We start from the raw sequence: 94,035 nt of genomic DNA, 5'->3' as shown, positions 1-94,035 counted from the left end.
AACTCAGAAGTGAAACGCCGTAGCGCCGATGGTAGTGTGGGGTCTCCCCATGTGAGAGTAGGGAACTGCCAGGCATCAATCAGGAAGAACCCCGTACCGGAAGGTGCGGGGTTTTTTGCTTTGTGCGCGGAAAAACATGCCGGATGGCGGCTTCGCCTTATCTGGCCTGCGGGTTTTGTAGGCCCGGTAAGCGCAGCGCCCCCGGGCAATGCTGGCTGCGCGACCACATCGGGAAGAGATACAGGAATAAATTTAAGGTAAGGTTTTAATAAGCGCAGAAAAGCAAAAACCCAGCCATAGGCTGGGTTCTTTAAATAGTGGTGCCCGGACTCGGAATCGAACCAAGGACACGGGGATTTTCAATCCCCTGCTCTACCGACTGAGCTATCCGGGCAACGGAGCGCATTAAACCGCAATCGCGCGCGATCGTCAACATTATTTCGGGAAAAGCTGTTCAACTGCTTAAGTTTGCGGCAATCTGTCCGTTTGTGCGCTGAAAATGCACAAATCTTCCAGACAGTTCAGGCAAGATGTGACAATGCTGACGGTAAGAGGAGGGCAGTATGGCAAACGACTGGCTTGAGCTGCGTCAGCATGCAGAAACAGGTATTGAGACAATTAAGGCGCATTTCGAAGGACACGCCTTTGATCCCCACTGGCATGATAGCTATCTGGTCGGAATAACCCTTTCCGGTACCCAGCAGTTCCACTGTCGCCGTGAACGCCACCGTAGCCAGCCGGGCGATGCTTTTTTACTTGAGCCTGGTGAAATTCATGACGGTGATGCACCGGTAGAGGGTGGCTTTACTTATCTGACCTTTTATCTGGATGAACACTGGCTCACCCGTACGCTTCAAGGGCTGTATGACTCTACACCCGGGAGTTACACCCTCCACTTTGCCCAAACGCTGACGCGAGAGCCTCAGCTGGTGCGCGCTATCGGTGATACATTTGCCTCGCTGCATAACGATGAGATGAAGATCGTACAACAGAGCACAATGGATAACCTGCTCACTAAGATTACAGCCCACTGCCACTGGCGGAAGAAACTCCCGTCGCAGTTACAAAGCTCCGCTGTGGCGCATCGTGCCCGCGACTATCTCTATGCGCATATCGGCGAGAACGTGGGGCTGTCAGACCTTGCGCGGGAGACGGGGACGGATCGCTTTACGCTCACCCGCTGCTTTAAGCGCGAATTTCACCTTGCGCCGCACGCCTGGCTTATCCAGCTGCGCCTGGCAAAGGCCCGACAGATGCTGGCGTATGGGGAACTGCCTGTTGATGTGGCGACGGCAGTAGGTTTTGCCGATCAAAGCCATCTTGGTCGCTGGTTCCAGCGGGCGTACCGTATTTCTCCGGCACACTACCGTCGGTTGTGCACAAACCTTCCAGACGTTTCCAGAAAATAACGGCACATTCATGGCTCTACTAAAAGGAGCCACCTGTGAATTTAATACCCTTCCTGCTGTTTGCATTTGTCGCCTCGATTACGCCGGGGCCAACCAATATTTTGGTACTGGCTAACAGTCAGCACTTTGGCGTAAAAAATACGATTCCTGCGATCCTGGGTGGGTGTATTGCCGCCAGCGCTATTGTTCTGGTTTCAGGCGCTGGGGCAGGAGAAGTGTTACGCCAGTATCCGCTGATACGTCAGGTGATGAGCTGGGCGGGCGTGCTGTGGCTTTCCTGGATGAGCTGGCAGCTGTTTAGCGCCCCGGCCGCGAATCTCTCCTCCAGGCGTCATGTTCGATTTACCGCGCGGGCGGCGGCGTTATTACAGGTTGTAAACCCAAAAACCTGGATGATGGCGCTGGCCGTCGTCAGCCTGTTTGCTCCGGCAAGCGACCATGCATTACGGGATATTTCGCTGATGGCGCTATGGTTTCTGGCGATCTCAGTGGTCTGTTTGTTGTGCTGGGCGTGGCTGGGGAAGGCGGTGAACCGGATTTTCCGCACCACCGTGGCGATGGTGCGATTTCAACGTGCAATGGCGCTGTGTTTGTTTATTTCCGCCTGGACGGGAATGCTGGCTTAGGTCAGTGCACCACCCATACGACACTGCGCAAACCGCAAAATATCTTCCGCCAGACGGTGCGCCGTATCCACATCCGCCTGGCTACGGTTCACCAGCATGCGGCTCAGGCAACCTTCCAGCACCAGCTCCATCTGCTTCGCGACCATTGCCGGATCATCCACTTCAAGTGTGGTCAGCAGCTCGTGTGTGAACTCGTGCGCGGCTCGTTTTTGCTGATCTGCCAGTTGATGGATGGGATGTCCGGGATCCGGATAGTAGGTGCAGGCGGCGATAAACAGACAGCCTGGGTAACGGTTGTTGGTGACACACTCCGTCAGTGCGGTATAGCGTGCCAGCAGCTTTTGCTCGGTGGTCAGCTCTTCATTCAGCATCAGTTGCCTGCGCCAGATATCCACCTGCTGGCTGAGATAGCGCAGGGCATCATACAGCAGCGCCTCTTTATCCGGCCAGAAGCGCTTAAGTTCATCCAGAGGGTAATCGATACGGTCGGCTACCATCTCAAGCGTGGTGCTGGCGATCCCTTGAATCTCAAGTAATTGCAGGGCTTGTCCCAGTACGTCTTCGCGTTGCACGGTTATCTCCTCCGCTATTCCCAACGGTTTATCCCGTCTAAAGTGTTGTTTACGGTTGGCGATTGCGCAAATGCGCGTTGAATGCCGTCGCGTCCATAAACCCGGTTACACGCTGCGTCAGCTGTTCTTCCCCCTGTTCATTGAAGAACAGGATGGTAGGCAGCCCGAGAACGTTAAGTTGCTTCAGCAGAGCCTTATCCTGCGCGCTGTTGGCGGTAACGTTCGCCTGGAGCAGAACGGTATCGCTCAGCGCATGTTGTACCTGCGGATCGCTGAAGGTGTATTTTTCAAACTCTTTGCAGGCTACGCACCAGTCGGCATAGAGATCGAGCATGACCGGTTTGCCTTTCGCCTGCACCAGGGCTCGGTTAAGGTCATCCACGTTTTTAATCTGTATAAAATTCAGATGAGCCTGCGTTTGACCTGTCGGGGTGCCAAACGCCCAGTCCTGTAGCGGACGGACGCTCACCAGCGCGGCCGCCAGCAGAAGGATCTGTAGCAGGCGCATCCACGGTTTCTTCGCACCCAGACTCACGATAAATGCCCAGCTGAAGAAGGCCACGCCGAGCATAGCCCACAGACGCGTACCCCACACATCACCGATGATGCGTTCCAGCAGGAATACCGGTAGCGCCAGAATGACAAAACCAAACGCGGTTTTCACTGTCTCCATCCACGGGCCGCTCTTCGGCAGCAGACGATTGCCAAATACCGTCACAAGGATCAGCGGCAGACCCATGCCGAGCGCGTAAAGGTACAGTGTGCCGCCGCCGAGCCAAAGGTTGCCGCTCTGGGCAATGTATAACAGGATGGCGCTCAGCGGCGCGGTGGTGCAAGGGGAGCAAATCAGCCCGGCGATGGCACCCATGGCGAACACGCCGCCCGCAGAGCCCCCCTGCTGACGGTTGCTCATTAGCGTCAGACGGGTTTGCAGGGAAGAGGGCAGTTGCAGAGTGAACAGGCCAAACATCGACAGCGCCAGCAGAATAAACACTGCTGACAGTCCGATAAGCACATAGGGGTGCTGAAGGGCGGCCTGGAACTGCAACCCGGCAGCGGCGACCACGAGGCCGAGCGCCGTATAGGTTAACGCCATGCCCTGCACATAGATAAAGGCCAGCAACAGCGCGCGGGCGGTGGAAAGGCGTTGCTTACCACCCAGCACGATGCCAGAGATAAGCGGGTACATGGGCAGTACGCAGGGCGTAAAGGCGATGCCGATACCAATCAATAACGCCCAAAGCGCTGAGAACGGAAGGTCTGAAGCGGCTTCGCCTTCACCCCTCACACTGGCCATTTCCCCTGAGGGGAGAGGGGAGGCCGCCGCTTTCACTTCGCTAAGCGGAACGACCTTTGTTTCAGGGGGATAGCAGAAGCCCGCATCGGCGCAACCCTGATACGTCACCGTCAGGGTTGCGCCTTTATCCGCCTGATTCACCGTGACGGGCACGCTTAAGCGCTGGCGATAAATTTCACTTTTACCGTAGAACTCGTCCTCGTGCCATTCGCCAGCGGGCATCTGCAATGCGCCGACGTCAGCCTTTGCCGGCGTGATGCTGACCTGCTTGCGATAGAGGTAATAACCCTCTTTCACCTGCCAGGTGAGGCTGAGATCGTGCTGGTTTTGCTGAAAGTCGAAAACGAATGCCTGGTCGGCAGGAATAAAGTTCGAACGGCCGGGCGCGTCAAACAACCCGGCAAAAACTGACGTGCTGCACAGCAGCAGGATCAGCGTAAAGAAGCGTTGAGCCATGAGAGATAATCGTTATCGCCGTGGACCACTGGCAGCACCAGCAGCTCCGGGGTTTGGTAAGGATGATGAGACTTGAGGCAGTCGAGGAGCGCCTGCTGGTTGGTCAGATTGGTTTTGAGCAACATCTGGACTTCGTACTCTTGCTCCAGCTTGCCTTCCCAGTAATAAAGGGAGGTGGCGCCGGGAAGTAGCGTGACGCAGGCAGCCAGTTTTTCGGCAAGCACTTTGGCGGCGAGATCCTGGGCAGAAGCTTCATCAGGGGCGGTACACAGTACAACAACAGCATCAGGCGTGTTCACAAGTCGACCTCCTCATCACGAAAGTCTTCACTATATCACGCCATGTGATTGGTCATTAATGAAACGGGCCGCAGCGCGGCCCGTTTTTAACTATTTTTACAACGGCTAACCGTTTACAGCACAATGCCGCCGATGATAAAGCCGAGGACCACGCAGAGCGTAATCGCCACCACGCCCGGGATGAGGAACGCGTGGTTAAACACGTATTTACCGATACGGGTCGAGCCGGTGTCATCCATCTCAACCGCGGCCAGCAGGGTTGGGTAGGTTGGCAGCACGAACAGGGCGGAAACCGCCGCGAAAGAGGCAATCGCCGTCAGCGGCGTCACGCCCAGCATCAGTGCCGCAGGCATTAGCGCTTTGGTGGTCGCAGCCTGGGAGTACAGCAGCGTTGCGGCAAAGAACAGCACCACCGCCAGTAGCCACGGATAGTTGTGCAGCAGGTCGCCTGCAACTGTCTGGATATCGCTGATGTGCGCTTTCACGAAGGTGTCACCGAGCCACGCCACACCCAGCACGCACACGCAGGCGCTCATACCGGATTTGAAGGTGCTGGCGTTCAGCACTTCGCTGGTGTCGATTTTACAGGTGATACTGATCAGCGTCGCGATGGTCAGCATAAATACCACAATCGCTTCGTTACGCGGCAGAACCGGGTTCTGGATCAGACCTACCGTATCGCTGATGGCGGTCGCGTAGAACATCACGGCGACGATACCAATCAGGAACAGCAGCACGGAGCGTTTTGCATGCGGCTTCAGCTCAAAGACCTGGCTACCGCGCAGGCTCACTTCACCTTTTGCCAGACGCTCCTGGTAAACCGGATCGTCTTTCAGCTCGGCGCCGAGGAAGTTACACAGCACGGCAGTGATCATTACCGCAATCAGCGTGACCGGAATACAGATCGCCAGCAGCGTCAGATAACTTACGCCCATCGGCTCGAGAATACCCGCGAAAAAGACCACTGCCGCAGAAATGGGCGAGGCGGTGATCGCAATCTGGGAGGCGACTACAGCAATAGAAAGAGGGCGAGACGGGCGAATACCCTGCTCTTTCGCCACTTCGGTGATGACCGGCAGCGTGGAGAAAGCGGTATGGCCAGTACCGGCGAGAATGGTCATAAACCAGGTCACCAGTGGGGCAAGGAAGGTGATGTATTTTGGATGACGACGCAGCATACGCTCCGCCAGGCTCACCAGGTAGTCCATACCGCCAGCGACCTGCATGGCCGCAATGGCAGCGATAACCGCCATGATGATTTCGATAACGTCAAAAGGGATTGCGCCGGGTTTAATCTGAAAGATCAGGGTAAGTACGAGCACGCCGAGACCGCCGGCAAAGCCGATGCCGATACCCCCGAGTCGTGCGCCCAAATAAATCGCCAACAGGACGATGACGAGTTCTGCTCCAAACATAAAGACCTGCCTTGCTTATTAACAAGTTGATATTGAATTGTTGTGTTTTGGTAACGGCCATAAAGAAAAAAGGCACGTCACAAGTGACGTGCCTTTCGGAAGCTTAGCCTGAACGGTTACTGTTCGCTTTCATCGGTATATCGTTTCGCTTTATATGCCGGGTGCATCAGGTTCTGGGCGGAGAAGATATCGTCCAGTTCGGCTTCGGTCAACAATCCTCGCTCGAGAACCACCTCACGCACGCTCTTACCGGTTTCGGCACAAATCTTCCCGACGATATCGCCGTTGTGGTGGCCGATGAACGGGTTGAGGTAGGTGACGATGCCGATGGAGTTATAGACGTAGCCTTCACACACTTCTTTATTCGCGGTGATGCCGTTAATGCATTTTTCCAGCAGGTTGTAGCAGGCGTTGGTCAGAATGTGGATAGATTCAAACATCGCCTGGCCAATCACCGGCTCCATTACGTTCAGCTGGAGCTGACCGGCTTCGGAGGCCATGGTCACGGTCGTATCGTTACCGATGACTTTGAAGCAAACCTGGTTCACCACTTCTGGCACTACCGGGTTCACTTTAGCTGGCATGATGGATGAACCCGCCTGCAACTCTGGCAGGTTGATTTCATTCAGGCCAGCGCGCGGACCGGAGGAGAGCAGGCGCAGGTCGTTACAGATTTTGGACAGTTTCACCGCCAGACGTTTCAATGCGCTGTGCACCATCACGTAGGCGCCGCAGTCTGAGGTGGCTTCAATCAGGTCTTCTGCAGGCACAACCGGCAGGTTGGACACTTCAGCCAGCTTCTGTACCGCCAGCTGCTGATAGCCATCCGGGGTGTTCAGGCGTGTACCGATGGCGGTAGCGCCCAGGTTCACTTCCAGCAGCAGTTCGGACGTGCGCAGCAGGTTTTTGGTCTCTTCGTTCAACAGCACGTTAAACGCGTGGAACTCCTGGCCGAGGGTCATTGGCACCGCGTCCTGCAGCTGGGTACGACCCATTTTCAGGATGTCCTGGAACTCAACGGCTTTACGCTGGAAGCCATCACCCAGCTGATTAATCGCGTCGACCAGTTTGACGACAGAGGCATACACCGCGATGCGGAAGCCGGTTGGGTAGGCGTCGTTGGTGGACTGACATTTGTTAACGTGGTCGTTCGGGTTCAGGTACTGGTATTCACCTTTCTGATGACCCATCAGCTCCAGGCCGATGTTTGCCAGCACTTCGTTGGTGTTCATGTTGACGGAGGTGCCTGCGCCGCCCTGATAGACGTCAACCGGGAACTGATCCATGCATTTGCCGTTGTTCAGCACTTCATCGCACGCGGCGATAATCGCATTTGCAGCGCTTTTAGGAATGGTTTGCAGCTCTTTGTTTGCCAGAGCCGCGGCTTTTTTTACCATCACCATGCCACGCACAAATTCAGGGATGTCGCTGATTTTGCTGTTGCTGATGTAGAAGTTTTCAATCGCTCTCAGAGTGTGAACACCATAGTAGGCATCCGCTGGAACTTCCCTGGTACCCAACAAATCTTCTTCGATACGAATGTTGTTTAACATGTGAACCTTCTTTTCAAGCTGCCGATGGATTGTACTAAACACACAGTAGATATGTGGTTTTGAATATTTTATGACCGACGATTATTCCCTCAATCGGCCAGATGTTCGAGATCATATGCTGATGATAGCGAATTGCCGTAAGCTGGATCACTTATTATCGACCCGATTTCATGATAATTATTAATCTGTGAAATATGTCACCGCTTTAATATTTCCAGAAAAAATATCCGTGCAAACCGATTGAATTTTGGCTAACCGTCACCATTTCTTATCTACGCGCTTCGCGAACACATTCAGTCAGGGGCCAGAAGGCACCTGCCACACAGGAGATGCCAGTGCGCTGGATACCATTTATTGCTTTCTTTCTTTATGTTTACATTGAGATTTCCATTTTCATCCAGGTTGCCCATGTGCTGGGCGTCCTGCTGACGCTGATTCTGGTGATCTTCACCTCCGTCATCGGCATGTCGCTGGTGCGCAATCAGGGTTTCAAAAATTTCCTGTTAATGCAGCAGAAGATGGCCGCAGGTGAAAGCCCGGCCGCCGAGATGATCAAAAGCGTGTCGCTGATTATTGCTGGTTTGCTGCTGATTCTGCCGGGCTTCTTTACAGACTTCCTCGGCCTGCTGTTGCTGTTGCCGCCGGTGCAGAAGCATCTGACCATGAAGCTGCTGCCGCATCTGCGTTTCAGCCGTATGCCAGGCGGTGGTTTCAGCACCGGCCCTGGGGATACCTTTGAAGGGGAATATCAGCGTAAGGATGAGCAGCGCGACCGGTTAGATCATAAAGACGATCGGTAAGTTTCTTGCCCGGTGGCGCTCGCTCACCGGGCCTGCGGATTTTGCCGCTTCGGTAAAAACACCCACAGCCCCGCCAGCATGACGATGGCGTACACACTCTTCCATCCCACCATCGCCAGCAGCAGCAGGCACAGGACACACCCGATAGCCGCCAGCGCCTTAAAGCGTCCTTTCAGTAGCCGACAGCCCGCCAGCATGCACAACAGATAGATCATGATGAAAATACCGTTGGCGTAGATAATCAGCGCGTCAAGGTTGATGTCGAGGAGATAAATGGCCAGGGAACTCACCACGCAGCAGCCCAGTACGGTATTCAGCGCATTCACCGGAAGCTGACGCTTTGACAGGCGTGAGAGGGGGCTATCCGGTTTATAAAGTGCCTGAGACCACACCAGCCGGGCGAAGCTCTGAATATAGATGTTGAGGCTGGCAAAGCAGGCGAGATAGCCAATCACGCAGGCTACCCACAGGGCTTTAACGCCAAACAGCTGCACCACGATGCCCGGCAGCGACGCGGCGGCGGCTTTCTCTTCACCGAACGCGTTGAAGTGCAGCACCAGTACGGTACAGGCCCAGTACACGGTGCCCGCCAGCAGCAGGCCAATCATCAGGGCGCGGGGAAAATCACGCTCGGGCTGTTTAAACTCGGATGCCAGATGAGCGAACGCCTCCAGACCGACGAAACACCAGAACATGACGGATAGTGCAGCGAAAAGCTGTGTGTGGTCGATGTCATTAATCGCGGGGAAAGGAATATCCGCCACCGTAATGTCACCCGCAAACCAGATGGCGATGATCAGCGCGACGATTAACACGGCGACCAGCGTTTGCAGGTTGGCGCTGGAACTGGCCCCGCGTGAGCCAACCCACCAGATAATCGCCAGCGTACCGAGTTCAGCCAGCAGCAGCTGTTCATCGTGCCAGCCAAACAGCGCCTGTCCGAAGCCGGTTGCGATATGCAGGGCTGCCGGAAGGCCAACGGGTATCACCGACAAAAATAGCCAGCCGGTGACGCGTTCCATTCGCGGCCCAAACGCCATGCCGACAAAATGCGCTACGCCGCCTGCGCTCGGGAAGTGCCGCCCGAGTATGGCAAAGACAATCGCCACCGGAAACACCAGCACGATCAGCACCGGCCATGCCCAAAGACTGTTATTGCCGGCAACCAACGCCGCCAGCGCGGGAACCGCAAAAACGCCCGTGCCTAACAAAGACGTTGAGAGTAAGCCAATGCCCTGCGCCAGCCCCAACTCCTGCCTGAGTCCACTCATTTACCTCGTCCCGCCACCATCAAAAGAGAGTGGATGGTAACACTTTCGCAAATTTTTTTTCGATTACCCCTTGAAGGGGTAAAAAGCTATCCCCATCTCTCAGGGCACTAGCCGGAAAACCGCATGCGGACCGGCGTCATCCATAACTGATAATGACTTTCTCAAAGGAGAGCTATCAATGAGTATTCGTCCGTTACATGATCGTGTGATCGTCAAACGTAAAGAAGTTGAAACCAAGTCTGCTGGCGGCATCGTTCTGACCGGTTCAGCAGCAGCAAAATCAACGCGTGGCGAAATCATCGCTGTCGGTAAGGGCCGCATCCTGGAAAACGGAACTGTGCAGCCACTGGACGTTAAAGTTGGTGACATCGTCATTTTCAACGATGGCTACGGCGTGAAATCCGAGAAGATCGACAATGAAGAAGTGTTGATCATGTCCGAGAGCGACATTCTGGCAATTGTTGAAGCGTAATTAACGCACGAAACTGTACGAATTTGAGGAAATAAGAACATGGCAGCTAAAGACGTAAAATTCGGTAACGACGCTCGTGTAAAAATGCTCCGCGGCGTAAACGTACTGGCAGACGCAGTGAAAGTCACTCTGGGCCCGAAAGGCCGTAACGTCGTGCTGGACAAATCCTTCGGCGCGCCAACCATCACTAAAGATGGTGTTTCTGTTGCACGTGAAATCGAGCTGGAAGACAAGTTCGAAAACATGGGCGCACAGATGGTGAAAGAAGTTGCCTCTAAAGCGAACGACGCTGCTGGTGACGGTACCACCACCGCGACCGTACTGGCGCAGGCGATCATCACCGAAGGCCTGAAAGCCGTTGCTGCGGGCATGAACCCAATGGATCTGAAACGTGGTATCGACAAAGCTGTCGCCTCTGCTGTTGAAGAGCTGAAAGCGCTGTCCGTACCGTGCTCTGACTCTAAAGCCATTGCTCAGGTTGGTACTATCTCCGCTAACTCCGACGAAACCGTAGGTAAACTGATCGCTGAAGCGATGGATAAAGTCGGTAAAGAAGGCGTGATCACCGTTGAAGACGGTACTGGTCTGGAAGACGAACTGGATGTGGTTGAAGGTATGCAGTTCGACCGCGGTTACCTGTCCCCATACTTCATCAACAAGCCAGAAACTGGCGCTGTTGAGCTGGAAAGCCCGTTCATCCTGCTGGCTGACAAGAAAATCTCCAACATCCGCGAAATGCTGCCAGTGCTGGAAGCCGTTGCGAAAGCAGGCAAGCCGCTGGTAATCATTGCTGAAGACGTTGAAGGCGAAGCGCTGGCGACTCTGGTGGTTAACACCATGCGTGGCATCGTGAAAGTGGCAGCGGTTAAAGCACCTGGCTTCGGCGATCGTCGTAAGGCGATGCTGCAGGATATCGCTACCCTGACCGGCGGTACCGTGATCTCCGAAGAGATTGGTATGGAGCTGGAAAAAGCGACCCTGGAAGACCTGGGCCAGGCGAAACGCGTTGTGATCAACAAAGACACTACCACCATCATCGACGGTGTGGGTGAAGAAGCCGCTATTCAGGGCCGTGTTGGTCAGATCCGTAAGCAGATCGAAGAAGCAACTTCCGATTACGACCGTGAAAAACTGCAGGAGCGCGTAGCGAAACTGGCAGGCGGCGTTGCGGTAATCAAAGTTGGTGCTGCGACCGAAGTTGAAATGAAAGAGAAGAAAGCACGCGTTGACGATGCCCTGCATGCGACCCGTGCTGCGGTAGAAGAAGGCGTAGTTGCTGGTGGTGGTGTCGCGCTGGTGCGTGTAGCCGCTAAACTGGCTGGCCTGACCGCTCAGAACGAAGACCAGAACGTAGGTATCAAAGTTGCGCTTCGCGCAATGGAAGCCCCTCTGCGTCAGATCGTGTCCAACGCCGGTGAAGAGCCATCAGTAGTTGCGAACAACGTGAAAGCGGGCGAAGGTAACTACGGTTACAACGCAGCAACCGAAGAATACGGCAACATGATCGACTTCGGTATCCTGGACCCAACTAAAGTTACCCGTTCTGCTCTGCAGTACGCGGCATCTGTAGCTGGCCTGATGATCACGACCGAATGCATGGTAACCGACATGCCTAAAGGCGACGCGCCTGACTTAGGTGCTGCTGGTGGTATGGGCGGCATGGGTGGCATGGGCGGCATGATGTAATCATGTTGTTCTGAACCTCTCAGAATGAACCCCGGGCAGCGATGCCCGGGGTTTTTTATTGCCCGTCGAGCCGTTACTCAAACAAGATGTGCATGGCGGAAGAGATGCGGTTCCAGCACTGAAAAATCCATTTTTATCTCCTCAGAAGAGTAGCTGCATCACCCACATCGAGAGCAGGGCGTTGATGACGCAGACAGCGATGATGTGCGGGTAATATTTCGGGTTCACGCCCGCGGTGCCGAGGCAGCGGCCCGTGTTTTGCACCGGATTGCCCATCAGGTAGATGGCGGGCAGCAGGATGGTGGCATCATGGCCGCTGAGCGTGCCGGCGACGACCAGGCTGGCGCAAACCCCCACGCCGCCGCCCATGCTCATCACCGAGGCCAGAAGTACCGTTGCCGCCGCACCCGGAAGCCCCCACAGGGCCATGATGGGCTCGCATACCCTGCCGACAATATCCAGCAGGCCGGTCACCTTAAGCGCCTGAATGATGACAAACGCCATGACCACGTTCGGCAACAGGCTGGTGGTGGCGATGGTAAAGCCGCGGCGGGCGCCATCGATAAACAAGTCCATGATATTTTTACGCGTCTGGGCGATCATTTTTCCTCCTGAACGCGACGAACTTCCATGTGGGCGATCCACAGCCGCAGGAAGTTGGCGCCAACAAATTTAAATACCAGAATGACCGCCAGCGGCGCGATCACCGGGACGGTAATAAAGGTAAAAAGTGCGGCACCGGAAGAAAAATAGTTGGTAATAATGGCGCTACCGCTGGTCTGGAAGGTGGCGAAAATGGCGCGTTCATGGTCAGTAATCGCCCCTTCGTCGGTCAACTCTTTGGTCATCCCTGCGGCTGCATCGGTATTTTGCAGGTTGGCGATAAGCGCCAGAGAGCAGATGCCCGGCACGCCGAGCAGCGGGCGCAGAATGGGCGTCATGAGCTGTTGTGCGGCGCGCAGCCCGCCCAGCCCCTCGGTAACGGCAATGATCCCGAGCGATAAAATGACCGAGGGCGCCAGTTCAAGGGCAAACAAAAAACCGTCTTTCGCTCCTGTGCCACCCTCGCCGCGAAACGTTAGGGCGCCGTTCACCGGTCCAAAACTGCCGTTCAGGACGGTAAAATCCAGCATGCGCCACCATTCAGTACTTTTGGCGAAAAAACCTGAGAAAAATACGATGGTGAGCACGAACGCCAGATAGCCCGCCCAGGTTACTTTTTCCTCTCCTGAGGATGATGCACTCATGAAACCCCCTTTTTTTAGTCCCGTACAAAAGTTGTACGTCGCATCACTAAAAACGATCGGGGGCTAAAACACGATATCCCAAAGGTTATTATCAGAATTCATTTAAGATGTCGGAGGAGTGCCAGCGGAATCTGGCTCGCAGAAATGCTCAGCATTTTTCTTTTGGTCATCTTTTTAGTATAAGGTTTACACGCGGACAACTACTGTCCAGCTTATTGAAAACGAGGAATAACATGCGCATAAAAGTCTGTGCAGGGATTGTAGGTGCAGCATTGCTGCTGGCGGGTTGTAGCACCAGCAATGAGCTGACGGCAGCGGGCCAGAGCGTTCGCTTTGTGGAAGATAAGCCGGGCAGCGAATGCCAGCTGTTAGGCACCGCCTCTGGCGAGCAAAGCAACTGGATGTCAGGGCAGCACGGCGAGGAGGGCGGCTCTATGCGCGGTGCGGCCAATGCCCTGCGTAATCAGGCTGCGGCAATGGGCGGCAACGTGATTTACGGGGTGAGCAGCCCGACGCAGGGTATGCTGTCCAGCTTTGTGCCAACCGCCAGCCAGATGAACGGCCAGGTCTATAAGTGCCCGAACTGATATAACATTTTGATGGCGCTGCCGCTTTACCTGTAGGCAGGTAAGCGTAGCGCCACCTGCTTTTTTTACTGCTGCCGCAGCTGCAAATCCAGCGGCGTCTTACTCGGCTCTCCGCCAATCTCACGTGCCAGCTTCGGCACCATATAACCTGAAACCAGCGTTAACAGCTCGCGCATAATCTTCCGGGCCTCTTCATCCGTCACCATGAAGTGCGCCGCGCCCTGGACGCGATCCAGAACATGCAGGTAATAGGGCATTACGCCCGCATCAAATAAGGCATTGCTGAGATCGGCCAACACGTGGGCGCTGTCGTTCACGCCGCGCAGTAATACGCTCTGGTTGAGCAGCGTCACGCCTGCCATTCGCATACGCGTCATCGCCGCACGAAAGTCCGCGTCAATTTCATTTGCATGGTTGATATGATTTACCAGCAGCACCTGTAAACGGGACTGCTCCAGGCGCGTGACCAGGGCGTCGGTGATACGCGCCGGGATGACGATCGGTAAACGGCTGTGAATGCGCAGACGCTTAATGTGCGGGATGGTCTCAAGTTGAGTCAGCAGCCAGTCCAGCTCATGATCTTTTGCCATCAGCGGGTCGCCGCCGGAAAAGATGATTTCATCCAGTTCCGGGTGCGCTGCGATGTAGTCCAGCGCCACCTGCCAGTTGCGCTTATTACCCTGATTTTCGGCGTACGGGAAGTGGCGACGGAAGCAATAGCGGCAATTTACCGCGCACCCGCCCTTAACCAGCAGCAGGGCACGATTGCGGTATTTATGCAGTAAACCCGGTACAACACTGTTCTGCTCTTCCAGCGGATCGGTGCTGTATCCGGGGGCGGTAATAAACTCATCCTGAGAGGTCAGCGTTTGTTTTAATAATGGATCATCAGGGTTACCCTTTTCCATTCGGGCAACAAACGTGCGGGGAACGCGCAGGGCGAAAAGGCGCTTCGCCTCACGGCCTGCACGCAACGCTTCGTGCTGTTCGAGGTCTAAAAGACGCAGCAATTCATCAGGACTGGTGATTACATCGGCAAGTTGCGATAACCAATCTTCTCTGGACGGGGTGTTTAGGGTTACAATATGCGCCATTTTGTGGCTTAGCTACCAGTTAACAAATTTAGAGGGCCTTATGGCAACGTACTATAGCAACGATTTTCGTGCTGGTCTTAAAATCATGATGGACGGCGAACCGTACGCGGTTGAAGCCAGCGAATTCGTTAAACCAGGTAAAGGCCAGGCATTTGCGCGCGTTAAGCTGCGCCGCCTGCTGACCGGTACCCGTGTTGAGAAAACCTTCAAATCTACTGACTCCGCTGAAGGCGCTGATGTTGTCGATATGAACCTGACTTACCTGTACAACGACGGTGAGTTCTGGCACTTCATGAACAACGAAACCTTCGAGCAGCTGTCTGCGGACGCGAAAGCGATTGGCGACAACGCCAAGTGGCTGCTGGATCAGGCTGAGTGCATCGTGACCCTGTGGAACGGTCAGCCTATCGCGGTTACGCCGCCGAACTTCGTTGAGCTGGAAATCGTTGAAACCGATCCAGGTCTGAAAGGTGATACCGCAGGTACTGGCGGCAAGCCTGCCACCCTGTCTACCGGCGCTGTGGTGAAAGTGCCACTGTTCGTACAGATCGGTGAAGTGATCAAAGTGGATACCCGCTCCGGCGAATACGTATCCCGCGTGAAGTAATTTACGTCATGATTAAAGGCGCAGCGCCCGCTGCGCCTGATTTTGCAGGCAGGGAAGATGAAACGTACCGTTAAAATTCTGCTTCTGTTAGCGCTCTCCAGCGCAATTCTCTCCGGCTGCAACACCGCGCGTGGCGTGGGTGAAGATATCCAGGATCTCGGCCATATCATTTCCCATGCGGCCAGCTAATTCCGTCTAATTTTCCTAAAAATTCTTCCTTTTCCGTCAAACGGCAAGATTTTGTCTATTCTTAAGTTGCTATACACAAAATAACTTTGGCTATAAAAGGAAGATATTATGGTTAAGAAAACAATTGCAGCGATCTTTTCTGTTCTGGTGCTTTCTTCGGTACTGACTGCATGTAACACCACCCGTGGCGTAGGGGAAGATATCTCCGACGGTGGTAGCGCGATTTCTGGCGCAGCAACTAAAGCTCAGAACTAATGTAAGCGACGGTACGGCAAGTTATTACACCGTACCGTCAATTCTCCACTTCCTGTAGCGATAAAAACGGCGAGTAGCGCGTATCCATATGCAGCTTCATGCGGATATTGCGTTTGTACGTATATACCGTTTTTCCGTTAATGCGAAGATTGCTGGCAATTTTCTGGTTGCTCGCACCATCCATCCACAAGGTCAGAACTCTTTCTTCCTGACGCGTCAGCAACGGTGCCGCCATTTTCGGTAGCTCCGCGCTCGCGCATGACGTTAGCGCATCGTTTATCACCGCCGCCAGTGCTTCCAGATCGGTATTTTTGGAGAGCGAAGACCATATCGGGAACTGCGCCAGATAATCAGTCATCTCCTGCTCCTGCGCTGATTGCAGCATAATAAAAGGCAGTGTTTCGCTGGCAATTAGCAGGGAGGAAAGCTGCTGAAAATGGTGTAAATCCTGCCGGAAGCCAGATAAATCAGCGATGACCAGCGCAGGTTTCCATTGCAGGATATGCTCTCTGGCGAGGAAAAGATTATTTACCCCGGTTACGACGAAATGACCCGAAAACAGGTCTGAATGATTGACCCAGGCTTCAAATCCCGCGCGGGTGAAGTGACAACGGTCAATCAAAAGAATTTTGAACATAAAATTTTCGCAGTCGGCTAGTGGTTTGGCTTCCTGCCATCAGAAAGCCTATCATCATAGAGAAGTCGGATGAGTCATAAATGCCTGAACTACGTGCCTTACTGAGGCTATTTCTTGCTTTAAGGTGTTCAGCAGAAAAAGTTTGAAAAAAAATTCCACGCTAACCAAAATATAAGGCGCAACTTCTGCCTTGCGGGACGACCCGTAAGCGCTTCACTCATCGGGGACGGCCCCAACTTGTCTTTAAGTTAAGGAGCCTGAAATGTCCTGGATCGTTCTTGTTATTGCTGGTTTGCTCGAAGTGGTATGGGCAATTGGTCTGAAATACACCCACGGTTTTACCCGCCTGACGCCCAGCGTCATCACTATCGCCGCAATGATTGTCAGTATCGTCATGCTTTCATGGGCGATGCGAACCTTACCGGTCGGCACAGCTTACGCTGTCTGGACGGGAATTGGCGCGGTAGGGGCTGCCATTACCGGCATTCTGCTGCTGGGGGAGTCTGCGAGTCTGGCGCGCATCGCCAGCCTCGCGTTGATTGTCGCGGGTATCGTCGGGTTAAAACTCAGTACGCACTAATGCGGCTGTTTTACCCAGATTAACTTCGTCACATCAAACCCTTGCCGGGTCGCTATGTCCAGCATCTGCTGTTTCATTTCCGCCGAGATCGTTGGCGTGCGGGAGAGGAGCCACAGATAGTTGCGATCCGGCCCACAGACCAGCGCGTGGCGGTACTCTCTGTCCAGCGCAATGACGTTATACCCGCCGTAGTATGGGCCGATGAAAGAGGCTTTCATGGCCGCGCGGTTAGATGCGCCGGTGAAATAGGCCTGACCAACTGACTGCTGCCACATCTGGCGATCCGGGTTATAGCCGCGGTTAATGACCCGGATCCCGCCGTCATCCATCGCGCTGTAGCTGACCGTGACTTTTTCTAAGCCCCGTTCGAACTGATGGTCCAGTCGGGCGATTTCATACCAGGTGCCGAGGAAGCGCTGTGCGTCGAAATTACTGACTACCGTGACGCCAGGCGGAGGAGTAGGAGAACTGCAAGCAACCACTAAAAACGCGGCTGTTACTGCGGCAATAACAGGCAGAATGCGCATAGGAGTTTCCTTACTGTTTTTTGTTAAGTGTAGATGACAGCAGGGAAAATGCGGGAGATTGTGCAGGGTGTTTTGCCGGGTGGCGGCTTCGCCTTACCCGGCCTACAAAGTTCATGCGTTGTGTAGACCGGGTAAGCGCAGCGCCACCCGCAATGTTTTACTGTAGCGCGTCGAGGATATGGTATGCCGCCTCAACGCGTGCCGGGTTCGGATAGCTTTTATTCGCGAGCATCACAATACCGATCTGCTTTTCAGGAATAAAGGCCACGTAGCTGCCAAACCCGCCAGTAGAGCCCGTTTTATGGACCCAGGACGCTTTGACCGGGGGAGCCGGTGGATTCACTTCTGCCACGGGCAGCGGTGCCAGCGCCACCTTACTGTCGCTGCCCTCGATCACCGTGTTGGCCTCCACGGGCCAGTTGAGCATCTCCCAGCCCAGACCCTGATACATTGACCCGATACGCCAGTAGCGCGACTGCGCCAGCGAGATGCCCTGCTTAAGTGAGGCATCAGCAACCTTCTCCGGCGCCATGTTTGCCATGACCCAGTTCGCCATATCCTGCACGTTGGTTTTCACGCCATAGGCTTGTGCATCCAGCATTCCCGGCGAAACGCGCACCGCTTTACCGTCACGATAGCCCCAGGCGTAATGCGCCTCTTCCGCTTTCGGAACGTTAATCCAGGTATGGTCCAACTTGAGCGGCTTAAGGACCCGCGTCGTCATGGCCTGCTCATAGCCCATGCCGGAAGGTTTGACCGCCAGCGCGCCAAAAAGACCGATACTGGCGTTGGCGTAAAGACGCGTTGTGCCAGGCTTCCACTGCGGCTGCCAGTTTTGATAAAAGCGCAGCAGGGCGGCATTATCCGTGACCTCATCCGGTACCTGTAGCGGCAGGCCGCCAGCGGTGTAGGTTGCGAGATCCAGCATACGAATCCCCTGCCACTGCTTGCCCGTTAGCTGTGGCCAGTATCTGGTCACCGGATCGTCCAGCGAAATTTCACCGCGAGCAATGGCATCCCCACCTAAAACCCCGGTGAAGGTTTTACTTATAGAGCCCAGCTCGAACAGAGTCTGAGGCGTAACGGGTTTATTAGCCGCGATATCGGCTTTGCCGAACGTGTAATAGTGCGGTTTACACTGATAAATAACGGCCACCGCCATGCCTGGAATCGACTGGGCTTTCATCAGCGGGGTAACCGTATTCGCGACCACCTCCGCCAGCTGTTTTTCTGACACTGGCGCGGCGAGAGCAGAGCAAGAGATGCCGAGCAGCAGGGCGCAGCAAAGAGATTTTTTCATCATCAGTAATCTTCCGTAATAGCGAGTCAAGGGGATGTCCGGGCCCGTCAGACAGGCGTAGTCTGTTGGATTTGACTGTACCTGACAAACGGTTAAATTTAGCATTAGCTGTTAATTTTTCTAACGGAAGAGACCATGACGCGAAGCTATCTCCCCCTCAATTCGCTTCGAGCCTTTGAAGCCGCCGCGAGACATCTCAGCTTTACGCATGCGGCCATTGAGCTGAACGTGACCCATTCAGCCATTAGCCAGCATGTGAAAGCGCTGGAGCAGCACCTGAACTGTCAGCTGTTCGTTCGCGTGTCGCGCGGGCTGATGTTGACTACCGAGGGAGAAAACTTACTGCCGGTACTGAATGATTCGTTCGATCGTATAGCCGGAATGCTGGATCGCTTCGCTAACCATCGTGCGCAGGAGAAGCTGAAAATCGGCGTGGTGGGTACGTTTGCCATCGGGGTTTTATTCTCACAGCTGGACGATTTTCGCCGTGGCTATCCGCACATCGATCTTCAGCTTTCCACCCATAACAACCGCGTTGATCCGGCTGCCGAAGGGCTTGACTATACGATCCGCTACGGTGGCGGGGCGTGGCATGGCACCGAGGCTGAATTTCTTTGTCATGCGCCGCTCGCGCCGCTGTGTACGCCCGATATCGCCACCAGTCTGCACTGTCCGGCCGACATCCTCAGGTTTACGCTGCTGCGCTCCTACCGACGCGACGAGTGGACCGCGTGGATGCAGGCGGCCGGCGAGCACCCCCCTTCGCCAACGCACCGTGTGATGGTATTTGATTCGTCCGTGACCATGCTGGAGGCCGCTCAGGCAGGGGTAGGTATTGCCATTGCACCTGTCGATATGTTTACCCATCTGTTAGCCAGCGAGCGCATTGTGCAGCCCTTTGCAACGCAGATTGAGCTCGGCAGTTACTGGCTTACCCGATTGCAATCCCGGGCAGAAACGCCTGGCATGCGCGAATTTTCCCGGTGGCTGGTGGAGAAGATGAAAAAGTAAAAAGCCCGCCGGATGGCGGGCCTGTTCAGTCAGATGGTGACCACGGCAATCAACGTGACGACCGTCAGAATGGTTGCCAGACCGTAGAAGACCCATTTACCGCTTGGCACATGGATTTTCAGATCGTGCATCGCATGGTGGATACGGTGCAGACCACACCACAGCGGCAGGACGATCATCAGGAAGATGAACACCCGGCCAATAAAGCTGCTCGCAAAGGCCAGTACGCGCTCATAGCTCAGCGCATCGCCCGGAAACAGCCCCAGCGGCAGCATAATACCGACCAGCAGGATAATGACCGGGGCAATAATGGCGCTCCACATGCCGCCTGCGCCAAACAGCCCCCAGAAGACCGGCTCATCTGAACGTTTTGGATTTGGATTGATCACAGTAGTCTCCTTACCAGAACAGTGCGACAAACAGAATGACCACAGAGACAACTGCCGTCACTGCCCAGAGCCCTTTAATAACCGGCTCTGGCCCCATTTTTTCGCCTTTTACAATGATGTTCGCTGCTTTTGGCGCCAGTTCAAACCAGGTTTTGGTATGCAGTAGCGCGGCTGCGAGCACAATCAGATTCAGAACTACGATGATTGGATTTTGCAGGAAACCCACAAAACTGGCCCAGGCTTCCGGGCCGTGCTTGAGGGCATACACCCCGTACATCAGTTCGAGGCTGAACCAGACCGCGGGAACAGCCGTGCCTTCACGCAGCATATAGAAGCGATAAAACGGCAGTTTTTTCCACCAGGTGGACGGCATTGGTCGCACGTAGGCTTTGCGTTTAGTCGTCATCATGCACTCCTTAGCGTGGTTTCAGGGTAGCGATAAGAAAGTCTTTCGAACTTTCCACTTTTCCCTGCTGAATAGCGGCGGCCGGGTCGACATGCTTCGGACAGACTTCGGAGCAGTAACCGACAAACGTGCAGGTCCAGACCCCGTTCTGGCCGTTAAGCTGTGCCATACGTTCTTTTTTGCCGTGGTCGCGGCTGTCCTCGTTATAGCGGTGCGCCAGGGTAATGGCGGCCGGGCCGATAAACTCAGGGTTCAGGCCAAACTGTGGACAGGCGGCGTAGCACAGGCCGCAGTTGATGCAGCCGGAAAACTGATGGTATTTCGCCATCTGCGCGGGCGTCTGGGTGTTTGGCCCCTGATCCGGCGTGCGCGGGTTGCCGATGATGTACGGCTTAATCGCTTCGAGGCTTTCGATAAAGTGGGTCATGTCGACCACCAGATCGCGCTCAATCGGGAAGTTGCCCAGCGCTTCAACCTTGATGCCCTTGGTGTAATCACGCAGGAAAGTTTTACACGCCAGCTTTGGCACTTTGTTGACCATCATGCCGCAGGAGCCGCAGATTGCCATGCGGCAGGACCAGCGGTAGCTCAGGTCCGGGGCCAGGTTATCTTTGATATAGCCGAGCGCATCCAGCAGGGAGGTTTGCTCGTCGTAAGGGACTTCATAGAAAGCGCTGTGCGGCGCGGCGTCCACTTCCGGGTTGTAGCGCACCACTTCAACTTTCAGTTTTTGCATCTCAGCCATTCGCCTTCTCCTTCTTATCGGCGGCTTCTGCTTCTGCACCGTACACGCGTTTCGCCGGTGGCAGCGTAGTGATTTTCACGTCGCTGTAGTCCAGACGGGTGGTACCATCCGCATCGCGCCAGGCGAGAGTATGTTTAAGGAAATTGACGTCGTCACGTTCGGTGCAGCCCTCATCCAGGCGCTGGTGTGCGCCGCGGGACTCTTTACGCGCCAGGGCGGAATGGGCCATACACTCTGCGACGTTCAGGCCGTGGCCCAGTTCAATGGTATAGAGCAGGTCGGTATTGAAGACGCTGGAGGTGTCGGTGATGCGCACGCGCTTGAAGCGTTCCTGGAGTTCCGCCAGCTTGTCGACGGTTTTCTGCATCAGCTCTGGCGTACGGTAGATCCCGCAGCCTTCTTCCATCGACAGCCCCATTTCGTCGCGGATCTTCGACCAGTTTTCGTTACCTTCCTGGTTCACCAGGCCTTTCAGGCGTTTTTCGATGTCTGCAACCTGCGCATCCAGCGCCGCGCTGTTAGCTTCACCTGCCGTTGCGGCACGCTCCATCGCGCGTTCGCCCGCCATGCGACCAAAGACCACCAGCTCAGCCAGCGAGTTCGAGCCCAGACGGTTTGCGCCGTGCAGACCGACGGAGGAACACTCACCCACCGCAAACAGCCCTTTGATGCGGGTTTCGCACTGCTGGTCGGTTTCGATACCGCCCATGGTGTAGTGCGCGGTTGGACGCACCGGGATCGGCTCTTTCACCGGGTCGACGCCCACATAGGCTTTCGCCAGCTCGCAGATAAACGGCAGACGCTCCAGCAGTTTCTTCTCGCCGAGATGACGCAGGTCGAGATGTACCACGTCGCCGCGCGGCGTTGAGATGGTATTGCCTTTGCGCCACTCGTGCCAGAAAGCCTGAGAGACTTTGTCGCGTGGGCCGAGTTCCATGTATTTGTTTTTCGGCTCGCCAAGCGGGGTTTCCGGACCCATGCCGTAATCCTGCAAATAGCGATAGCCGTTTTTGTTGACCAGAATACCGCCTTCGCCGCGGCAGCCTTCCGTCATCAGAATACCGGAGCCCGGCAGGCCGGTTGGGTGATACTGGACGAACTCCATATCACGCAGCGGGACGCCGTGGCTGAGCGCCATGCCCATACCGTCACCGGTGACGATGCCGCCGTTGGTGTTGTAGCGGTATACGCGGCCCGCACCGCCCGTTGCCATCACCACCGCCTTAGCGCGGATCTGGACGAGCGTGCCTTCCATCATGTTCATTGCTACCAGTCCGTGCGCATGACCGTCGTCGACCAGAATGTCGAGAACGAAATGTTCGTCAAAGCGCTGGATTTGTGGGAACTGGAGGGAGGTCTGGAACAGGGTGTGCAGCATGTGGAAGCCGGTCTTATCGGCAGCAAACCAGGTGCGTTCGATCTTCATGCCACCGAAGCGGCGGACGTTGACGCTCCCGTCCGGACGGCGGCTCCATGGACATCCCCACTGTTCCAGCTGGGTCATTTCCGTTGGGCAATGGTGCACGAAGTAATCAACGACATCCTGTTCGCAAAGCCAGTCGCCCCCTGCAACCGTGTCGTGGAAATGGTATTCGAAGCTGTCATGATCCTGCGCGACGGCGGCGGATCCTCCCTCTGCGGCTACCGTGTGGCTGCGCATCGGATAGACTTTTGAAATCAATGCGATTTTGGCGTTCGGATTGGCTTGTGCCGCAGCAATTGCAGCGCGTAATCCAGCCCCGCCAGCGCCTATTACGGCAAGATCGGCTTGAAAAGTTTGCACGACATTCCTCCAGATTTTGGTTTTCCCGCAACGTGATGAGCTAAAGGACGTTCACCTGCCCGAACGGACGATTGCGGAAGCGATTCCACTGCTCCTTTATGGGTAAAACAGTATAACCGCGTAGAAGTGAGGGAAATTTGACGTGTTCGATTTTTTTGCTGTTCTGTGCGGTGATTTATCATCGTGATTAATGAATGGCGTCACAGTATTTCTCTGTGCAATGAAAAGGAGCTTTTACTGTGCAAAATTTGTCTCTGCCCCGGCTTGCGAGTAGACTTCGTGCCCTTGTCTGAAAACGGAGAAATAACTCATGAGCGAAACGGCCACCTGGCAGCCGAGCGCATCCATTCCAAACCTGCTAAAGCGCGCAGCAATTATGGCGGAGATCCGCCGCTTCTTTGCGGATCGCGGCGTCCTGGAGGTGGAAACGCCGTGCATGAGTCAGGCGACGGTCACGGATATTCATCTGGTCCCGTTTGAAACCCGTTTTGTTGGCCCAGGCCACTCTCAGGGCATGAATCTGTATCTGATGACCAGCCCGGAATACCATATGAAGCGTCTGCTGGCGGCCGGGTGTGGTCCGGTCTATCAGCTGTGCCGTAGCTTCCGTAATGAAGAGATGGGCCGACACCATAATCCGGAATTCACTATGCTGGAGTGGTACCGCCCGCACTACGACATGTATCGTCTGATGAACGAAGTCGACGATCTGCTCCAACAGGTGCTGGATTGCGCGGAAGCTGAAACGCTCTCCTATCAGCAGGCCTTCCAGCGTCATCTGGAAATTGATCCGCTGTCGGCTGATAAAACACAGCTGCGTGAAGTGGCGGCAAAACTGGATCTGAGCAACGTGGCGGATAACGAAGAGGATCGCGACACGCTGCTGCAACTGCTGTTCACCTTTGGTGTTGAACCGCAGATTGGCAAAGATCGTCCGACGTTTGTCTATCACTTCCCGGCCAGCCAGGCTTCACTGGCGCAGATCAGCACCGAAGATCACCGCGTGGCGGAGCGCTTTGAGGTGTACTTTAAAGGCATCGAGCTGGCGAACGGTTTCCATGAGCTGACCGACGCGCGCGAACAGCAACAGCGTTTCGAGCAGGATAACCGCAAGCGCAACGCGCGCGGTCTGCCGCAGCAGCCGATTGACACCAACCTGCTGGAAGCGCTTAAAGCCGGTCTGCCGGACTGCTCCGGCGTGGCGCTGGGTGTGGATCGCCTGGTCATGCTGGCGCTGGGCGCAGAACAACTGGGCGATGTGATTGCCTTTACGGTCGATCGCGCATAAAGAATTGCCGGGTGGCGCTGTCGCTTACCCGGTCTACTCGGTCATTTAACTCTGCCACATTAAAAACTACTATCTTCTCTATGCACGGGTCTTTTTCTTAATTTGACTCGGATAGCCACAATATTTGTCTGGTCATCTGCTACCATCCGCGCAGTTTAATTCCGTTTCGGATGGTTATATGTCTCACTCACTCAAAAAAATGACCCTTACCGGGCTCATCCTGATGATTTTTACGTCAGTTTTTGGCTTTGCCAATAGCCCGTCCGCGTTTTATCTGATGGGCTACAGCGCGACGCCGTTTTATATCGTTTCCGCGCTGTTCTTCTTTATTCCGTTTGCGCTAATGATGGCGGAGATGGGGTCGGCGTACAGGAAAGAAGAAGGCGGCATCTATTCGTGGATGAACAACAGCGTCGGTCCGCGTTATGCGTTTATCGGTACGTTCATGTGGTTTTCATCCTATGTCGTCTGGATGGTCAGTACGGCGGCCAAGGTCTGGGTGCCGTTCTCAACGTTTCTCTTCGGTGCGGATAAAACGCAGGTCTGGTCTCTGGCGGGGCTGAGTTCCACACAGGTGGTCGGTATTCTGGCGGTGTGCTGGATGGTGGTTGTCACGCGGGTGGCCTCGAAAGGCATCAACAAAATTGCCCGTATCACTGCCGTTGGCGGAATTTCCGTGATGTGCCTGAACCTGGTGCTGCTGCTGGTCAGTATCGCTATTCTGTGCCTGAACGGCGGGCATTTCGCACAGGAAGTCAACTTCGTTTCATCGCCTAATCCGGGTTACCAGTCCGGGCTGGCCATGCTCTCCTTCGTGGTGTTTGCCATCTTTGCTTACGGTGGAATTGAAGCCGTGGGCGGGCTGGTCGATAAAACCGAAAACCCGGAAAAGAACTTTGCCAAAGGCATTATCTTTGCCGCCATCGTCATTTCCATTGGCTACTCGCTGGCGATTTTCCTCTGGGGCGTCAGCACCAACTGGCAGCAGGTACTGAGCAATAACACCACCAACCTCGGCAACATTACCTACGTGTTGATGAAAAGCCTGGGGGTGACGCTGGGCAACGCCATGGATCTCGCGCCGGAAACGTCGGCCACCCTGGGGATCTGGTTTGCGCGGATTACCGGTTTGTCGATGTTCCTCGCCTATACTGGCGCGTTCTTCACGCTGATCTACTCGCCGCTGAAAGCGATTATTCAGGGGACGCCAAAGGCGCTGTGGCCCGCACGTATGACGCAGCTGAATGCTGCCGGTATGCCTGCCAACGCGATGTGGATGCAGTGCCTGCTGGTGTGCGTGTTCATTCTGCTGGTGTCCTTTGGCGGCGATACCGCGTCGGCGTTCTATAACAAGCTGACCCTGATGGCAAACGTATCGATGACGCTTCCGTACCTATTCCTGGCGCTGGCGTTCCCGTTCTTTAAGGCGAAGCGGGATCTGGAGCGACCGTTTGTGATCTTCAAAACCCGCGTGGCGACGCTGCTGGCGACCACTGTTGTGGTGCTGGTCGTCGCGTTCGCCAACATCTTTACCGTCATTCAGCCCGTGGTTGAGGCAAATGACTGGAGCAGCACGCTGTGGATGGTTGGCGGACCGATCTTCTTCTCGCTGCTGGCAATGGGGATTTATGAGAACTACCGCCGCCGCATGATGACCTGCGTGGCAGAAGTGGCATAGCGGATGAAAAAACCCCTCCCGGAAGGGAGGGGGAAATGGATTATAAACTTCCCGCCGGGCGCGAACGCGCCGCAGACGTCAACGTTCTTCCCGTCTTACGTCCGTCCAGCGTTTCCAGACGCATCTGGAAAGGTGGGAACGGCATATCAATTCCGTGCTCGCGGAAGCCAGCCAGGATCAGCTGGTGGATCTCATGGCGCAGCGGCATACGGTGTCCCATCTCGGCGGCGTAGATACGCAGCTCGAAAATCTGGATCCCCTGCTGCAAATCAACCAGGAAGACTTCCGGCGGCGGGTTGTCGATTACCAGCGAACAGCGTTCAGCAGCCGTATACAGGATCTGCGTCACCTCTTCGCTGTTGGCATCCGACGGAGCGGGTACGGTCAGCACCACACGCGTGACGGAGTCAGACAGCGACCAGTTGATAAACTGCTCGGTGATAAACGCTTTGTTCGGGACGATGATCTCTTTACGGTCCCAGTCGCTGATGGTGGTGGCGCGGGTGTTGATCCTGGTGACGCTGCCGGTCAGATCGCGGATGGTCACCGTATCGCCAATTCGAATCGGCTTTTCAAACAGAATGATCAGACCCGAGACGAAGTTGGCAAAGATCTCCTGTAAACCAAAGCCCAGGCCTACGGTCAGGGCGGCAACCAGCCATTGCAGTTTTGACCATTCGATACCAATCATCGAGAAGCCAACCAGCCCACCAAACAGCATGATTAAATACTTGGTAATGGTGGTGATCGCATAGCCTGTGCCGGGGGTTAAATCCAGATGCTGCAACAGCGCCAGCTCCAGCAGGGCAGGGAAGTTACGGATCAGCTGCGTGGTGATAATGAGTACCAGAATCGCAATCAGCACGGCCCCTAAGGTGATGGGCTCCAGGCTTTCGACCCCCTGCACCGTCGACGTCACATCCCACAAAGAGATGTTCTCCAGGAAGCCAAACGCAGAGTGGATTTCCGACCACAGGAAGATCACCGACAGCAGGGCAACCAGCATCAGAATTGAGCGTACCAGCCGCAGGGACTGGGTACTGATCGCATCGAGATCCAGTTCGACGTCATCGGCGTCTGAAGTCCCTTCGGTGCTGTTGACGTGGTTCGGCTCTTCCTCACCCCGCGCGCGCTGAGCCAGTATTTCTGCGCGACGATGTTTGGCACGGTCAAACGCCAGACGACGACGCTGGATCAGCATGCCGCGGCGAATAACATGGTAGACCACCAGCAGCAGGAACCAGATAGCTACTGACGTTTCCAGTCGTGCGAGCAGCGCCTGCGATGTGGCGAGATAACCGACAGCCGCCGCCAGCATCGCCGCCAGCGGCGCGCTAAGCAGCAGGTTCCACAGCAGACGGTTAAACATGTTATCGCCACTGCCGGACTTGTCGAGATAAAGCGGGATCCCGGCGCGCTTCAGGCTGAGCGTCACTACCGCTAATGCCCCGCAGATCAGCATAAAGCACAGACGTCCCAGCGAGCCGGAGAACTCCCGGTCATTGAGATTATCGAACATGATCAGCGCCATAATCAGCGGCACAATCAGCCCGATGCTCATCAGGTAATAGCGCATCGCCCGCGCCACGCGATTACGCGGCCAGCCAAAGTGAGCGATGAACAGACCATTTGGCCGCGCAAACGTGGCGCAAATCATCACCACCCACAGCAGCGGAACGGTGGCGGTCACGCCATCGCCAATTGCGACGGCAAGCGGATAGGGCCAGGCTTCACGCAGGCCGTATCCGAGCGTCATCCACAGCACCGGCAGCGGAGACGCGACCAGAATTGACCAGAACACTGTACGCAGCGTCAGCCAGAAGTGATCCTGTGTCACTTTCCCCACCCGGGCGCTGGAGCGCTCAAGGAAACGGGTGAAGTGGCGACGGGAATAAATACTGAAACCCACCAGAATCAGTGCCCCCAGCAGCGGGAAGATGGTCTCCTTACTGGTGAGCATCATCACGCTGGCGAGACCCAGCTGGCTGAAGGTGTCCAGCGAAATGAGGCGGCGCAGATCCTGCACGATCTCGATCGGCCAGGCGAAGGTCATCGGCCGCACGTCGGATGTCCAGAACAGGTAACGGTGCGTGGCTTCGTTGACCTCTTTCAGCGCGTCCTCCAGCTGGCTGTTTGAGACTTTCAGCTTGGTGAGTTCGAGGATCAGCGTATCGCCCCCCTGCAACAGGGAATTGAGCAGTTCGCGTTGGGTGCGCAGCTGCGCTTCCAGAATACGGCTTTGCTCGCCGGTGAGCGGCTGTCCGTCAGCCTGACGGATCTGGCGGATTTGCGGCTGCTTATTAAGAAGGTCTTCATAATGAAGACGCTGAACGCGCAGCTGCGCCATCTCCGTATCAAGCTGCTGCGGTTTTGGCATCTCTGGCAGACGAGCCACCTGCGCGCGTAACGCTTCGCCCAACAGGTTAGACGAGCCAAGCCACTGGGACTGTTCACGCAGCGTGTTGAGAGCCTGACGAACCTGGAGGGTTTGATTAGTGGCCTGACGCTGCTGCGAGGCCACCAAATCCATGCGCTGCGCCTGCTGATTCAGCGCGGCAGAAAGCTCGCGGTTAACCTTAAACTGGGCGACGATGCTGTCGGGCAGGTTAGCGCTGTTTTCGGCCAACAACTCGGTGCTTTCCAGCGCACGTTCAGCTTCACGCTGACGCTGGCTGTTGAGTTGATTTCTCAGCGCCTGGAGATACGCATCCAGCTGTTCGCTCTGCTTCTGCGCCAGTTCCGAACGCATCCGCGACAGCTCCTGGCGGTTGTTAGCAGAAAGCTGTGCCAGCTCCAGTTCATCAACCAGTGCTTTAAGTCTGGCGGATTCCGCCTGTAGCCCAAGATTTTGGGCCTGATTCTGCGGGGTGTTGCCGGTCTGCGTCCCAATGCGGCGTTCCACCTCATTTAACTGACGGCGGGCATCGGTTTGCTGCTGTGGAAGCTGACTGAGAGAGTCGGCAATTTCACGCGCCCGTTCCTGCTCCTGCTGTGCCAGACGGCTTTTTTCCAGCAGCTGGCTGCTGACTTGCAGGATCTCCTGATTCAGCGCCTCGGACGTCATCCCTGCGGGTACCTGGCGTGGTTCATCACGCAGGCTGTTTAACTGCGAGCGCAGGGTCTGAGAGAGTTTGGGGAAGTTGTCGATAACCTGCTGATATTGCTGGGCGCGCTCAAGAGAACCCTTTCGTTCCTCAAGTGCGTTCAGTGCAGACTGGAGCGACTCAACGGCCTCCGGCTGAGCGGGTTTCGCCGCTTTTGCCTGCTCCAGCTCCTGGGTTATCTGTTTGGCGTCGGGGGCCGTCGCTGCGTACGCCCCCATGCTGAGGCACCAGGCCATCAGTAATACGATAATCGGGCGCACGTCAGCGATCCTTCTGTTGTTAACCTTCGTCTTTTTTGTCGTCAACCAGCGGGCTGGCATCGTGCTCGGCTTTGATCTCTTCTTCCGGCAACGGGGCTGGCGCAACGTCTGGCGTTGCAAAGACCTCCGTCGATACTGCCAGAGGCTGGCCGAGTTTGGTCACGGACAGGCTTTCCAGCTCGTCGACAAGGTTAACTTTGCCCGGTGCGAACAGGTTGATTACCGTTGAGCCCAGCTTGAAGCGGCCCATCTCCTGACCTTTCAGCAGGGCCACAGAACCTTCTTCTTCCCCGGCAGGCCAGGTCCAGCGCTTGATCACGCCTTCGCGTGGCGGCGTAATGGTGCCCGCCCAGACGGTTTCGATGCTGCCCACAATGGTAGCACCTACCAGAATCTGCGCCATTGGGCCAAATTCAGTATCAAACAGGCAGATGACGCGCTCGTTACGGGCAAACAGGTTAGGGACGTTTTGCGCCGTCAGGTGGTTTACAGAGAACAGATCCCCCGGCACGTAGATCATCTCGCGCAGGATGCCGTTACACGGCATATGAACGCGGTGGTAGTCGCGTGGGGAGAGATAGGTGGTCGCGAAAGTCCCGTTGCGGAACAGATCCGCCATTATGTAGTTACCGGCCAGCAGCGCTTCCAGGCTGTAGTTATGGCCTTTCGCCTGCAAAATTTTGTCGTCTTCAATTTTACCCAGCTGGCTGATCACGCCGTCAGCAGGCATCACCAGCACGTTCGGGTCGGTATTCAGCGGGCGCACTTCGTCGCGCAGCGGACGCACAAAAAATTCGTTGAAGGTGCGGTAGCTTGCCGTATCCGGCTTCTGCGCTTCTTTCATGTCGACCTTGTAGTATTTCACGAACAGGTCGATGACCAGTTTGGTCAGCCAGCCCGCTCGTTTGCTCGCGCCCCAGCCCGCCAGGCGAGTGAGCCACAGTTTAGGCAGAATGTATTGAAGCGAAAGTTTAAATGAGTTTAACAAGGTAGCCTCCAGGCCATTGTTTTGTCGTTCCTGATCCGGCAGTACGCTGCCGGAACCTGAAAAAAGGGGACGATTTTAGCGACGCTTAGCTTAGTTGTCAGTTATCAGAATCAGAAAAGTTTTTACGCGTTTTTACCTGGTCCATGCTTTCGAGAATACGATGGTAATTTTCGAAACGGGTTTCCGCTATTTCACCGTTCTCCACCGCTTCGCGGATGGCGCAGCCCGGATCGTTGTCATGTTTACAGTCGCGGTATTTGCAAGCGCCTATATAGTCATGGAATTCGACAAATCCGTTAAAGATTTGTTCCGGCTCAAGATGCCAGAGACCAAATTCACGCACACCCGGGGAGTCAATCACATCGCCGCCGTGCGGGAAGTGATAGAGACGTGAGGCGGTGGTAGTGTGCTGGCCCAGCCCGGAGACGTCCGACACATCGTTGGTCAGGATTTCTTGCTGAAGGCCGAGCAGGTTGTTAAGCAGGCTCGATTTACCCACGCCAGACTGCCCTGCAAAGATACTGATGCGGTCGGTCAGCGCATCTTCTAACGGCTTCAGGCCATCTTTGGTGCGGCTGGAAACCATCAAAACGCGATAACCAATATTGCGATAGATATCCATCTGCTCATTCACAAAGGCCATGGCCTCGTCATCCAGCAGATCGATTTTATTCAGCACGATGAGCGGCTCAACCTGTAGCGTTTCGCAGGCCACCAGGTAACGGTCAATAATGTTGAGCGAAAGTTCGGGTAAAATCGCTGAAACGATCACGATCTGGTTGATATTGGCGGCAATGGGCTTTACGCCGTCGTAGAAATCAGGACGGGTCAGAACCGACGTGCGTTCATGTACGGCTTCAACGATACCTTTAACCGTTACCCCTTCCGCAGCCGCTTTGCCTGGACGCCAGACCACGCGGTCACCGGTCACCAGGGAACGGATGGTGCGACGGATATTGCAACGGTGGATGTCCCCGTCGGCAGACTCGACATCGGCATGCATACCGAAGCGGCTAATCACCACGCCTTCCGTCGCTTCGCCAAACAGGTTGTCGTCGTAATCGGGCTTCTCCGTAGTGGTTTTAAGACGGCGCTGGTGATTTGCATTCACGCGGCGCTGCTGCCCTTTGGAGAGTTTATTTTTACTCAATCGCGCTGGCTCCTGGTCGCCCATAGCGGGCAAAACCTCTATGATACACTCTAATTAATACTAGTTAACCTGCTACTGCCGGTTAAGCGAGAAGGGTGGAAAATAACATGAGCGCGGACGAAAACAACCTGATTTGGATCGATCTGGAGATGACCGGCCTGGATCCCGAGCGCGATCGCATTATTGAGATCGCCACACTGGTCACCGATGCCAACCTCAATATTCTGGCGGAAGGCCCAACGATTGCCGTGCACCAGTCCGATGACCAGCTTGCGCTGATGGATGAGTGGAACGTGCGTACCCATACTGGCAGCGGGCTGGTGGAACGCGTGAAGGCCAGCACTCTGGGCGACCGCGAAGCGGAGCTGGCGACGCTTGAGTTTCTGAAGCAGTGGGTGCCGGCAGGAAAATCGCCTATCTGTGGCAACAGCATTGGGCAGGATCGTCGTTTCCTGTTTAAGTACATGCCGGAGCTGGAGTCCTACTTCCACTACCGCTATCTGGATGTGAGCACCTTAAAAGAGCTGGCCCGCCGCTGGAAACCGGAAATTCTCGACGGCTTCACAAAGCAGGGGACGCACCAGGCAATGGACGACATCCGTGAGTCTGTTGCGGAGCTGGCGTACTATCGCGAAAACTTTATTAAGCTTTAATTTTGCGATCCGGCGCCTTGCGTGGCCGGGTTTTTGTCGCTAAATTGTTCAGCTTGCCGATTAAATAAGCACTTGAACTTAATTTCAAAAAAATCGCTTTGAGGGGGGTTGCAGCTAAACGGATTTCTCGTATAATGCGCCTCCCGTAACGACAGAGAATTACACGTTACGACAGCAACAAAAGCAGTACAGATTTGCGGGAATAGCTCAGTTGGTAGAGCACGACCTTGCCAAGGTCGGGGTCGCGAGTTCGAGTCTCGTTTCCCGCTCCAAAATTTGAAAGTATCGCAAGATACGCACAGCACCAGAATACCCAAGCGGGAATAGCTCAGTTGGTAGAGCACGACCTTGCCAAGGTCGGGGTCGCGAGTTCGAGTCTCGTTTCCCGCTCCAAAATTTGAAAGTATCGCAAGATACGCACAGCACCAGAATACCCAAGCGGGAATAGCTCAGTTGGTAGAGCACGACCTTGCCAAGGTCGGGGTCGCGAGTTCGAGTCTCGTTTCCCGCTCCAAATTCTTCTTCTTTCCTAAATTATCCACAGCGAAATGCTTCGTTGGGGACGTTTTCTATTGTATCTGAAACACTCTTGTAAACAGAGTTATCCACAGAAACTGTGATAAATCCCAGTTGTGCAAAATGTTAGCAGGGTGAATAATATCTTCGTAAGTAACTGTAATCTATGAAGAAAATTTGATTTCAAAATGTTATTGAGATCACTTGACCTGTTTGCTAAACCTTATTGCGCCTGAATTCTTATTTTTATTCACAGCCTGTGAATATATCACACATCCCGTGGCAGCCCTTTTTCAATCACCCTGACCAGGCGCTGTTTCTTCGGTAACTGCACTTCAACCACGCCGGCATTTCGCTTCTCAATTTGCTGCGCAATCGCCCATTCTATGTGCTCATCAAGAAGTGGGTGCTCACCTCTGCGGCTTTCGAGCGCCTGAAGATTGGCTTCATCCCATGGGGCATTACCCAGCGCAACGGCCACATTACGCAGCCAGCGCAGGTGGCCGATACGACGTATGGCGGAACCTTCCGTCACCTTCAGGAACCAGGCTTCGCTCCAGGCGAACAGTTCGATCAGCTGCGGGGCATGTAACGCCTTGCGGGGACTGAAGTCTTCTTCGTCTGTCAACTGTGAATAGCGGTTCCACGGACAAATCAGCTGGCAGTCATCACAGCCGTAGATGCGGTTGCCAATAAGCGGACGAAATTCCTCTGGAATAGCACCTTCCAGCTCGATGGTGAGATAAGAGATACAGCGGCGCGCATCAACGGTATAGGGTTCAACGATAGCGCCCGTTGGGCAGATGGTCATACAGGCCACGCAGCGGCCACACCCTTCTTCCACCGGACCGTCTACCGGCAGGGGTAAATCAATCAACAATTCACCCAGGAAAAAGAATGAGCCCGCGTCGCGGCTTAAGATAAGTGAGTGCTTACCTGTCCAGCCAAGCCCGGCTTTTTCGGCGATCGGGCGCTCAAGAATAGGCGCAGAATCGACAAAGGGTCTAAAATTCAGCGAAACACAGTGCTGCTGAATGGTTTCCCCGAGCTTTTTTAGACGGTTGCGCAGAAGTTTATGGTAATCACGTCCCAGAGCGTATCGGCTGACGTAACCCAGCGAAGGATTTTTTAGCGTGCGCGCAAAGGCCGCGTTAGCGGGCAGATAGTTCATGCGTACGCTAATGACGCGCAGCGTACCCGGCAACAGCTCGTGGGGGCGGGCACGCATCATACCGTGGCGCGCCATCCACTCCATCTCGCCGTGGTATTGTTTATCCAGCCATGCCTGTAGCTTAGGCTCGCTGGCAGAGAGGTCGGTATCGGTAATACCGACCTTCTGGAAGCCCAGTTCAGCACCCCACTGTTTTATTTTCTGCGCTAATTCATTGAGATCGAGGGGCTGTGACATGACGGACCATACTGTGAAGAAAAACCCCGCAAGTATACCACATTCCATCTGGCATGCGGATGACCTCCGTCGGGCCGAAAAAGAGGCCGCAGACAGCCTCGGCGTTACCCTTTATGAACTGATGCAGCGCGCGGGCGAGGCGGCGTTTAACGTGGCGCGCACGGCTTATCCGGATGCCTCGCACTACCTGATTCTGTGCGGGCACGGCAATAACGGTGGCGATGGCTATGTGGTGGCTCGTCTTGCGGTGGCGGCGGGGCTGCGCGTTACCCTGCTGGCGCTGGAGAGCGACAAGCCGCTACCGGAAGAGGCTGGCATGGCGAGAGAGGCCTGGCTGAATGCGGGGGGCATTATTCATGCGCCTGATATTATCTGGCCCGAGGATGTCGACGTGATTGTTGATGGTCTGCTGGGGACGGGGCTGATGCGCGCGCCTCGCGATGACGTCGCCGCGCTGATTACCCACGCTAATGCGCACCCCGCCCCGGTGGTGGCGCTGGATATTCCCTCCGGCCTGATGGCGCAAACCGGCGCGACGCCGGGCGTGTCGATTGAGGCTGCGCACACCGTGACCTTTATCGCCCTGAAGCCGGGTTTGCTTACCGGTAAAGCGCGGGATGTCGTGGGGACGTTACATCACAACGCACTGGGGCTGGAAAACTGGCTGGCTGGACAGGATACCCACATCACCCGCTTTGATGCCTCCCTGCTTGCTCAGTGGCTGCCTCCGCGCCGCCCCACATCCCATAAGGGTGATCATGGCCGGCTGCTGATTATCGGTGGCGATCATGGCACGGCAGGTGCGATTCGCATGACAGGAGAGGCCGCGTTGCGCAGCGGTGCCGGATTAGTACGCGTGCTGACCCGCAGCGAAAACATTCCGCCGATTATTACCGCGCGGCCGGAGCTGATGGTCCACGAGCTTGCCCCACAGGCGATTGAAGAGGGTCTTGAGTGGGCGGACGTGGTAGTCATTGGTCCGGGCCTGGGTCAGCAGGAGTGGGGTAAACAGGCCCTGCAAAAGGCCGAGAATTTTCGTAAGCCGATGCTCTGGGATGCCGACGCGCTTAACCTTCTGGCAATAAACCCGGATAAGCGTCACAATCGCATTCTGACGCCACACCCCGGCGAAGCCGCACGGCTGCTTAACTGTAGCGTGGCAGAAATTGAAAGCGATCGCTTACTTTCAGCCCAACGTCTGGTAAAACGTTACGGAGGTGTTGTCGTTTTGAAAGGGGCGGGGACCGTTATTGCCAGCGATGATGCGATGGGCATCGTTGATGCCGGTAATGCAGGCATGGCGAGCGGCGGCATGGGTGATGTGCTCTCTGGCATCATTGGCGCATTGCTCGGACAGAAACTTCCCCTTTATGATGCAGCCTGTGCTGGCTGCGTGGCCCACGGTGCGGCGGCTGACAGGCTGGCTGCTCGTTACGGAACGCGCGGTATGCTGGCCACCGATCTTTTTTGCACGCTGCGGCGTGTTGTTAACCCGGATGTGATTGACGTAGAAAATGACTAATCGAGCGATTCCTTTACCTGATGAACAAGCCACTTTAGATCTCGGCAAGCGCGTGGCGCAGGCCTGTCAGGGGGCGACCGTCATTTATCTGTATGGTGATTTAGGCGCGGGTAAAACAACCTTCAGCCGTGGTTTTTTGCAGGCGTTAGGCCATAACGGGAACGTAAAAAGCCCGACTTATACGCTAGTAGAACCGTACACGCTTGAAAATATCATGGTGTACCACTTTGATTTATATCGTCTTGCGGATCCTGAGGAGCTGGAATTTATGGGGATCCGCGATTACTTTGCCAACGACGCCATTTGCCTGGTGGAGTGGCCGCAACAAGGTGCGGGTGTGCTGCCTGACCCGGATGTCGAAATTCACTTGGATTATCAGGCACAAGGGCGTGAGGCGCGCATCAGTGCGGTTTCCTCATCAGGCTGTTCCTTACTGGCGCGTTTAGCCGGTTGAGCGTAGGGATAACGGGATGATTAATCGCGTTAAAGGTTGGATTTTGGCAGCCACGGTTCTGCTGTGCGCGCAGGCCGGTGCGGCCAGCCTCTCGGATATTCAGGTGTCGAATGGCGATAGCCAGGCCCGCATTACCTTCAGCTTTATGGGCGATCCTGAATATGCTTTCTCACAAATCGACAGCCGCAGCGTGGCGCTCGATATTAAACAGTCCGGGGTGATCCAGGGGCTGCCGCTCCAGTTCAGCGGCAACAATCTGGTGAAAAGCATCCGTTCGGGGACGCCGAAGGATGCGCAGTCTCTGCGTCTGGTGGTCGATCTCACCGAAAAGGGCAAAACGAAGGCGGTTAAGCAGCAAAACGGCGCCAGTTATACGGTGGTTTTTACCATTAATGCTGATGTTCCGCCGCCGCCACCGCCTGCACCTGTGGTAGCAAAACGCGTAGAAGCGCCGGTTTATACCCCAAGGCCGTCTGAGCCAGCCCGTAATCCGTTTAAATCACAAAATGACCGACTTACCGCCGTGACCAGCAGCAACACGGTGACGCGTCCGGCGGTCAGCGCGCGGCGAACGCCGGTCAGTGGCGACAAAGTGATTATCGCCATCGACGCCGGACACGGCGGGCAAGATCCTGGCGCGATTGGCCCGGGCGGCACGCGGGAGAAAAACGTCACTATCGCCATTGCCCGTAAGCTGCGTGCGCTTCTGAATGACGATCCGATGTTCAAAGGGGTCATGACCCGCGACGGAGATTACTTTATTTCAGTGATGGGACGCTCGGATGTGGCGCGTAAGCAAAACGCCAACTTCCTGGTGTCGATTCACGCGGATGCTGCGCCGAACCGTAACGCCACCGGCGCGTCGGTATGGGTGCTGTCGAACCGTCGTGCCAACAGTGAAATGGCGAACTGGCTTGAAGAGCACGAGAAGCAGTCTGAACTGTTAGGCGGGGCAGGCGATGTGCTGGCAAACAGCCAGGCCGATCCGTATCTCAGCCAGGCGGTGCTGGATTTACAGTTCGGTCATTCTCAGCGCGTCGGGTATGATGTCGCCACTAACGTACTCAACCAGCTGCAAAGCGTCGGATCGCTGCATAAGCGTCGTCCGGAACATGCGAGCCTCGGTGTCCTGCGTTCACCGGATATTCCGTCGATTCTGGTAGAGACGGGTTTTATCAGTAATCACGGTGAAGAGCGTTTACTGGGAAGCGACAGCTATCAGCAGCAAATTGCTGAAGCGATTTATAACGGTCTGCGTAAATACTTTGACGCGCATCCGCTTCAGTCTGCGCCGCAGGGCGGGGCAGCCCAGACGGCAAGCGCCGCGCTGCCGGGTGAGATGACCGCGACTAATTAAGGAGAGTTCATGCCGATTCAGGTTCTACCGCCGCAGCTCGCGAACCAAATCGCCGCCGGTGAGGTGGTGGAACGCCCTGCATCGGTGGTAAAAGAGCTGGTGGAAAACAGCCTCGATGCAGGGGCGACCCGCATTGATATCGATATTGAACGCGGGGGCGCAAAGCTTATCCGCATTCGTGATAACGGCTGTGGCATCAAAAAGGACGAGCTGGCGCTGGCGCTGGCGCGTCATGCCACCAGTAAAATTGCGTCACTTGACGATCTGGAAGCGATTATCAGCCTGGGTTTTCGCGGCGAAGCGCTGGCCAGTATCAGCTCCGTTTCCCGCTTAACGTTGACCTCCCGCACGGCCGACCAGCAGGAAGCCTGGCAGGCCTACGCCGAAGGGCGCGATATGGACGTCACGGTTAAACCAGCGGCGCACCCGGTAGGCACCACGCTTGAAGTGCTGGATCTTTTCTATAACACGCCCGCCCGGCGCAAGTTTATGCGAACCGAGAAGACCGAATTCGGACATATCGACGAGATCATCCGCCGCATCGCGCTGGCACGCTTTGATGTCACTCTTAACCTCAGTCATAACGGTAAGGTGATGCGTCAGTACCGGGCAGTGGCGGAAGGCGGGCAAAAGGAGCGTCGGCTGGGCGCCATCTGCGGCACGCCGTTCCTGGAAAAAGCGCTGGCCATTGAGTGGCAGCATGGCGATTTGGCCCTGCGCGGCTGGGTTGCCGATCCGAACGCCAGTAGCGCCGCGTTTGCTGAGATTCAGTACTGCTACGTCAACGGTCGCATGATGCGCGACCGTCTGATTAACCACGCCATTCGCCAGGCCTGTGAAGATAAGCTCGGCACCGATCAACAGCCCGCCTTTGTGCTTTATCTGGAGATCGACCCGCATCAGGTTGACGTTAACGTGCACCCCGCCAAGCACGAGGTGCGTTTCCACCAGTCGCGTCTGGTGCATGATTTTATCTATCAGGGCGTCGTTAGCGTTTTGCAGAAGCAGGCTGAGCCAACGCTGCCGCTGGAAAACGACGTTCCTGCACCGCGATCGCTGCCAGAAAATCGCGTGGCGGCCGGACGTAACCATTTCGCTGAACCCGCAGCCGCGCGCGAACCAGTGGCTCCGCGTTTTTCGTCAGCGGGAAGCGCACCGCGCCCGACGGGCGCCAACTACCCGAATGCCCAGCCGGGGTATCAAAAGCAGCAAGGTGCGTTATACCGTAAATTGCTGGACACCCCAGCCGTGGAACGGAAAGAACATATTGAGGTATCGCCGTCTTCCCTTGACGGACATAGCCAGAGTTTTGGCCGGGTATTGACGATTGTCGCCCCGGACATGGCACTGCTTGAACGCGAGGGGAAATTGATGCTGCTGGCGTTGCCGGTAGCGGAACGCTGGCTTAAACAGGCGCAATTGACGCCAGGGGAAAACGCCGCCTGCGCTCAGCCGTTACTGATCCCGGTCCGGTTAAAAATAAACCATGAAGAAACAGGGGTTTTGCAGCGTGCCCAGGCGCTTCTTGCCGAAATGGGGATTGAAATCGTACTGGACGCGCAGCATGTGACAATTCGCGCAGTGCCTTTACCCTTACGCCAACAAAATTTACAAAACTTGATTCCTGAACTGATAGGCTACCTGGCGCAGCAAACGACGTTTGATGCCGCCGATACCGCGCAGTGGATCGCCCGCCATCTGGCCAGCGAACATTCGCCGTGGAGTATGGCGCAGGCGATTACCGTTCTGGCAGAGGTGGAACGCCTCTGTCCACAGCTGGTGAAAGCGCCGCCAGGTGGTTTGTTACAACCTGTTGATTTAAAAACGGCGATGACCGCCCTGAAACATGACTGATGTAAGTAAGGCGAGCCTGCCAAAGGCGATTTTTTTAATGGGGCCAACGGCCTCCGGTAAAACGGCGTTAGCCATTGAGTTACGTAAAGTTTTGCCAGTAGAGTTGATTAGCGTTGATTCAGCCCTCATTTACCGAGGAATGGACATCGGCACGGCGAAGCCCAACGCAGACGAACTGCGTGCGGCACCGCACCGTTTACTGGATATTCTCGACCCGGCACAGGCTTACTCCGCAGCAGATTTTCGCCGCGACGCCTTAGCTGAGATGGCCGAGATTACCGCCGCGGGACGCATACCGCTGTTAGTTGGCGGCACGATGCTCTACTTTAAGGCGCTGCTGGAGGGGTTATCGCCTCTGCCATCGGCCGATCCGGAAGTGAGAGCGGAGATTGAGCGGCAGGCGGCAGAGCAGGGGTGGGACGTTTTGCACAGGCAACTGGAAGAGATTGACCCGGTTGCCGCAGCGCGGATCCACCCAAACGATCCGCAAAGGCTTTCCCGGGCACTGGAAGTTTTTTTCATTTCGGGTAAAACTTTAACGGAACTGACGCAAACGTCAGGAGACGCTCTGCCGTATCAGGTGCATCAGTTCGCCATCGCCCCGGCGAGCCGTGAACTGCTCCATCAACGAATTGAGCAGCGTTTTCATCAGATGTTGGCTTCAGATTTTGAAGCAGAAGTGCGGGCGCTTTTTGCCCGTGGAGATTTGCATACGGACATGCCTTCCATTCGTTGTGTGGGATACCGCCAGATGTGGTCGTATCTTGAAGGCGAGATTTCATACGATGAAATGGTTTATCGAGGTGTTTGCGCCACGAGACAGTTAGCGAAGCGCCAGATCACCTGGTTGCGCGGTTGGGAGGGTGTTCACTGGTTAGACAGTGAAAAACCACAACAGGCGTTAAACGAAGTGATTGAGGTTATTGGTGATATCGCTGACTGAATGTGTACAATTAAGCCGTATCGTGCGCAATTTTTCAGAATCGCAAGGTTCTAAGTACAAAACAAGCATATAAGGAAAAGATAGAATGGCTAAGGGGCAATCTTTACAAGATCCGTTCCTGAACGCATTGCGTCGGGAGCGTGTTCCAGTTTCTATTTATTTGGTGAATGGTATTAAGCTGCAAGGTCAGATTGAGTCTTTCGATCAGTTCGTGATCCTGTTGAAAAACACGGTCAGCCAGATGGTCTATAAGCACGCGATTTCTACTGTTGTTCCGTCCCGTCCGGTATCTCATCACAGCAATAACACTGGCGGCGGCACTGGCAGTAACTACCATCATGGCAGCAACGCGCAGGGTTCATCTGCTCCTGCGCAGGACAGCGAAGAAACCGAATAAGGTTTTGGGCTGTTTTCCACACGGGGAGCCAGGGATCCTGCGTTCCCCGCTGATCTTTTTAGAGAGGTTTACGCTTGTTTGACCGTTATGACGCCGGTGAGCAGGCGGTGCTGGTACACATCTATTTTTCGCAAGACAAAGATATGGAAGACCTCCAGGAGTTTGAATCTCTGGTCTCTTCCGCCGGTGTCGAAGCAATGCAGGTGATTACCGGTAGCCGTAAAGCGCCGCACCCGAAGTACTTTGTTGGTGAAGGTAAAGCAGTTGAAATTGCGGATGCCGTAAAAGCAACCGGCGCATCAGTCGTGCTGTTTGATCATGCGCTGTCTCCGGCTCAGGAACGTAACCTGGAAGCTCTCTGCGAATGTCGTGTTATCGATCGCACGGGGTTGATCTTAGATATTTTTGCTCAGCGTGCGCGTACCCACGAGGGTAAGTTGCAGGTTGAGCTGGCGCAGTTGCGCCATCTGGCGACGCGTCTGGTGCGTGGCTGGACACACCTTGAAAGACAAAAAGGCGGGATTGGTTTACGTGGCCCGGGTGAAACCCAGCTCGAAACCGACCGTCGTTTGCTGCGTGGCCGTATAACCCAGATCCTTTCTCGTCTGGAGCGTGTCGAGAAACAGCGCGAACAGGGGCGTCGGGCGCGAACCAAAGCCGACATCCCAACGGTGTCGCTGGTGGGCTATACCAACGCCGGTAAATCCACCCTGTTTAACCAGATAACCGAGGCCCAGGTGTATGCCGCAGACCAGCTGTTTGCGACCCTGGACCCTACGCTGCGCCGTATTGACGTCGCAGACGTCGGTGAAACGGTACTGGCGGATACCGTAGGGTTTATCCGCCATCTGCCGCACGATCTGGTGGCAGCGTTTAAAGCGACGTTGCAGGAGACGCGTCAGGCGACCCTGCTGCTGCACGTGATTGATGCGGCTGACGTACGCGTGCAGGAAAACATCGACGCGGTGAATGTGGTGCTCGAAGAGATTGACGCCCACGAAATTCCCACCCTGTTGGTGATGAACAAGATCGATATGCTGGACGATTTCGAACCGCGTATCGACCGAGACGAAGAGAACAAACCAATTCGGGTCTGGCTATCTGCTCAGGCCGGGATTGGTGTGCCACTGCTTTTCCAGGCTTTGACAGAACGTCTTTCCGGTGAGGTAGCTCAGCACACGCTGCGACTGCCGCCACAGGAAGGCAGGCTGCGTAGCCGGTTTTATCAGCTTCAGGCGATAGAAAAAGAGTGGATGGAGGATGACGGCAGCGTGGGGATGCAGGTGCGTATGCCGATCGTTGACTGGCGTCGCCTCTGTAAACAAGAACCTGCGCTGGCGGACTATATCGTCTGATCAGAAAGGGGAAGCCTGAAAAATTCGCCCTTGCATAACAAATATGGAGCATATACATGGCGTGGAATCAGCCCGGTAATAACGGACAAGACCGCGACCCGTGGGGAAGCAGCAATAATCAAGGCGGCAACTCTGGGGGAAATGGCAACAAAGGTGGTCGCGAGCAGGGGCCGCCGGATCTGGATGATATCTTCCGCAAACTGAGCAAAAAGCTTGGTGGCCTTGGCGGAGGAAAAGGTTCTGGCTCGGGTGGCAACTCCACTCAGAGTCCGCGCCCGCCTATGGGTGGCCGCGTAGTAAGCATTGTGGCCGCGGCGGTAGTCATCATCTGGGCAGCCAGCGGGTTCTACACCATTAAAGAAGCAGAGCGCGGCGTGGTAACCCGTTTCGGTAAGTTCAGCCATCTGGTTGAGCCGGGCCTGAACTGGAAACCGACCTTCATTGATAACGTGACCGCAGTGAACGTGGAGTCCGTCCGTGAACTGGCGGCGTCTGGCGTGATGTTGACCTCTGACGAAAACGTGGTGCGCGTTGAGATGAACGTCCAGTACCGCGTGACCGATCCTGAGCGTTATCTGTTTAGCGTGACCAGCGCGGATGACAGCCTGCGTCAGGCGACCGACAGCGCCCTGCGTGGCGTGATCGGTAAATACACCATGGACCGTATCCTGACCGAAGGTCGTACCGTTATTCGTAGCGATACCCAGCGCGAGCTGGAAGAGACCATCCGTCCGTACAACATGGGTATCACCCTGCTGGACGTCAACTTCCAGGCTGCACGTCCGCCGGAAGAGGTGAAAGCGGCGTTTGACGATGCGATTGCCGCGCGTGAAAACGAACAGCAGTACATCCGTGAAGCGGAAGCGTATACCAACGAAGTTCAGCCGCGTGCAAACGGTCAGGCGCAGCGTATTCTGGAAGAAGCGCGCGCGTATAAGACCCAGACCATCCTGGAAGCACAGGGTGAAGTGGCTCGCTTCGCGAAGATCCTGCCGGAATATAAAGCCGCGCCGGAAATTACCCGTGAGCGTCTCTATATCGAGACCATGGAAAAAGTGCTGAGCCATACGCGTAAAGTGCTGGTTAACGACAACAAAGGCGGAAACCTGATGGTCCTGCCGCTGGATCAGATGCTTAAAGGCGGTTCTGCACCGGCAGCAAAAGACAACAGCGGAGCCAACAACCTGCTGCGTCTGCCGCCAGCCTCGTCTGGCAGCTCCAGCGCGAACACAACGCCTTCTTCGAACGATGGTGACATTATGGACCAACGCCGTGCTAACGCGCAGCGTAACGACTACCAGCGTCAGGGGGAATAAGGATGCGTAAGTCAGTTATTGCGATCATCATCATCGCACTGGTCGTGCTCTACACCTCCATCTTTGTGGTGAAAGAGGGCGAACGTGGGATCAAGTTCCAGTTTAGCAGCGTCGTGCGTGACGGCGACAAGCGTCCGGTGATCTACGAGCCGGGTCTGCACTTCAAGGTGCCTTTCATTCAATCAGTCAAAACGCTCGACGCACGTATCCAGACCATGGATAACCAGGCCGACCGTTTCGTGACTAAAGAGAAGAAAGACCTGATCGTTGATTCCTACATCAAATGGCGTATCAGCGACTTCAGCCGCTACTTCCTGGCAACCGGCGGTGGTGATGTTTCTCAGGCAGAAGTGCTGCTGAAACGTAAGTTCTCTGACCGTCTGCGTTCTGAAATTGGTCGTCTGGATGTAAAAGACATCGTGACCGACTCCCGTGGTCGTCTGACACTGGAAGTGCGTGATGCGTTGAACTCAGGTACAGCGGGTACCGAAGACGAAGTGGAAACACCGGCAGCGGATGACGCGATTGCCAAAGCGGCTGAACGCGTTCAGGCTGAAACCAACGGTAAAGTACCGGTGATCAACCCGAACAGTATGGCTGCACTGGGTATCGAAGTGGTTGACGTGCGTATCAAGCAGATCAACCTGCCAGCGGAGGTGTCCGAGGCGATCTACAACCGTATGCGCGCCGAGCGTGAAGCGGTAGCCCGTCGTCACCGTTCACAGGGTCAGGAAGAGGCCGAGAAACTGCGTGCCGCAGCGGACTACGAAGTGACCAAGACGCTGGCGGAATCTGAGCGTCAGGGCCGTATCCTGCGTGGTGAAGGCGATGCCGAAGCCGCGAAGCTGTTTGCCGATGCCTTCAGCCAGGATCCCGACTTCTACGCCTTTATCCGTAGCCTGCGTGCTTACGAGAATAGCTTCCAGAGCAACCAGGATGTGATGGTACTCAGCCCGGACAGCGATTTCTTCCGTTATATGAAGACGCCGACTAACGCAACGCGATAAACTCAGGCTCGTTTGAGTATTCAAACCACCGCTCTTCACGGAGCGGTGGTTTTCTTTTATAAGGATGAAAAATGAATTCAACGATCTGGCTCGCACTGGCTTTGGTTTTGGTGCTGGAAGGCCTCGGCCCGATGCTCTATCCACGCGCATGGCGACGGATGATCGCGACCATGAGCCAACTTCCGGACAATATTTTGCGTCGTTTTGGTGGTGGACTTGTGGTTGCCGGTATCGTTATCTACTACATGTTGAGGAAAACGATTGGCTGATCAAAAACTAACCGCAATCGGCATATTTTAGGGTCAAAAAGTGCTGTATATCTGAAAAAGCGATGGTAGAATCCATTTTTAAGCAAACGGTGATTTTGAAAAAAATGGGTAACAACGTCGTCGTACTGGGCACCCAATGGGGTGACGAAGGTAAAGGGAAGATTGTCGATCTTCTGACTGAACGGGCTAAATATGTTGTACGCTACCAGGGCGGTCACAACGCAGGCCATACTCTCGTAATCAACGGTGAAAAAACCGTCCTCCATCTTATTCCATCAGGCATTCTTCGCGAAAACGTCACCAGCATCATCGGTAACGGCGTTGTGCTGTCTCCAGCTGCGCTGATGAAAGAGATGAAAGGTCTGGAAGACCGTGGTATCCCTGTTCGTGAGCGTCTGCTGCTCTCCGAAGCCTGCCCGCTGATCCTGGACTATCATGTGGCGCTGGACGTGGCGCGTGAAAAAGCGCGTGGCGCGAAAGCGATCGGCACTACCGGTCGTGGCATCGGCCCGGCATACGAAGATAAAGTGGCTCGTCGCGGTCTGCGCGTGGGCGACCTCTTCGACAAAGCGACCTTCGCTGAAAAACTGAAAGAAGTGATGGAATATCACAACTTCCAGCTGGTGAATTTCTATAAAGCCGAAGCCGTTGACTACCAGAAAGTGCTGGATGACGTCATGGCGATTGCTGACATTCTCACCGGCATGGTTGTTGATGTGTCCGATCTGCTGGACCAGGCGCGCAAGCGTGGCGATTTCGTCATGTTTGAAGGTGCGCAGGGTACCCTGCTGGACATCGACCACGGTACCTATCCGTACGTAACGTCCTCTAACACCACCGCGGGTGGCGTGGCAACCGGCTCCGGCCTGGGCCCACGTTATGTGGATTACGTTCTGGGCATCATCAAAGCGTACTCCACTCGCGTGGGTGCGGGTCCATTCCCGACCGAGCTGTTTGATGAAACCGGCGAGTTCCTCTGCAAGCAGGGTAACGAGTTTGGCGCAACCACCGGTCGTCGTCGTCGTACCGGCTGGCTGGACGCCGTTGCCGTGCGTCGTGCTGTGCAGATCAACTCCCTGTCTGGCTTCTGCCTGACCAAGCTGGACGTACTGGACGGCCTGAAAGAAGTGAAAATCTGCGTGGGCTACCGTCTGCCAGATGGTCGCGAAGTGACTACCACTCCGCTGGCCGCTGACGACTGGGAAGGCATTGAGCCAATCTACGAAACCATGCCGGGCTGGTCTGAGACCACCTTCGGTGTGAAAGAACGTAGTGGCCTGCCAAAAGCTGCGCTGGACTACATTAAGCGTATTGAAGAACTGACCGAAGTGCCGATCGATATTATTTCTACCGGCCCGGATCGTACTGAAACGATGATCCTGCGCGACCCGTTCGACGCATAATCTTCGTGACTGCTGGCCTGCGGGGAAACCCGCAGGCCGGATAAGCGCAGCGCCATCCGGCGACCGCTCCTGGATCTCCGCTTTTTCGCCCCGTCTGTCAAATAAATTAGCCGCTAACTATCTGGCTGGTTTATCATCATTAATGAATATCTCTGCGGTTTGACCGCGTTTTCCCTTTTTCCTGAGGTTGATGTGCAGTTAACAAGTTTCACCGATTACGGCTTACGCGCGCTGATTTACATGGCGTCGTTACCCGATGGGAAGATGACCAGCATCTCTGAAGTCACAGAGGTGTACGGTGTGTCCCGTAATCATATGGTCAAAATAATCAATCAACTTAGTCGTGCCGGATACGTTGCTGCCGTCCGCGGGAAGAATGGAGGGATCCGTCTCGGTAAACCGGCACAGAGTATCCGTATCGGCGATGTGGTACGTGAACTGGAGCCGCTATCTCTGGTGAACTGTAGCAGTGCGTTTTGCCACATTACGCCCGCTTGCCGCCTGAAACAGGCGCTTTCAAAGGCCGTGCAAAGTTTTCTCAAGGAACTGGATAACTACACGCTGGCCGATTTGGTTGAAGAGAATCAACCGCTTTATAAATTATTGCTGGTGGAATGAAGAAAATTTCCACCGGAGCTGACAACGGAGGAACCGACATGTCACAAGATCCTTTCCAGGAACGCGAAGCCGAAAAATACGCGAATCCTATCCCCAGCCGCGAGTTCATCATTGAACACTTAACAAAACGCGAAAAACCCGCCAATCGTGAAGAACTTGCCGTTGAATTAAACATTGAGGGTGAAGAGCAAATTGAAGCCCTTCGCCGCCGCCTGCGCGCCATGGAGCGCGACGGCCAGCTGGTCTTTACTCGTCGCCAGTGCTACGCGCTGCCAGAACGCCTCGATCTGCTGAAAGGCACCGTTATTGGTCATCGCGATGGCTTCGGCTTCCTGCGCGTGGAAGGCCGTAAAGACGACCTGTACCTCTCATCTGAACAGATGAAGATGTGTATTCACGGCGACCAGATCCTGGCGCAGCCGCTGGGTGCAGATCGTAAAGGCCGCCGCGAAGCGCGCGTGGTCCGCGTGCTGGTGCCGAAAACCAGCCAGATTGTAGGCCGTTACTTTACCGATGCGGGCGTAGGCTTTGTGGTGCCGGACGACAGCCGTCTGAGCTTCGACATTCTCATCCCGCCTGAAGAGGTGATGGGCGCACGCATGGGCTTTGTGGTAGTGGTTGAACTTACCCAGCGCCCGACCCGCCGTACCAAAGCGGTAGGTAAAATCGTCGAAGTGCTGGGCGATAACATGGGCACCGGCATGGCCGTTGATATGGCGCTGCGCACCCATGAAATTCCTTACGTCTGGCCGAAAGCGGTTGAAGACCAGATCGAAAACCTGCGTGAAGAAGTGCCGGAAGAGTCCAAAGCAGGCCGCGTGGATCTGCGCGATCTGCCGCTGGTCACCATTGATGGTGAAGACGCCCGCGACTTCGATGATGCCGTGTACTGTGAGAAAAAACGCGGTGGTGGCTGGCGTCTGTGGGTGGCTATCGCGGATGTGAGTTATTACGTACGTCCACACACGCCGCTGGATAACGAAGCGCGCAGCCGCGGTACGTCGGTCTACTTCCCGTCGCAGGTTGTACCGATGCTGCCAGAAGTGCTCTCGAACGGCCTGTGTTCCCTCAACCCGCAGGTGGACCGCCTGTGTATGGTCTGCGAAATGACCATCTCCAGCAAGGGACGTCTGACGGGCTATAAGTTCTACGAAGCGGTGATGAGTTCTCATGCGCGCCTGACCTATACCAAGGTCTGGCATATGTTGCAGGGCGATCAGGATCTTCGCGAACAGTACGCGCCGCTGGTCAAACACATCGAAGAGCTGCACAACCTCTACAAAACGCTGGATCAGGCGCGCGAAGAGCGCGGTGGGATTTCGTTTGAGAGTGAAGAGGCGAAATTCATCTTTAACGCTGAGCGTCGTATCGAGCGAATCGAGCAGACTCAGCGTAACGATGCGCACAAGCTGATTGAAGAGTGTATGATCCTGGCGAACATCTCGGCGGCACGTTTCGTTGAGAAAGCCAAAGAGCCTGCGCTGTTCCGTATTCACGATAAGCCAACCACGGAAGCTGTGACCTCATTCCGCTCCGTGCTGGCTGAACTCGGCCTGGAGCTGCCTGGCGGCAATAAGCCTGAGCCACGCGATTATGCCGAGCTGCTGGAATCCATCAGCGATCGTCCTGACGCGGAAATGCTGCAAACCATGCTGCTGCGTTCCATGAAGCAGGCGATTTACGATCCGGAAAACCGGGGCCACTTTGGTCTGGCGTTACAGTCGTATGCGCACTTTACCTCGCCGATTCGCCGTTATCCGGATCTGTCCCTGCACCGTGCGATCAAGTATCTGCTGGCGCACGAGCAGGGTCACAAAGGCAATACGACCGAAACCGGTGGGTATCACTACTCCATGGAAGAGATGCTGCAACTGGGCCAGCACTGTTCCATGACCGAGCGTCGTGCGGATGAAGCAACGCGCGACGTGGCGGACTGGCTGAAGTGTGACTTTATGCTGGATCAGGTGGGTAACGTCTTTAAAGGTGTGATTGCCAGCGTCACCGGCTTTGGCTTCTTCGTACGTCTGGATGAGCTGTTTATCGACGGTCTGGTGCACGTTTCCAGCCTTGATAACGATTACTACCGCTTCGACCAGGTCGGACAACGTCTGATCGGTGAATCCGGCGGTCAGACCTACCGTCTGGGCGATCGGGTGGAAGTGAAGGTAGAAGCCGTGAATATGGACGACCGTAAAATCGACTTCAGCCTCATCTCCAGCGAACGGGCTCCGCGTAACGTCGGGAAAACCGAGCGTGAGAAAGCGAAAAAAGGCGGCAACGGTAAAGCGGGCGGCAAGCGACGTCAGGCAGGTAAAAGAGTAAACTTTGAGCCAGACAGCGCCTTCCGTGGCGAGAAGCAGCAGAAGCCCAAGGCGGCGAAAAAAGACGCTCGTAAAGCGAAAAAACCGTCGACCAAGACCCAAAAAATAGCGGCCGCAACCAAAGCGAAGCGCGCGGCGAAGAAACAGCAGGCGGAGTAATTTCCCCTCACCCTGTCCCTCTCCCCAACGGGGAGAGGGACAATATTTATTACGAGAACCATCAATGAGTGAAATGATTTACGGCATCCACGCGGTGCAGGCCCTGCTGGAGCGCGCGCCGGAGCGTTTTCAGGAAGTTTTTATTCTGAAAGGGCGTGAAGACAAACGTCTGATGCCGCTGATCCACGCGCTGGAAGCGCAGGGCGTCGTGATCCAGCTGGCGAACCGTCAGTATCTGGATGAGAAAAGCGAAGGTGCTGTACACCAGGGCATTATCGCGCGCGTGAAGCCGGGCCGTCAGTATCAAGAGAACGATCTGCCGGATCTGATCGCTGAGCTGGATAACCCGTTCTTCCTGATCCTCGATGGCGTAACCGACCCGCACAACCTGGGCGCGTGCCTGCGTAGCGCCGATGCAGCAGGCGTGCATGCGGTAATTGTGCCAAGAGATCGTTCCGCGCAGCTTAACGCTACCGCTAAAAAAGTGGCCTGCGGCGCGGCGGAAAACGTTCCGCTGATCCGTGTGACTAACCTGGCGCGCACCATGCGTCTGTTGCAGGAAGAAAATATCTGGATCGTCGGCACAGCCGGTGAAGCGGATCACACCCTGTATCAGAGCAAAATGACCGGCCGTATGGCGCTGGTGATGGGGGCAGAAGGTGAAGGCATGCGTCGCCTGACCCGCGAGCACTGCGATGAGCTGATCAGCATCCCGATGGCGGGCAGCGTATCGTCCCTGAACGTTTCTGTTGCGACGGGTATCTGCCTGTTTGAAGCGGTGCGTCAGCGCGGGTAGCCTGTTGTGCCGGGTGGCGGCTTCGCCTTACCCGGCCTACAAAAGCATGGTACCGTAGGCCCGGTAAGCGCAGCGCCACCGGGCAACAATCTCACTCCTCTAACGACCGCAAATGGTCATCCTTTCTCAGCGTCATCAGCGCGAAAATACTCACCACCGCCGTTGCCATCACGTAGTACGCCGGAATATCCAGATTGCCCGTCTCTTTAATCAGCCCGGTAATGATCAGCCCCGCACAGCCCGAGAAGATCGCATTCGACAGAGAATAGGCCAGCCCCAGCCCGGTATAACGCACGCGCGTCGGGAACATCTCAGACAGCATTGCCGGCCCCGGCCCTGCCAGCATCCCAACCAAACCCCCCGCAATCAACACCACAATCGCTTTGACAGCCAACGTGCTGGACTCCGCCTGCAAAATTTTCAGCAGCGGCAGGGCGAGGATCAGCAGGAGCACGGTGGCGATAATCATCACCGTCCGCCGCCCGATCCTGTCGCTCAGTATGCCCGACGGAATGATCGTGAGCGCAAACCCAATGTTAGAAATCACCGCAATCAGCAGCGCCTGGTTAAAACCGGTGTGCAGCGCAGATTGCAGATAGGTCGGCATAATCACCAGATAGGTATAACCCGCCGCAGACCAGACCATCACGCGACCAATGCCCATCAGAATGGTTTTGAACGTGGCGGCGGTGCTGGCCTGAGTAACAACCGGTTTTTCCCGTTGCTGCACAAAGCTCGGTGTCTCTTCCATGCTTACCCGCAGCCATAGCGCGACCGCACCCATCGGCAACGCCAGGAAGAACGGAATGCGCCAGCCCCAGTCGTGCAAGGCTTCAGGGGAGAGAAGGGCAGAGAGCAACGCGACAATGCCTGCGCCTGCTAACAGCCCGAGCGCCACGGTGAAGGACTGCCATGCCCCGTAAAGACCGCGCTTGCCGCGCGGGGCGAACTCCGTCATCAACGAGACCGCGCCGCCATACTCACCGCCCGCGAACAGTCCTTGCAGAATACGCAGAAGTGTAACGATCAGCGGCGCGGCAATCCCGATACTGGCGTAGACCGGCACAATACCGATGGCAGCGGTGGCGAGCGTCATCAATACCAGCACAATAATCAGCGTCGGTTTACGGCCAATCCTGTCGCCAATGCGGCCAAAGACCACCGCACCCAGCGGGCGGAAGAAGAAAGCGATGGCGAATGAGGCCCAGGTGAGGATCAGGCTGGTGAGCTCCGCTTCCCCCTCAAGCTGGAAGAAGTTTCTGGCAATCACCGTTGCCAGAAAACCATAGACCGCAAATTCATACCACTCGATGAAATTACCGATGGAGCCTGCAATTAATGCACGCTTGTGCGCATCCTGTTGCATAACGATCCTCATAAAAACGGGGTAAGAATAAATTATTCAGCATTAGTTAAGTAAGGAAATAGTTTATTCTTATGTTCTGTGAGCTATTTCACGAATGATATCAACACGATCGTCATCGTGTGACCCCTCTCCCATGCAGCGTGCATGCCCTCTGTCCATACTTATCTTTATTGCCAATGAAAGGAGGGAGACAGCATGCACTGGCAGACACATACCGTTTTTAATCAACCCGCACCGCTATCGAACAGCAACCTTTTTCTCTCTGATTGCGCCCTGCGCGATGCGGTAGCGCGCGAAGGGGCTGAGTGGGATGTGGATCTTCTTGCCAGCATCGGCCAGCAGTTGGGTACGGCAGAGTCGCTGGAGCTGGGCAGACTGGCGAACGTTAATCCGCCGGAGCTGCTGCGTTATGACGCCACGGGAGCGAGGCTGGATGACGTCCGCTTTCATCCGGCATGGCATCTTCTGATGCAGGGGCTTTGCGCCAACCGGGTGCACAACCTGGCGTGGGAGGGGGAGGCGCGGAAAGGATCGTTCGTCGCCAGGGCCGCGCGTTTCGTACTTCATGCTCAGGTGGAGGCGGGAACGCTTTGCCCGGTGACCATGACCTTTGCGGCCACGCCGCTGTTGCAACGATCGCTGCCCAAACCGTTTCATGAGTGGTTAACGCCGCTGATGAGCGATCGCTACGACCCCCATCTCGCGCCGGGGGCGCAAAAGCGCGGCCTGCTGATCGGCATGGGGATGACGGAAAAGCAGGGCGGTTCGGACGTACTCAGTAATACTACCAAAGCAGAGAAATGCAGCGATGGCAGTTACCGGCTGGTGGGGCACAAATGGTTTTTCTCCGTGCCGCAGAGCGATGCGCATCTGGTGCTGGCGCAGGCGAAGGGCGGGTTGTGCTGCTTTTTTGTCCCGCGTTTCTTACCCGACGGGCAACGTAATGCCGTGCGCCTTGAGCGTCTGAAGGACAAGCTCGGCAACCGCTCAAATGCCAGCAGTGAGGCTGAATTTCTTGATGCTTCCGGCTGGCTGCTGGGCGAAGAGGGGGAAGGCGTCCGGCAAATTCTGAAGATGGGCGGGCTGACGCGCTTTGACTGCGCGCTGGGCAGTCACGGACTGATGCGCCGTGCGCTCTCGGTGGCGCTTTATCATGCCCATCAGCGGCAGACCTTCGGCAAAAATCTGATCGACCAGCCGTTAATGCGCGACGTGCTAAGCCGTATGGCGCTGGTGCTGGAGGGACACACGGCACTGCTGTTCCGACTTGCCCGGGCGTGGGACAACCGCAACGACCCGCAGGAAGCCGCATGGGCGCGGCTTTTCACTCCGGCGGCAAAATACAGCGTCTGCAAAGCGGGTATACCGTTTGTGGCAGAGGCAATGGAGGTGCTGGGCGGTGCAGGCTATTGCGAAGAGAGTGAGCTTCCGCGGTTGTACCGTGAAATGCCCGTCAACAGCATCTGGGAAGGCTCTGGCAATATTATGTGCCTGGACGTACTGCGCGTGCTGGCGAAGCAGTCGGGCATTCTCGACCTGCTCGCCGATGATTTCGCGCAGGTAAAAGGCCAGGACAGGCACTTCGATCGCAGCTGGCGGCAGCTACAGCAGAAGCTGCGGAAACCGCAGGAAGCGCAGGGCAGGGAGATCGCGCAGCAGCTCTTTTTACTCGGGGCCGGAAGTCAAATGCTGCGGCACGCATCGCCGCCCATGGCGCAGGCGTGGTGCCGCATGATGCTGGATACCCGGGGCGGCACGCTGATGAGCGAGCAGGTGCAAAACGACCTGCTGCTGCGCGCCACGGGCCGGGTCGGTTAAGCCTTCAGCTGGAACAGGCTCACCAGCCGGGTGAGATGTGAACCCTTCTCGCGCAGCGTCTGTGCTGTCTGCTCGCTGCGTGAGATGCGATCGGCATTGATGTGCGATGCCTCACCGATGTGCGTCATCGCCAGATTCACCTGGCCAATTCCCGCCGACTGCTCGCGGGAGGCGTGGTTGATCTCAGTGACAAGCTGGCTGATGTTATCGATATGAACAATGATGGCATCCATCGCCAGACGCGTCTGCTCAGACAGCGCATGGCCTTCGCTCACCTTGTTCAGCGTATCCCCAATCAGCTGTTCAATCTCTTTTACCGCGTTGGCGCTGCGTGCGGCCAGGGCGCGTACCTCTTGCGCCACCACTGCGAAACCTTTCCCGTGCTCGCCCGCCCGAGCCGCCTCAACCGCCGCATTGAGCGCCAGGATATTGGTCTGGAAAGCGATGGACTCAATCACGCGGGTGATGTCTTCAATGCGTTTCGATGCATCGCGAATATCATCCATGGTGGAGACTGCGTGGGTCACCGTCTCTCCACCCTGATGCACCGCGCGCGAGGTTTCACCCACCAGCTGCTGCGTTTGCTCCATGTTGGCGGCATTTTGCTGCACGGTGGCGGCTAATTGCTCCATGCTGGCGGAGGTCTCCTCAACGCTGCTGGCCTGCTTGTTGATCTGTTCAGATATCTCGCCGGTGTCTGAAGCCAGCGCGTTAGTCCCCAGATGGATCTCGCTTGCGGCCTCGCGGACCTGCAACACAATTTTTTGCAGGCCTTCCCCGATCCCGTTGATGGCGTCAATCAGCTGGCCGACTTCATCCTGGCGGGTAACCGGCAGGCTGGCGCGCAGATCGCCTGCGGCATACTGCCGGGCAAGCGCGATCACCTCGCGCAGTGGGCGGGTTAGCATCCGGCGAATGAGGATAACGAACAGGCCCGCGAAGAGTACGGATAGCACCACGCCCGCCATCAGGAAGCGATCGCGCAGTGTGGTGACGCTTGAAAGCAGTACGGCTTTATCCACTTCACCCACGATGGTCCAGTTCCAGCCCGGCAGCGGCGTGTAGGCGACTTTGAGCGTACGGCCATCCGCGCTCACGCGTTCCAGCGTGCCGGCTTTATCACTCAGAAGCTGCTGCTGTGTCGCCGTGTCCCAGTTAGGCAGTTTGCCCTCTTCGCTGGCATGGAACAGATACTGTCCGCGCGTTTTGCCGCTACTGCGATCCAGTACAAAGAAGTGACCGCTCTCGCCCAGACGACGGTTAAGGATTTTCTCGCGCATGACGTTCCACGAATGGGTGATGTCCACGCCGACAAAGATAATCCCGATAACCTGGCCTTCCGCATTCTTAACAGGCTGGTACTGCGTGATATAGCGCTTGCCGAACAGCAGCGCGAGGCCACGATAGACCTCCCCTTTAGTGACGGCGGCAAATGCCGGGCTGGTGGTATCAAGAACGGTTCCGATGGCGCGGTCGCCATTCTCTTTGCGCAGCGACGTCGCCACGCGGACAAAATCGTTACCGCTGCGGACAAACAGCGTCGAGATGGCTCCCGTTCGGCTCAGGAAGTCATCAGAAAGCGTATTGTTTTCATGCAGCTCCGTTTCGCCGCCTTTCAGCAAAGGAACGGTAAGCCCATTTATGGTCCGGCTCTGGCTACTGTCGCTGTTCAATGGCTGTGGCAAAAAGGTGGTGAACAGACGGGTATAGCTTTCAACCTCTTCGCTCAGGCTGGTGTTGAACATCTCTACCATATCCACCATGCCGTTGGACTGGTTATGCAGGTCTTCAACCGCAAGATCTTCAAGCTGCTGGCTGGCGTTGTGGCTCAACAGGAAAGTGAACAGCAAAAAAAGCGTAGCGACACTTACAGCTGTTAGCAGCGATAGCTTCGTGCCCAGTCCTGCCCGGCGGAAAAAGGTGATCATAAATTGCTCATTATTGAAAAGTGATGGCTGTTCAACGGCAGAGCGGAGAGAACGTTTATCTGTTTAATGTAACTGAATATTACGCTTTTGTTTTTATTGAGTTTCGGGAGAGATAAAAAATTTGCAAAAGTGAAAAGCCACTAAAATTAAGTGGCTTTTATCGGAGGGGATTATGCATAAAGAATGGCCTGCACGCGCCAGTGATTAACATGGTGATCTTCCTGCATCTGGACGATGCGATACCAGGATGCGCCCTGTTCATCGGCCTTCAGGGCGACGACACGTTCAACGTCTTGCGGACTCCCCGTGATATTATTGACGGAGATCTGACCAATCTCATTCAGGCCCGTGACGCAATCCGCGCTGGCAAATTCAGCCGACTGCGCCGTGGTGCTCAACAGGCCCGCTGAAAGCAATAGCGTCGTTAAAGCAAGGGTTCGTTTCATCGTCAGCTCCTTTTCACGTGTCTCCGGTATCCGCCGGGCAATCCTTCGCGAATAAACTCATTTCCATTGTTGCTGGCATGGAGTTTATTGTGGACAGGAAAATGTCTACGGACGCAAAGCAGTGTAAAGGTCGTTCAAATGATGATGCTCACTTACGGTACAAAATGCCTTGTGCATACCACTGTCCCGTAATAATGGTTTCATCAATCATCGTGATGACGTAATAATCTGCTTTTGCGGCAACGGCCTGTGCTTCAATTGCGTCTTCTGCATCATCCGGTGAACCGCGAACCATCGCTGATACGGTTCCCAGGCGTTGTAATCCTTCAGTCTGATTACGACGAATTTCCTGAGGATGATCGGTAACCGGCGGTGCCGGTTCTGGCGTACCCTGCAATACGGAACATCCGCTGAGCAGTGAGACCAGCAATAAAGCGGTAAGCCTGCGCATAAACCTGTCTCTTTTCCTGATAGCCATAGTGTAGTGGTCTGCGAATTTAGTTTTGGGGGAATGTTCCCGAAGTGTTATCTGGGACGTAGATTTCGAATGAAAATATCGTGAAACCGTAATCCAGCTCTCAACATTATGAATCATTCATCAGCACAGGATCGACAATGATTGAAATTGAAACTCGCCTGCTTAGTGAGCATGAAATCATCCATGCTTTTCCGGCTGGTAAAGGTGAACAGCCGCTGCCGACAGTAGTTTTCTATCATGGTTTTCTCTCCTCAAAGCTGGTCTACAGCTATTTTGCCGTCGCGCTGGCGCAGGCCGGTTTCCGGGTGGTCATGCCTGATGCGCCGAATCATGGGGCACGCTTTACGGGCGATGAACAGGCGCGGCTGGGGCTGTTCTGGCAAACGCTGCACGGCAATCTGACCGAGTTCGCCGGGCTGCGTGACGCGCTTTTACAGGCCGGGCTGGTGGAGGGGAAACGGCTGGCGGTCGCAGGCGCATCAATGGGCGGAATGACGGCGCTGGGGATCATGGCCAGGCATCCAGAGGTGACGTCCGTGGCTTGCCTGATGGGATCGGGCTACTTTATGTCACTGGCAAAGACGCTGTTCCCGCCGCAGGCACCTCAGGAGATTGAGGCCCTGTTGTCTGAATGGGACGTCAGCCATGCGCTTTCACAGCTGGCCGATCGTCCCCTGCTGCTGTGGCATGGGGATGCCGACGATGTCGTACCGCCCGGTGAAACGTTCCGTCTGCAACAGGCGCTACAGCGTGAAGGGCTGGACAGCAATCTGACCTGCCTGTGGGGTGCCGGTGTCCGGCACCGTATTACTCCGGCTGCGCTGGAAGCCACCGTGGAGTTTTTCCGTCAGCACCTTTAAACGCGCAGCACCGTGACACCCTGATCCTCGAGCTTGCTGAGGATCTCGGGGTTGGCGTTTTTGCCGGTGATCACCATGCTGATTTGCTCGGCGCGGCTGAAAAGCATGCCGGCGCGTTCACCGACCTTGCTGCTGTCGACCAGCACCACCAGTTTACCCACCACGTTGAGCATGTTCTGCTCTGCCATTGCGGTGAGCATATCGGTTTTATACAGGCCATCCGCCGTCAGGCCTTTGCCGCTGGTAAACATCCAGTGCCCGGCGTAGAGGCTGTTTTCACTGTCCTGCGGGCTCAGGGTTATGGACTGGCTCTTGTTATACTGACCGCCCATGATCACCACGCTTTCATGTTCCTGGTCAATGAGATAGTTGGCCAGCGGCAGATAGTTGGTAATGATTTGCACCGGCTTGCCGCACATCTCACGGCCCAGTAAAAACGCTGTCGAACCGCAGTTGATCACCACGCTCTCACCGGGATTCACCAGCTGTGATGCCGCTCTGGCAATCCGCACCTTTTCATCGTGATTCTGCGCCTGGTGAATATTCATCGGCGTCCAGCGTGGACGCTGCTGGCTGATGGCCTCTGCGCCGTTGCGGACTTTTTTCAGCTTGCCGCTTTCATCCAGCTTGTTAATGTCCCGCCGCGCGGTAGCAGGGGAGATCCCTAAACGTTCGATCACTTTCTCGACGGTGATAAACCCTGTTTGCGCCAGGAGTTCCAGTAAAATTTGATGCCGTTGCGCTTCCGTCATGAGCTATTCCGAAAAGAATTGATTTGAAAAGATGATATTTGAAATAGCATGAAATTACTAAATTAAATATGACATCGCCAGACACTGTGTCTGGCGATTGGGCTGCACAATCAGAGGAAGGACTTGAACGGCAGGTCTGGCTCAATGGTGAAGCAATCATCAAAACCACGCGGGTAGTGGTACTCGAGATTGTCTTTATCCAGCGGCCAGGTGAACTTGCCGCCAACCTGCCAGATGAACGGCTTGAAACCATACTTGAGTCGGTCTTTTTTCATCTCCCACAGGACGCGGATCTCTTGCGGATCGGCCTGGAAGTTTGACCAGATATCGTGGTGGAAGGGGATCACCACTTTGGTGTTCAGCGCTTCGGCCATGCGCAGCATGTCCGCGCTGGTCATTTTGTCGGTAATCCCGCGCGGGTTTTCACCGTAAGAGCCAAGCGCCACGTCAATCTGGTGCTCGTTACCGTGCTTCGCGTAGTAGTTGGAGTAGTGAGAGTCACCGCTGTGATACAGGGAACCGCCAGGCGTTTTGAACAGGTAGTTCACTGCGCGCTCGTCCATCCCGTCTGGCAGTACGCCTGCGGCTTTCTGGTCGGCAGGCAGGGTGATCAGCGCGGTGCGATCAAAGGCATCCAGCGCGTGAATTTCAACGTCTTTGATTTTCACCACGTCGCCCGGCTTCATCACAATGCAGCGCTCTTTTGGCACGCCCCAGCCAATCCACAAATCCACGCAGGTCTGCGGCCCGATAAAGGGTACGTTGTCCGCGCAGTTTTGCATTACCGCTGCCGCCACGTTCACATCGATATGATCGTTGTGATCGTGGGTAGAGAGAACGGCGTCGATCTGGCGAATGGCGAAAGGATCAAGCACAAAAGGCGTGGTGCGCAGGTTCGGCTGGAGCTTTTCAACGCCGGCCATACGCTGCATCTGGTGGCCTTTTTTCATCAGTGGATTGCCGTGGCTCTGTTTGCCGGTGCCGCACCAGAAATCAACACAAATGTTGGCGCCGCCTTCTGATTTCAGCCAGATCCCGGTGCATCCAAGCCACCACATCGCAAATGTGCCAGGAGCAACCTGTTCCTGCTCGATCTCTTCGTTCAGCCAGCTACCCCACTCCGGAAAGGTACTCAAAATCCATGATTCACGGGTGATGGTTTTCACTTTACTCATCGTTTGACTCCTGGTTTCAATCAAAAGTAATCATACTGTGACTTGTTGTGATTAATGCTGGCACTGTTTGAATCGATTTGCAATGGCTTATTTGCGGAAAATTCCCCTCGCCACATCACAGAAAATACACCTCGTCGTTGTTAAGATAACCGCTACATATAATTAATATATTGAAAATTAAGAATTTATTTATCTTTCTGGATCGGTAGTGAAAATCATTACTAACTCCATGGAAATAAATTGCGTGATCCGTCACAAATAATCAAATGCAATCTTGTGGTGATTATTTGTGATTAATAGAGTGATGACACCAACCACACAGGGATTGCCCCTCGTGTTCTCATTTTTTGGAGAGAGTTATGGAGATCCTCTACAACGTCTTTACCGTTTTCTTTAATCAGGTAATGACCAACGCCCCGCTGTTGCTGGGTATCGTGACGTGCCTGGGGTACATCCTGCTGCGCAAAAGCGTCAGCGTGATTATCAAAGGCACCATCAAAACCATCATTGGTTTTATGCTGTTGCAGGCGGGGTCTGGCATTCTGACCAGCACGTTTAAGCCGGTCGTTGCCAAAATGTCTGAGGTATATGGCATTAACGGCGCCATCTCTGACACTTACGCGTCCATGATGGCCACCATCGATCGCATGGGGGATGCGTACAGCTGGGTTGGGTATGCGGTACTGCTCGCGCTGGCGCTGAACATCATTTACGTGCTCCTGCGCCGCATCACCGGTATTCGCACCATCATGCTCACCGGGCACATCATGTTCCAGCAGGCGGGGCTGATTGCCGTTTCTCTCTATATCTTCGGCTACCCAATGTGGACCACGGTCATCTGCACGGCAGTGCTGGTCTCGCTTTACTGGGGCATCACCTCCAACATGATGTATAAGCCAACGCAGGACGTTACTGACGGCTGCGGCTTCTCCATCGGTCACCAGCAGCAGTTCGCCTCCTGGATTGCGTACAAAGTTGCACCGTACCTGGGTAAAAAAGAGGAGAGTGTTGAAGACCTCAAATTGCCTGGCTGGTTGAATATCTTCCACGACAACATCGTCTCCACGGCGATTGTAATGACCCTTTTCTTCGGTGCCATCCTGCTCTCCTTTGGCATTGACGTGGTGCAGGCGATGGCGGGTAAAACCCACTGGACGGTCTATATCCTGCAAACCGGTTTCTCCTTTGCCGTGGCCATTTTCATCATCACTCAGGGCGTGCGTATGTTCGTCGCCGAGCTGTCGGAAGCGTTCAACGGTATCTCTCAGCGCCTGATCCCTGGCGCGGTGCTGGCGATTGACTGTGCGGCTATCTATAGCTTTGCGCCAAACGCCGTCGTCTGGGGCTTTATGTGGGGCACCATCGGCCAGCTGATTGCGGTCGGCATCCTGGTGGGCTGTGGCTCCTCAATCCTGATTATTCCTGGCTTTATCCCGATGTTCTTCTCCAACGCCACTATCGGCGTGTTTGCTAACCACTTCGGCGGATGGCGCGCCGCGCTCAAGATCTGCCTGGTGATGGGCATGGTTGAAATCTTCGGGTGCGTGTGGGCGGTCAAGCTCACCGGCATGAGCGCCTGGATGGGCATGGCGGACTGGTCAATTCTGGCGCCGCCGATGATGCAGGGCTTTGCGTCCGTCGGGCTGGTCTTTATGGCCGTCATCATCCTGATTGCACTGACTTATATGTTCTTCGCTGGCCGTTCGCTGCGAGCTGAAGAAGATGCGGAAAAACAAACAGCAGAAGTTTCTGCTCACTAAGGAGTTTCGATTATGACCGTACGTATCCTGGCTGTGTGTGGCAATGGGCAAGGAAGCTCCATGATCATGAAAATGAAAGTGGACCAGTTTTTAACCCAGTCAAACATTGACCACACGGTGAACAGCTGCGCAGTGGGTGAATACAAAAGTGAACTGAACGGCGCGGACATCATCATCGCTTCAACGCACATTGCCGGCGAGATTAGCGTGTCGGGCAACAAATACGTGGTAGGTGTGCGCAACATGCTGTCGCCTGCGGATTTTGGGCCAAAACTGCTGGAAGTGATCAAAGAGCACTTCCCACAAGACGTGAAGTAAGGATGTCACATGAAACTACGTGATTCGCTGGCTGAGAATAACTCCATCCTTTTACAGGCTGAAGCCAGTACCTGGCAGGAAGCGGTGAAGCTGAGCGTGGACCTGCTGGTTAAGGCGGACGTTGTCGAGCCGCGTTATTACCAGGCCATCCTGGATGGCGTGGCGCAGCACGGCCCCTATTTTGTGATTGCCCCGGGGCTGGCAATGCCGCATGGCCGCCCGGAAGAGGGTGTCAAGAAAACCGGTTTTGCGCTGGTGACGCTGAAAACCCCGTTGGTGTTCAACCACGAAGATAACGACCCGGTCGACATTCTGATCACCATGGCAGCTGTCGATGCCAACACCCACCAGGAGGTGGGCATCATGCAGATCGTTAACCTGTTTGATGACGAAGCTAATTTTGACCGTTTACGTGCCTGCCGTACCGCGCAGGACGTGCTGGATTTAATTGATAACGCCACTGCGGCGGCCGTTTAAGAGGAATTGAAAATGTCATTACCAATGTTGCAGGTCGCGCTGGATAACCAGACGCTGTCTCACGCTTACGAAACCACCCGTCTGATTGCAGAAGAGGTGGACATCATCGAAGTCGGCACCATTCTGTGCGTGGGCGAAGGCGTTCGTGCGGTTCGTGACCTGAAGGCGCTCTATCCGCATAAAATCGTGCTGGCGGATGCCAAAATTGCCGATGCGGGCAAAATTCTCTCTCGCATGTGCTTTGAAGCCAACGCCGACTGGGTCACCGTGATCTGCTGTGCAGATATCAACACTGCGAAAGGCGCGCTGGACGTGGCGAAAGAGTTCAACGGCGACGTGCAGATTGAACTGACCGGCTTCTGGACCTGGGAGCAGGCACAGGAGTGGCGCGAAGCGGGTATCCAGCAGGTGGTTTATCACCGCAGCCGTGATGCGCAGGCCGCAGGTGTGGCGTGGGGCGAAGCTGATATCAACGCGATCAAACGCCTGGCCGATATGGGCTTCAAAGTGACCGTGACCGGTGGTCTGGCGCTGGAAGATCTGCCGCTGTTCAAGGGTATTCCAATCCATGTCTTTATTGCCGGTCGTAGCATTCGCGATGCGGAATCTCCGGTGGAAGCTGCGCGTCAGTTTAAACGCTCAATCGCTCAGCTTTGGGGTTAAGGAGCGGGTATGTTGTCAAAACAGGTCCCGCTTGGCATCTATGAAAAGGCACTCCCTGCGGGGGAGTGCTGGCTGGAGCGGTTACAGCTGGCGAAGCAGCTGGGTTTCGATTTTGTCGAAATGTCGGTGGATGAGACGGACGAGCGTCTTTCTCGCCTGGACTGGCGCCGCGACCAGCGTCTGGCGCTGGTGAGCGCCATTGCCGAAACCGGCGTGCGCGTGCCGTCCATGTGCCTGAGCGCTCACCGTCGTTTTCCGCTTGGCAGCGAAGATGATGCCGTACGCGCCGAAGGGCTGGAGATCATGCGTAAAGCCATTCGCTTTGCACAGGATGTTGGCATCCGCGTGATCCAACTGGCGGGTTACGATGTTTACTATCAGGAAGCCAACGATGAGACGCGCCGTCGTTTCCGTGACGGCCTGAAAGAGAGCGTTGAGATGGCAAGCCGTGCGCAGGTGACGCTGGCGATGGAGATCATGGATTATCCATTGATGAACTCCATCAGCAAGGCGCTGGGCTACGCGCACTATCTGAACAATCCGTGGTTCCAGCTTTATCCGGATATCGGCAACCTGTCGGCATGGGATAACGACGTACAGATGGAGCTTCAGGCGGGCATCGGGCATATCGTGGCGGTGCACGTAAAAGATACCCGTCCCGGCGTGTTTAAAAACGTACCGTTCGGCACCGGGGTGGTGGATTTCGAACGGTGCTTCCAGACGCTTAAACAGACAGGTTATTGCGGACCTTACCTGATTGAGATGTGGAGCGAAACCGCGGACGACCCGGCGGCAGAAGTGGCGAAAGCCCGGGACTGGGTGCGCGAGCGCATGGCGCGGGCAGGCTTACTGGAGGCGGAACATGCTTAAGCTGAAACAGCAGGTCTTTGAGGCCAATATGGATCTCCCGCGCTATGGACTGGTGACGTTTACCTGGGGCAACGTAAGCGCCATCGATCGCGATCAGGGGCTGGTGGTGATTAAGCCGAGCGGCGTGGCCTATGACGCCATGAAAGTGGACGATATGGTGGTGGTTGACCTGGAAGGACACGTTGTTGAAGGCAAATGGCGTCCTTCTTCAGATACGGCAACCCATCTGGCGCTGTACCAGCGTTACCCGTCCCTGGGTGGTGTTGTGCATACCCATTCCACGCACGCCACCGCCTGGGCACAGGCCGGGCTGGCGATCCCTGCTTTGGGTACGACGCACGCGGACTACTTCTTCGGCGATATTCCCTGCACGCGGGCGTTAACGCAGGCTGAGGTCGAAGGCGAGTACGAACTTAACACCGGCAGGGTCATTATCGAAACGCTGGGTGAGACGGAACCACTGCATACGCCGGGTATTGTGGTGTACCAGCATGGTCCATTCTCCTGGGGTAAAGATGCGCATGACGCCGTGCATAACGCGGTGGTGATGGAAGAGGTGGCACGAATGGCGTGGATTGCGCGCGGCATTAACCCACAGCTTCAGGGCATTGATGATTATCTGATGAACAAGCATTTCATGCGTAAGCACGGCCCGAATGCTTATTACGGGCAGAAGTGAATAAGTGCTCTGGAATACCGAAACAGTTGTAACCGGTGGTATTCCGGAGCCATTCATAAAAAAAGCCCCCGGCAGGGGGCAATCATATATAGCTATGATTTTCGTTGGCTTTCCTGGTGCTGGCGATAAAGCGTTACTGGTAAATATCTGCACTGGCGCGCATATTGCCGTTGCTGCCGGGCTCACGTGTCAGTATGACGTGATAGTATTTTGCGCCCTGCGCATCGGTTTCTTCATTAAGCGCCTGATCTGCTTCACTTTCAGTGGCGAAGTTATGATTGATGTAAATAACGCCTAAGCTCTGCACATCATCCATGTTTCTGGCCTGTCGGCTGTCTATCTTGATGGCTGCCATCGCGTTTGCACTGAGCAAAAGCGCAGCCAAAATGGCGAATGCGATTCTTTTCATGATATGCGCTCCACAACTGCGTGCTGTGATATGGGGTAATGCTCTCCTTCTCTGCTTAAGGCTTCTGATTAAAGTGTAATCGCTACTCGGGTTGCGATGGGTGACCATTTCTGATGGTGTTGTTCAAAAAAACAGCGTTTCTGATAAGTGAGATTTTAAATCACCCACTTAGAACAGCTTTACCCTTTGTGCGAATTATTTGTGCAATCACCTTGTGTTTAGCGGGGCGCGCAAGTATTATGACGCGTCAATTTTTCAGCCGACCTTTAACACGTTCCTTGCCTCCCCGGGCCTCGGCTGACCCAGACAGGAGGCTGAATAATCCGTAAGGAGCAATTCGATGCGTCATTACGAAATCGTTTTTATGGTCCATCCTGACCAGAGCGAACAGGTTCCGGGTATGATCGAGCGTTACTCTGCTGCCATCACTGGTGCAGAAGGCACGATCCACCGTCTGGAAGACTGGGGCCGCCGTCAGCTGGCTTACCCAATCAACAAACTGCACAAAGCTCACTACGTTCTGATGAACGTTGAAGCGCCGCAGGAAGTGATTGATGAGCTGGAAACTACCTTCCGCTTCAACGATGCCGTTATCCGCAGCATGGTTATGCGTACCAAACACGCAGTGACCGAAGCATCTCCGATGGTTAAAGCGAAAGACGAGCGCCGTGAGCGTCGCGATGATTTCGCAAACGAAACCGCAGATGATTCTGATGCTGGGGATTCTGAAGAGTAATTTCTGATGACCAACCGTCTGGTGTTGTCCGGCACCGTGTGCAGGACCCCCCTTCGAAAGGTCAGCCCATCAGGAATTCCGCATTGCCAGTTCGTGCTTGAGCATCGTTCTGTGCAAGAGGAAGCCGGGTTTCACCGGCAGGCGTGGTGCCAAATGCCCGTTATCATTAGCGGACACGAAAACCAGGCCATTACTCACAGTTTAACGGTCGGTAGTGCAGTAATCGTTCAGGGGTTCATCTCTTGCCACAAGGCAAAGAACGGCCTGAGCAAAATGGTTCTGCATGCCGAGCAGATTGATTTGATAGATACTGGAGACTAGCCAAATGGCACGTTATTTCCGTCGTCGCAAGTTCTGCCGTTTCACCGCGGAAGGCGTTCAAGAGATCGACTATAAAGATATCGCAACGCTGAAAAACTACATCACCGAAAGCGGTAAGATTGTCCCAAGCCGTATCACCGGTACTCGTGCAAAATATCAGCGTCAGCTGGCTCGCGCTATCAAACGCGCTCGCTACCTGTCTCTGCTGCCGTACACTGATCGTCATCAGTAATCGGGCACGGTCCATTAATACGACTTTAAGAGGATAAGGTAATGCAAGTTATTCTGCTTGATAAAGTAGCAAACCTGGGCAGCCTGGGTGATCAGGTAAACGTTAAAGCGGGTTACGCTCGTAACTTCCTGGTACCACAGGGTAAAGCTGTTCCAGCTACTAAGAAAAACGTAGAGTTTTTCGAAGCACGTCGTGCTGAACTGGAAGCCAAACTGGCTGACGTTCTGGCGGCTGCTAACGCTCGCGCTGAAGCAATCAACGCACTGGGCACCGTTACCATCGCGTCTAAAGCTGGCGACGAAGGTAAACTGTTCGGTTCCATCGGTACTCGCGATATCGCTGATGCAGTCACTGCAGCAGGCGTTAAAGTGGCTAAGAGCGAAGTTCGCATGCCGAACGGCGTTCTGCGTACCACTGGTGAGCACGAAGTTGACTTCCAGGTTCACAGCGAAGTGTTCGCTAAACTGGTTGTTAACGTAGTAGCTGAGTAATTTTTTACTCTGCTCACGTCGAAGCGCCGGCCTTGTGCCGGCGTTTTGCTTTTTAGCGTGACCCTACGTCATGTTTTGCGATTGTAAGGTCGCTATTCCTGATGCATTCTCTGATAATAAATTGAAACGCAATTTTATTTATGAGATTTGTCATGGATACCGCTCTGCCCACGCCCGCCTTTGCCCGTAGAAATGTGGCCTATGCCTGCGCCACGCTCTGCTGTCTGCTTTGGGGAAGCTCATACCCGGCCATTAAAAGCGGCTACGAACTCTTCCAGATCGCGACCGATGATATTCCGTCCAAAGTCGTCTTTGCCGGATACCGTTTTCTGTTTGCCGGTGCGTTGCTGCTGCTCTTTGCCCTGGCCCAACGTAAACCGATTGGCAGGCTCACACCCACGCAGTTTGGTCAGCTCACGATCCTCGGGCTGACCCAGACCACCATCCAGTACACCTTCTTTTATATCGGCCTTGCTTACACCACCGGGGTGAACGGTTCGATCATGAATGCCACCGGGACCTTCTTCAGCGTGCTGCTGGCGCACTTTATCTACCACAACGACAAACTCAGCTATAACAAAACGCTGGGCTGTGTTCTGGGCTTTACCGGCGTGATGCTGGTGAACTTCCACGGCGGGTTAAGTGATTTCCAGTTTGTCTGGCAAGGTGACGGATTTGTGGTGCTGGCGGCCTTTATTCTCTCTGCGGCCACGCTTTACGGGAAACGCATTTCCCAGACCGTTGACCCGACGGTGATGACGGGATGGCAGCTGGCGATAGGCGGGGCGGCACTGGTTGTGGGAGGCTATGCCACGGGCGGGGCGCTGGAGGTGCACAGCATGAAGGCCGTCGCCGTGCTGGGGTATCTGACGCTGCTCTCATCCGTGGCGTTCGCCCTGTGGAGCGCGCTGCTGAAAGTGAACCGCGTGAGTATGATTGCCCCGTTCAACTTTGTCATACCTGTAGCAGGAACGGTGCTCTCCGCCATATTCCTCGGCGAAGACATTCTGGACATCAAATACGCGATTGCGCTGGTGCTGGTCTGCTCGGGGATCTGGTGGGTGAATAAACGTCGTGCCTGAGAACAAAAGTACCGGGGGGCGGCTTTGCCTTACCCGGCCTGGGCTATTAACGTGCTCTGATAAAACTGCCGTCCGGCTGGCGGGTAAACAGTACCTGCTGCCCGTTTCCGGTATCGATCGTTAACCCGGTCACCACCCCACTGGCATTCTGGCGGATCTGCACCATCTGACCATTTTGCAGGTTGCTGAGCGGCTTGCCTGCCCCCTCGACTTGCGCCATGGCATACACATCCGTTGCAGGCAGGCTGTGGTCGCGGAACAGCTGAGCAAGGGTTTTCCCTGGCTCTACGCGATACGAACGCCACTGCTGCTCAATGCCGGTGGGCTGTTGCGCCTGTGGCTCTGAAGGGGCGGCGGCCTGCTCCTGATCTTCCTGAACAGGTTCAGGTTCAACCGGCGCAACCTGGCCCGGATCGTTAGACGGTGTGACCAGTTGCGTCTGCATCGGCTGTGAATCAGGCTGCGGCTGGCTTGGCGACTGGATATCCAGCTCAGCATTGCGGCTTACCGGCCCGGTATCAACGTTGTCACTGCCGGAAGGAAGCAGGAAACCGATGACCATCAGCAACGCGCCGATGATAATGCCTCTGCGGTGCAAAGGCGGCAGCGGGTCCATGATGCGAAAGTTATCCGGCGCATGCCAGATTTTCGCCAGGGTAGGTTTCAGTTCAAATCGCCCGGGCATGGCTCTCCTCCTGCTCCGCGTCTTTTTATCCTGTCCTGAGAAGTGTAGTTTGCTAACTGCCTGATGGGCGTAACAAAGCCAGCTTTCGTGACATATATTAGGGAAAATCCTGACGGCTACTATTGTTTCCGTTTCGTCGCAGTTTGTCACCTTTACTTAAGACAAAGTTTTACCCATAAGGGCATGGCTGATATGCTGCCCGCTACTTTAAATGTGATGGAAGGAAAACCCATGACCACCCCGACTTTTGACACTATCGAAGCGCAGGCAAGCTACGGCATCGGCTTGCAGGTAGGACAGCAGCTGAGCGAATCCGGCCTGGAAGGTCTGTTACCGGAAGCGCTGGTGGCGGGTATCGCTGACGCGCTGGAAGGCAAGCAGCCCGCTGTGCCGGTTGACGTTGTGCACCGTGCGCTGCGTGAAATCCACGAACGTGCTGACACCGTACGTCGCGCGCGTTTCGAAGAGATGGCGGCAGAAGGCGTGAAATATCTGGAAGAGAACCGTGAGCGTGAAGGCGTGAACAGCACCGAGTCCGGCTTGCAGTTCCGCGTAATCAATCAGGGTGATGGCGCAATCCCGGCGCGTACCGACCACGTTCGCGTACACTACACCGGTAAGCTGATCGACGGCACCGTGTTCGACAGCTCCGTCGCGCGTGGCGAACCGGCTGAATTCCCGGTCAACGGCGTGATTGCAGGCTGGATCGAAGCCCTGACCCTGATGCCAGTAGGTTCAAAATGGGAACTGACTATCCCGCACAACCTGGCATACGGCGAGCGTGGCGCTGGCGCGTCCATTCCGCCATTCAGCACCCTGGTGTTTGAAGTCGAGCTGCTGGAAATCCTGTAATCGGTTTTTCTTATTTTCCTCTCTCCGATCGGGGAGAGGAAAATAGCGATAAAACCTGGAGTTACGACGGAATCAACATTTTGTATTGCAAACGAAACTGTTACGTGTATTTTTGTGAGCTGTTTCGCGCTGTATGAGTGATATGACACTCACTTTCAACATATTATTAACATAATATTCAAATCATAGTATTCATCCCGCCGATTCTTACCTACTATCGATAAGCCCTTACAAAGGGAACGTCATTTTTTTGGCGTATTTAAAGGCCAGAAGAGCCTTAACAACACAGACAGGCATAAACAGGAAAATATCACATGGTAGATCAGGTCAAAGTCGCCGCCGCAGAAGAGGCGACGTCTGAACAGTCGCTACGGCGAAATCTCACGAACCGTCACATTCAGCTTATTGCCATTGGTGGAGCCATCGGCACCGGGCTGTTTATGGGCTCGGGCAAAACCATCAGTCTTGCCGGCCCGTCGATCATCTTCGTTTATATGATCATCGGTTTTATGCTCTTTTTCGTGATGCGTGCAATGGGTGAATTGCTGCTCTCGAACCTCGAATACAAATCCTTCAGCGACTTCGCGTCAGACCTGCTCGGCCCGTGGGCTGGCTATTTTACCGGCTGGACCTACTGGTTCTGCTGGGTGGTTACCGGCATGGCGGATGTTGTCGCTATTACGGCCTACGCCCAATTCTGGTTCCCCGGCCTGTCGGACTGGGTGGCCTCGCTGGCGGTGATTGTCCTGCTGCTGAGCCTCAACCTCGCGACCGTTAAAATGTTCGGTGAGATGGAGTTCTGGTTCGCGATGATCAAAATCGTCGCCATCATCGCGCTGATTGTCGTCGGGCTGGTAATGGTGCTGACGCACTTCCAGTCGCCAACTGGCGTTCAGGCCTCGTTTGCCCATCTGTGGAATGATGGCGGCTGGTTCCCGAAAGGCATCAGCGGCTTCTTCGCCGGTTTCCAGATTGCGGTGTTCGCGTTTGTCGGGATTGAGCTGGTGGGGACCACGGCGGCGGAAACTAAAGATCCGGAGAAATCCCTGCCGCGCGCGATCAACTCCATTCCGCTGCGTATCATCATGTTCTACGTGTTCGCGCTGATCATCATTATGTCCGTGACGCCATGGAGCTCAGTAGTGCCAACCAAGAGCCCGTTCGTCGAGCTGTTCGTGTTGGTGGGGCTGCCTGCTGCCGCGAGCCTGATTAACTTCGTGGTGCTGACCTCTGCAGCCTCTTCCGCGAACAGCGGCGTCTTCTCCACCAGCCGTATGCTGTTTGGTCTGGCGCAGGAGGGCGTTGCCCCGAGCGCGTTCGCCAAACTGTCTAAACGTGCGGTACCGGCGAAAGGGCTGACCTTCTCCTGCATCTGTCTGCTGGGCGGTGTGGTGATGCTCTACGTTAACCCGAGCGTAATCGGCGCGTTCACCATGATCACCACGGTGTCGGCGATCCTGTTTATGTTCGTCTGGACCATCATCCTCTGCTCATACCTGGTGTACCGCAAACAGCGTCCACATCTGCATGAGAAGTCGATCTACAAGATGCCACTGGGCAAGCTGATGTGCTGGGTATGCATGGCGTTCTTCGTCTTCGTGCTGGTGCTACTGACGCTGGAAGAAGATACCCGTCAGGCACTGATCGTCACGCCGCTGTGGTTTATCGCGCTGGGGCTGGGCTGGCTGTTTATCGGTAAGAAACGGATGGCTGGCATGCGTTAAGCATGTTGCCGGGTGGCGCTGACGCTTACCCGGCCTACGTTCGAGGACGTTGTAGGCCCGGTAAGCGCTAGCGCCACCGGGCTTTTTTATTTACCCGATAATGCACGCGGGAACAGAACGTTATTCTCAAGACTGATGTGTTCCATCAGATCGTCGATCATCTCGTTGATGCCGTTGTACATCGCTTTCCAGGTGGTGCACGCCTCTGGCGGCGGTGTGACATTGTGGGTGGTGTGTTTGATCACTTCCAGCAGTTCTCCGGCGTCATCATGTTCGCTTTCCATCACGCTGATTGGCCCCATTGCCTGGCTGCCCATGCCCTGTTTGATCATCGGGAAGAGGATCTGCTCCTCTTTCATCATGTGGCTGGATAGTTCTTCGTGCAGCATGGTCAGGTATTTCGCCAGGCCGCGCGGTACGGAAGGTTTATCGGCGTGAACGCGCTCAACTTTGGTGGCCTGTAAAATCAGCTCCGGCAGCTGTTCGCGGTGACGGTCGTGGTAACGCACAATGATATGGTCGATGATTTCAGCCAGCGGCGCGGTGCGCCAGTCTTTGTCGACAGGCTGTTCTGCCAGCTTAGCCAGCTCCGCTTCGATAGCTTCTACATCCAGCTCTTTACGCGACGCTGCGCGCGCCAGCGTTTGCTTACCGCCGCAGCAGTAATCCATATCGTATTTACGGAACAGCGCTGAAGCGCGAGGGATGGAGAGCGCCAGCTCGCCTAAGGGTTGGTCGCGGAAGGCCATAGCAGTTACCTCATCATCAGGAATATAAGATGCATTTTAAATGCATCTTTATGGGGATACTATAACCCTTTAGAGGCAAGGGTAAAAATGAGAAGGGGATCACAAAAAAATCGTGCTTTTAACTTGCTGATTGAATGCAGAAAAGGGCTTTCGAAAGTTTTTAAAGGTGGAGAAACAGTAAACAACCTGCCGCGCGTGCCGATAGATACAGGTCAGACAATACCTGTATATAAAAAAGGCAACGCATGTTTAAACGTATAAAAGTCATTACTCTTTTGATTTCGGTGCTGCTTGTGCTCGGCATCATGCAACTGATCTCCGCCGGCATTTTCATTAATGCGCTCAATAACGACAAAGAGAACTTCACCGTTTCTCAGCTTTCCAGCCAGAACGTCGCGGAGTTTACCGACGCCTGGATCAGCCTGAATCAGGCGCGTGTCACCCTTAACCGCGGCATGCTGCGTCTGCAAAGCAGCATGGCGTCGCAGATTAACGGCGGGCAGCTGAACGAGCTGGTCAATACCGCGAAAAACCTGCTGGCTGATGCCCAGACACATTACGATAAATATTACGCGCTGCCGGAAACGCCGGGTATGGACGAGCACCTGGCCGACAGGCTGGAAGAGCACTACCGCATCTACTCCGCCACGCTGACGCAAATGAACGTTCTGCTGGGGCAGGGCAATCTGGAAGATATGTTCAAACAAAATGCCGAACAGAAGCAGACCGCGATGCAAAAGGTCTATCGCGAGTGGCGGGAGGCGCAGGCCGCGCTCACCGACAAAGGCATCAAGGACAATGAAAGCGACTACAAACGCATTCTGTGGATCCTGTCTGCGGTGATGCTGCTGGTGATCGCGGTGATTATTTCCAGCTGGATTGCGATGCGCCGCGTGCTGCTGCTGCCGCTGGAAGAGGTGATCAGCCATATCCGCGCCATTGCGGCAGGGGATTTAACCCAGCCGATTCAGGCTGAGGGTAAAAATGAAATGGCGATCCTGGCGCGCAACGTTCAGGAGATGCAGACTGCGCTGGCCAACACGGTGGGCGTGGTGCGTGAAGGCGCAGATACCATCTACACCGGCGCGGGTGAAATCTCGGCGGGCAGCAACGATCTCTCGTCTCGCACAGAGCAGCAGGCCGCTTCTCTGGAAGAGACGGCAGCCAGCATGGAACAGTTAACCGCCACCGTGAAGCAAAACGCCGATAACGCGCGTCAGGCGTCGCGTCTGGCGCTGGACGCCTCCTCCACCGCGAAGAAGGGCGGAAACGTGGTAGAAGGCGTGGTGCGCACCATGGACGAAATCGCCACCAGTTCCAGCAAAATTGCGCAAATTACCAACGTAATCGATGGCATTGCCTTCCAGACCAATATTCTGGCGCTGAACGCGGCGGTAGAAGCGGCGCGTGCGGGCGAGCAGGGGCGTGGCTTCGCGGTTGTCGCGGGTGAGGTGCGTACCCTTGCCCAGCGCAGCGCTCAGGCGGCGAAAGAGATCAAAGCCCTGATCGATGATTCCGGCGAGCGCGTTAACGCGGGCTCTCAGCTGGTAAATGAAGCGGGCGCGACGATGGCAGAGATCGTCAATGCAGTTACGCGCGTGACGGACATCATGGGGGAGATTGCGTCGGCCTCCGACGAACAGAGCCGCGGTATCGACCAGGTGGGCCAGGCGGTGGCGGAGATGGATCGCGTTACCCAACAGAACGCCTCGCTGGTGGAGGAGTCTGCGGCGGCGGCGGCGGCGCTGGAAGATCAGGCCGCGCGCCTGAACGACGCGGTGGCGGTGTTTAAGATCACCCGTAACCAGGCGGTGAAAGCCGCGCCAGTAAAGACCTATGTACCTAAAGCGCAGCCCGTAGCGGCGTCTGAAGCGAACTGGGAAACGTTCTGATACTGTGCCGGGTGGCGCTGACGCTTACCCGGCCTACGGTTTTGTAGGCCCTGCAAGCGAAGCGCCGCTGGTCGAAAAGCTCACCCCTCCGACGCCGGAACGACCATCGGTTTTTCCGGCTTCGCTCTCACCGCAATCACCACCCCAACGACCAGCAGCGCGATCCCGCAGGCCGTTAGCAGCGGCGGCACGCTCTGGCGCATCAGGAAGGTATAGAGCAGCCCGGCCAGCGTTTCAAAGACAATCAGCGGCCCCAGTATCACCGTCGGCAGCTTCTGGCTGGCAATGTTCCAGCACAGCGCGCCAACCCACGAACAGAGCACGGCAATGGCGACCATTAACCCGACGAATACCCACGGGCGCGGTCCGAAGGGCAGGGCGAAATCCGGATGCTGGCTACCCAGCCAGATACATGCACCCACATAGCCCAGCAACGAGACAGGAAGCGTGACCAGCGCCTGCGCCGTCGCCCACATCATCGGATGCTTATCCGGGTTTTCCCGCAGCCAGCGTGCGTTGCGCAGGGCATACCAGGTCCAGCAGACAACCGAAATAACCGCCAGAAAGATCCCAGAACCGTAACGCCACAAGCTGAAGTTTTCGAGGCCGTGGCGTAGCTCGGCAATATTCACGCAAGCCAGCCCCACGGCGATGCATACCAGCGCAGGCACCATTTTTGACCACGCCAGTTTCCCGTCTCGCTGGCTATAAAGCAGGTTTGCGAAAACCGGAATGACCACCGGCAGCGTGCCGATAATCATGGTCGACACCGGCGCACCGGTACGCTGAATGGCGCTCGCCAGGCAGACGTAGTAGATAAGATTACCCATCATGGTCAGCCACAGCGCGGTGAGCCAGTCCTGGCAACTCAGCTGGCGCAGACGCGCACGCCCCAGCAAGGCCAGCGGCACGGCAATAAGCCCCAGCGCCAGATAGCGTCCGGTCGACTGCAATATTGCCGGGTACTCCGGCACAATCAGCGGGCCGACGAAAATCAGCCCCCACATCAACCCTGCAAGCAGGGCATACAACACGCCGCTAATCATCTTTTCGTCCACAGTAATACATGTTGTAGCCAGTGTAGGAGGCACAGATGCACGCGTATTGTATGAGGTTGCGCATTAGCGCTCAGGGAACGTAAAGACATGGGGCCAAAGCGTCAGCCGCCAGGATACTTTTTCCGTGGTTTCAGTTTAATCCTACAAGACATACCTATAAGACCTACAGGCTTCGAAGGACGGTGTCATTACTATAGTCGACGGATTTTTACGACCACGGCATAACGTCGGTTTTCATATCCTGCAATCAACGACGTGGGACGATGAGAACGATCGGCCTATTTTACAGGAAAGAAGATGCAGGAAGTCATATGGTCCGAACAGGTGATGCTGACAGGGCGTTCCCGTATTTCTATCAGCGGAGCCAATAATGTATTTTGTTCCGCGCTGGTGGTGCTTTTCAGGAATATTATTTCGCCAGACATTATTACCATGCCAGAGATCCAGGTGCAGGTCTTTGTCGGAATGACGCTGCCACAGGTGTTCGTATGGCGGATGAAGGAGGATGCGGCAATGGAAGGGAAGATCCCTCGTATTGTTTTCTGTACTGACTCTTGCTTCCGAATGCTGTCAGGGACCAGCGGATATGAACGAACACTGTTCATTACTCCAGATACCAGCATTTATGCGGTGGCTGAAATAATCAGACGCTGGATTGCCGGTTACGCCTCGCACGCTTCGGACAACGTTCTGCCTCTGCTCACTCGATGTGATAACCGAACCATGCAAATGCTGGAAAAAGATATCCCACTCCCTCTTGAGGCCAGACGGCTCTTTCGCTCGGTAAAAACGCTTTATTGTCAGCGCGCTTTACTGTCGGACCGGATCGGGACGCACAGCCGTCAGGAATTATATCTAAAAGCGCGTCTGATACTCAGTCAAAGCCAAACATTAGCGCTTGGTTAGGCTCAAGGTTCATGACGAGAGATCGCTTACCGCATCTTCAAGACGTAGCGCAAGCTGAAGGCAGAGGCTGATGGTTTTCCTGTCTGCGGCTTCTTCCAGTTCAGTACATAAGTCAGCCAGCGAATCGTTCTTCAGAAGATAAAAACCGCCTTTCATCAGGTGAGCAAGTTCGGCGATCTGCAAGAAATCTTCCGCGCTGATAGCGTCGTGCAAATCGCTGATGGTGACGTCGAGATGCGCTAAGCAGGAGTTAAATACATGCTGGTCGACCCGATCTTCCGCTTTTGCGCATGTGTTTGTGGCGGGCTGGATAGCGCTGGCAAATTTGCTTAATGCGAGGGATAGGGTTTTGAGCGAAACGGGTTTAAAGAGGCATTCCGTCATCCCGGCCTGAAGACAGGCTCCTCTTTGTTCATCGCGGGCATCAGCCGTCAGGCCGATAATTACAGTATCGCTGTTTTCCTTACGGATTAATTTTGTCAGCTCAATTCCTGAGATATACGGCATATTACAGTCAGTGATAATAATCTCGGCACCGGTGCTTCTCCACTGAGCATATGCGTCACGAGGATCGCTACATTCGATCACGACGTAGCCAAGGTATGACAGCTGCTTATTTAACAGCATGAGATTTGGGTAAAAATCATCAACGACAAGAACGGTGGCTGAGCTGTTTTGACGCTGGATATCTATAACCTCTGCCGCAGCACGCTTGCTCTTCTGTTGGCTTACGCCCACTTTTAACGTAATGTCGACTCTGGTTCCCACGCCCGGTTGACTATGAAGTTGTATGCCTCCACCCAAAGCTTCACAAAGCCGGCGAGAGATGAGGAGTCCAAGCCCGGAGCCTGACTGATGAGAATAGCCGTTAATATCAGCCTGGGAAAAAGGTCGGAATAATGTCTGTTGCCCTTCAGGCGATATACCGCAGCCCGTATCCGTTATGGCAATTTGCAGCAGGGCGACGTCTGTGACTTGAGAATTAACGCATTCTACTGCGACACGCACTTCGCCTTCATTCGTGAATTTGATGGCATTACTGATGATATTGCTGACAACCTGTCTGAACCGAAGCTCATCTGTTGTCACAATGATGTCGTCGAGCTTTGCTGGATATAGGAGTACAAGCTCGATACCGTTGTTGAACGCGCCAGGCCTGAATAAGGAGATAATCTGTTCAATGGTTTTTCTGAGCTCCATTTCTGTATAATGAATAACCAGTTTTTCAGATTCAATCATGGAAATATCAAGGATATTACCAATAAGTTCCTGTAGTACGTTTGACGAAGAATAGGCGACGTCGAATGCGGTACTGTCTATGATTCCATCGTGGAGTTTTTTTGTTCCAAGCTCCAGCATACCGATAATGGCATTCAGAGGCGTTCTAATTTCATGGCTCATGGTGGCAAGAAAAGTGGATTTTGCTACATTCGCCCTTTCAGATTCCTTCCTGGCTGCTCTTAGGCTCTCTTCCATTTCGATTCTCGACGTGATGTCAATCCAGCCGCCAATAACGCCATTTACGCGGCCTTCGGCATCCAGGAATGGCACCATCCAGTGATATATCACGGCATCAGGGCGCCCATCGCTGAATGTAATTGCCCGGTCTTTCGAGATTGATACCTTATCCCGTAACACGCTGAAGAAATCCTGGCGGTATGTTTCAAGAGACGAAAGATGTGAGGCCGTTGTATTTTCAAACTCAGCCTGACTAAAAGCGTATTCCTGTTCGATATGGAAATCTTTTAAAGCTTCCGTATAGGCCTCATTAAACGATATGAGCTCTGCATCTTTATTACGAACATACAGGGGATTCGGCGTGCCGTTGATAAGCGCGTTTGTCAAAGCCAGCTGATCGTCCAGTTTTCTCTGGGTCCGCTGTGCATGTCGAACGTGCTTTCGAAGGACAAGCGCCCAGCCGGTGGAAATCATGCCCAGCAGGAGAAGGACTATTACCGTGTAGAGAATGGCGGTTTTGTTTGCTTCGATGAAACTTGTTTTTGAGGGCGCGGCGGTCCATTTCGTGGTGATATCGTCGAGTTCAGATCCGGCGAGGTTCTTTAATGATTTATTGATTATTTCATACAAAATTTCATTGTGCGCGGAAATGCCCAGGGAAAGTTTGGCAAAATTTCCATCAACTATATCGTCTATGGCCAGGGAATATTGATGCGTGTGTGTGTAATAATTAGCGGAGACAAAATTATCAAGTACGGCATCGACTTTGTTACTGCTTAATAAATTATAGGCAGCTGCCGTCGAAGATACAGGCACAACGGTATACGAAGTGAGATCATAACCCTCGAGATGATTAACATCCATAAAAGTCGCGATCCGGCGAGCGCGCGTAGGCAATTTTTTTAGGCTCTCACCGTGACGAGTAACGAAAACAAGAGGAAATTGAATGAAGCTTCGGGTAAACCGATATCGCGTATCGGTGTTGTATACGGAGCTGGCAAAGCCAATGATCTCATCAGGATTAATGTTCTTTGATGACGGGTTTTCTGGCAAAAATGCAAACGTAACGTTAAGCATTTTGCCAATCAGACTAAAGACATCAGGGATGATGCCAGTAAACGTCCCGTTAGCATATTCTGAAAAAGGTGGCGCGGTTGTTGGCAGCTGAACATAAAACTGCTTCTTACCTTGTAACCACCGGGCTTCCTTTTCGGTGAGATATTGTGGTGAGCCCGGCGTGATAAAATCACTGGATTTATCCCAGCCCCTTATGAATTCTGACAGATCTGACTGGGATATCTTTTGTAGCCCGGATTCTATGATTTGTCTGGTTTTTATATCAGAGTTACGTATTGCGAAGTATACTTTTCCTTCTGCCTGGTTAATGGTATTAAGCTGGCGACTGACGTGAAGAGTATTGAAAACGCTATTGTTATAAAAATAACCAGCACTTATTGCATCACCCACATAGATATCGTTTTTATGGAGGGCGACAGAGGCAAGCGCATTCAGTACGGAATCGTAGCGGTTTATTTTTGCTTCAGGATAGCGCTCTTTTATAAACTCATCAGAAATAAACCGTTCAACGGTGGCAATCGTCTCGTAATCTTTTGTGTCGGGTTTATTTTCCGCGGGTGCGATTTCAACTATTTTATTCGTTGAAATAACCGGGAGATAAGAATACCTGGATTTTTTCGTTTCAGTTACCGGGCCAGTGGTCGTGATCGCATCAATAGACCCTTCTGCCAGCGCGTCAAAAGCAGCGACAGCGTTATCGAAAAGGGTGACAGAGAAATGGATATCCGAATTATTACGGATTGTCCGCAGTATGTCGGCATTGATCCCATCAAGGTATTCGCCATTAATAACGATATCGAAAGGCGGATAATCGGGTCTGTAAACACCCACCTTCAGAGATTGCTTATAAAAACGCTGGATGATTGTATCGGGGTAAAGTTCCAGAGACAGAGATTTGTCGCTCAGTGGTTCCGCACAGGCGTACAATGGCAATAAAATAAGCAGCAGCTTAAAGTGAACCCATCGCTTCATTCAATCTTTTCTCTTTTAGCAATCTCGATCAAATCAACCAGTGTCGTAACGCCCATTTTTGTCATTATCCGGGTTTTATAGGTACTGATTGTTTTGCTGCTCAGGCACATGCTGTCTGCTATTTCAATATTTTTCATTCCAGCAATGATTTTACGCAGTACCTCTAGTTCGCGGTTTGTCAGTGAGGATGATTTTCTTGATGTAAAATTGTTGGCATAGCTTATATTTGGAAAAAATGTAAAACCAGAATTGATGGCTTTGATCGCCGCTGAAACATCTTCCATACCCTCATTCTTTGTCAAAAATCCAGACACACCGGACATCATGCATCTGCTGGCATAGAGTTCCGCTGACTGTGAGGTGAACACCAGGATTTTTGTATTAATCTCTGCTTTTCGCACCGCCGCGATAACCGACATCCCATCCATGTTAGGAATACCAATATCCAGTATGACGATATTGTATTTCCCTTTTTTTATCTGGTTTATAGCCTGCGCACCGTTATCACATTCATCCACATGAGTGAAGCCTATCTTTTCTAATGTCATTTTCAATGCCATGCGGACTGAAGGATGATCGTCTACAACAAGTGCGGTTTTCATACTAACCCTTAATATAATCGGCAAGCGATGCATTATTCTGATGTTAACGCATTAGCCTGGCTCATTCCACTGGTGCGGCGACAAACTGGCTGTAGGTTGAACCCGTGCAGTCAGTTCATTTCAAATCAGGCTTCACCAAAACAACCTGAATGCGTAAAATGTATATAACGTGTTGAATAATAGGTTGTTAAATCGTTCTGTTTACTTGCTACTTAACGCTCAGTATAGCCATTTTTACTACAGAACGAGGTGTCCCTTTTCGCTTTCACGTGTAAGGTTTTTCCTCTTTTTATCGTCACTGACTGATTTCCGTAACACGCAACTCTCCACGCAGGATTGTGGGACTTTTCCTACGTACATTGTCGCCAACGCTGATGTTATCCATTCGGCTGGTAAAATAAAATACAGCCAGTTCGATGTTGACAGGAAAACAAATGAAATTACATTTTTTAAAAAATGCGCTACTGCTGCTTTCAATAACGCTTTTTACCGGCTGTACGGCTAATTCATGGATTGATGCGGTTGGAAGTGTGTTAGAGGAGAAAGATAAATATGAGAAAGACTCGCGATCCAAAAGAATTAAGGCTGCCAATAAGGCAGCAGGCTACTAGATTATTTCAGGCGTGGTAAGCGTTTTTGATGGTTTTTCATTTTTTATCTGCACCATATTAATAGCCACAGCGAGCTGGCGATTATGTTTGTCTTACGATCGAACGTTAATGTAATAATTGTGATAAAACTATTTTTAGTCTGCTTAATGGCGGTGTTTGCACTAATGGTTGTAAACCCAAGCGCGATCTTTGGAAACAGGAGTAATGAAGAAATCAATGAAAGCGAAGACCATTATCGTGCTCAGGATTTAGCCCGGCAAAAACCGGTTTTATTTGTGACCGGCTTTAGATGAGGAATTATAATTCTTGAGTTGAATGTAACATTACTCTATTATTGATACGCTATTTGAGTGATCGCGCGTGTATAACAAAAATGCCTGATAACTCATTTTATTTCAAAGGGATAAAATAAAGACATGAAAAAAAGAGCGATAGTATTATTCAGTATGGCGTTAACCGCATGCTCAGCAAATAACTTGAACCAGGGCGCTGAACGGGTACGTATTACTAATACTGAACCAACCGGCAATTGTACATTCCTGGGGGAAGTGACGGGCAGCCAGGGAAACTTCTTCACGGGTGGATGGACGTCAAACTCTAATCTTGAGACTGGCGCACGTAATGATTTAAAAAACCAGGCTTACAGTATGGGGGGTAACGTTGTCGTTATTCTTACGCAGCGAGCAGGGCAGACCGGGAGCGCCTACTTCGGCTCAGGTTCCAGCCAACAAACTAACGTCACGCTAAGCGGTACAGTGTATCGCTGCAATAACTGATAAATAATCTAAGCACAGTATTTAACGTGCAATAAAGCCCTGAGCCGTTAAGCGCGGCGAAACCTGCTTCTGGTAACGCACGGGCGTAATGCCGTAGCGGCGGGTAAAGGCGCGGGTCAGGTGAGACTGATCGGTCAGCCCCGTTGCGGCGGCCACCTCGGCGGCAGGCATGCCGTGGGTGAGGAATGCTTTGGCGCGCCACAGCCGGATGGCCATCAGCATCTGGTGTGGGGTGACGTGAAAATGGGCCTTAAACTGGCGCTGGAAATGGTACGGACTGAGCGACACAACGTTCGCCAGTTCGTCCAGGGTGAGCGCGCGCATATAGTTGTCGTGCAGATAGTCGCGAACGCGCTCGAAGCGGTGCGCGCCCTCCCGGGCTACCGGCGCGTGACGGGCCAGCGGCTGGAACGTCTCAATCAGATCCAGCAGCAACCCTTTTTGTGCCAGCGCATCGTTCGTATGCCAAAGGCCGTAAATCAGCTGGCCAATTTGCTGCGAGCGCAGCGGGTCGTGGCGGGTCACGTCGCTAAACCACCAGTGGCGAAGGCCGGTGACTTCTTCCAGCAGGTCGGGTTCGATATAGACCATCCGGTAGCGCCAGCCGCCTTCGGTGGCGGATTCGCCCGTGTGGATCTCGTCCGGGTTCATGGTCACGACCGATTTTTCAGCGGCTAAGTGTTGGGTTCCGCGGTAACGGAAGCGTTCGGCGCCGGTTTCAATGGTGCCGATACCGAAGGCTTCATGCGTGTGAGGCTCAAAGGCGTAGTCAGCAATATGCGCGTGATATAGCTCCAGACCCGGCAACTGCGCCAGATGGCGAAAGCGCGCTCTGTCTCTCTCATCAGTAAACTGTTCCGGTACGCCTTGCACGGTGAGCCTCCTTGTGGGTCATCGCTTCATTATCCGAGATGACCCGAAGGGATGCCACAAAAAATAACCAATTCTTAACAATTACAGAATGGCTTTGATGCTCTCTGCCAGCGGCGTGGTCGGACGGCCAATCAGTTTGCTCAGGGTACGGCTGTCGTCAAACAGGCCGCCTTTGGACGCACCGGTATCAGAATCCGCCAGCATCTCCGCCAGCCCGGCAGGCAGACCAACGCCTTTCAGTGCGGCGGCATAATCGGCTTCGCTGAGGTTCTGATACGTTACCGGCTTACCGCTCTGCTTGCTCAGCTCCGCAGCCAGTTCGCTCAGCGTCCAGGCATTGTCACCTGCCAGTTCATACACCTTGCCGGCGTGACCCTCTTCAGAAATCACTTTTGCCGCAGCCGCCGCGTAATCCGCACGGGTCGCAGAGGCAATTTTGCCTTCGCCTGCGGCACCTATAAATACGCCGTGTTCCAGCGCTGGCGGCGCGCTTGCCAGATAGTTTTCGGTGTACCAGCCGTTGCGCAGCAGGGCGTAAGGCACGCCTGAAGCCGCCAGTGCATTTTCGGTTTCGACGTGCTCAACGTGCAGACCCAGCGGGGAGGTATCCGCATGCAGCAGGCTGGTGTAGGCGATAAGTTTCACCCCGGCGGCTTTGGCGGCGTTAATCACGTTCTGATGCTGTGCGGCGCGCTGGCCCACTTCGCTGGAGGAGATAAGCAGCAGCTTATCCACGCCGTTCAGGGCGGTGGTGAACGCGGCCTGGTCGGTATAGTCCGCCTGACGTACCACAATTCCCCGCTGGCTTAAGGCGTCGGCTTTTGCCGGGTTACGCACAATAGCCACGATCTGGCTGGCCGGAACGGTTTTCAGCAGTTCTTCAATAACGTGTTGGCCAAGCTGGCCGGTTGCGCCGGTAATCGCGATCATGATGAATCTCCTTCGTGTTTGTCTGGTGTTGTGGCACACTATCACCATAACTAACTTTTAGTAAGTACGCACAAAAAGGTAAGTATGAAAGCACCGATACCGACGCTCAGCGAGCAAATGCGCGATGGCAATCTCTTTGCAGAACAGTGCCCGTCACGGGAAGTGCTCAAACATGTTACCAGCCGCTGGGGCGTGCTGATCCTGGTGGCGTTACGTCAGGGGACGCATCGTTTTAGCGATCTGCGCCGCAAGCTGGGCGGTGTGAGCGAGAAGATGCTGGCCCAATCGCTTCAGGCGCTGGAGCAGGACGGGTTTGTCGATCGCGTTTCTTATCCGGTTGTGCCGCCGCACGTGGAATATAGCCTGACGCCGATGGGGCTGGAGGTGAGCGAGAAGGTGGCCGCGCTGGCTGACTGGATTGAGGTGAATACGCCGAAGGTGATGGCGAATCGGGACGATCGTGCGGCATGAAATGCCGGGTGGCGGCTTCGCCTTACCCGGCCTACCCGCAATCCTCGATCCCGTAGGCCGGGCAAGCGCAAGCGCCACCCGGCACAATCATCGCTACCTGCTCAAATCCACCTGATAAATCGCGAACCCAATATCATCCGTCGCGACCTGTTTCATCGGATACTGCGCCTTATCCTTGATAAACGCGGCTGCTTTATCGGACGGTGATGTCTCAAAGCGAATATCCAGCGTCGTGTCGCTGTGGATCGGCGCCAGACGCCAGTTGTTATCCACCGCCGGATGAATTTCACCCGCTTTTTTCGACTCCGCGCTAATCCACGCCGCCAGCACCGAACGGTTCTCATCCGGCGAGGCAAAGGCGATGTGGCTGTCACCCGTACCGGCAAACTTACCGCCATAGGCGCGGTAGTTGTTGGTCACCACCAGGAAAGAGGCATTCGGATCAATCGCTTTGCCGTTGAAGGTCAGGTGTTTGATGCGTTCTGCCTGCGGATTAATGGCCTGACATTCGCCGTCATATTTCGCGGGCTGGGTTACATCAATCTGATATTCCACGCCGTCGATCACGTCGAAGTTGTAGGTGCGGAAACCGTCCCAGTTTATCAGCGACTGCGGTTTGCTGCTGTGCGGATCGATCTGGTTGAACTGTCCGGCAGAGCACTCCAGCCACTCCTTCACCTCTTTCCCGGTGGCTTTCACCACCACGAGGGTGTTGGGATAGAGGTAGAGATCGGCGGCATTACGGAAGGTCAGCTGGCCTTTTTCCACCTCAACGTAGCTGGCCGGATCGTTCTTACGCCCGCCCACTTTGAATGGCGCCGCGGCAGACAGAACCGGCAGATTGGCCAGATCCGGATCGCCCTGAATATAGTGCTCGGCATAGGCTTTCTGCGCCATGTTGACTACCTGCACGGTCGGGTCATCCTGTACCAGCGCGAGGAAGCTGTACATGTTATCAGCCGATTTACCGATCGGCTTGCTGACAAATTCACGCGTTGCGTCGTGGTCATGCTTCAGGACATCGACCAGCTTTTTATCTTCTTCGGCCAGGGATTTTTTTGCAGCGGCATCATAAATCGGACGCGCTTCCGCTTTCGACTGCGTGACTTTCCAGCTCCCGCTGTCGTTATTCAGCACCAGATCTACCACGCCAAGGTGGTCGCCCCACATGCCCGGCATCACCGATGGCACACCGTTGAGCGTCCCTTTTTCGATGTCCGCGCGTTTGATACTGGCGAAATCTTTGCCCGGGAAGACGGCGTGGGCGTGACCAAACAGGATCGCATCCACGCCCGGTACCTGGCTGAGGTAATACACGGAGTTCTCAGCCATCGCCTGATACGGGTCGGCCGAGAGGCCAGAGTGGGCCACAACGACCACCACATCTGCGCCTTTCGCCCGCATCTCCGGCACGTATTTGCGCGCCGTTTCGGTAATGTCGTTGACGGTTACTTTCCCGTCGAGGTTGGCTTTATCCCACGTCATGATCTGCGGCGGCACAAAGCCGATATAGCCGATTTTCAGCGTCTGTTTTTTACCGTCCTGGTCGACAACCTCGGTCTCTTTAATCAGGTAAGGGGTAAAGAGCGGCTTTTTCGTCTTAACGTCGATGATATTGGCATTAACGTACGGGAATTTTGCCCCTGCCAGCGCATCGTGCAGGTATTTCAGGCCGTAGTTAAATTCGTGGTTGCCCAGGTTGCCGACGGCATAGTCCAGCGTATTCATTGCCTTATAAACAGGATGGATCTCGCCTTTCTTCAGCCCCTTCGCCGCCATGTAGTCGCTGAGCGGGCTGCCCTGAATTAAGTCCCCGTTATCGACCAGCACGCTGTTTTTCACTTCACCGCGGGCGGCGTTGATCAAACTTGCCGTACGTACCAGTCCGAATTTTTCGACAGGCGTATCTTTGTAGTAATCGAAGTCCATCATGTTGCCGTGCAGATCGGTGGTTTCCAGAATGCGGAGATCCACCGTCGCTGCCTGAACGCTTGCCGCAATCAGCGTTGCCAGGAGCGTTGCGCTAAACTTAATCATCTGAGGAGTCCTTTTTTCGATCCAAGCCACAAAAGAGTATGTATGTAGTATTTGTTGCTTACAGAAGTGTGAATGCTGCCAGAAAAAAGAACGCTGAAACCAGAATTGCTTCACAGATAGCGGAATTGTTCACATTACGATATAACTAAAACAATAAGTTATGCCCACTGCGTTAACGAAGAGGTGGAGAATGTTAGATCAAATTTGTCAGCTCGCACGGGATGCGGGTGATGCCATTATGCAGGTGTACGACGGTGCGAAACCGATGGATGTTGTCAGCAAAGCGGACGACTCCCCGGTGACGGCGGCGGATATCGCGGCGCATACGGTGATCCTGAAAGGTTTGCAGACCCTGACGCCGGATATTCCGGTCCTTTCTGAAGAAGCGCCCCAGGGCTGGGACGAACGTCAGCACTGGCAGCGTTACTGGCTGGTGGACCCGCTGGACGGCACGAAAGAGTTCATCAAGCGTAACGGTGAATTTACCGTGAATATCGCCCTGATTGAAAAAGGAAAGGCGGTGCTTGGCGTGGTTTATGCCCCGGTGATGAAGGTGATGTACAGCGCGGCGGAAGGTAAAGCCTGGAAGGAAGAGTGCGGCGTGCGTAAGCAGATCCAGGTGCGAGATGCCCGTCCTCCGCTGGTGGTGATCAGCCGCTCGCACAGCGACAGCGAGCTGGAGGAGTACCTGCAACAGCTGGGGGAACACCAGACGACGTCGATCGGCTCGTCGCTGAAGTTCTGTCTTGTGGCGGAAGGGCAGGCGCAGTTGTACCCCCGTTTCGGGCCGACGAACGTCTGGGATACGGCGGCAGGGCATGCGGTGGCTGCGGCCGCAGGCGCGCATGTGCATGACTGGCAGGGTAAGCCACTGGACTACACCCCGCGCGAGTCATTCCTCAATCCTGGCTTCAGGGTGTCACTTTACTGAGTCAGCAGCTTATGCAGCAGGGCAACCACCTGCTGCACCTCATCCTGCGTCAGCGCGCCGTCTTTAACCCACTGTACGCGACCGTTTTTGTCCAGCACAACAATCGCTGAACTCTCTTCTTCCAGCTGCCACGCCTTACGCGTCACGCCGTTGCTGTCGACAATAAACTGCGACCAGGGATAGAGCTTCTTATTGCTCTCAAGGCTTGAGCGCACAAACATCCCGGAGCCGGGAATCGCGTCGTCGGTATTCACGATGGTGGTGGTCTGGTAGCGATCGTGCGGGAGTTTTGCGGCCTTGATCGCTTCCACGAGGGTGGCGTTTTTCTCTTTAGCGGATGTACGTCCGGCAATATGCTGTACAACTCTCACTTTGCCCGCAAGCTGCGCGCTATTCCAGGCTTTGTAGCTAAACTTATCATTGTCGAGAATCAATTCTCCCCGGTCAGCAATGCCGACCGGCGGGACACGTTGTCCTTTTTCAATGTTGTGTGCGGAAGCCATCAGCGGCAGCAACAGGCAAGCTGCTGCCAGGAGGTTACGTAGGGTCATGGTGTTTCCTTATTGTGAGCAGGTGATCCGACCACTTGGTCATGCGCTTTTAATCATAAGTGCGATCAATGGGCTTTTCCCGCAATCCCGATGCCAGTTTGCGGGCGAACGCACATATCCACGCAAAAACGACGGCATATACTGCTCTGTATCACGCTTTGCAAAGATTATTCTGAATAATTGTAATCAAACGGTAAATAAACTTATGCACACTGGGTAAGTACGAGGTTCTGGTCTATAGTCATTGGGCATCAAAATTTGCGCTCAGGACAGTCGGGCCGATTGTGGCACCGCAAGGGCGTATGATTCGCAGGAGATACAAGAATGAAAATTTTCCAACGCTACAACCCGCTTCAGGTGGCGAAGTACGTGAAGATCCTGTTCCGTGGACGGTTGTATATCAAGGATGTTGGCGCTTTTGAGTTCGATAAGGGCAAAATCCTTATCCCGAAAGTGAAGGACAAACAGCACTTGTCTGTGATGTCCGAAGTCAACCGTCAGGTTATGCGTCTGCAAACTGAGATGGCTTAACCAACGTGCTATGCAGTAGTAGTTAAAAAGACGGCTCCCGATGGGAGCCGTTGATGTTTGTAGCCATCGTTTTACATATATTCATGTTCTGGATATTTCACACAGCCTTTCTGGGATGTGAATATATTTCACACTGTTTTATTAAGTTAATCTAAAATTACTTTTCAGCCTGTAACCGTTGATATAGGACAATAAAGCATTAACTGTTTATTGGACTTATCTCGTTACGCAGGAACAATGGTCATCTCACTTTGAAAAGGAGTTAGATGATGGCTATTCCTGCTTATTTATGGCTGAAAGATGATGGTGGTGCGTTAATTAAGGGGGCAGTAGATGTTCAAGGAAGAGAGTCAAGTATAGAGGTTAATGGTTTTTCACATAACGTATCAATTCCTACTGATCCATTGACAGGGAAAATTACAGGAACAAGGAAGCATTCCAGCATCATTTTTTTGAAAGAGTTTGATTCCTCTTCTCCCTATCTATTTAAGGCCGTTTGTACAGGCCAGAAATTAATAAGCGCAGAGTTTAAATGGTATCGTATTAATGATGCGGGGCAAGAAGTTGAATATAACAATATGCTTTTAGAGAATGTCACTATTGTTGGGGTTTCACCAATAATGCATGATACAAAAGATGTATTAAAGGAGAAGCATAATCATCTTGAATGTGTAGAAGTACGTTATGAAAAAATTACATGGAAACATTGTGACGGAAACCTGCTTTTTTCAGATAGCTGGAATGAAAGGGGTAAACAATGAGATATCCGGTAAGTACAGTTAATCCTCATCCTCCCTATGATATATCTTCCTTCTCCCCCTTAGGTGTATCAGTTGTAAGCAACATGATGATAGCTCGTTTTCACCGTGGTCCATCAGCGTTAACATATCTTTGGTTTTACAAGCAGGTTCGAGGGCATGGCCCCTGGGATTATAAAAATCAATTAGGCAGGCAATACGAAAATTTCGGCAACTTTCATTATGGAGCGGTGGGTATTGCTGCTGGTATAAAACCTGAGATATTGCTACGAGGTGCAGGTATCGCTCAGATTCTGGCGGGAACGAGTTCTCCTGATTTTGAGAACAATAAAGGACCAGATCCTCATGGCGATGATCCTACAGATCAAACATGGATTAGAGCGGGGATAGACTATGCTCAGCGTGCTGGTTTCTAGGAAGAAAATTTATATATTACTCGCAATCCTGATCTCTTCTTATGGCATATGGCGTGCTGTTGATGAGTTTCTCTATATTGAGCAAGACATTATTCGCAAAGAAAATATCGGGAAGGTTTCCGTACTGTATATTACAGAAAGCAATGCGGGAGCTACGACTTCGAATGTATATAAATATTATTTGGCGTCGTCAAAAAAATCGGAAGAAGCTTTTTTAGGCGATGTCAGGAACGGGTATGCTCCATTTATGATAACTACGGATCCTGAAGCAAAAGTAGAGAGTGAAGAAAACACTATATATATCACAGTCAGTGGTAAAATTTATCAATTTAGCAATATATCTTACTCAACGCTTATCTATTTGAATTCATCACCTTTTTAAAATTTAGAGTGAATCTCGGAGGGTAAAAGAAAGGGCAGCTCACCGCTGCCCTTCATAAATTACGCCGACACCTTATCTTCCGCATCTGGCAGCTTCGGTACCAGCACGGTCGGTTTACTATCAATGCGCGTTACCAGCAGTTGGTCGATGCGGTAGTTATCAATATCCACCACTTCAAACTTGAAGCCAGAGAATTTCACCGAGTCGGTACGTTTCGGGATCTTACGCAGCATAAACATCATAAAGCCGCCGATGGTCTCGTAGTTTCCGGACTGCGGGAACTCGTCGATGTCGAGCACGCGCATGACGTCTTCAATTGGCGTACCACCATCGATCAGCCATGAGTTCTCATCACGCTGCACAATTTGTTCTTCCAGCCCCTGGCCGACCAGGTCGCCCATCAGCGTCGTCATGACGTCGTTGAGGGTGATAATGCCCACCACCAGCGCATATTCGTTCATGATCACCGCGAAGTCTTCACCGGCGGTTTTGAAACTTTCCAGCGCTTCGGAGAGCGTCAGGGTGTCCGGCACAATCAGGGTGTTGCGGATCTGCACGCCGCTGTTCAGCGCCAGGCTCTGGTTTGCCAGTACGCGGTTCAGCAGGTCTTTGGAGTCCACATAGCCGATGATATGGTCGATATCTTCGTTACAGACCAGGAACTTGGAGTGCGGATGCTGCGCCACTTTGGTCTTCAGGCTCTGCTCGTCTTCATGCAGATCGAACCAGATGATGTTCTCACGGCCGGTCATGGAGGACGGCACGGTACGGGATTCCAGTTCGAAAACGTTCTCGATCAGCTCGTGCTCCTGCTTGCGCAGCACGCCTGCCAGCGCCCCGGCTTCCACCACCGCATAAATATCGTCGGAGGTGATGTCGTCTTTACGCACCATCGGCAGCTTGAAGATGCGGAAAATGACGTTCGCCAGGCCGTTGAAGAACCACACCAGCGGACGGAAGACATACAGGCAGAAGCGCATCGGGTTGATGATACGCAAAGCCACAGCTTCTGGCGCAATCATACCGATGCGTTTCGGGGTCAGGTCCGCGAATAGAATGAACAAACCGGTGACCAGCGAGAAGGAGAGGATGAAGCTCAACTGCTCGGCCAGCTCTGCGGACATGTACTTTACAAACAGGCTATAAAACGCCGGAGAAAATGCTGCATCACCCACGATACCGCCAAGAATGGCGACCGCGTTCAGGCCAATCTGCACCACGGTAAAGAACATGCCTGGGTTTTCCTGCATTTTCAGAATGCGTGATGCGTTGATGTTGCCCTCGTCGGCAAGCAGCTTCAGTTTGATTTTACGGGAGGCAGCCAGCGAGATCTCCGATATCGAGAAAAATGCACTGACGGCAATAAGACAAAGTATTACTAAAATACTGTTTAACATAGTTTATCCGGCTTCTCGCCAGATCCTCAGAAGGGGAGTTGATACCATTCGTGTGAAGACACATTGAACTCAGCTCGTAGCGTTGAGCCGATTATTTCAGCGGTAGTATAGCGTAAAGGCGTGTAAATCTGCCAGAGGTCACGTTTACGGCAAAAAGTGGCCGGATGAAAAGGCAGTGAGTGGTTAAGTAATGAACTGACACTTTTGCTTACAGGCGCGCCACGCGGCTCGCGTGGCGCTGATGTTGTAATCAGTCCTGCTGTGGAGGCAGACAGACGCCGATGCCGCCAATGCCGCAGTAGCCGTACGGATTTTTATGCAGATACTGCTGGTGGTCGTCTTCGGCATAGTAGAACGGTTTCGCAGTAGCGATTTCCGTCGTGACCTGACGTTTATCACCGGCTGCCTGCATCGCTTCCTGGAAACGCGTCAGGCTGGCGTGGGCCGCAGCCTCCTGCTCAGGGGTGAGCGGATAGATGGCCGAGCGGTATTGGGTGCCGTGATCGTTACCCTGACGCATGCCCTGCGCCGGGTCATGGTTTTCCCAGAACACCTGGAGCAGCTGTTCATAGCTAATGACGCTCGGGTCATACACCACACGCACCGCTTCAGCATGACCGGTCTCACCGGAACAGACTTCGCGGTAGGTTGGGTTAGGCGTATATCCTCCGGTGTAGCCCGCAGCGGTGCTGTACACGCCCGGCAGTTGCCAGAACAGGCGTTCTACGCCCCAGAAGCAGCCCATGGCAAACAGGGCGATCTCCATTCCATCAGGAACGTTTGTCATTGAATGGTTGTTTACGGCGTGTAATGTCGCCACTGGCATAGGGGTGTTGCGTCCCGGTAACGCATCGGCTTGTGATACCAGATGCTTTTTATCAAATAAACTCACGGTGGGGCCTCCGGGGTAGCGTTGTTTCGGTTAAGGTTGTCACGAAGCGTTTAATTGAACACAATAAATGCGATGAATGAGTCTAGATTTAATCATAAGAAATATTTGGGTGTTAGGCCCTTTTTCAACCCGTAATTTGGGTTTTTGGCTTTCAGGCCGTATTTTGCCGCGGAGCGGCACTGCATTTGCTTCCAGGGTGGAAACAGGGATATTCAGGAGAAAACGTGACAAAGATCCGCCAGTTATGTTTAGTCAGTTTAATGCTGACAAGCGGGATTGCCAGCGCGGCGAATGTCCGTTTGCAGGTTGAGGGGTTATCCGGGGCGCTGGAAAAAAACGTGCGTGCGCAGCTTTCCACCATCCAGAGCGATGAAGTCACGCCGGATCGGCGTTTTCGCGCGCGCGTGGATGACGCCATTCGCGAAGGCTTAAAGGCGTTGGGGTACTACGAACCCACCATTGATTTCGATTTACGCCCGCCGCCAGCTAAAGGACGTCAGGTGTTGATTGCCCGCGTCTCGCCGGGAGAACCCGTCCTGATTGGCGGCACGAACGTGGTGCTGCGCGGCGGTGCACGCACGGATCGTGACTACCTGGATCTGCTCAGCAACCGCCCGAAAGTGGGCACCGTGCTTAATCACGGGGATTACGATCGCTTTAAAAAATCCTTAACCAGCGTTTCGCTGCGCAAAGGCTACTTTGACAGCCAGTTCAACAAAAGCCAGCTGGGCGTTGCGCTTGAACGACGTCAGGCATTCTGGGATATCGATTACGACAGCGGCGAGCGCTATCGGTTTGGCGATGTAACCTTTGAAGGATCGCAAATCCGTGATGAGTATCTGCAAAACCTGGTGCCGTTCAAAAAGGGCGACTACTACCAGTCCAGCGACCTGGGCGAGCTGAACCGTCGTTTATCTGCCACCGGCTGGTTTAACTCCGTGGTGGTGGCACCGCAATTTGATAAATCCCGTAAAACGAAAGTGTTACCGCTGCATGGCGTGGTCTCACCGCGCACCGAGAACACCATTGAGACCGGTGTCGGCTACTCCACGGACGTCGGCCCGCGTGTGAAAGCCTCGTGGAAAAAACCGTGGATGAACTCCTACGGTCACAGCCTGACCACCAGCGTCAGCCTGTCTGCGCCTGAACAGCAGCTGGACTTCAGCTATAAAATGCCGCTGCTGAAAAATCCGCTTGAGCAATACTACCTCGTGCAGGGCGGCTTTAAGCGTACCGATTTGAACGATACCGAGCAGGACTCGACGACGCTTGCGGTATCACGCTTCTGGGATCTCTCCAGCGGCTGGCAGCGCGCCATTAACCTGCGCTGGAGCCTTGACCACTTTACTCAGGCAAACGTCACCAACACCACCATGCTGCTTTATCCGGGCGTGATGATCAGCCGTACCCGCTCGCGCGGTGGCCTGATGCCGACCTGGGGCGATTCACAGCGCTACTCCATCGATTATTCCAACTCCGCCTGGGGCTCAGACGTGGATTTCTCCGTCGTGCAGGCGCAAAACGTCTGGATCCGTACCCTCTACGACAAGCACCGCTTTGTGGTTCGCGGCAACCTGGGCTGGATCGAAACCGGTGACTTCGAACGCGTTCCGCCAGATCTGCGTTTCTTCGCCGGGGGCGACCGCAGCATTCGCGGCTATAAGTACAAATCGATCTCACCTGAAAACGAGAAAGGCCAATTGACCGGGGCCTCTAAACTGGCGACCGGCTCGCTGGAGTATCAGTACAACGTCAGCGGCAAATGGTGGGGCGCCATGTTTGTCGACAGCGGCGAGGCGGTGAACGACATCCGCCGCAGCGATTTCAAAACCGGCGCGGGTGTGGGCGTGCGCTGGCAGTCACCGGTCGGGCCGATCAAGCTCGATTTCGCCGTTCCGGTGGGCGACAAAGAAGAACACGGTTTACAGTTTTACATCGGTCTGGGGCCTGAATTATGAGTTTATGGAAGAAGATAAGCCTCGGGGTGCTGATTTTTATCGTATTACTGCTCGGTACGGTGGCGTTTCTGGTGGGCACCACCACGGGTCTGCATCTGCTGTTTAACGCCGCGAACCGCTGGGTGCCAGGGCTGGAAATCGGCCAGGTGACGGGCGGCTGGCGCGATCTGCGCCTGAAGAATATTCGTTATGAACAGCCCGGCGTGGCGGTGAACGCGGGCGAATTTCATCTGGCGGTAAAGCTCGGCTGCCTGCGGGACAGCCAGCTTTGCGTAAACGATCTGTCGCTAAAAGATGTGAACGTGGCGATAGACTCCAAAAAAATGCCGAAGTCTGAGCCTGTCGAAGAAGAGGACAGCGGCCCGCTGAATCTCTCCACGCCGTACCCGATTGCGCTCTACCGGGTCGCGCTGGATAACGTCAATATCAAAATCGACGACACGACGGTATCGGTGATGGATTTCACCTCCGGTCTGCGCTGGCAGGAGAAAAACCTCACCCTGACCCCAACCTCCCTGCAAGGGCTGCTGATTGCGCTGCCGAAGGTGGCCGACGTGGCGCAGGAAGAGATCGTCGAGCCGAAGATCCAGAACCCGCAGCCGGAAGAAAAACCGCTGGGTGAAACGCTGAAAGATCTCTTCTCGAAACCGGTTCTGCCGGAGATGACCGACGTGCATCTGCCGCTGAACCTCAATATCGAAGAGTTTAAGGGCGAGCAGCTGCGTCTGACCGGCGATACCGATCTGACGGTCTTCAACATGCTGCTTAAAGTCAGCAGTATCGACGGCAACATGAAGCTCGACGCGCTGGATATCGATACCAACCAGGGGTCGGTAAATGCCTCAGGCAATGCGCTGCTGCGCGATAACTGGCCGGTAGATATTACCCTTAACAGCGCCCTGAACATCGATCCGCTGAAAGGCGAGAAGGTTAAGGTGAAAGTCGGCGGCGCGCTGCGCGAGAAGCTGGAGTTCGGCGTGAACCTCTCCGGCCCTGTGGATATGGTACTGCGCGGGCAAACCCAGCTGGCAGAGGCCGGTCTACCGCTCAACCTTGAGATTGTCAGCAAGCAGCTTTACTGGCCGTTCACCGGTGAAAAGCAGTTCCAGGCCGACGATCTAAAGCTGAAGCTGAGTGGCAAAATGACCGACTACACGCTGTCGTTCCGTACGGCAGTGAAGGGGCAGGGAGTACCGCCCGCCGATATTACTCTGGATGCGAAGGGTAACGAGTTGCAGGTTAACCTCGACAAGCTGACCGTGGCGGCGCTGGAAGGGAAAACCGAGCTGACCGCGCTGCTCGACTGGCAGCAGGCGATCAGCTGGCGCGGCGAGCTGAAGCTGACCGGGATCAACACCGCTAAAGAAGTCCCGGACTGGCCGTCAAAACTGAATGGTCTGATCAAAACCCGCGGCAGCCTGTACGGCGGCACCTGGCAGATGGACGTGCCGGAAATCAAGCTGACCGGCAACGTAAAGCAGAACAAAGTCAACGTAGAGGGCTCGGTTAAGGGCAACAGCTATCTCCAGTGGGTGATCCCGGGCCTGCACGTGGCGCTGGGCCGCAACACGGCGGATATCAAAGGCGAGCTGGGGGTAAAAGACCTCGATCTGGATGCCACCATCGACGCGCCAAACCTTGATAACGCCCTGCCGG

General features: G+C 54.5%; 93 protein-coding genes, 4 tRNA genes and 1 rRNA gene (1 of these 98 cut by a window edge). 59 read left to right on the top strand and 39 right to left on the bottom strand.

From position 1 onward, the window contains the following. Positions 1–74, top strand: a 5S ribosomal RNA gene (gene rrf, locus ACOT1A_RS18030); the annotation flags it as partial. Between the two features lie 244 nt (positions 75–318). Here the strand turns inward: rrf and ACOT1A_RS18025 are convergent. Then, positions 319–394: transfer RNA gene (locus tag ACOT1A_RS18025), tRNA-Phe, on the bottom strand. A 169-nt stretch (positions 395–563) separates the two neighbouring features. Here ACOT1A_RS18025 and ACOT1A_RS18020 point away from each other — a divergent pair. Then, complete coding sequence (locus ACOT1A_RS18020) at positions 564–1,409, top strand: AraC family transcriptional regulator (protein ID WP_023299117.1); 846 nt, start codon at positions 564–566, stop codon at positions 1,407–1,409. Positions 1,410–1,444: 35 nt separating this feature from the next. Beyond that, positions 1,445–2,035: a LysE family translocator gene (locus tag ACOT1A_RS18015; protein WP_023299118.1), complete on the top strand. Its 591-nt coding sequence runs from the start codon at positions 1,445–1,447 to the stop codon at positions 2,033–2,035. Here the strand turns inward: ACOT1A_RS18015 and ACOT1A_RS18010 are convergent. From ACOT1A_RS18010 to aspA, 5 genes are all read right to left on the bottom strand, one after another. After that, complete coding sequence (locus tag ACOT1A_RS18010; RefSeq protein WP_017383972.1) at positions 2,032–2,607, bottom strand: transcriptional regulator; 576 nt, start codon at positions 2,605–2,607, stop codon at positions 2,032–2,034. The two genes, ACOT1A_RS18015 and ACOT1A_RS18010, sit on opposite strands and share 4 nt — an antisense overlap. 49 nt (positions 2,608–2,656) lie before the next feature. Continuing rightward, on the bottom strand, positions 2,657–4,360 hold the full coding sequence (locus tag ACOT1A_RS18005) for a protein-disulfide reductase DsbD (RefSeq protein WP_022646798.1): 1,704 nt from the start codon (positions 4,358–4,360) through the stop codon (positions 2,657–2,659). Next, on the bottom strand, positions 4,336–4,659 hold the full coding sequence (gene cutA, locus ACOT1A_RS18000) for a divalent cation tolerance protein CutA (protein WP_003855908.1): 324 nt from the start codon (positions 4,657–4,659) through the stop codon (positions 4,336–4,338). The genes ACOT1A_RS18005 and cutA overlap by 25 nt, the downstream gene beginning before the upstream one ends. A 113-nt stretch (positions 4,660–4,772) precedes the next feature. Further along, positions 4,773–6,074: an anaerobic C4-dicarboxylate transporter gene (locus ACOT1A_RS17995; protein ID WP_008502949.1), complete on the bottom strand. Its 1,302-nt coding sequence runs from the start codon at positions 6,072–6,074 to the stop codon at positions 4,773–4,775. A gap of 116 nt (positions 6,075–6,190) precedes the next feature. Then, positions 6,191–7,627, bottom strand: a complete 1,437-nt coding sequence (aspA, locus tag ACOT1A_RS17990) for an aspartate ammonia-lyase (RefSeq protein WP_003855923.1) — start codon at positions 7,625–7,627, stop codon at positions 6,191–6,193. Positions 7,628–7,962: 335 nt separating this feature from the next. Here aspA and ACOT1A_RS17985 point away from each other — a divergent pair, with 335 nt between their 5' ends. After that, entirely contained in the window at positions 7,963–8,427 is a 465-nt protein-coding gene (locus ACOT1A_RS17985) for an FxsA family protein (RefSeq protein ID WP_003855925.1), read from the top strand. Positions 8,428–8,450: 23 nt separating this feature from the next. Here ACOT1A_RS17985 and yjeH read toward each other — a convergent pair whose 3' ends face one another. After that, positions 8,451–9,698 carry an L-methionine/branched-chain amino acid transporter gene (gene yjeH / locus ACOT1A_RS17980; protein ID WP_022646799.1) on the bottom strand — a complete coding sequence of 416 codons (1,248 nt, stop codon included), beginning with the start codon at positions 9,696–9,698 and terminating at the stop codon, positions 8,451–8,453. Positions 9,699–9,876: 178 nt separating this feature from the next. Here yjeH and ACOT1A_RS17975 point away from each other — a divergent pair, with 178 nt between their 5' ends. Both ACOT1A_RS17975 and groL read left to right on the top strand, forming a co-directional pair. Further along, positions 9,877–10,170, top strand: a complete 294-nt coding sequence (locus tag ACOT1A_RS17975; RefSeq protein ID WP_003855929.1) for a co-chaperone GroES — start codon at positions 9,877–9,879, stop codon at positions 10,168–10,170. Positions 10,171–10,209: 39 nt separating this feature from the next. Then, positions 10,210–11,856, top strand: a complete 1,647-nt coding sequence (groL, locus tag ACOT1A_RS17970) for a chaperonin GroEL (protein ID WP_006810416.1) — start codon at positions 10,210–10,212, stop codon at positions 11,854–11,856. Positions 11,857–11,997: 141 nt separating this feature from the next. Here the strand turns inward: groL and ACOT1A_RS17965 are convergent, their stop codons facing one another. Both ACOT1A_RS17965 and ACOT1A_RS17960 read right to left on the bottom strand, forming a co-directional pair. After that, positions 11,998–12,459, bottom strand: coding sequence for a YjiG family protein (locus ACOT1A_RS17965; RefSeq protein ID WP_022646800.1), 462 nt, complete (start codon positions 12,457–12,459; stop codon positions 11,998–12,000). After that, complete coding sequence (locus tag ACOT1A_RS17960) at positions 12,456–13,103, bottom strand: nucleoside recognition domain-containing protein (RefSeq protein ID WP_022646801.1); 648 nt, start codon at positions 13,101–13,103, stop codon at positions 12,456–12,458. The genes ACOT1A_RS17965 and ACOT1A_RS17960 overlap by 4 nt, the downstream gene beginning before the upstream one ends. Positions 13,104–13,336: 233 nt before the next feature. On the opposite strand from ACOT1A_RS17960, the gene ACOT1A_RS17955 reads away from it, so the two are divergent. Further along, positions 13,337–13,690 carry a DUF4156 domain-containing protein gene (locus ACOT1A_RS17955; protein WP_022646802.1) on the top strand — a complete coding sequence of 118 codons (354 nt, stop codon included), beginning with the start codon at positions 13,337–13,339 and terminating at the stop codon, positions 13,688–13,690. Positions 13,691–13,755: 65 nt separating this feature from the next. On the opposite strand, the gene epmB is transcribed toward ACOT1A_RS17955, so the two are convergent. Beyond that, positions 13,756–14,784, bottom strand: a complete 1,029-nt coding sequence (gene epmB / locus ACOT1A_RS17950; protein ID WP_105322930.1) for an EF-P beta-lysylation protein EpmB — start codon at positions 14,782–14,784, stop codon at positions 13,756–13,758. Between the two features lie 40 nt (positions 14,785–14,824). Here epmB and efp point away from each other — a divergent pair, with 40 nt between their 5' ends. The 3 genes from efp (at position 14,825) to ecnB (ending at position 15,835) form a co-directional block, all read left to right on the top strand. Continuing rightward, the gene (gene efp, locus ACOT1A_RS17945; protein WP_003855940.1) at positions 14,825–15,391 is read left to right on the top strand and encodes an elongation factor P; all 567 of its coding nucleotides are present in this window, start codon (positions 14,825–14,827) and stop codon (positions 15,389–15,391) included. Between the two features lie 57 nt (positions 15,392–15,448). Next, the gene (locus ACOT1A_RS17940) at positions 15,449–15,580 is read left to right on the top strand and encodes an entericidin A/B family lipoprotein (RefSeq protein WP_006810410.1); all 132 of its coding nucleotides are present in this window, start codon (positions 15,449–15,451) and stop codon (positions 15,578–15,580) included. 108 nt (positions 15,581–15,688) lie between these two features. After that, complete coding sequence (gene ecnB, locus ACOT1A_RS17935) at positions 15,689–15,835, top strand: lipoprotein toxin entericidin B (protein ID WP_006178941.1); 147 nt, start codon at positions 15,689–15,691, stop codon at positions 15,833–15,835. 37 nt (positions 15,836–15,872) lie between these two features. On the opposite strand, the gene ACOT1A_RS17930 is transcribed toward ecnB, so the two are convergent. Beyond that, the gene (locus ACOT1A_RS17930; protein WP_022646804.1) at positions 15,873–16,472 is read right to left on the bottom strand and encodes a helix-turn-helix transcriptional regulator; all 600 of its coding nucleotides are present in this window, start codon (positions 16,470–16,472) and stop codon (positions 15,873–15,875) included. Between the two features lie 262 nt (positions 16,473–16,734). Here ACOT1A_RS17930 and sugE point away from each other — a divergent pair, with 262 nt between their 5' ends. Next, positions 16,735–17,052 (top strand): quaternary ammonium compound efflux SMR transporter SugE, encoded by a 318-nt coding sequence (gene sugE, locus ACOT1A_RS17925; RefSeq protein WP_022646805.1) that lies wholly within the window; start codon positions 16,735–16,737, stop codon positions 17,050–17,052. Here sugE and ACOT1A_RS17920 read toward each other — a convergent pair. Both ACOT1A_RS17920 and blaACT read right to left on the bottom strand, forming a co-directional pair. Beyond that, the gene (locus ACOT1A_RS17920; protein WP_032625173.1) at positions 17,049–17,579 is read right to left on the bottom strand and encodes a lipocalin family protein; all 531 of its coding nucleotides are present in this window, start codon (positions 17,577–17,579) and stop codon (positions 17,049–17,051) included. The genes sugE and ACOT1A_RS17920 overlap by 4 nt on opposite strands. 157 nt (positions 17,580–17,736) lie before the next feature. Then, positions 17,737–18,882 (bottom strand): ACT family cephalosporin-hydrolyzing class C beta-lactamase, encoded by a 1,146-nt coding sequence (gene blaACT / locus ACOT1A_RS17915; protein ID WP_105322931.1) that lies wholly within the window; start codon positions 18,880–18,882, stop codon positions 17,737–17,739. A 132-nt stretch (positions 18,883–19,014) separates the two neighbouring features. Here blaACT and ampR point away from each other — a divergent pair, with 132 nt between their 5' ends. After that, on the top strand, positions 19,015–19,890 hold the full coding sequence (ampR, locus tag ACOT1A_RS17910) for a LysR family transcriptional regulator AmpR (protein ID WP_276170366.1): 876 nt from the start codon (positions 19,015–19,017) through the stop codon (positions 19,888–19,890). 29 nt (positions 19,891–19,919) lie between these two features. Here the strand turns inward: ampR and frdD are convergent, their stop codons facing one another. From frdD to frdA, 4 genes are read right to left on the bottom strand one after another with little or no spacing between them, the layout of a single operon-like run. Then, positions 19,920–20,279, bottom strand: a complete 360-nt coding sequence (frdD, locus tag ACOT1A_RS17905; protein WP_000609653.1) for a fumarate reductase subunit FrdD — start codon at positions 20,277–20,279, stop codon at positions 19,920–19,922. A gap of 10 nt (positions 20,280–20,289) precedes the next feature. Then, positions 20,290–20,685 (bottom strand): fumarate reductase subunit FrdC, encoded by a 396-nt coding sequence (gene frdC, locus ACOT1A_RS17900; RefSeq protein WP_003855953.1) that lies wholly within the window; start codon positions 20,683–20,685, stop codon positions 20,290–20,292. A 10-nt stretch (positions 20,686–20,695) separates the two neighbouring features. Beyond that, a complete protein-coding gene (locus ACOT1A_RS17895; protein WP_022646809.1) occupies positions 20,696–21,430 on the bottom strand; it encodes a succinate dehydrogenase/fumarate reductase iron-sulfur subunit in 735 nt (244 codons plus the stop codon). Continuing rightward, positions 21,423–23,213, bottom strand: coding sequence for a fumarate reductase (quinol) flavoprotein subunit (gene frdA, locus ACOT1A_RS17890; RefSeq protein WP_023305293.1), 1,791 nt, complete (start codon positions 23,211–23,213; stop codon positions 21,423–21,425). The genes ACOT1A_RS17895 and frdA overlap by 8 nt, the downstream gene beginning before the upstream one ends. Positions 23,214–23,523: 310 nt before the next feature. Between frdA and epmA the strand changes: the two genes are divergently transcribed. Beyond that, positions 23,524–24,501 (top strand): elongation factor P--(R)-beta-lysine ligase, encoded by a 978-nt coding sequence (gene epmA, locus ACOT1A_RS17885; protein WP_003855960.1) that lies wholly within the window; start codon positions 23,524–23,526, stop codon positions 24,499–24,501. A 178-nt stretch (positions 24,502–24,679) separates the two neighbouring features. Continuing rightward, positions 24,680–26,179: a glutamate/gamma-aminobutyrate family transporter YjeM gene (gene yjeM, locus ACOT1A_RS17880; RefSeq protein ID WP_032625184.1), complete on the top strand. Its 1,500-nt coding sequence runs from the start codon at positions 24,680–24,682 to the stop codon at positions 26,177–26,179. 40 nt (positions 26,180–26,219) lie between these two features. Here yjeM and mscM read toward each other — a convergent pair whose 3' ends face one another. From mscM to rsgA, 3 genes are all read right to left on the bottom strand, one after another. Next, a complete protein-coding gene (gene mscM, locus ACOT1A_RS17875; protein WP_022646812.1) occupies positions 26,220–29,543 on the bottom strand; it encodes a miniconductance mechanosensitive channel MscM in 3,324 nt (1,107 codons plus the stop codon). Between the two features lie 19 nt (positions 29,544–29,562). After that, complete coding sequence (gene asd / locus ACOT1A_RS17870; protein ID WP_022646813.1) at positions 29,563–30,531, bottom strand: archaetidylserine decarboxylase; 969 nt, start codon at positions 30,529–30,531, stop codon at positions 29,563–29,565. Positions 30,532–30,628: 97 nt separating this feature from the next. Then, a complete protein-coding gene (gene rsgA, locus ACOT1A_RS17865) occupies positions 30,629–31,681 on the bottom strand; it encodes a small ribosomal subunit biogenesis GTPase RsgA (RefSeq protein WP_072202591.1) in 1,053 nt (350 codons plus the stop codon). A 107-nt stretch (positions 31,682–31,788) separates the two neighbouring features. Here rsgA and orn point away from each other — a divergent pair, with 107 nt between their 5' ends. The 4 genes from orn (at position 31,789) to ACOT1A_RS17845 (ending at position 32,848) form a co-directional block, all read left to right on the top strand. Beyond that, a complete protein-coding gene (gene orn / locus ACOT1A_RS17860) occupies positions 31,789–32,334 on the top strand; it encodes an oligoribonuclease (protein ID WP_003855965.1) in 546 nt (181 codons plus the stop codon). A gap of 196 nt (positions 32,335–32,530) precedes the next feature. Next, positions 32,531–32,606: transfer RNA gene (locus tag ACOT1A_RS17855), tRNA-Gly, on the top strand. A 45-nt stretch (positions 32,607–32,651) separates the two neighbouring features. Beyond that, positions 32,652–32,727 (top strand) — tRNA-Gly (locus ACOT1A_RS17850). Positions 32,728–32,772: 45 nt separating this feature from the next. Continuing rightward, positions 32,773–32,848, top strand: a tRNA-Gly gene (locus ACOT1A_RS17845). Positions 32,849–33,118: 270 nt separating this feature from the next. Here ACOT1A_RS17845 and queG read toward each other — a convergent pair. Next, positions 33,119–34,258 carry a tRNA epoxyqueuosine(34) reductase QueG gene (gene queG / locus ACOT1A_RS17840; RefSeq protein WP_015572463.1) on the bottom strand — a complete coding sequence of 380 codons (1,140 nt, stop codon included), beginning with the start codon at positions 34,256–34,258 and terminating at the stop codon, positions 33,119–33,121. On the opposite strand from queG, the gene nnr reads away from it, so the two are divergent. From nnr to rlmB, 14 genes are all read left to right on the top strand, one after another. Further along, positions 34,257–35,780: a bifunctional ADP-dependent NAD(P)H-hydrate dehydratase/NAD(P)H-hydrate epimerase gene (nnr, locus tag ACOT1A_RS17835; RefSeq protein ID WP_032677168.1), complete on the top strand. Its 1,524-nt coding sequence runs from the start codon at positions 34,257–34,259 to the stop codon at positions 35,778–35,780. The two genes, queG and nnr, sit on opposite strands and share 2 nt — an antisense overlap. Next, the gene (gene tsaE, locus ACOT1A_RS17830) at positions 35,773–36,234 is read left to right on the top strand and encodes a tRNA (adenosine(37)-N6)-threonylcarbamoyltransferase complex ATPase subunit type 1 TsaE (protein ID WP_003855970.1); all 462 of its coding nucleotides are present in this window, start codon (positions 35,773–35,775) and stop codon (positions 36,232–36,234) included. Before nnr ends, tsaE begins: the two co-directional genes overlap by 8 nt. A 16-nt stretch (positions 36,235–36,250) precedes the next feature. Continuing rightward, a complete protein-coding gene (gene amiB, locus ACOT1A_RS17825) occupies positions 36,251–37,591 on the top strand; it encodes an N-acetylmuramoyl-L-alanine amidase AmiB (RefSeq protein WP_022646817.1) in 1,341 nt (446 codons plus the stop codon). 9 nt (positions 37,592–37,600) lie between these two features. Further along, the gene (gene mutL, locus ACOT1A_RS17820; RefSeq protein WP_063150714.1) at positions 37,601–39,445 is read left to right on the top strand and encodes a DNA mismatch repair endonuclease MutL; all 1,845 of its coding nucleotides are present in this window, start codon (positions 37,601–37,603) and stop codon (positions 39,443–39,445) included. Continuing rightward, positions 39,438–40,388 (top strand): tRNA (adenosine(37)-N6)-dimethylallyltransferase MiaA, encoded by a 951-nt coding sequence (miaA, locus tag ACOT1A_RS17815; RefSeq protein WP_063163224.1) that lies wholly within the window; start codon positions 39,438–39,440, stop codon positions 40,386–40,388. The genes mutL and miaA overlap by 8 nt, the downstream gene beginning before the upstream one ends. Positions 40,389–40,473: 85 nt before the next feature. Then, positions 40,474–40,785, top strand: a complete 312-nt coding sequence (hfq, locus tag ACOT1A_RS17810; protein ID WP_023299134.1) for an RNA chaperone Hfq — start codon at positions 40,474–40,476, stop codon at positions 40,783–40,785. 74 nt (positions 40,786–40,859) lie between these two features. Continuing rightward, positions 40,860–42,140: a ribosome rescue GTPase HflX gene (gene hflX / locus ACOT1A_RS17805; protein ID WP_003855991.1), complete on the top strand. Its 1,281-nt coding sequence runs from the start codon at positions 40,860–40,862 to the stop codon at positions 42,138–42,140. 56 nt (positions 42,141–42,196) lie between these two features. Beyond that, complete coding sequence (hflK, locus tag ACOT1A_RS17800; protein WP_022646820.1) at positions 42,197–43,456, top strand: FtsH protease activity modulator HflK; 1,260 nt, start codon at positions 42,197–42,199, stop codon at positions 43,454–43,456. Between the two features lie 2 nt (positions 43,457–43,458). Next, positions 43,459–44,463: a protease modulator HflC gene (gene hflC, locus ACOT1A_RS17795; RefSeq protein ID WP_022646821.1), complete on the top strand. Its 1,005-nt coding sequence runs from the start codon at positions 43,459–43,461 to the stop codon at positions 44,461–44,463. A 71-nt stretch (positions 44,464–44,534) separates the two neighbouring features. Beyond that, positions 44,535–44,732, top strand: a complete 198-nt coding sequence (locus ACOT1A_RS17790; RefSeq protein ID WP_003855996.1) for a DUF2065 domain-containing protein — start codon at positions 44,535–44,537, stop codon at positions 44,730–44,732. Positions 44,733–44,836: 104 nt separating this feature from the next. Further along, entirely contained in the window at positions 44,837–46,135 is a 1,299-nt protein-coding gene (locus ACOT1A_RS17785; RefSeq protein WP_032621775.1) for an adenylosuccinate synthase, read from the top strand. 192 nt (positions 46,136–46,327) lie between these two features. Further along, positions 46,328–46,753: a nitric oxide-sensing transcriptional repressor NsrR gene (gene nsrR / locus ACOT1A_RS17780; RefSeq protein ID WP_003855998.1), complete on the top strand. Its 426-nt coding sequence runs from the start codon at positions 46,328–46,330 to the stop codon at positions 46,751–46,753. 38 nt (positions 46,754–46,791) lie between these two features. Next, positions 46,792–49,233: a ribonuclease R gene (rnr, locus tag ACOT1A_RS17775; RefSeq protein WP_023299135.1), complete on the top strand. Its 2,442-nt coding sequence runs from the start codon at positions 46,792–46,794 to the stop codon at positions 49,231–49,233. Positions 49,234–49,297: 64 nt separating this feature from the next. After that, the gene (gene rlmB / locus ACOT1A_RS17770) at positions 49,298–50,029 is read left to right on the top strand and encodes a 23S rRNA (guanosine(2251)-2'-O)-methyltransferase RlmB (protein ID WP_003856001.1); all 732 of its coding nucleotides are present in this window, start codon (positions 49,298–49,300) and stop codon (positions 50,027–50,029) included. Between the two features lie 91 nt (positions 50,030–50,120). Here the strand turns inward: rlmB and ACOT1A_RS17765 are convergent, their stop codons facing one another. Continuing rightward, positions 50,121–51,395: an MFS transporter gene (locus ACOT1A_RS17765; protein ID WP_023299137.1), complete on the bottom strand. Its 1,275-nt coding sequence runs from the start codon at positions 51,393–51,395 to the stop codon at positions 50,121–50,123. Positions 51,396–51,590: 195 nt separating this feature from the next. Here ACOT1A_RS17765 and ACOT1A_RS17760 point away from each other — a divergent pair, with 195 nt between their 5' ends. Beyond that, positions 51,591–53,213: an isovaleryl-CoA dehydrogenase gene (locus ACOT1A_RS17760; protein WP_105322932.1), complete on the top strand. Its 1,623-nt coding sequence runs from the start codon at positions 51,591–51,593 to the stop codon at positions 53,211–53,213. Here the strand turns inward: ACOT1A_RS17760 and ACOT1A_RS17755 are convergent. The 3 genes from ACOT1A_RS17755 to bsmA all read right to left on the bottom strand — a co-directional run bounded on the left by ACOT1A_RS17755 (position 53,210) and on the right by bsmA (position 56,065). Beyond that, positions 53,210–55,141, bottom strand: coding sequence for a methyl-accepting chemotaxis protein (locus tag ACOT1A_RS17755; protein ID WP_105322933.1), 1,932 nt, complete (start codon positions 55,139–55,141; stop codon positions 53,210–53,212). The two genes, ACOT1A_RS17760 and ACOT1A_RS17755, sit on opposite strands and share 4 nt — an antisense overlap. 170 nt (positions 55,142–55,311) lie before the next feature. Further along, a complete protein-coding gene (gene yjfN, locus ACOT1A_RS17750) occupies positions 55,312–55,587 on the bottom strand; it encodes a DUF1471 family protease activator YjfN (protein ID WP_003856009.1) in 276 nt (91 codons plus the stop codon). A gap of 148 nt (positions 55,588–55,735) precedes the next feature. After that, entirely contained in the window at positions 55,736–56,065 is a 330-nt protein-coding gene (gene bsmA / locus ACOT1A_RS17745) for a biofilm peroxide resistance protein BsmA (RefSeq protein ID WP_003856011.1), read from the bottom strand. 137 nt (positions 56,066–56,202) lie between these two features. Here bsmA and yjfP point away from each other — a divergent pair, with 137 nt between their 5' ends. After that, complete coding sequence (yjfP, locus tag ACOT1A_RS17740; protein ID WP_023299141.1) at positions 56,203–56,925, top strand: esterase; 723 nt, start codon at positions 56,203–56,205, stop codon at positions 56,923–56,925. On the opposite strand, the gene ulaR is transcribed toward yjfP, so the two are convergent. Next, the gene (gene ulaR / locus ACOT1A_RS17735) at positions 56,922–57,677 is read right to left on the bottom strand and encodes an HTH-type transcriptional regulator UlaR (protein WP_003856014.1); all 756 of its coding nucleotides are present in this window, start codon (positions 57,675–57,677) and stop codon (positions 56,922–56,924) included. The two genes, yjfP and ulaR, sit on opposite strands and share 4 nt — an antisense overlap. Positions 57,678–57,787: 110 nt before the next feature. After that, positions 57,788–58,852, bottom strand: a complete 1,065-nt coding sequence (ulaG, locus tag ACOT1A_RS17730) for an L-ascorbate 6-phosphate lactonase (protein ID WP_105322935.1) — start codon at positions 58,850–58,852, stop codon at positions 57,788–57,790. A gap of 359 nt (positions 58,853–59,211) precedes the next feature. Here ulaG and ulaA point away from each other — a divergent pair, with 359 nt between their 5' ends. Genes ulaA through ACOT1A_RS17700 form a run of 6 tightly spaced genes read left to right on the top strand, consistent with a single transcriptional unit; the run spans position 59,212 to position 63,619 of the window. Continuing rightward, positions 59,212–60,612 carry a PTS ascorbate transporter subunit IIC gene (ulaA, locus tag ACOT1A_RS17725; RefSeq protein WP_022646831.1) on the top strand — a complete coding sequence of 467 codons (1,401 nt, stop codon included), beginning with the start codon at positions 59,212–59,214 and terminating at the stop codon, positions 60,610–60,612. A gap of 12 nt (positions 60,613–60,624) precedes the next feature. After that, positions 60,625–60,930 (top strand): PTS ascorbate transporter subunit IIB, encoded by a 306-nt coding sequence (ulaB, locus tag ACOT1A_RS17720; RefSeq protein WP_003856022.1) that lies wholly within the window; start codon positions 60,625–60,627, stop codon positions 60,928–60,930. Positions 60,931–60,939: 9 nt separating this feature from the next. Next, the gene (ulaC, locus tag ACOT1A_RS17715) at positions 60,940–61,407 is read left to right on the top strand and encodes a PTS ascorbate transporter subunit IIA (RefSeq protein ID WP_003856024.1); all 468 of its coding nucleotides are present in this window, start codon (positions 60,940–60,942) and stop codon (positions 61,405–61,407) included. 12 nt (positions 61,408–61,419) lie between these two features. Beyond that, the gene (gene ulaD / locus ACOT1A_RS17710; protein WP_022646832.1) at positions 61,420–62,070 is read left to right on the top strand and encodes a 3-keto-L-gulonate-6-phosphate decarboxylase UlaD; all 651 of its coding nucleotides are present in this window, start codon (positions 61,420–61,422) and stop codon (positions 62,068–62,070) included. Positions 62,071–62,079: 9 nt separating this feature from the next. Then, a complete protein-coding gene (locus ACOT1A_RS17705; protein WP_022646833.1) occupies positions 62,080–62,940 on the top strand; it encodes an L-ribulose-5-phosphate 3-epimerase in 861 nt (286 codons plus the stop codon). Beyond that, positions 62,933–63,619, top strand: a complete 687-nt coding sequence (locus ACOT1A_RS17700) for an L-ribulose-5-phosphate 4-epimerase (RefSeq protein WP_045307814.1) — start codon at positions 62,933–62,935, stop codon at positions 63,617–63,619. The genes ACOT1A_RS17705 and ACOT1A_RS17700 overlap by 8 nt, the downstream gene beginning before the upstream one ends. A gap of 133 nt (positions 63,620–63,752) precedes the next feature. Here the strand turns inward: ACOT1A_RS17700 and yjfY are convergent, their stop codons facing one another. Further along, positions 63,753–64,028, bottom strand: coding sequence for a DUF1471 family protein YjfY (yjfY, locus tag ACOT1A_RS17695; protein WP_023299144.1), 276 nt, complete (start codon positions 64,026–64,028; stop codon positions 63,753–63,755). Positions 64,029–64,368: 340 nt separating this feature from the next. Here yjfY and rpsF point away from each other — a divergent pair, with 340 nt between their 5' ends. The 5 genes from rpsF (at position 64,369) to ACOT1A_RS17670 (ending at position 66,890) form a co-directional block, all read left to right on the top strand. Next, entirely contained in the window at positions 64,369–64,764 is a 396-nt protein-coding gene (gene rpsF / locus ACOT1A_RS17690) for a 30S ribosomal protein S6 (protein ID WP_003856034.1), read from the top strand. Between the two features lie 6 nt (positions 64,765–64,770). Then, entirely contained in the window at positions 64,771–65,085 is a 315-nt protein-coding gene (gene priB / locus ACOT1A_RS17685) for a primosomal replication protein N (RefSeq protein WP_022646836.1), read from the top strand. Between the two features lie 4 nt (positions 65,086–65,089). Then, complete coding sequence (rpsR, locus tag ACOT1A_RS17680; protein ID WP_000135199.1) at positions 65,090–65,317, top strand: 30S ribosomal protein S18; 228 nt, start codon at positions 65,090–65,092, stop codon at positions 65,315–65,317. Positions 65,318–65,358: 41 nt separating this feature from the next. Beyond that, complete coding sequence (gene rplI / locus ACOT1A_RS17675; RefSeq protein WP_006810372.1) at positions 65,359–65,808, top strand: 50S ribosomal protein L9; 450 nt, start codon at positions 65,359–65,361, stop codon at positions 65,806–65,808. 152 nt (positions 65,809–65,960) lie between these two features. Continuing rightward, positions 65,961–66,890: a DMT family transporter gene (locus ACOT1A_RS17670; RefSeq protein ID WP_105322936.1), complete on the top strand. Its 930-nt coding sequence runs from the start codon at positions 65,961–65,963 to the stop codon at positions 66,888–66,890. A gap of 46 nt (positions 66,891–66,936) precedes the next feature. Here ACOT1A_RS17670 and ACOT1A_RS17665 read toward each other — a convergent pair whose 3' ends face one another. Then, positions 66,937–67,575, bottom strand: a complete 639-nt coding sequence (locus tag ACOT1A_RS17665) for an OapA family protein (RefSeq protein ID WP_105322937.1) — start codon at positions 67,573–67,575, stop codon at positions 66,937–66,939. 231 nt (positions 67,576–67,806) lie between these two features. On the opposite strand from ACOT1A_RS17665, the gene fklB reads away from it, so the two are divergent. Both fklB and cycA read left to right on the top strand, forming a co-directional pair. Further along, positions 67,807–68,427: an FKBP-type peptidyl-prolyl cis-trans isomerase gene (gene fklB, locus ACOT1A_RS17660; RefSeq protein WP_022646839.1), complete on the top strand. Its 621-nt coding sequence runs from the start codon at positions 67,807–67,809 to the stop codon at positions 68,425–68,427. A gap of 314 nt (positions 68,428–68,741) precedes the next feature. Beyond that, positions 68,742–70,151, top strand: a complete 1,410-nt coding sequence (cycA, locus tag ACOT1A_RS17655; RefSeq protein ID WP_022646840.1) for a D-serine/D-alanine/glycine transporter — start codon at positions 68,742–68,744, stop codon at positions 70,149–70,151. A gap of 86 nt (positions 70,152–70,237) precedes the next feature. Here cycA and ytfE read toward each other — a convergent pair whose 3' ends face one another. Then, complete coding sequence (gene ytfE / locus ACOT1A_RS17650) at positions 70,238–70,900, bottom strand: iron-sulfur cluster repair protein YtfE (protein ID WP_023299148.1); 663 nt, start codon at positions 70,898–70,900, stop codon at positions 70,238–70,240. Between the two features lie 245 nt (positions 70,901–71,145). Between ytfE and ACOT1A_RS17645 the strand changes: the two genes are divergently transcribed. Further along, positions 71,146–72,792, top strand: coding sequence for a methyl-accepting chemotaxis protein (locus ACOT1A_RS17645; protein WP_022646842.1), 1,647 nt, complete (start codon positions 71,146–71,148; stop codon positions 72,790–72,792). 80 nt (positions 72,793–72,872) lie between these two features. On the opposite strand, the gene ACOT1A_RS17640 is transcribed toward ACOT1A_RS17645, so the two are convergent. Continuing rightward, a complete protein-coding gene (locus tag ACOT1A_RS17640) occupies positions 72,873–73,838 on the bottom strand; it encodes a DMT family transporter (RefSeq protein WP_276170242.1) in 966 nt (321 codons plus the stop codon). Between the two features lie 309 nt (positions 73,839–74,147). Here ACOT1A_RS17640 and ACOT1A_RS17635 point away from each other — a divergent pair, with 309 nt between their 5' ends. After that, complete coding sequence (locus ACOT1A_RS17635) at positions 74,148–74,756, top strand: hypothetical protein (protein WP_023305305.1); 609 nt, start codon at positions 74,148–74,150, stop codon at positions 74,754–74,756. Positions 74,757–74,765: 9 nt separating this feature from the next. Here ACOT1A_RS17635 and ACOT1A_RS17630 read toward each other — a convergent pair whose 3' ends face one another. Then, positions 74,766–78,263 carry an ATP-binding protein gene (locus ACOT1A_RS17630; protein WP_126490143.1) on the bottom strand — a complete coding sequence of 1,166 codons (3,498 nt, stop codon included), beginning with the start codon at positions 78,261–78,263 and terminating at the stop codon, positions 74,766–74,768. Continuing rightward, positions 78,260–78,865, bottom strand: coding sequence for a response regulator transcription factor (locus tag ACOT1A_RS17625; RefSeq protein WP_023305307.1), 606 nt, complete (start codon positions 78,863–78,865; stop codon positions 78,260–78,262). The genes ACOT1A_RS17630 and ACOT1A_RS17625 overlap by 4 nt, the downstream gene beginning before the upstream one ends. Positions 78,866–79,299: 434 nt before the next feature. Here ACOT1A_RS17625 and ACOT1A_RS17620 point away from each other — a divergent pair, with 434 nt between their 5' ends. Together ACOT1A_RS17620 and ACOT1A_RS17615 are read left to right on the top strand one after the other, a co-directional pair. Next, positions 79,300–79,476, top strand: a complete 177-nt coding sequence (locus tag ACOT1A_RS17620; RefSeq protein ID WP_023305308.1) for a hypothetical protein — start codon at positions 79,300–79,302, stop codon at positions 79,474–79,476. A gap of 416 nt (positions 79,477–79,892) precedes the next feature. Next, positions 79,893–80,252: a DUF4156 domain-containing protein gene (locus ACOT1A_RS17615; RefSeq protein ID WP_023305310.1), complete on the top strand. Its 360-nt coding sequence runs from the start codon at positions 79,893–79,895 to the stop codon at positions 80,250–80,252. Positions 80,253–80,273: 21 nt separating this feature from the next. Here ACOT1A_RS17615 and ACOT1A_RS17610 read toward each other — a convergent pair whose 3' ends face one another. After that, the gene (locus tag ACOT1A_RS17610; protein ID WP_276170240.1) at positions 80,274–81,125 is read right to left on the bottom strand and encodes an AraC family transcriptional regulator; all 852 of its coding nucleotides are present in this window, start codon (positions 81,123–81,125) and stop codon (positions 80,274–80,276) included. A gap of 81 nt (positions 81,126–81,206) precedes the next feature. Further along, entirely contained in the window at positions 81,207–82,055 is an 849-nt protein-coding gene (locus tag ACOT1A_RS17605; protein ID WP_022646845.1) for an SDR family oxidoreductase, read from the bottom strand. Between the two features lie 84 nt (positions 82,056–82,139). Between ACOT1A_RS17605 and ACOT1A_RS17600 the strand changes: the two genes are divergently transcribed. Beyond that, on the top strand, positions 82,140–82,526 hold the full coding sequence (locus ACOT1A_RS17600; RefSeq protein ID WP_276170239.1) for a winged helix-turn-helix transcriptional regulator: 387 nt from the start codon (positions 82,140–82,142) through the stop codon (positions 82,524–82,526). 93 nt (positions 82,527–82,619) lie between these two features. Here the strand turns inward: ACOT1A_RS17600 and ACOT1A_RS17595 are convergent, their stop codons facing one another. Then, positions 82,620–84,563: a bifunctional 2',3'-cyclic-nucleotide 2'-phosphodiesterase/3'-nucleotidase gene (locus tag ACOT1A_RS17595; protein ID WP_276170238.1), complete on the bottom strand. Its 1,944-nt coding sequence runs from the start codon at positions 84,561–84,563 to the stop codon at positions 82,620–82,622. 190 nt (positions 84,564–84,753) lie between these two features. Here ACOT1A_RS17595 and cysQ point away from each other — a divergent pair, with 190 nt between their 5' ends. After that, on the top strand, positions 84,754–85,494 hold the full coding sequence (gene cysQ, locus ACOT1A_RS17590) for a 3'(2'),5'-bisphosphate nucleotidase CysQ (protein WP_022646848.1): 741 nt from the start codon (positions 84,754–84,756) through the stop codon (positions 85,492–85,494). Here the strand turns inward: cysQ and ACOT1A_RS17585 are convergent. After that, positions 85,488–86,045 (bottom strand): YtfJ family protein, encoded by a 558-nt coding sequence (locus ACOT1A_RS17585; protein WP_017383934.1) that lies wholly within the window; start codon positions 86,043–86,045, stop codon positions 85,488–85,490. The genes cysQ and ACOT1A_RS17585 overlap by 7 nt on opposite strands. Positions 86,046–86,369: 324 nt before the next feature. Between ACOT1A_RS17585 and ACOT1A_RS17580 the strand changes: the two genes are divergently transcribed. The 4 genes from ACOT1A_RS17580 (at position 86,370) to ACOT1A_RS17565 (ending at position 88,132) form a co-directional block, all read left to right on the top strand. Beyond that, on the top strand, positions 86,370–86,576 hold the full coding sequence (locus ACOT1A_RS17580; RefSeq protein WP_003856054.1) for a DUF1107 domain-containing protein: 207 nt from the start codon (positions 86,370–86,372) through the stop codon (positions 86,574–86,576). A 269-nt stretch (positions 86,577–86,845) separates the two neighbouring features. After that, positions 86,846–87,337, top strand: coding sequence for an Hcp family type VI secretion system effector (locus ACOT1A_RS17575; RefSeq protein ID WP_046621020.1), 492 nt, complete (start codon positions 86,846–86,848; stop codon positions 87,335–87,337). Beyond that, positions 87,334–87,750: a polymorphic toxin type 44 domain-containing protein gene (locus ACOT1A_RS17570; protein WP_071892806.1), complete on the top strand. Its 417-nt coding sequence runs from the start codon at positions 87,334–87,336 to the stop codon at positions 87,748–87,750. The genes ACOT1A_RS17575 and ACOT1A_RS17570 overlap by 4 nt, the downstream gene beginning before the upstream one ends. Next, complete coding sequence (locus ACOT1A_RS17565) at positions 87,728–88,132, top strand: hypothetical protein (RefSeq protein ID WP_105322940.1); 405 nt, start codon at positions 87,728–87,730, stop codon at positions 88,130–88,132. Before ACOT1A_RS17570 ends, ACOT1A_RS17565 begins: the two co-directional genes overlap by 23 nt. Before the next feature lie 59 nt (positions 88,133–88,191). Here ACOT1A_RS17565 and ACOT1A_RS17560 read toward each other — a convergent pair whose 3' ends face one another. Together ACOT1A_RS17560 and msrA are read right to left on the bottom strand one after the other, a co-directional pair. Beyond that, positions 88,192–89,529 carry a hemolysin family protein gene (locus ACOT1A_RS17560; protein ID WP_022646849.1) on the bottom strand — a complete coding sequence of 446 codons (1,338 nt, stop codon included), beginning with the start codon at positions 89,527–89,529 and terminating at the stop codon, positions 88,192–88,194. Between the two features lie 250 nt (positions 89,530–89,779). Beyond that, positions 89,780–90,421 carry a peptide-methionine (S)-S-oxide reductase MsrA gene (gene msrA / locus ACOT1A_RS17555; RefSeq protein WP_003856057.1) on the bottom strand — a complete coding sequence of 214 codons (642 nt, stop codon included), beginning with the start codon at positions 90,419–90,421 and terminating at the stop codon, positions 89,780–89,782. 224 nt (positions 90,422–90,645) lie between these two features. On the opposite strand from msrA, the gene tamA reads away from it, so the two are divergent. Then, positions 90,646–92,379, top strand: coding sequence for an autotransporter assembly complex protein TamA (gene tamA / locus ACOT1A_RS17550; RefSeq protein WP_063853075.1), 1,734 nt, complete (start codon positions 90,646–90,648; stop codon positions 92,377–92,379). Next, positions 92,376–94,035, top strand: the start of a protein-coding gene (gene tamB, locus ACOT1A_RS17545) for an autotransporter assembly complex protein TamB (protein ID WP_276170237.1). It continues 2,117 nt past the right edge of the window; only the first 1,660 of its 3,777 coding nucleotides appear in the window; it begins with the start codon at positions 92,376–92,378; its stop codon lies beyond the right edge, outside the window. Before tamA ends, tamB begins: the two co-directional genes overlap by 4 nt.

The organism is Enterobacter cloacae complex sp. SYL003, from assembly GCF_049236925.1.
In the GTDB taxonomy this organism is placed as follows: Bacteria; Pseudomonadota; Gammaproteobacteria; order Enterobacterales; family Enterobacteriaceae; genus Enterobacter; species Enterobacter intestinihominis.
Note: the sequence above shows the minus strand (reverse complement) of the source record. Positions and strands in the feature narration are given on the sequence as shown.

What these genes read in the sequence shown, in the direction of transcription:
- ACOT1A_RS17600 (WP_276170239.1), top strand. Translation starts at nt 82,140, where the DNA reads ATGAAAGCACCGATACCGACGCTCAGCGAGCAAATGCGCGATGGCAAT.
- ACOT1A_RS17575 (WP_046621020.1), top strand. Translation starts at nt 86,846, where the DNA reads ATGGCTATTCCTGCTTATTTATGGCTGAAAGATGATGGTGGTGCGTTA.
- ACOT1A_RS17670 (WP_105322936.1), top strand. Translation starts at nt 65,961, where the DNA reads ATGGATACCGCTCTGCCCACGCCCGCCTTTGCCCGTAGAAATGTGGCC.
- ulaR (WP_003856014.1), bottom strand. Translation starts at nt 57,677, where the DNA reads ATGACGGAAGCGCAACGGCATCAAATTTTACTGGAACTCCTGGCGCAA.
- ACOT1A_RS17665 (WP_105322937.1), bottom strand. Translation starts at nt 67,575, where the DNA reads ATGCCCGGGCGATTTGAACTGAAACCTACCCTGGCGAAAATCTGGCAT.
- ACOT1A_RS17785 (WP_032621775.1), top strand. Translation starts at nt 44,837, where the DNA reads ATGGGTAACAACGTCGTCGTACTGGGCACCCAATGGGGTGACGAAGGT.
- sugE (WP_022646805.1), top strand. Translation starts at nt 16,735, where the DNA reads ATGTCCTGGATCGTTCTTGTTATTGCTGGTTTGCTCGAAGTGGTATGG.
- ACOT1A_RS17765 (WP_023299137.1), bottom strand. Translation starts at nt 51,395, where the DNA reads ATGCAACAGGATGCGCACAAGCGTGCATTAATTGCAGGCTCCATCGGT.
- ulaG (WP_105322935.1), bottom strand. Translation starts at nt 58,852, where the DNA reads ATGAGTAAAGTGAAAACCATCACCCGTGAATCATGGATTTTGAGTACC.
- rnr (WP_023299135.1), top strand. Translation starts at nt 46,792, where the DNA reads ATGTCACAAGATCCTTTCCAGGAACGCGAAGCCGAAAAATACGCGAAT.
- ACOT1A_RS17755 (WP_105322933.1), bottom strand. Translation starts at nt 55,141, where the DNA reads ATGATCACCTTTTTCCGCCGGGCAGGACTGGGCACGAAGCTATCGCTG.
- ACOT1A_RS17960 (WP_022646801.1), bottom strand. Translation starts at nt 13,103, where the DNA reads ATGAGTGCATCATCCTCAGGAGAGGAAAAAGTAACCTGGGCGGGCTAT.
- frdC (WP_003855953.1), bottom strand. Translation starts at nt 20,685, where the DNA reads ATGACGACTAAACGCAAAGCCTACGTGCGACCAATGCCGTCCACCTGG.
- ACOT1A_RS17640 (WP_276170242.1), bottom strand. Translation starts at nt 73,838, where the DNA reads ATGATTAGCGGCGTGTTGTATGCCCTGCTTGCAGGGTTGATGTGGGGG.
- queG (WP_015572463.1), bottom strand. Translation starts at nt 34,258, where the DNA reads ATGTCACAGCCCCTCGATCTCAATGAATTAGCGCAGAAAATAAAACAG.
- groL (WP_006810416.1), top strand. Translation starts at nt 10,210, where the DNA reads ATGGCAGCTAAAGACGTAAAATTCGGTAACGACGCTCGTGTAAAAATG.
- ACOT1A_RS17620 (WP_023305308.1), top strand. Translation starts at nt 79,300, where the DNA reads ATGAAATTACATTTTTTAAAAAATGCGCTACTGCTGCTTTCAATAACG.
- ACOT1A_RS17975 (WP_003855929.1), top strand. Translation starts at nt 9,877, where the DNA reads ATGAGTATTCGTCCGTTACATGATCGTGTGATCGTCAAACGTAAAGAA.
- rlmB (WP_003856001.1), top strand. Translation starts at nt 49,298, where the DNA reads ATGAGTGAAATGATTTACGGCATCCACGCGGTGCAGGCCCTGCTGGAG.
- epmB (WP_105322930.1), bottom strand. Translation starts at nt 14,784, where the DNA reads ATGGCGCATATTGTAACCCTAAACACCCCGTCCAGAGAAGATTGGTTA.
- ACOT1A_RS17580 (WP_003856054.1), top strand. Translation starts at nt 86,370, where the DNA reads ATGAAAATTTTCCAACGCTACAACCCGCTTCAGGTGGCGAAGTACGTG.
- ACOT1A_RS17995 (WP_008502949.1), bottom strand. Translation starts at nt 6,074, where the DNA reads ATGTTTGGAGCAGAACTCGTCATCGTCCTGTTGGCGATTTATTTGGGC.
- ACOT1A_RS17595 (WP_276170238.1), bottom strand. Translation starts at nt 84,563, where the DNA reads ATGATTAAGTTTAGCGCAACGCTCCTGGCAACGCTGATTGCGGCAAGC.
- yjfN (WP_003856009.1), bottom strand. Translation starts at nt 55,587, where the DNA reads ATGAAACGAACCCTTGCTTTAACGACGCTATTGCTTTCAGCGGGCCTG.
- ACOT1A_RS17930 (WP_022646804.1), bottom strand. Translation starts at nt 16,472, where the DNA reads ATGTTCAAAATTCTTTTGATTGACCGTTGTCACTTCACCCGCGCGGGA.
- ecnB (WP_006178941.1), top strand. Translation starts at nt 15,689, where the DNA reads ATGGTTAAGAAAACAATTGCAGCGATCTTTTCTGTTCTGGTGCTTTCT.
- hflC (WP_022646821.1), top strand. Translation starts at nt 43,459, where the DNA reads ATGCGTAAGTCAGTTATTGCGATCATCATCATCGCACTGGTCGTGCTC.
- yjfY (WP_023299144.1), bottom strand. Translation starts at nt 64,028, where the DNA reads ATGAAAAGAATCGCATTCGCCATTTTGGCTGCGCTTTTGCTCAGTGCA.
- ACOT1A_RS17895 (WP_022646809.1), bottom strand. Translation starts at nt 21,430, where the DNA reads ATGGCTGAGATGCAAAAACTGAAAGTTGAAGTGGTGCGCTACAACCCG.
- blaACT (WP_105322931.1), bottom strand. Translation starts at nt 18,882, where the DNA reads ATGATGAAAAAATCTCTTTGCTGCGCCCTGCTGCTCGGCATCTCTTGC.
- ACOT1A_RS17760 (WP_105322932.1), top strand. Translation starts at nt 51,591, where the DNA reads ATGCACTGGCAGACACATACCGTTTTTAATCAACCCGCACCGCTATCG.
- ACOT1A_RS17560 (WP_022646849.1), bottom strand. Translation starts at nt 89,529, where the DNA reads ATGTTAAACAGTATTTTAGTAATACTTTGTCTTATTGCCGTCAGTGCA.
- amiB (WP_022646817.1), top strand. Translation starts at nt 36,251, where the DNA reads ATGATTAATCGCGTTAAAGGTTGGATTTTGGCAGCCACGGTTCTGCTG.
- miaA (WP_063163224.1), top strand. Translation starts at nt 39,438, where the DNA reads ATGACTGATGTAAGTAAGGCGAGCCTGCCAAAGGCGATTTTTTTAATG.
- ACOT1A_RS17635 (WP_023305305.1), top strand. Translation starts at nt 74,148, where the DNA reads ATGCAGGAAGTCATATGGTCCGAACAGGTGATGCTGACAGGGCGTTCC.
- ACOT1A_RS17570 (WP_071892806.1), top strand. Translation starts at nt 87,334, where the DNA reads ATGAGATATCCGGTAAGTACAGTTAATCCTCATCCTCCCTATGATATA.
- ACOT1A_RS17920 (WP_032625173.1), bottom strand. Translation starts at nt 17,579, where the DNA reads ATGCGCATTCTGCCTGTTATTGCCGCAGTAACAGCCGCGTTTTTAGTG.
- ACOT1A_RS17940 (WP_006810410.1), top strand. Translation starts at nt 15,449, where the DNA reads ATGAAACGTACCGTTAAAATTCTGCTTCTGTTAGCGCTCTCCAGCGCA.
- ACOT1A_RS17645 (WP_022646842.1), top strand. Translation starts at nt 71,146, where the DNA reads ATGTTTAAACGTATAAAAGTCATTACTCTTTTGATTTCGGTGCTGCTT.
- ulaC (WP_003856024.1), top strand. Translation starts at nt 60,940, where the DNA reads ATGAAACTACGTGATTCGCTGGCTGAGAATAACTCCATCCTTTTACAG.
- ACOT1A_RS18020 (WP_023299117.1), top strand. Translation starts at nt 564, where the DNA reads ATGGCAAACGACTGGCTTGAGCTGCGTCAGCATGCAGAAACAGGTATT.
- yjfP (WP_023299141.1), top strand. Translation starts at nt 56,203, where the DNA reads ATGATTGAAATTGAAACTCGCCTGCTTAGTGAGCATGAAATCATCCAT.
- cycA (WP_022646840.1), top strand. Translation starts at nt 68,742, where the DNA reads ATGGTAGATCAGGTCAAAGTCGCCGCCGCAGAAGAGGCGACGTCTGAA.
- ytfE (WP_023299148.1), bottom strand. Translation starts at nt 70,900, where the DNA reads ATGGCCTTCCGCGACCAACCCTTAGGCGAGCTGGCGCTCTCCATCCCT.
- orn (WP_003855965.1), top strand. Translation starts at nt 31,789, where the DNA reads ATGAGCGCGGACGAAAACAACCTGATTTGGATCGATCTGGAGATGACC.
- bsmA (WP_003856011.1), bottom strand. Translation starts at nt 56,065, where the DNA reads ATGGCTATCAGGAAAAGAGACAGGTTTATGCGCAGGCTTACCGCTTTA.
- ACOT1A_RS17630 (WP_126490143.1), bottom strand. Translation starts at nt 78,263, where the DNA reads ATGAAGCGATGGGTTCACTTTAAGCTGCTGCTTATTTTATTGCCATTG.
- ulaA (WP_022646831.1), top strand. Translation starts at nt 59,212, where the DNA reads ATGGAGATCCTCTACAACGTCTTTACCGTTTTCTTTAATCAGGTAATG.
- tsaE (WP_003855970.1), top strand. Translation starts at nt 35,773, where the DNA reads ATGACTAATCGAGCGATTCCTTTACCTGATGAACAAGCCACTTTAGAT.
- ACOT1A_RS18005 (WP_022646798.1), bottom strand. Translation starts at nt 4,360, where the DNA reads ATGGCTCAACGCTTCTTTACGCTGATCCTGCTGCTGTGCAGCACGTCA.
- priB (WP_022646836.1), top strand. Translation starts at nt 64,771, where the DNA reads ATGACCAACCGTCTGGTGTTGTCCGGCACCGTGTGCAGGACCCCCCTT.
- ACOT1A_RS17700 (WP_045307814.1), top strand. Translation starts at nt 62,933, where the DNA reads ATGCTTAAGCTGAAACAGCAGGTCTTTGAGGCCAATATGGATCTCCCG.
- efp (WP_003855940.1), top strand. Translation starts at nt 14,825, where the DNA reads ATGGCAACGTACTATAGCAACGATTTTCGTGCTGGTCTTAAAATCATG.
- rpsF (WP_003856034.1), top strand. Translation starts at nt 64,369, where the DNA reads ATGCGTCATTACGAAATCGTTTTTATGGTCCATCCTGACCAGAGCGAA.
- ACOT1A_RS17585 (WP_017383934.1), bottom strand. Translation starts at nt 86,045, where the DNA reads ATGACCCTACGTAACCTCCTGGCAGCAGCTTGCCTGTTGCTGCCGCTG.
- aspA (WP_003855923.1), bottom strand. Translation starts at nt 7,627, where the DNA reads ATGTTAAACAACATTCGTATCGAAGAAGATTTGTTGGGTACCAGGGAA.
- epmA (WP_003855960.1), top strand. Translation starts at nt 23,524, where the DNA reads ATGAGCGAAACGGCCACCTGGCAGCCGAGCGCATCCATTCCAAACCTG.
- ulaD (WP_022646832.1), top strand. Translation starts at nt 61,420, where the DNA reads ATGTCATTACCAATGTTGCAGGTCGCGCTGGATAACCAGACGCTGTCT.
- nnr (WP_032677168.1), top strand. Translation starts at nt 34,257, where the DNA reads ATGACGGACCATACTGTGAAGAAAAACCCCGCAAGTATACCACATTCC.
- hflK (WP_022646820.1), top strand. Translation starts at nt 42,197, where the DNA reads ATGGCGTGGAATCAGCCCGGTAATAACGGACAAGACCGCGACCCGTGG.
- ACOT1A_RS17625 (WP_023305307.1), bottom strand. Translation starts at nt 78,865, where the DNA reads ATGAAAACCGCACTTGTTGTAGACGATCATCCTTCAGTCCGCATGGCA.
- yjeM (WP_032625184.1), top strand. Translation starts at nt 24,680, where the DNA reads ATGTCTCACTCACTCAAAAAAATGACCCTTACCGGGCTCATCCTGATG.
- ACOT1A_RS17955 (WP_022646802.1), top strand. Translation starts at nt 13,337, where the DNA reads ATGCGCATAAAAGTCTGTGCAGGGATTGTAGGTGCAGCATTGCTGCTG.
- yjeH (WP_022646799.1), bottom strand. Translation starts at nt 9,698, where the DNA reads ATGAGTGGACTCAGGCAGGAGTTGGGGCTGGCGCAGGGCATTGGCTTA.
- ACOT1A_RS17705 (WP_022646833.1), top strand. Translation starts at nt 62,080, where the DNA reads ATGTTGTCAAAACAGGTCCCGCTTGGCATCTATGAAAAGGCACTCCCT.
- rplI (WP_006810372.1), top strand. Translation starts at nt 65,359, where the DNA reads ATGCAAGTTATTCTGCTTGATAAAGTAGCAAACCTGGGCAGCCTGGGT.
- ACOT1A_RS17615 (WP_023305310.1), top strand. Translation starts at nt 79,893, where the DNA reads ATGAAAAAAAGAGCGATAGTATTATTCAGTATGGCGTTAACCGCATGC.
- fklB (WP_022646839.1), top strand. Translation starts at nt 67,807, where the DNA reads ATGACCACCCCGACTTTTGACACTATCGAAGCGCAGGCAAGCTACGGC.
- mutL (WP_063150714.1), top strand. Translation starts at nt 37,601, where the DNA reads ATGCCGATTCAGGTTCTACCGCCGCAGCTCGCGAACCAAATCGCCGCC.
- ACOT1A_RS17565 (WP_105322940.1), top strand. Translation starts at nt 87,728, where the DNA reads ATGCTCAGCGTGCTGGTTTCTAGGAAGAAAATTTATATATTACTCGCA.
- ACOT1A_RS17605 (WP_022646845.1), bottom strand. Translation starts at nt 82,055, where the DNA reads ATGATCGCGATTACCGGCGCAACCGGCCAGCTTGGCCAACACGTTATT.
- cysQ (WP_022646848.1), top strand. Translation starts at nt 84,754, where the DNA reads ATGTTAGATCAAATTTGTCAGCTCGCACGGGATGCGGGTGATGCCATT.
- ulaB (WP_003856022.1), top strand. Translation starts at nt 60,625, where the DNA reads ATGACCGTACGTATCCTGGCTGTGTGTGGCAATGGGCAAGGAAGCTCC.
- ACOT1A_RS17965 (WP_022646800.1), bottom strand. Translation starts at nt 12,459, where the DNA reads ATGATCGCCCAGACGCGTAAAAATATCATGGACTTGTTTATCGATGGC.
- ampR (WP_276170366.1), top strand. Translation starts at nt 19,015, where the DNA reads ATGACGCGAAGCTATCTCCCCCTCAATTCGCTTCGAGCCTTTGAAGCC.
- hfq (WP_023299134.1), top strand. Translation starts at nt 40,474, where the DNA reads ATGGCTAAGGGGCAATCTTTACAAGATCCGTTCCTGAACGCATTGCGT.
- ACOT1A_RS17790 (WP_003855996.1), top strand. Translation starts at nt 44,535, where the DNA reads ATGAATTCAACGATCTGGCTCGCACTGGCTTTGGTTTTGGTGCTGGAA.
- rpsR (WP_000135199.1), top strand. Translation starts at nt 65,090, where the DNA reads ATGGCACGTTATTTCCGTCGTCGCAAGTTCTGCCGTTTCACCGCGGAA.